Origin of the sequence: Pseudomonas sp. URMO17WK12:I9 (genome assembly GCF_900230165.1) — a bacterium.
GTDB lineage: Bacteria > Pseudomonadota > Gammaproteobacteria > Pseudomonadales > Pseudomonadaceae > Aquipseudomonas > Aquipseudomonas fulva.
This window is the reverse complement of sequence record NZ_OCMQ01000001.1, coordinates 790,538-905,880: the sequence shown is the minus strand read 5'-3', so window position 1 is coordinate 905,880 and position 115,343 is coordinate 790,538. Positions and strand designations below refer to the sequence as shown.

Below are 115,343 nucleotides of genomic sequence, written 5' to 3'. Positions count from 1 at the left end.
TGAGCGCAACTACATCATGGCGACCATCAGCTTGTACGTTTCGATCTACAACCTGTTCATCAGCCTGCTGCAGCTGTTCGGCATCATGGGTCGTGACGACTGATACAACGACGTGTGTGAAGAAGCCCGCCTACGCGGGCTTTTTTGTCCCTGCCGTTTCTACCGAACATGCACAGTCGCAAAGCGGTGGCTGCGCTCAGACTTATTGACTTAAAAGTCAGGTAACGAAGGCGATGATCGCCGAACAGGCGGCTAACCGGCATTCCCCTACCGCATTCCCCATTCTGCCCGTAGAATGCGCTCCTTTTTTATAGACGGGCAGCGCTGCGCAATGAGCTCACAGGAACACAGCCCAGGTGCGACAGCGCCTGACAACGAACTGGTACTGGGTCTGGAAGACAAGCCGCGGCTGCTCATCGGCTTGCTGGCAGCGCTGCAACACCTGCTGGCAATCATTGTGCCCATCGTCACTCCTGGCCTGCTGATCTGCCAGGCGTTGGGCGTCTCTGCCCGTGATACCAACCTGATCGTGTCCATGTCCCTGGTCATCTCCGGCATCGCCACCTTCATCCAGTGCAAACGCTTCGGCCCCTTCGGCGCCGGCCTACTGATCGTGCAAGGCACCAGCTTCAACTTCGTCGGCCCGCTGATTGCCGGCGGGGCCTTGATGGTCAAGCAAGGCACGCCTGTAGAAGGCGTCATGGCCGCCATCTTCGGCGTGGTGATTGCAGGCTCTTTCGTCGAGATGGGCGTCTCGCGCATCTTGCCTTTCGTCAAACGGCTGATCACCCCGCTGGTGACCGGTATTGTTGTGCTGATGATTGGCCTGACCCTGATCAAGGTCGGCCTGATCAGCATGGGCGGTGGTTTTGGCGCCATGGCCAACGGGACCTTTGCCAACGGCGAGAACCTGCTGCTGTCAGGCGTGGTGTTGGCAATCATCGTCATCCTCAACCGCATACCGGTGGTCTGGCTGCGCAGTTGCGCCATCGTCATCGCACTGGCGGCGGGCTATGCCCTGGCCGGCTACCTGGGCCGCCTGGACTTTACCGGCATGCATGAGGCCGCGCTCTTCCAAGTGCCGACACCTTTGCACTTTGGCCTCGGTTTTTCCTGGGCACTGTTCATCCCGATGCTGGTGATCTACCTGGTGACCTCTCTGGAGGCCATCGGTGATGTGACGGCCACCAGCAAGGTCTCGCGCCAGCCCGTGGAAGGTCCGGTGTGGATGCAACGGATCAAGGGCGGCGTGCTGGTCAACGGCGCCAACTCACTGCTGGCTGGCGTGTTCAACACGTTCCCAAGCTCGATCTTCGCCCAGAACAACGGGGTCATTCAGCTGACGGGTATCGCCAGCCGTCACATCGGCGTATGGATTGCGGCGATGCTCATACTGCTCGGCTTGTTCCCCAGCGTTGCCGGGGTGATCCAGGCGGTTCCGGAGCCTGTGCTGGGCGGCGCGGCCATGGTCATGTTCGGTGCCGTGGCAGCTTCGGGTATCAATATCCTGGCCAGCACCCGCCTCGATCGCCGCGCCCTGTTGATCATCGCCGTATCGCTGGCCTTGGGCCTAGGCGTGGCACAGGTACCCGAGTTCCTCGCCCATATGCCAGCGGCGATTCGCAATGTGATGGAGTCGGGGGTTGCCACCGGAGGCATCTGTGCTTTGGTCCTGAACTGGTTCTTGCCCGAGGGCAGGGAGAAGGCCTGACGACCACAGGCCTGCAGCAGCCAGGCCTTTTTGTTTATCATGGCGCGATTCCATAGCACGAGTTCGCCATGAAATTCGCTATCGCGGTGTTTTCCCCCGCACAGGCGCCCGCTTCCCGCCGGGCGCTGCGCTTTGCCGAGGCAGCGTTGGCTGCCGGGCACGGCATCACCCGCTTGTTCTTCTACCAGGACGGTGTGCACAGTGCTTCATCCAATGTGGTAGCCCCTCAGGACGAACAGGACATCGCGCAGCAATGGCGCACGTTCCTACAGGCCAACCAGCTGGATGCGGTGGTGTGCATCGCCGCTGCCCTGCGCCGTGGCGTATTGGACGAACGCGAAGCCAGCCGCTATCAGCGCCCTGCCGTGAACCTGCAGCAACCCTATGAACTGTCCGGGCTCGGTCAGCTGCATGAAGCCGCGCAAACGGCCGACCGGCTGATCTGCTTTGGAGGCGATTGAATGGCCAAGTCCATGTTGATCATCAGTCGCCAGGCGCCCTGGAGCGGGCTGTCTGCTCGCGAAGCGCTGGATATCGTCCTGGCCGGCGGCGCCTTCGATCTGCCGCTGGGCATGTTGTTTCTGGACGATGGCGTGTTCCAGCTTGCCTGCGACCAGCACCCCACCGCCCTTGAGCAAAAAAACCTGGCGGCGAACCTGCAGGCATTGCCCATGTTCGGCGTGGACGCGCTGTACGCCTGTGGCCACAGCCTGGCACGGCGCGGCATGGCCCACGCAAGCCTTGGCCTGCCGGTAGAGGTACTCGACGATGCGCAGCTTGCGGCATTGATCGCACAGTTCGACCAAGTGGTGACGCTCTGATGACAACCCTGCATGTAATAGCCCACTCCCCGTTTGGTGACGAACGCCTTCACAGCTGCCTGCGCTTGCTGGGCAGCGAAGACGCCGTACTGCTGTGTGGCGATGCGGTCTACGCCCTGCTCTCGGGCAGCGAGCCTTTGCGTCTGCTAGAGCAGGCCGAGTTGGTCGGTCGCCTCTATGCCCTGGAAGAAGACATGCAAGCCAGGGCCATCTCTTCCTCGCTGGCAACGACGGTCGACTACCCAGGCTTCGTTGCGCTGTCCCTGCACCATGACAAGGTCAACAGCTGGTTATGAACACGCTCGATATCGAAGGCAATGCCATTGCCCTGGACAAGGACGGCTTTCTGGTCAACCTTGAGGACTGGTCACCGGCCACCGCGCAAGGCTTGGCCACCCACGAAGGTATTGCCCTGACGCCTGACCACTGGGAAATCCTGTCATTGCTGCGCACGTTCTACCAGGAGTACCAGCTCTCGCCCGCCACGCGCCCGCTGATCAAATACGCAGCGCTCAAGCTGGGCCCGGAAAAGGGCAACAGCGCCCATCTGAATCGCCTGTTCAATGGCACTCCCGCCAAACTTGCCGCCAAGCTGGCGGGCCTGCCCAAGCCGACCAATTGCATATGACCAGCCCTCGCCCACTGACCCTGGAAACCCCCGCTGAACACCCCTTCGCCGAGTACGTACGCATCCTTGGCAAAGGCAAGCGTGGCGCGCGCGGCCTGACACGCGAAGAAGCCCGCGCCGCCATGGCTTTGCTGCTGGAAGGTAAAGTCGAAGACGCGCAGCTGGGCGCCTTCCTCATGCTGCTAAGGCACAAGGAAGAAAGCGCAGAAGAGCTCGCCGGCTTCACCGAAGCGCTGCGCGCGCACCTGCAAGCGCCTGCCATTGCAGTGGACATCGACTGGCCGAGCTATGCCGGCAAGAAGCGCCATTTGCCGTGGTACCTGTTGGCAGCCAAGTGTTTGGCCGGCAATGGGGTGCGTATTCTGATGCACGGTGGCGGCGCGCACACCGCAGGCCGCCTGTACAGCGAGCAACTGCTCGCGCTGTTGCACATTCCCCTGTGCCGCGATTGGCAGGCTGTCAGTGAGGCCCTGGACCATCACCACCTGGCTTTTTTCCCACTGCAGGACTGGGCGCCTCAACTTCAGCGCATGATCGACCTGCGTAACACCCTGGGCCTGCGCTCGCCGATCCATTCCCTCGCACGGGTGCTGAACCCGCTCGGCGCACGCTGTGGCCTGCAGAGCATCTTCCACCCGGGTTACCAGGCCGTACACCGCGAGGCCAGTCGGTTGTTGGGCGATCATGCGGTAGTGATCAAAGGTGACGGTGGCGAAATCGAGATCAACCCGGATGTCATCAGCCATCTCTACGGCACCACTGACGGTAAGGCCTGGGACGAAGAATGGCCTGCGCTGAGCGAGCGTCGGCACGTCAAGCCGGCATCGCTTGAGCCCGAGCACGTGCTGGCCTTCTGGCGTGGTGAAGTCGAAGACAGCTATGCCCAAAAAGCGGTGCTGGCCACAATGGCGCTGGCGCTTCGCGGGTTGGGGCAAGACCGCGAGCAGGCGTTTGCCCACGCGCAAGGGTGGTGGGCTGATCGCGATCGATCGATTTAACCGATCATACCGCCCCACTCTTTGCGCTATTGGTTCGAACGTCTTTCTCTAGACTGAGCTCCAACGACAAATCGCTTTTGTTAAGGAGCTCATCATGGGCCTGTTGGTCGACGGTCGCTGGCATGACCAGTGGTATGAAAACGGCAAGGACGGCGCGTTCAAGCGTGAAGACTCGCAGCGGCGCAACCCGCTGCCTGCCGCCGAGTCGGGTCGTTACCACCTGTACGTTTCGCTGGCCTGCCCCTGGGCGCATCGCACCCTGATCATGCGCGCGCTCAAAGGCCTTGAGCCGCTGATCGACGTCTCGGTGGTCAGCTGGCTGATGCAAGGTGACGGCTGGACCTTCGACCGCCAGAACGGCTCATCCGGCGATCACCTCGATGGGCTCAAGTACATGCACCAGCGCTACACCCAGGACGATCCCCATTACACTGGCCGCGTGACGGTGCCGGTGCTGTGGGACAAGCACGAAAACCGCATCGTCAATAACGAGTCGGCGCAGATCGTGCGGATGTTCAACCATGACTTCAATTCGCTGACCGGCAACCTGCTCGACTTCTACCCGCAGCCGTTGCGAGCGGACATCGACGCCTTGAACGAACGCATTTACCCGGCGATCAACAACGGCGTCTACCGCGCCGGCTTCGCGACGACACAGCAGGCCTACGAAGCGGCCTTCGACGAGGTGTTCAGCGAGTGGGATCACCTCGAAGACGTGCTCAGCCGACATCGCTACCTGGCAGGCGAGTACCTCACCGAGGCCGACGTACGCCTGTTCACCACGGCGGTACGCTTCGATGCCGTTTACCACGGCCATTTCAAGTGCAACCTGCGCCGTCTGAGCGACTACCCCAACCTGACCCACTGGCTGCGGGAGTTGTACCAATGGCCAGGGGTAGCCGACACGGTAAACATGCAGCACATCCAGAACCACTACTACCTCAGCCACACCACCATCAACCCCAACGGGATCGTGCCAAAGGGGCCGCTGTTGGACTTCAGCCTGCCCCACGATCGCGCTCGCTTGCCCGGGAAGGGTATATGGGGTGGGAGCTGAATCAGCCTGTGCCCTGGCCAGATGGCATCAGTCGCGCATGAACCCGCCATCGACGTCCATGATCTCGCCGGTCACGAACCCGGCCTCCCGCGAGGCCAGGAAGCATACGGCGGCGGCGATGTCGCGCGGCGTGCCGGCGCGGCCAAGCGGCATCTGTGCGAGCACTTCGGCCCTGGCCTGAGGCGCTAGCGCGCTGGTCATCTCGGTGTCGGTCAGCGCCGGCGACACGGCATTGACGGTGATGGCATAGGGGCCGGCTTCTCGCGCCAGCCCTTTGGTCAACGCGATCACCGCGCCCTTGGCTGCCGCGTAGCAGCTATTGCCCAGCAAGCCCCCCCCACGCTTGCCTGCCACCGACGCGATATTGATGATGCGCCCACTCTGGCGCGCCATCATGCCCGGCAGCACGGCCTTGGCGCAGAAAAACACGCTGTTCAGGTCAATGGCCATTACCCGGTTCCATTCCGCAGTGGTGACCTCCAGCAAGGGGCCGGTCGAAACGATCCCTGCGTTGTTCACCAGGATGTCGACCCCTCCCAACATAGCTTGCACCTGGCCCACCATAGCCTGCACCTGGGCCTCATCGGCAACATCCGCTCCCACCCCAACAGCCTCGATCCCGACTTCTCGCAACCGAGCCGCAGCCGCCTCGGCCGCCTCGGCATCCAAATCGCACACCCCTACTCGTGCACCGGCCTGGCCCAGTGCCATGGCGATCGCATGGCCAATGCCACGGGCAGCGCCCGTTACCAGGGCCGTGCGGCCGGTCAGGGTGAAATTGAGTGCAGCATGCACAACGGGAGTGCTCATGATCGTCATCCATCGAAAGTGGCCGCAGCCAGGCGCGCCTGCTCATTGGCAGCAGGCGGTCGTCAAAGGTGTTGGAGGGTCAGGGCATCAGGCGGTGCCGCAGGCGCCGAGCGCTAATTGCTCCTTGAGCGGGGGAATGTCCAGCCGGCGCATCACCCGGTACAACGAGGGCCGGCAAATCCCCAGAGCGCGGGCCGCCGCCGACATGTTCCAGTGGCAGCTCTGCAAAGCGTGCAACACGTCACTGCGCTCATCGCCTAACGGGGCCGCCCGGCGGATGGGTGTGATGTTGGCAGGCAACGCAGCCGGGGCCTGGCACTGCTCGAGAACGTCCAGCGGCAGGTCGCTGTGCAGCATACGCGGGCCTTCCATCACTGCGCAGGCGTAGCGCACGACCGCCCGCATCTGGCGCAGATTCCCAGGCCAGGTATGGGCCATCAGCAAACTCCACACCTGCGCCAGTACCTGGCGAGGGTCACAGCCTGGAAGCTCATGGGCCACCATGTTGCACAGCAGCTCACCACGGTCCTGACGCTCGCGCAGCGGCGGTAACTGCACTACGCCTGTGGCGATGCGATAGAACAGGTCCTCGCGGAAACTGCCCTCGGCAACACGCGCCGAGAGGTCCTGGTGCGTCGCGCAGACCAGTGCGAAGTTGACCGGGATGCTGCGCTCGGCACCCAGGGGCGTCACCTCACGTTCGGCAATCACCCGTAGCAGGCGCGTCTGTTGTTCCAGGGGCATGTCGCCGATTTCATCGAGAAACAGCACGCCGCCATCGGCTTGCTGAACCTTGCCTTTCTTGCCGCCCGGCAGAGCACCCGAAAACGCCCCGCGGCTGTAGCCGAACAGCTCGCTTTCGATGAGGGTTTCGGGAATGGATGCGCAATTGAGCGCCACCAATGGCGCCGCGCGGCGCTGACTGTGTGCATGCAGAGCGCGGGCGAGGATTTCCTTGCCGGTACCGGTCTCTCCGCGGATCAGTACGGCGATGCCACGCTCCATCAGCCGCAAGGCCCGGTTGAAGGCCTGGCGCACTCCAGGGTCACTGTCTTGAGCGATGTTGCACGCCTCCACGACGGGTTGGGGCGCACGCACGGCAGGGTTACAAGCGGTCATTAGCGTCACCTTTTTTCTTGTTCTATAGCTTTTGACTATGTCGACGGGCGGGCTTGTGACACCGCCTGGGCCGAATGACGTTGCACGGTTCACATTAGGGAGGCGCAGTTATATTTTCCAATACATAATCATGCATCGACTGATACCTTCGAGAGCATCATGATCGAGCTGAGGCATCTGCAGTATTTCCGCACGCTGGCCGAAACCCTTCACTTCGGCCGCGCGGCCGAGCGCTTGCATATTTCACAGCCACCGTTGTCGCGGCAGATCGCGCTGTTGGAAGAAGAGCTGGGGGTCAAGCTGTTCGACCGTTCACGGCGCAGGGTCGAGCTGACGGAGGCCGGCCAGCGTTTCTACCTCGACACCGGCACGGTGTTCGCCGCCTTCGAGCAAGCCAAGCGCAATGCCCTGGCCGCCGCGCGCGGTGCGGCGGGGGCGCTTTCCGTGGGGTTCATGATGTCCACCGCCTACAGCATCACTCCGGCGATCACCCGCCGTTATGCCGCGCTGTTTCCCCAGGTGAACTTGAAATTGACCGAGACGCTGCCATTGGACCTGGCCCAGGACATCACCAGCGGCAACAAGGATGTAGCGATCATGTACCGGCCTCAGGACTGCACGGGCCTGGAAACCGTCACGTTATACCGCGAGGAAATGACCCTGGTACTGCCGCCCGGCCACCGCCTGGCCGAGCAAACCGTTGTGGAGCCACGTGAGCTTGCCGGTGAAACCTTCATCATCGTGCCACGGCGTATTGCTCCTGCCCTGCATGACATGATCTGCAACTACTGCCTCCAGCATGGGGTCACCCCGAACATCGGCCTTGAGATCAACATGCAGCAGACCATCGTCAACCTGGTGGGCGAAGGCCTGGGGGTGGCTATGGTCCCCCGGTCGATGCGCAACATGCGCCTGGCCAGCACCAGCTTCAGGCCCCTGCGCGAAGCACCGGTCATCGAAGTGGTGGCCGTGTGGAAGGCCGACAACCACAACCCCTGCATTGCCACCTTCGTCGAGACGGCCCTGCAAGCCGGGGAACAGGCGACTCGGGAGGATGAGGCGCAACGCGGCGCAGAGCAGTGAGGAACTGATCTGGAAGCCGGCGAATTGTCATGTGAGGCCGAAATCCTGGGGCTGCTCGGCAGCCCCCGCTCAAATCTCCAGAATCCCGGACGCCATGAACCCCCCGTCCACCGGGATCACATGCCCACTGATGTAGGACGCATCATCGGACGCAAGAAACGCCACCGCCCCCGCCATCTCCGCCGGTGTGCCATAACGGCGCAAAGGCACCGCACGGGCATAGGATTCGCGTGTCGCCGCAGAATGCAGTGTCTGCGTCAAGGGCGTGTCCACCGGGCCCGGGGCAATGCCGTTTACCGTAATGCCATGTTCGGCCAGTTCGATGGCCATCTGCCGGGTCAGGCCGATCACCGCTGCCTTCGACGTGCCATACGCGGTGCGCCCCATGCTCGCCCGCATGCCGCTGATGGAGGCAACGTTGATGATGCGTCCCCACCCGTGTTCGCGCATCACCTGCGCAGCGTGCTGGCTGCACAGCAGCGTGCCGGTCAGGTTGACGTTCATCAGCCGCTGCCAGCCTTCCAGGTCCGTGTCCAGAAATGACTGGGTGCGAGCGATACCGGCATTGTTGACCAATACATCACAGCGCCCGCAGCGCGCGCGCAGCTCATCGAACAAGGCCGTGATCGACGCTGCATCACCGATGTCGATCACCAGCGCCAAGGCATCGATGCCCTGCTCGCGCAACCCCTCCACCCTGAGCTCGGCAGACTGCAGGTCGATATCGGCCACCACCACCGTGTGGCCATCATGCCCCAGGCGTTCAGCGATGGCCGCGCCTATCCCCATGGCCGCACCGGTGACCAGCGCCACGCGGCCCACGGCAGTTGCAGGCAAAGTCTTTTTCGCAAATTGGCTCATGTCAGCGCTCTCTTAAAGGAAACCGATGGAAATCCACGGGAAACAGGCAACGATCACCAGCGCCACCAGCAACGCCCCGAGGTACCCCCAGACGCGGCGAATGACATGATCGGATGACGTCTTGCTGATGGCGCACGCAGCGTAGAAACCCACACCCAAAGGCGGTGCGAACAAGCCGATGCCCATGGCCAGGATCACGACCATGGCGTAGTGCACCGGGTGGATGCCGAGCATTTCGGCCAGGGGGAACATCAGCGGGCCGAACAGCACGATGGCCGGGATACCCTCCAGCACACTGCCCAAAATCAGGAAGGTGAGGATGGTCACCACCATGAACCCCATCACCCCGCCGGGTATGTCCTCGATCAGTTCTACCAGCGACTGCGAGAAGCCCGATTGGGTCAGCGCCCAGGCCATCGCCGAGGCCATGCCGATGATCAGCAGGATCGCCCCGGACAAGGCCGCCGCTTCCAGCAACATCGGGTACAGCCGGCGCCATTCGATATGGCGCATGAACAGGTGCATCACCAGCCCCACCAGCACCACGTAGGCCACACCGATGGTCGAGACTTCGGTCGCGGTGGCCGCCCCTTCCAGCACCGCCACCCGGATCAGCAACGGCAGCGCCAGAGCCGGCAGGGCAACCAGGAACGTCTTGGCCACGCGGGACAAGGGTGCCCGCGCAATCGCCGGCGCTTCGTCCTTGCGCGAGCGCCACCAGCACACCACCGCAATGGCCAGGGTGGCCACCACCGCAGGCATCAACCCGCCAATGAACAGCGCCGTGATCGACACGCTGCACACCGCACCGATGGTGATCAGCACCAAGCTTGGCGGAATCGTCTCGGTCATCGCCCCTGTGGCCGACAACAGCGCTGCCAACTCTTCAGGCTTGGATCCGCGCCGCTTCATTTCAGGAAACAGCGCTGGGGCCACTGCCGCCATGTCGGCAACCTTCGACCCTGAAATACCCGACACCAGGAACATCGCCCCCAACAGCACGTATTGCAGACCGCCACGCACGTGCCCCAGCAGCGAGGCCATGAAGTCGATGAGCGTGCGGGCCATGCCCGACAACTGCAGCACCACACCCAGCAACACGAACAGCGGCACGGCCAGCAGGACCATGTGCGACATGCCTTCGTCCATGCGACCGACCACGATCGACAGGGGCGCGTGGGTCGCCAGGGCCAGGTAAGCCATGGTCGCCGTGCCGAACGCAAAGGCAATGGGGATGCCGCCGAACACGCAGGCGCCCAGCAGCACCAGGAAAAACACCACCAGGTTGTAGTTGCCCATCGCTGCCAGTACCGGCTGCGCCAGCCACAAAGCGGCGGCTACCGTAGCCACGACTGCCAACCCGGCCATGAACTGGCGCACGGTCGAATAACGGGCCATGCGCGCGACGGCCGCCAGCAGCATCAGCACAGCTCCAACGGGCAGCGCCGCAGCACGCACGCCATCGGGAATGCCTAGCGCCGGGGTGGTGATCCACATCTGTTCGTGGGAATGCTGCATGGCCGGCGAGATGATCATCGCCACGAACAGGCAGACGATCAGTGCCGACAAGGTTTCGCTGAAACCGCGCCAGGCCTGCGGCAGCTTGTTGACCAGCGCCGACATGCGCATGTGCTCGCCGCGGTCCAGCGCCAGTACGGCGCCGAACATCGCCAGCCAGATGAACAACGACGAGGCCAGTTCGTCGGACCAGATCAATGGGCTATGTAGCACGTAGCGGGCAATCACGCCGGCCAGCAGCACGCAGGTCTCGATCACCATCAGGGCAACCGCGATCACGCCCACCAGGCGCATGGCCCACTGGTTGAGGCAGATGAGCACCCGGGCCGGCAGGCGCTGCGAAACGGTGGAGGCCGGTAGCGCTGGCGCGCGCATCACGCCAGCTTCCCGGCGTATTGTTCAAGGATGCTCCAGGCCTGGTCGCCGAACTTGTCGTGCCAATCGGCGTAGTAATTGGCACTGCGCAGCTTGTCGCGAAACGGATCGGCAGGCGCCTCGACCAGTTCCAGGCCTTGTCCTTTCAAGGTATCGCGGGTACTGCCTTCGAGCTTGGCCAGGTCCTGGCGTTGGCCCATCACCGCCGCGTCGATGTGCTTGCGCAGGATCGCCTGCATATCCGCCGGCAGGCGCCCGATCGAGGCACTGTTGCCGAGCATCCAGAAGCCATCCCACACATGGTTGGTCAGCGAGCAATATTTCTGCACTTCGTAAAGTTTGGCCGTCGATACCAGGGTCATGGGGTTTTCCTGCCCTTCGACGATCCGGGTCTGCAAGGCCGAATACACTTCGGCGAAGTTGATGCTGGTCGGCGCAGCTTCCAGAGCGCGGAAGATCGACATGATGATCGGGCTGGGCGGAACACGCAGCTTCATGCCGCGCAAGTCGTCCGGGCTCGCGACCGGTCGGGTGCTGGTGGTGGTAACGCGAAAGCCGTTGTCCCACATGTGGTCGAATGCGAACAGGGTGCCGGTCTTGGCGATCTCAGCGCGCACATGCTCACCCAAGGCACCGTCCATTGCGCTCCACACCTGCTGGTAATCCTTGAACGCAAAGCCTACGGCGCTTATCTGCACCGACGGCACCATGGTGCCCAGGATCACGGGCGAGAGGGAAAACAGATCGACCGCCCCGGAGCGCACCTGGGCAAGAGTATCGGTGTCGCTGCCCAGCTGGCTGCTTGGAAATACCTGCACCACCAAGGCGCCGTTGGTCTCCTCCTTGATGGCCTTGGCCATGGCCCGGGCGCGCACGTTCATGGGGTGGCTGATGGGCAGGTTGTTGGCAAACTTGAGTTTGAAGTCGGCAGCCCGGGCACCAGTGCTGTAGAGGCCCAGGCCGGCAGCGGCAACGGCCGCCGATGCCAGGGAGGCCGTCTTGATGAAGGAACGGCGGGTGAAATCGCTCATGAAGCTCTCCTGACCTATTTGTTCTTATTGATCGAGTGGGATACGGCGATGGTGCAGATGACGTTGCAATAGAGGTGCCACACTCAAGCGGATGTACGGTGTAGCGTAGTGGGCATCCGCCATACGCGCTTAACTGCTTGATTTTAAAATGCTAAATAAAATCCACTGACGCGTCTTGCTGTGCCAGTGGGCATCTCGCCACTGCCTGAGTGTGTAACAGGTGTCTCCCTTGGGTGTCGCTTGCCAAGTCAAGGCGACACCTGTAGCACGTGCTCGCTACCCGTCGCCACCGTCGAACGTGCCACGAATGCGCGTGGCAGAGCGCTTGCCGCAGGCCTGGCACCGTTCTTGCCCTCGACCTCGCCAACCCCGAGCGAGGATTACTCTCATGCATTCACCCCTCATCAACGGCTGGTACCACGCCCCCTTCGGCAAGTTTCCCGACATCGACCCCGAGCACATGATGGCTGACGCGGCCCTCGGCGCCCTGAATCACGCAGGGCTCGATGCACAGCAGATCGATTCGGTACACGTCGGCCACTTCAATGCAGGTTTTCTCTACCAGGACTTCCCGTCCGCCCTGCTCGCCAATCACCTGCCAGCACTGCGTTTCACTCCGGCCGTGCGCGTGGAGAACGCCTGCTCCACCGGTTCAGCGGCGATTCACTCGGCCTTGCACGCCGTGCTGAGCGGACAATCGCGCCATGCCCTGGTAGTGGGCTTCGAGAAGATGAACAGCCTGCCCACGGCCGAGGTGGGGAAGATCCTGCTCAAGTGCTGCTACACGCCCGAAGAAGCCAACATCGAGAACGGCTTTGCCGGGGTGTTCGGCAACATCGCCAGCGCCTACTTCGATCGCTATGGTGATCAGTCCGACGCACTGGCCATGATCGCCGCCAAGAACCACGCCAACGGCGCGCTCAACCCGTATGCGCACATGCGCCGCGACGTGGGCTACGACTTCTGCCGCACACCCTCGGACAAGAACCCCTTCGTGGCGGGGCCCCTCAAGCGCAGTGATTGTTCACTGATCAGCGACGGCGCGGCCGCCCTGGTGATCAGCCGGGGCGATCAACCCACCGGGAGCGGCCAGGCCGTTCGCTTTCGCGCAGCCGTCCAGGTCAACGACTTCCTGCCATTGTCACGGCGCGACCCCACGGTATTCGAAGGCGCTGCACGTGCCTGGCAGCAGGCGCTGAGCCAGGCGCGCCTGACGCTGGACGACCTGTCCCTGGTGGAGACCCATGACTGCTTCACCATCGCCGAACTGCTCGAATACGAGGCCATGGGCCTGGCCGAACGCGGTCAAGGCGCACGGGTAATCGCCGACGGCGTCAGCCGCAAGGACGGCAGGCTCCCGATCAACCCTTCCGGTGGCCTCAAGTCCAAGGGCCATCCCATTGGTGCGACCGGCGTCTCGATGCACGTGATGGCGGCCATGCAGCTCACCGGCCAGGCCGGCGACATGCAACTGCCGCGCGCAGACCGAGCCGGCGTGTTCAACATGGGCGGGGCCGCCGTGACCAACTACGTGAGCATTCTGGAGAGCGTGCGATGAACGGAATCGACAATGTCATGAACCTGGGGGAGTTGCTGGCCCAGGTGGCTAGGCGTTTGCCTGACCTGCCAGGCTTCATTCGCGGCGATCACCAGGTGTCATGGCGCCAACTGCTGCACCGTGTTGACAGCATCGCTGCCGCGCTGCGTGCACGCGGCTTGGGCAAGGGCGACCGCTTGCTGGTGCACTCGCGCAACAACCTGCCGCTGTTCGAAAGTGCCTGGGTGGCCTTTCGCCTGGGTATGGTCTGGGTGCCCACCAATGTGCGCATCACCCCACCCGAAGCCGCCTACCTGGGCAGTTCCAGCGGCGCAGTAGCGATGCTCTACGACGAAGGTTTCGGCCATTATGTGGACGCTGTGCGACAGGCATCACCGGCACTGCAGACCGTGATTGCCATGGCGGCGCCACGCCCGGGTGAACTGGCCTACGCTGCCCTGCTCGATGAAGGCGCCCAGCTTCAGCCAGGGTTTCGCCCTGCCGAGGTGAACTACAACGACCCGCTCTGGTTCTTTTACACCTCGGGCACCACCGGGCACCCCAAGGCAGGGGTACTGACCCACGGGCAAATGGCGTTCGTGGTCAACAACCACTTGGCCGACCTGATGCCCTGCCTGAGCCAGCAGTCACGTTCGCTGGTACTGGCCCCCTTGTCCCACGGGGCCGGTATTCATGCACTGGTCAACGTAGCCCGGGGTGCTGCTTGCGTGCTCCCTGTCGGGGACCGGCTGGACTGCGACGAGGCCTGGCGCCTGGTGCAGCAGCACCGTATCGACAACCTGTTCACGGTACCGACCATCGTCAAGATGCTCACCGAAGACCCGGCCATCAGCCGTTACGATCACAGCAGCCTGCGCTACGTCATCTACGCAGGCGCCCCCATGTACCGCGCGGACCAGTGCCATGCGCTGCGCACATTGGGCAAGGTGCTGGTCCAGTATTACGGCCTTGGCGAGGTCACCGGCAACATCACGGTGCTGCCCGCCGACTGCCATGATGCCGACGATGGCCCCCAGGCCAAGGTCGGTTCCTGCGGCTACCCGCGCACCGGCATGCAGGTGGCCATTCTCGACGACAAAGGCCACGAGCTGCCCACGGGTACGGACGGCGAAATCTGCGTGCGCGGCCCGGCCGTGTTCGCCGGCTATTACAACAACCCTCAGGCCAATGCCGAATGCTTCCGCCATGGCTGGTTCCATACCGGCGATCTGGGGCATGTGGACGCGCACGGTTACCTGTTCATCACCGGGCGCGCCTCGGACATGTACATCTCCGGTGGCTCGAACGTGTATCCACGCGAAGTGGAGGAAGCGTTGCTGACCCATCCTGCCGTCAACGAAGTGGCCGTACTCGGCATGCCAGACGACAAATGGGGCGAATGCGGTTGCGCGGTGATCGTTACCACGGCCGAGGTCAGCGATGAGCAACTGCTCGCGCACCTGGAGCCGCGTCTGGCGCGCTACAAATGGCCCAAGCAGTTCGTGCGCTGGCATGAGATGCCAAAGTCTGGCTACGGCAAGATCGTCAAGAAACACATCCGCACGTTGCTCGAGACTGGCACGGAGCAACCGGCATGAGGCCCCATTTCGAATTGCGCAGCGGGGTGCGCCACTTCAAGCACGCAGGCCCGGCCCGCCTACCCCGGCTGCTCGACTGTGAAGTGGCGTGCAGCCAGGAACTGCGCGTGGAGCTTGCGTCCGGCAGCCAGGTGGCCGAAAGCCTGCTGGCGGTGCTCGAGCGCTGTCGCTACCAGAGCGCGGTCGGCCGCGTGCTGTGGGGCAGCGCGTGCGCCTTGGCCTACCACCGCATGGTGACCACGAGCGACAGCCAACGCCCTTACGACTATGGCAAGCCCGTGGAGCTCACAGGCCCTGTGACGTTCATCAGCGGTGCCTTGACTGTCGGCAGGGATGCCAGCGGTGCCCCGTTGCTGCATTGCCACGCCGGCATGCTCGACAGCCTTGGGCAACAGCACGGTGGGCACCTGGTATTGCAGCGGGTCGTGGTCGGTAGCGAACCCTTGGTGCTGCGGCTATGCCTGTTCGAGCACGTCGCCTACCAGGTGCAGCCTGACACCGAGACCCACTTCAACCTGCTGCACCCTGTGATCAAGGAGGCCTCATGACACCTGCCCTGTCCACGACTACCTCGCAGGTCCAGCAAGGCCGCCTCGGGCGGCTGGTGGTCGCCCGCCTCAAGCCCAACGAAGATGTGATCGACAGCGCCGAAGCCCTCTGCGCCAGCCACGGCATCGCCTGCGCCGTGGTCCGTGGCGGGCTGGGCAGCCTGATCGACGGCGAACTGCGCTACCACGGTGAGCGCGGACATCAAGCCATTCATGTACCCGGGCCCGGTATCGAGATCCTCAGCCTGAGCGGTGAGGTCATCGCCGGCCGAAGCCACCTTCAGGCAGTGCTCGCCGACGCCGATGGCAAGCTCTTTGCCGGCTGCCTGCAACGGGGCCGCAACCTGTCCTTCATCACCGTGGAGCTCACCCTGCAGGAGTGGCTGCCGGACTGATTGCCCACCCTGCAGCACCCTTTGCGCCCGCTACCTGGGCGCCTATCACCCTCAGGAAGAAAACAATGACAAGAACGCCCTACGTGCCCCTGTACCTACTCACCTTGACCACCTTGGCCGTTCCGGCTGCCAAGGCGGCCTTCATCGAGGACGGCAAAGCCAACCTGCACCTGCGCAACTACTACTTCAACAACGATTACCGCGACCGCCCCGGCCCTGCCGGCCAAAGCAAGACGGCCGAATGGGCGCAGGGTTTCATGCTCGACTACAAGTCGGGTTTCACCGACGGCACCGTGGGGTTTGGCGTTGACGCCCTCGGCTTGCTGGGCCTACGCCTGGATGGCGGTGCAGGCAATCACCGAGGCAGTTCGATGATCCCGGATGCCAGCGATGGCAGCGCGGTGGACGAATGGAGTCGCCTGGGCTTGACCGGCAAGGTCCGTTTTTCGCAGACCGAGGCACGCTACGGTACGCTGCAACCGAAACTACCGATTCTGGTGGCCAACGATGGGCGCTTGCTGCCACAGACCTTCGAAGGCGGGATCGTCACCTCCAAAGAAATCGATGGCCTGACCCTGACCGGGGGTCGCCTGGAGCACACCACCGGCCGTGGCTCGACCAACCGCTCAGGCCTGGCCGTGGCAGGCGGTACACGCGAGAGTAATGCGTTTGTGTTTGCCGGGGCTGATTACCAGCTCACCCCCGCCTTGAAGCTGCAATATTACGGCGCCCAGCTGGAGGATTACTACGTCCAGCATTTTGCGGGGCTCGTGCACACCTGGGCCCTGAGCGACAACCAGTCACTGACCACCGACCTGCGCTACTTCAAGACCGACGCCGATGGACGCAACGACTCGGCCAGCGGGCGCGCGGCGGGGTATCGCGTCACCGGCCTGGGCGACACCCCAGGCAAGATCGACAATGATACCTGGAGTGCCATGTTCACTTACGCCATTGGTGGCCACTCGGTGTTGCTTGGCCATCAGCGGGTCTCGGACAGTGGCAACTTCGTGCAGATCAACCAGGGCAATACGGGCGAAGGCGCAGCGGGCTCGAGCCTGTATCTGTTCACCGACCGGCTGGTGACCAGTTTCACCCGTGCAGGTGAACGCACCACCTTCGGCCAATACAGCTACAACTTTGCGGCATTGGGCATGCCTGGCCTGATTGCCTCGCTCACCTACCTCAAGGGCACGCACATCCGCACCACTGCCGGCGGTGATGAAAAGGAGTGGGAACGTGACATCGCCCTGGACTATGTGGTGCAGGACGGTGCGCTGAAGGGGCTGGGCTTGAGCTGGCGCAATGGCATGCTACGCAGTGGATTGCCCAGCGAGTGGGCACAGGATCAGAACCGGGTGACCGTCAGCTATACCGTGCCATTGTTCTAGGCCACGGTTGTCCGTATTCACGCAGCCTCTGTGGGAGCGGCTTTGCCGGGGCGCTCCCACAGGTGGGGGGTGGACTCGATCTGCAAGCTTGCGGATGTTAGGGACAACTGCCTCGCTCATCCCCAAAGCGTCCGCAGACTGTCAACCGTGCTGTGCCCCCTCGAACCACGCCAGCTTTTCACGCAGCTGCACCACCTCACCCACGATCACCAAGGTAGGCGCATGCACTTCGTGGCGTGCGACCAGGGCGGGCAAGTCGGCCAGGGTGCCGGTGAACACACGCTGGTTGCGCGTCGTGCCTTGTTGGATCAAGGCGGCCGGGGTGCTCGCTGCCCGCCCATGGCGGATAAGTTCTTCGCAGATAGTCGGCAAGCCGACCAGGCCCATGTAGAACACCAGCGTCTGGGCAGGCGCGACCAGGTCGTCCCAAGGCAAGTTGCTGCTACCGTCCTTCAGGTGCCCAGTGACAAAGCGCACCGACTGGGCATGATCGCGGTGGGTCAGCGGGATGCCGCCGTAAGCGGCACAACCACTGGCAGCGGTGATGCCCGGCACGACTTGAAACGGGATATTGTGCTCGGCCAGCTCCTCGATCTCCTCGCCGCCACGGCCGAAAATGAACGGATCACCACCCTTCAGGCGCAGCACCCGCTTGCCCTGCTGGGCAAGGTCCACCAATAACCGGTTGATCTGGTCCTGGGGAACGGCATGCTCTGCACGACGCTTGCCCACGTAAATGCGCTCGGCATCCCGACGGCACATGTCGATGATCGCAGGCGCTACCAGGCGGTCGTACAGCACCACATCGGCCTGCTGCATCAACCGTAGCGCGAGGAAGGTCAGCAAGTCCGGGTCACCCGGGCCGGCACCGACCAGGTAGACTTCGCCGCCCTGCTGCACCGGCGCGCCATCGACCATCGCCTGCAACAACCGCTCGGCCTCTGCGCCCTGCCCGGCCAGTTGGCGTTCGGCAATCGGCCCCTGAAAGACGGTCTCCCAGAAACCCCGGCGCTGGTTCACATCCGGGTACAACGACTTGACGGTGTGTCGGAAACGCGCCGCCAACCCGGCCAATTCACCGTAGGCAGCAGGAATCCAGGCTTCGAGCTTGGCCCGAATCAAGCGTGCCAGGACCGGTGCATCGCCCCCGCTGGACACGGCTATCACCAAAGGCGAGCGGTCGACGATGGCCGGGAAGATGACCGTGCACAGCGCCGGCGCATCGACCACGTTGACCGGCAAACTCAGGGCCTGGGCATCGGCCGAAACCTGGGCATTGAGCCCAGGATCGTCCGTGGCGGCGATCACCAGCCGGCAACCTGTGAGGTCCCCCGGCTGGTAACCGCGCACCAGGACCTGGCCACCGCCTTCGCGCGCCATGCTGGCCAGCTGGCCATCGATTTCCGGGGCCACCACGCGCAGCGCGGCGCCAGCATCGGCCAGCAGACGCGCCTTGCGCAATGCGATCTCGCCACCACCAACCACCAGCACCAAAGCGCCCTGCAGCTTGTGGAACAGCGGCAGGTAGTCCATTTAGCGGATCACCTCAACGCCGCCCATGTAGGGCTTGAGCACTTCGGGTACTCGGATCGAACCGTCGGCTTGCTGGTAGTTTTCCAGCACCGCGACCAGCGTGCGGCCCACGGCCAGACCGGAGCCGTTCAGGGTGTGCACCAGCTCCGGCTTTCCGGTTTCCGGGTTGCGCCAGCGCGCTTGCATGCGGCGGGCCTGGAAGTCGCCGCAGTTGGAGCACGAGCTGATCTCGCGGTATTTGTCCTGGCTGGGCACCCACACTTCCAGGTCAAACGTCTTGACGGCGCTAAAGCCCATGTCACCGGTGCACAGGGCCAACACACGGTACGGCAGCTCGAGCAGTTGCAGCACACGCTCGGCATTGGCCGTCAGGCCTTCGAGCGCTTCCATCGACTTGCCGGGCTCCACCACCTGCACCATCTCGACCTTGTCGAACTGGTGCTGGCGGATCATGCCGCGGGTGTCTCGGCCCGAGGCACCGGCTTCACTGCGGAAGCACGGTGTGTGCGCCACGAACTTGAGCGGCAGTTGCTTGGCGTCGAGAATTTCCCCAGCCACCAGGTTGGTCAGCGACACCTCGGCGGTCGGGATCAGGTAGAAGTCCGCCTCGCCTTCGCGGGTGATCTTGAACAGGTCTTCCTCGAACTTGGGCAGCTGGCCGGTGCCCTGAAGGGCTGGCGCCTGCACCAGATACGGGGTGTAGTGCTCCTCGTAGCCGTGCTCCCCGGTGTGCAGGTTGATCATGAACTGCGCCAGTGCGCGGTGCAGGCGTGCAATCGGGCCGCGCAGCACGGCAAAACGCGCGCCAGACAGCTTGGCCGCCGCCTCGAAGTCCAGACCACCGCTGATTTCGCCCAGGGCGACGTGGTCCTTGATTTCAAAATCGAACGCCTTGGGGGTGCCCCAGCGACGCACTTCGACGTTCTCGTCTTCGCTGGCACCGACCGGCACACTGGCATCGGGCAGGTTGGGGATGGTCAGCACGATGCTGTCCAGCTCTGCCTGGATACCGTCGAGCTCGGTTTTGCCGGCGGCCAGCTCATTGGCCATGCGTTCCACATCCGCCATCAGCGGTGCAATGTCTTCGCCCTTGGCTTTGGCCTGGCCGATGGATTTGGAACGGGCATTACGCTCGGCCTGCAGTTGCTCGGTACGGGTCTGTACCGCCTTGCGGCGCTCTTCCAGTGATTCGATGCGCGCGACATCCAGGCTAAAGCCACGGGAGGCCAGGCGATCCGCCACTTCCTGAAGTTGGCCGCGTAACAGTTTGGAATCGAGCATATCGTTCTCTCGTTATGTGTAGGTGTTGGTCAGAATCGAGTGAGGGACAATCCCGCCCAGGTCGCGAGCAGCCCGCCCACGACGCTGATGGCCGAATAACCCAACGCCAGAGGCACCTGCCCGCTTTCCAGCAAGCGTACGGTGTCCAGCGAAAATGAGGAAAACGTGGTCAGGCCGCCCAGAAAACCCACGATCAAACCCGCCCGCAACTCGGCCGGGACCATGGGTTTGTGCAGGAACAGGCCGTACAGCAGGCCGATCAACAAGCAGCCCACCAAGTTGACGGCAAGCGTACCTATATAGAAGTGTCGCGGCCAGTGGGCGACGACCCAATTGCCTGCGGCAAAGCGCAACAGGGTACCGGCGATACCACCGGCACTGACGGCGGCGATCAGCGTAATCATGGTTTTCTCCGCTGTCGCGGACTGCTGCGATCAAGCTCGGCCAGGTGCCGGAGCTTTTCGCCAATCTTGAGCTCGAGCCCGCGCGGCACCGGTTGGTAATACTGGCGCGGCTCCAGCGCCTCCGGAAAGTAGTCTTCACCGGCTGCGTAGGCATCCGGTTCGTCGTGGGCATAGCGGTACTCATCGCCGTAACCCAGCTGCTTCATGAGCTTGGTCGGCGCGTTGCGCAAGTGCAGCGGCACCTCCAGCGAACCGTGCTCCGCCGCTTCGCGCAGGGCGGTCTTGAAGCCCATGTAAACGGCATTGCTCTTCGGAGCGCAAGCGATGTAGGTAATGGCCTGTGCCACTGCCAGTTCACCTTCGGGGCTGCCCAGCCGCTCCTGCACGTCCCATGCTGCCAGGCACAGGCTCAAGGCGCGGGGGTCGGCGTTGCCGATGTCCTCACTGGCCATGCGCACGACCCGGCGCGCAATGTAGAGGGGGTCGCAGCCGCCATCGAGCATGCGTGCAAACCAGTAGAGCGCCGCGTCAGGGTCCGAACCCCGCACGGATTTATGCAGCGCTGATATCTGGTCATAGAACGCCTCCCCGCCCTTGTCGAACCGGCGACGGCTGTCTCCAAGCAGGCTTTGCAGCAGATCAACGTCGATTTCACTGCCGTCTTCGGCCAGGTCAGCGGCATTTTCCAGGAAATTGAGCATGCGTCGCCCGTCACCATCGGCGGCGGCCCTCAGCATGTCGAAGGCCTTGTCGCCAACGCGCAGGTTGCGTTTGCCAAGCCCCCGCTCCTCGGTCAGGGCGCGGTCCACCAGCTTGCGCAGCGCGGGCTCGTCCAGGCTCTTGAGCACGTAGACACGCGCCCGTGACAACAGCGCGTTGTTCAATTCAAAAGACGGGTTTTCGGTGGTAGCACCGATGAACAGCAAGGTGCCGTCTTCCACGAAGGGCAGGAAGGCATCCTGCTGAGACTTGTTGAACCGGTGCACTTCGTCGACGAACAGGATGGTACGGCGCCCGTACTGGCCGGCCTGCTGCTTGGCCACTTCCACCGCCTGGCGGATTTCCTTCACGCCGGCCAGTACCGCCGACACCGTTTCGAAATGCGCGTCGCAAAATTGCGCCAGCAGCCGCGCCAGGGTCGTCTTACCAACCCCCGGCGGGCCCCAGAAGATCATGGAGTGCAGCGCACCCTGCTCCAGTGCTTCACGCAGCGGTTTACCGCGGGCAAGCAGGTGCTCCTGGCCGACATACTCGTCCAGGTTGGACGGGCGCAGACGGGCGGCCAGGGGCTGGGCGACAGGTTCGCTTCTAAACAGGTCCATGACTGGCTCTGGTTACTCCTTGATGACGTCCGCACCTTTGGGGATGTCGAACTTGAAGGTGCTGTCCGCTACCGTCTGGTTGGCCTTGACCCCATTGAACAGGATGTTGGTGCGCTGGCCAACGCTGTCGATCAGCTGCATGTCATTGATCAGGCCCTTGCGGAACGATACACGCAGCGAGTCGAACAGCGTGTCCTTGGTCTTGGGCTTGAGGGTAAAGTCCATCACATCGCCCTGCTCACGGGAGACGATATCGAAGCTTTGGCTGATCTTCGACACATCACCGGAAAGCAGCAGCGCCGGCGTCTGGTTCAGACGCACGTCGAGTTTCTTGACGGTGGCCTGCTCAAGGTCAGGGTCCCACAGGGTGACGTTCTTACCGTCCGATACCACCACCTGCTCCTGGGGCGCATTGGTGTGCCAGTAGAACAGGCCTGGGCGCTTGACCGTCATCTTGCCGGTGGTTTCCTGCAGGCTGGTGCCGCCTGCATCCAGGGTCAGCTGGGAGAAATTGGCTTCGATGGTCTGCGACTTTTCCAGCAACTGGGTCAGGCGCTGGACATCCTGCTCGCCGGCGAACGCCGAGACCGGGCCCAGGGCAAGGGCCGAAACCAACAGCATGCGAATAGCGCGCATGGGAATCCTCATTAAGCGTTGAAGGGGGCCGGACACCACCGTTGGCGCCCGGCAGGGTGATATCAATCGCGCGGGCCGCCCGGGGCGATCACTTCCCGCGAGCCGTTGCTGTTCATCGGAGTCACCACGCCAGCCATTTCCATGGCTTCGATCATGCGGGCCGCCCGGTTGTAGCCGATCTTTAGCTTGCGTTGTACGGCCGAAATGGACGCGCGGCGGCTCTCGAGCACGAACTGTACGGCTTCGTCGTACAGCGCATCGCTTTCGGAATCGTCGCCATCGCCACCGCCACTGCTACCTTCAAAGCCGCTGCCGGCTTCTTCGACACCGTTGAGGATGTCGTCGTTGTAGTCAGGGGCACCGCGCTGTTTCCACGCCTCGACCACCCGGTGCACTTCGTCATCGGACACGAATGCGCCATGGACCCGAATCGGCAGGCTGGTGCCAGGCGGCATGTACAGCATGTCACCGTGGCCCAGCAGTTGCTCGGCACCGCCCTGGTCGATGATGGTACGCGAGTCGATCTTGCTCGACACCTGGAACGCCATGCGCGTCGGGATGTTGGCCTTGATCAGACCGGTGATCACATCCACCGACGGTCGCTGGGTCGCCAGGATCAAGTGAATACCGGCAGCCCGCGCCTTCTGCGCGATGCGCGCGATCAGTTCCTCGACCTTCTTGCCGACGATCATCATCATGTCGGCGAATTCGTCCACCACTACCACGATGGTCGGCAGCGTCTTCAGGGCAGGCGGCTCATCCTCCATGCTTTCGCGGCGATACAGCGGGTCGTGAATGATTTCGCCGGCTTCCTGGGCATCCTTGACCTTGCGGTTGAAGCCCGCCAGGTTGCGCACGCCCATGGCGGCCATCAATTTGTAGCGCCGCTCCATTTCCGCCACGCTCCAGCGCAGGGCATTGGCCGCGTCCTTCATGTCGGTGACCACGGGGCACAACAAGTGTGGGATGCCTTCGTAGATCGACAGCTCGAGCATTTTCGGGTCGATCATGATCAGGCGCGCATCTTCGGGGCTGGATTTGAACAGGATCGACAGAATCATCGCGTTCACGCCCACCGACTTACCCGAGCCGGTCGTACCCGCCACCAGCAAGTGCGGCATCTTTGCAAGGTCGGTGATGACCGGCTTGCCGCCGATATCGTGGCCCAGGGCCAGGGTGACCGGCGACTTCTGTTCGTCGTATTGCGGGGTGGCGAGCACTTCGGAGAAACGCACCATCTGGCGGTTTTCGTTGGGAATCTCGATACCCACAGTGGTCTTGCCCGGAATCACCTCGACCACCCGCACGCTGGTCACGGCCAGCGAACGCGCCAGGTCCTTGGCAAGGTTGGCGATACGGCTCACTTTGACACCGGCAGCCGGCTGGATTTCGTACCGGGTGATCACAGGCCCTGGGTGAATGGAATCCACCGCCACTTCGACACCAAACTCCTTGAGCTTGATTTCCAGCAATTGGCCAACGCCCGCCAGGGACTCGGGGGAATACTCGATTTTTTTCTGTTCAGCCGGGTCCAGGATGGAAATCGGCGGCAAGGTGCCTTCCACTGCGCTGTCGATGAATTGCGCCGCCGGGGTTTCTCTGGCAATGCGCTTGACTGGCTCAGGCGCCTTGGCGGCCGACGGTGGCACGATATTGGAGATCAGGGCCGGGGCGGCTACAGGCGCAGGCGCCGAAGGCCGCGCCGCTGCCGGTTCGCGTGTGATCACAGGTTCACGCTGCACCCCTGGGTCACGCGCAACCGGTTCACGCGCGACCGAGTCGCGCATCGTCACAGGCTCACCGCCCAGGGTCGGCTCGCGCGGCTCGGGCTGAGCAGACGCAGGCTCGCGCTTGAACAAGCGCTCGCGCAGAGCAGGCTTGGCCGGCTCACGTGGTTCGGGCGCCACAGGCTTGGCCTTGACGACGGGCTCATCCTCGCGCAGCTGCGCTTCCAGGCGCTTGCGTTCGTTACGCGCCTCCCACCAGCGCGAGGCCGCGCCCTGCACCAGTTCCAGCAGATCCAGCGTGATCTTGCCGGTCATGTCCATGACCTTGAACCACGACAGGTCGGTAAACACCGTCAGCCCGAACAGGAACAGGGCGATGAACATCAGGGTGCTGCCCTGCACGTTCAGGAAGTTGCGAGCCAGATCGCCCAGGCTTTCGCCCAGGGCGCCGCCGGCCGAGAACGGGATGCTTGCCGGCGGATGAAAGTGGATATGGGCCAGCGCAGCCCCGGACAGCACCAGGAATATCAGGCCTATCAATCGCCAGGAGAACAACCAGCCGCTCCAGTCCCAGGGCTGGTGGCGCTGACGGAAAATCTGCCAGGTCTTGATCGCCAGCAGCAATGGGAAGATGTAGGCGAAGTAGCCCAGCACCATGAACAGGATATCGGCGAAATAGGCACCGGCTCGCCCGGCGGCATTCTGCACCTGGTCGACGGTGGCGGTGTGGCTGAAGGCCGGGTCCGAGGTGTCGTAGGTCAGCAGCGCCATCCACAGGTACAGGCACAGGGCGCCGACAGCGATCAGCGCACCCTCCTTGAGGCGATAGTGCAGCTGCTGCCGCCACAGGGGCACGGGCAAGGGAGCTGGGGTTGCGGTGGATTTCTTCAAAACGCGTCTATTCCTGCGCATGGTGCGCGTCCAATAGTGATCGGCCAGGGCCGAAGCCAACGGATCACTACTTTTAACATTACTGCCCGCCAGCCGCCATGGCGGCACGCCGTCTGGGGATCTGGCCGGGGGCGACTTTCCAATAGCTGCAATTTGAGCACGCATTGTCTTCTGTGACAAAGGCTTATGCTGTGTTTTTGCACAGGTGTGACAGCAAATGTGGCTGATGGTGCCGACCGTAGCTGCAATGTATCCGAAATTGCCTGAATGGCTGCGGGACACTGCCTACACCGGCCCTGCCCAGGCCCGCCATTCAGCGGAAGCAACCCGATTGCTTGTGGAGTGGGCGATCACGTATCGCCCACCTGCGGCCGTGAAGCGATTGACCCCATTTCCCCATCGCGCCATGCTGGCCACTCCCCTCCCCTACCGCATGACCGACCATGTTGACCTGGCTGAAACGCGATTCCTTGACCTTCCCTGCGCTGGACCGCGCCCTGCAAGAGCCCAACGGCCTACTCGCCGCAGGCGGCGACCTGACGCCCGAACGGCTTGTTCAGGCTTACCGCCATGGCTGCTTCCCGTGGTACCAGGATGGCCAGCCGATCCTGTGGTGGTCGCCCGACCCGCGCACCGTGCTGGTGCCTGCCCGATTGCACGTGTCGCGCTCCTTGGCCAAGTGGATGCGCCAAGGCCGCTACCAGGTCAGCTTCGACACCGACTTCGCCGCGGTGATCGCAGCCTGCGCGGCGCCGCGCGATTATACAAACGGCACCTGGATCACCGACCCCATGCGCATGGCCTACTGCGAACTGCACGCGCGCGGCATTGCCCATTCGGTCGAAGTTCGTCAGGACGGTGAACTGGTCGGCGGCCTGTATGGCCTGGCCATGGGGCAGCTGTTTTTCGGGGAATCCATGTTCAGTCGCGCGGACAATGCCTCGAAGGTGGGCTTCGTGACGTTGGTCCGACACCTGGAAGCAGCCGGCTTCGTGCTGATCGACTGCCAGATGCCGACCGATCACCTGCAAAGCCTGGGTGCTCACGCCATCAGTCGCCGCGAATTCGCAGGCTACCTGGCCCGCCACCTCGATCAGCCCAACACCGCCACATGGGTTTGCTAGGCGCGTTTTTCACACCTGGCTTACACTTAGGCAAAGTCTCACCGAAGGGGTTGATCATGACAGAGCTGGCGCGGTTGAAGTTTTATGCCACTCAACCCCACTCCTGCAGTTACCTCCCCGACGAGCAGGCCACCACGTTGTTCCTGGACCCCAGCCAGCCCATGGACGTGAACGTGTACGCCGACCTGTCGGAGATGGGGTTTCGCCGCAGTGGCGATCACCTTTATCGCCCTCATTGCCAGAACTGCAATGCATGCGTGCCTGCGCGCATACCGCCAGCACGGTTTGTGCCCAGCCGGCAGCAGCGTCGGATTCTCAAGCGCAACGCCGATGTGACGGTGACGGCTGCACGCCCTGCCTTCAAGGAAGAGTATTTCGACCTGTACCGGCGCTACATCGAGGCACGTCATGCCGATGGAGACATGTATCCACCCAGCCGTGATCAGTTCTCCACGTTTCTGGTGCGCCAATTGCCGTTCTGCTGGTTCTACGAATTTCGCGCCAGCGGGCGACTGCTGGCAGTCGCCGTCTGCGACTTGCTGCCCAATGGCCTGTCTGCCGTGTACACCTTCTACGAGCCTGATGAGGAGCGCCGCAGCCTGGGCAGGTTTGCCATCCTCTGGCAGATCGGCGAGGCGTTGCGGCTCGATCTGGACGGCGTGTATCTTGGCTACTGGATCAAGAACTGCAAGAAAATGAACTACAAGACGCAGTATCGGCCTATCGAGTTGTTGATAAACCAGCGTTGGGTTGCCCTCAACTGAAAGCATTGGCTTGACACACAGTTTTCGGGCATAATCCACGCCACTTTTTTGCCCGGTGCGGTTATGCGTCGGGCCAACACTGGATCCGAGGGCTCTACTGCATGTCGAAAGAAGACAGCTTCGAAATGGAAGGCACTGTCGTCGACACCCTGCCCAACACCATGTTCCGCGTGGAGTTGGAAAACGGGCACGTCGTAACCGCGCACATCTCTGGAAAGATGCGCAAGAACTACATCCGTATTCTCACTGGCGACAAGGTTCGCGTCGAGCTGACGCCGTATGACCTGAGCAAGGGCCGCATCACGTACCGTGCGCGCTAAGCTCCAGCCATGAAAAAGCCCGGCATCTGCCGGGCTTTTTTGTGCCTGCCTGGGTCAGGAAGGGGCCGCATTGCGGCCCCCGAGGCTTACGCCACTTCGGCAGTGGTCTCGTAGTCGAAGACCAGTTCGCCATCGCGCAGGTCCACGTGCACCACCCCGCCGTGCTCGGCCAATTCGCCGAACAAAATCTCCTCGGCCAGAGGCCGCTTGATCTTGTCCTGAATCAGTCGACCCATCGGCCGCGCACCCATCTGCACGTCGTAGCCCGACACCGCCAGCCAGCCACGTGCCGCGTCGCTGACCTCCAGAAGCACACGCTTGTCCTCAAGTTGCGCCTGCAGTTCGATGAGGAACTTGTCGACGATACTCTTGATGGTCTCGGTGCTCAGACGGCCGAACTGGATGATGGTATCCAGGCGGTTGCGGAACTCCGGCGTGAAGCTCTTGCGGATAACTTCCATGGCATCGGACGCATGGTCCTGGTGGGTAAAGCCGATGGACGCTCGCGCAGCGGTTTCAGCGCCCGCGTTGGTGGTCATGATCAGGATCACGTTGCGGAAGTCGGCCTTGCGCCCGTTGTTGTCGGTCAAGGTCCCGTGGTCCATGACCTGCAACAGCAGGTTGAAGACTTCCGGGTGGGCCTTCTCGATCTCATCGAGCAGCAACACGCAGTGCGGCTGCTTGGTGATGGCTTCGGTCAACAGACCGCCCTGGTCGAACCCGACGTAGCCAGGCGGCGCACCGATCAGGCGCGACACGGTGTGACGCTCCATGTATTCGGACATGTCGAAACGCACCAACTCGACACCCAGCGCCTTGGCCAACTGACGCGCTGCCTCGGTCTTGCCCACGCCGGTAGGGCCGGCGAACAGGAACGAACCGACAGGCTTGTCAGGCGACTTGAGCCCTGCGCGCGACAGCTTGATGGCGGTCGCCAGCGAGTCGATGGCCGCGTCCTGACCGAACACGGTCAGCTTCAGATCCCGCTCCAGGTTACGCAGCAGCTCCTTGTCGGAACTGCTGACATGCTTGGGCGGAATACGGGCGATCTTGGCGACGATGTCCTCGACCTGAGGCACGTCGATTCGCTTCACGCGATTGGCCTCAGGCTGCAGGCGCTGGTAGGCGCCGGCTTCGTCGATGACGTCGATGGCCTTGTCGGGCATGTGCCGGTCATTGATGTAGCGCGAGGCCAGCTCTGCCGCTGCACGCAGCGCCTCGTCGCTGTACTCGATGTTGTGATGGCTTTCGAAGCGCCCTTTGAGGCCGCGCAGGATACCGACGGTGTCCTCCACGGAAGGCTCGCTCACATCGACCTTCTGGAAGCGCCGCGCCAGCGCCCGGTCCTTCTCGAAGATGCCACGAAACTCCTGGAACGTCGTGGAACCGATGCAGCGTATTTCGCCCGACGACAACAATGGCTTGAGCAGGTTGGAGGCATCCATGACACCGCCAGACGCTGCGCCGGCACCAATGATGGTATGGATTTCGTCGATGAACAGGATGGCCTGTGGCCGCTTGCGCAGTTCACCGAGCAGCGCCTTGAAGCGCTTCTCGAAGTCGCCGCGGTATTTGGTACCGGCCAGCAAAGCACCCAGGTCGAGTGAATAGACCACGCTCTGGGCCAGCAGATCGGGCACCTGACCGTCGACGATGCGCTTGGCCAAACCTTCGGCAATGGCTGTTTTACCCACGCCGGCCTCACCTACCAGCAGGGGATTGTTCTTGCGGCGACGGGCGAGGATCTGTGCCACGCGCTCGACTTCCTGCTCGCGCCCAACCAACGGGTCGATACGCCCGGCGCGGGCCAACTCGTTGAGGTTGCTGGCGTAGGCGTCCAATGGATTGCTCGAAGAGGTGGTTTCACCGCCCTCATCGTCCGGCATCTCCTGGTCGCTGTCTGAATGCGGCCCATGGCCGGGCACCTTGGAGATGCCGTGGGCAATGTAATTGACCACATCGATGCGGGCCACGCTCTGCTGCTTGAGCAGGAACACAGCCTGGCTTTCCTGTTCGCTGAAGATCGCCACCAGCACATTGGCACCGGTAACCTCGCGCTTGCCGGAGCTCTGGACATGGAACACGGCACGCTGCAGCACACGCTGGAAGCCCAGGGTCGGCTGAGTCTCGCGGTCTTCGTCGCTGACGGGAATCAAAGGGGTCGTAGAATCGATGAACTCTTGCAGATCATGCTTGAGCTTGTCGAGATTGGCGCCACAGGCGCGCAGAACGGTCGCGGCAGCCTCATTGTCAAGGAGAGCCAGCAGCAGATGCTCGACCGTCATGAACTCATGACGCTTCGAACGGGCCTCCTTGAAGGCAAGATTGAGGGTGACTTCGAGCTCGCGGTTTAACATAGCTTCACCTCATACCCAAGTGGTCGGCGATTAACCGTCCTTCTCGATTTCACAGAGTAGCGGATGCTGGCTTTCCCTGGCGTATTGGTTGACCTGCATGGCCTTCGTTTCGGCGATGTCGCGGGTAAACAATCCGCATACTGCCCGCCCCTCGGTATGGACGGTCAGCATGATCTTGGTCGCCAGCTCGCGGTTCAGATTGAAGAACGTTTCGAGCACTTCGACGACGAAATCCATCGGCGTGTAGTCATCGTTGAACAAAACCACCTTGTACATAGGTGGCGCCTGCAGGATCGGCTTGGCTTCCTGAACCGCCAGACCAGCGCCATCGTCCTCGTTGGATTGAGGGCGATCCTGATTGAATGTTAGTCGAATCTGGCTGTGTGCATGCATGGAAAGAATTTCATCACATCGACAGGATAAGGTTATGGGTTGACCCTGCAGCAAGCGATACGGCCTGGCCGCTGCATGACCTTGACTATCGGCAAAACGGTGTTACAACCAATAGGAACACACCGTGGTCAATAAAGATCCGCGCAACCAGCCCGATTTTTTCGAAGGCTCATTGGCGGATGATGTGGATGATACTCCAGTGATGGAGTCCTTGCAGAGGGACATAGGGATGGCAAACGGTAAAGTCAAGTGGTTCAACAACGCCAAAGGGTATGGGTTCGTGGTCGAGGATGGCAAGAGCGAAGACCTCTTCGCCCACTTTTCCGCTATCCAGATGGACGGCTACAAGACCCTCAAGGCGGGGCAGGCAGTTCATTTCGATGTCATTCAAGGCCCCAAAGGCCTGCACGCTGTCAATATCCGCACCCAAGAGGCTGCCCAGGCGCTGCTACCTGACTCGACACTGGCCACCACTGTGAGTGCGTGACGCCGGTACGTCCATCCTTGAAGGATCGCACGCGTGTCGACCACCAGCGTGCGGCCTATCTGTACGCATGAAGTTACAACTCTGTTATCAAGACTTCCCTCCGCTTCTGCACGACCCGCGAGGCTGCCGCATGCGACAACCGGTCACATTGTCGCTACGTCTTTGGTCTTATAAATGGGCCGATATCACTCAGTCTTGATGATTAGGCTGATTGGTTTGATATACTGCCCCGCGACCGCAGGGTCACCGGGGCGATCCCTAGGAAAATGCGGACCGTCCCAGGCCATCTCAGGCCACTAAGCCCGGGTTGTTACCGCAGCTCGGCACTTGACGCTCGACTGATGCATCCACCATCACAGCTCGCAGCCTCTCGACTTTCCGCCCATGGCGCTGCCAGGGCGGTGTGCCTACCCGGTGCACCACGAGACTCGAGCACGCTCAGCACACAGAGAGTTAGCCCGCATGCCCACCCGTTCCAAGATCATCTATACCTTCACCGACGAAGCTCCTGCCCTCGCCACCTACTCGCTGCTGCCGATCATCGAAGCCTTCACCGCTTGCGCTGACATTGCCGTCGAAACCCGCGACATCTCCCTGGCAGGCCGTATCCTTGCAGCCTTCCCGGAGCAACTCGGCGCAGAAAAACAGGTAGGCGATCACCTGGCGGAACTGGGCCAACTGGCCACCACCCCTGAAGCCAACATCATCAAGCTGCCGAACATCAGCGCCTCGGTACCGCAGCTCAAGGCCGCGATCAAGGAGCTGCAAGGCAAGGGCTTCAACATCCCGGACTACGCCGACGAACCGGCCACCGCCGAGGAAAAGGAATCGCGCGCCCGCTACGACCGCATCAAGGGTTCGGCCGTGAACCCGGTCCTGCGCGAAGGCAACTCCGACCGCCGCGCACCGCTGTCGGTCAAGAACTACGCACGCAAGCACCCTCACAAGATGGGCGCCTGGGCGGCCGACTCCAAGTCGCACGTGGCTCACATGAGCCAGGGCGACTTCTACGGCAGCGAGAAGGCTGCACTGATCGAGGCTGACGACAGCCTGCGCATCGAGCTGGTCGGCGCCGACGGCACCACCACCGTCCTGAAAGAGAAAACCGCCGTCAAGGCAGCTGAAATCATCGACTGCGCCACCATGAGCCGCAAGGCCCTCAAGGCCTTCGTCGCCGAGCAGATTGCCGACGCCAAGGCATCGGGCGTGCTGATGTCGGTGCACCTCAAAGCGACCATGATGAAGGTTTCCGACCCGATCATGTTCGGCGTCATCGTCGAAGAATTCTATAACGATGTACTAGCCAAGCACGCGGCTGCCCTGGCCGAAGTCGGCTTCAATGCCAACAACGGCATCGGCGACCTGTACGCCCGCATCAAGGACCTGCCCGCCGAGAAGCAAGCCGAAATCGAAGCGGACATCCAGGCCTTGTACGCCGAGCGCCCTGCCCTGGCGATGGTCAACTCCGATAAAGGCATCACCAACCTGCACGTGCCGAGCGATGTGATCGTCGATGCCTCGATGCCGGCCATGATTCGTGATTCGGGCAAGATGTGGAACAGCGCCGGCGAGCTGCAGGACGCCAAGGCGATCATCCCGGACCGCTGCTACGCTGGCATCTACCAGGCCACCATCGAAGACTGCAAGGCCAATGGCGCCTTCGACCCGACCACCATGGGCAGCGTGCCGAACGTTGGCCTGATGGCGCAGAAAGCCGAGGAATACGGCTCCCACGACAAGACTTTCCAGATCAAGACCGATGGCGTCGTGCGCGTTGTCGACACCAAGGGCAACCTGGTGCTGGAACAGAAGGTCGAAGCAGGTGACATCTTCCGCATGTGCCAGGTCAAGGATGCACCCATCCAGGACTGGGTCAAGCTGGCCGTCAACCGCGCCCGCCTGAGCGATACCCCGGCCGTGTTCTGGCTGGACCCGGCTCGCGCCCACGACAGCGCCATGATCGAGAAGGTGCAGACCTACCTCAAGGACCACGACACGTCCGGCCTCGATATCCGCATCATGTCCCCGGTCGAGGCCATCAAGTTCTCCCTGGCTCGCATCCGCGAAGGCAAGGACACCATCTCGGTGACCGGCAACGTGCTGCGCGACTACCTCACCGACCTGTTCCCGATCATGGAACTGGGCACCAGCGCCAAGATGCTGTCGATCGTGCCGCTGATGAATGGCGGTGGCCTGTTCGAAACCGGCGCTGGCGGCTCGGCCCCCAAGCACGTGCAGCAGTTGGTAGAAGAGAACTTCCTGCGCTGGGACTCGCTGGGTGAATTCCTGGCCCTGGCCGCTTCCCTGGAGCACTTGGGCAACACCTACGAGAACCCACGCGCCAAGGTGCTGGCCCAGACGCTGGACCAGGCAACCGGCAAGTTCCTGGACACCAACAAGTCGCCTTCGCGCAAGGTCGGCGGCATCGACAACCGCGGCAGCCATTTCTACCTGACCCTGTATTGGGCACAAGCACTGGCCGCCCAGGACGACGATGCAGCCCTGAAAGCTCGCTTTGCCCCTCTGGCCAAGGCCTTGAGCGACAACGAAGAAAAAATCGTTGCCGAACTCAACGCTGTCCAAGGCAAGCCAGTGGACATTGGTGGCTACTATGCCCCTGACGCCGACCTGACGGCCAAGGTCATGCGCCCAAGCCAGACCCTGAACAGCGCCATCGCCGCCCTGTAAGGCTCGCTTGACGTAACCCACGAACCCCGGCCACGCACCGGGGTTCGTGCTTTCTGGGCCGCACAACGGCCAACTCGCTCACCCTGGAGCACTGCATGACCTGGCACCCTCATATCACCGTCGCCACCGTTGTCGAAGACAACGGCAGGTTTCTGTTCGTCGAAGAGTTCAAGGCCGGGCGACACGTCTTCAACCAACCTGCCGGCCACCTCGAACCCAATGAAACCCTGGCCCAGGCGGCGCTGCGTGAAACCCTGGAAGAAACGGCCTGGGAGGTGGAGCTGACCGGGCTGGTGGGTATTTACCTGTATACGGCGCCGAGCAACGGCGTGACCTACCAGCGCATCTGCTTTGCCGCCCGCCCTGTCCGGCATCGCGTCGACAGCCCCCTGGACAGCGATATCGAGCGCGCCTTGTGGCTGACGCGTGACGAGCTGCTCGCCGATCCGGCGCGCTGGCGCAGCGAACTGGTGCCTCGCTGCCTTGACGACTACCTGCAGGGCCCGCTGCACAGCCTTGACCTGCTGCGCGACTGACGCGCCGCCGCGGGTTTGGTAGTATCGGCGTTTTTCCTCTTGATCTACATCGGTAACCATGACCAGCCCAGCACTCAAAGACCCCGCCAAGACCCGCGTCATCGTCGGCATGTCCGGCGGCGTGGACTCTTCCGTCTCCGCCCTTCTGCTCATGGAGCAGGGTTACCAGGTGGAAGGGCTGTTCATGAAGAACTGGGAAGAGGACGACGGCACCGAATACTGCACGGCCCGTGAAGACCTGGCAGATGCCCAAGCTGTTTGCGACCGCATCGGCATCACCCTGCACACCGCCAATTTCGCGGCCGAGTACTGGGACAACGTGTTCGAGCACTTCCTTGAGGAATACAAGGCCGGCCGCACCCCGAACCCCGACATCCTTTGCAACCGCGAGATCAAGTTCAAGGCCTTCCTGGACTATGCCCTGTCCCTGGGCGCCGACCTGATCGCCACCGGTCACTATGTTCGCCGTCGCGACACCGGCGAACTGACCCAGCTGCTCAAAGGCCTGGACCCGAACAAGGACCAGAGCTATTTCCTGCATGCCGTGGGCGGCAAGGAAATTGCCCGCACCTTGTTCCCGGTGGGCGAGCTGGAAAAACCCGAGGTGCGCGCCATTGCCGAGAAACACGGCCTGGCCACGGCCAAGAAGAAAGACTCCACCGGCATCTGCTTTATCGGTGAGCGACGTTTCAGCGACTTCCTCAAGCAATACCTGCCGGCCCAACCCGGCGACATCGAAACCACCGACGGTGAAGTGATCGGTCGCCATCATGGCCTCATGTACCACACCATCGGCCAGCGCCAGGGCCTGGGTATCGGCGGCCTGAAGGATGCTGGGGACGAGCCTTGGTACGTGCTGCACAAGGACCTGACGCGCAATGTGCTCGTGGTCGGCCAGGGCAATGAACACCCCTGGTTGTTCTCCCGCGCCCTGCTGGCCTCCGAAATCTTCTGGGTGAACCCGGTCGACCTCGATAGCCCGCGCCAGCTCACTGCCAAGGTTCGCTACCGACAACACGACCAGCAGTGCACCCTGCACCGTACGGCCACCGGTTATCGGGCCGTCTTCGACGAGCCGCAGCGCGCAGTTACCCCTGGCCAGTCGGTGGTGTTCTATGACGGCGAGGTGTGCCTGGGCGGTGGCGTGATCGAAGCAGCCGAGCCGTGGAGCCCACGCTCGTGAACCGCGTGCAGGAACAGTTGATCGCGCTGGGCGGCGTATTCCAGGCAGCCGTGCTGGTGGACCGTATCGCCCGTACCGGGCAGGCCAGCGAAGCTGATATCGGCTGCATGCTGGGCAGCCTGCTGGTGCGTGATCCCAAGGATACGCTGGAGGTCTTCGGTGGCGATGACCTGAACTTGCGCGACGGTTACCGCGCGCTGGTCGGGGCATTGGAGCGCGACCCCAGCAGCCTGCAGCGCGAGCCTTTGCGTTATGCCTTGTCGATGCTGGGCCTGGAACGGCAGCTGAACAAGCGCGGCGACCTGCTCGAGACCATCGGTAACCGCCTGCCGCAGATCCAGTCCCAGGCCGATCACTTCGGCCTGGTGCACGAGAACGTCATCGCGTCGAGCGGCGCGCTGTACCAGGACACCTTGAGCACCTTGCGTCAGCGCATCCAGGTGCACGGCGACATGCGCTTCCTGCAGCAGCCCAACAACGCCTCCAAGATCCGCGCCCTGCTGCTGGCCGGTATCCGCGCTGCACGGCTATGGCGCCAGCTCGGTGGGCACCGCTGGCAGCTGGTGTTCAGCCGACGCAAATTGCTCAACGAGCTGTACGACATGATGCGCACAGCGCCCTGAAACCCAGCCTCACACATTCGGGCGCACAGACGCGAACGCGCCTGGCTGACCACATTCCTTGCAGGAGGGGCCTTGTGCCCCGACGGGCTGCACGGCAGCCCCGACGCGCGCTGACAGAGATCAGTCAATGGCGTTGCTCCGCCACCGGATCGGTGCAGCGCCCACTCAGCAAACCGAGCAGATTGAAGCAACCTTTGGTCAGCCCCCCGACTCCAGCGCATTTTTAATGTATGATATGCGCCCTCCAAAAGCCTGACTGTCCGAGAACACCCCATGCAGCTTTCTTCGCTCACTGCGGTTTCCCCTGTAGACGGCCGTTACGCCGGCAAAACCCAGGCCTTGCGCCCCATCTTCAGCGAATTCGGCCTGATCCGTTTCCGCGCCCTGGTCGAAGTGCGCTGGTTGCAGCGCCTGGCCGCCCACCCGCAGATCAGCGAAGTGCCGGCGTTCTCCGCCGAAGCCAACGCGCTGCTGGACAACCTGGCCACCGATTTCAAGCTCGAGCACGCCGAGCGCGTCAAAGAAATCGAGCGCACCACCAACCACGACGTCAAGGCGATCGAATACCTCCTCAAGGAGCAGGCCGCCCAGCTGCCTGAGCTGGCCAAAGTCAGCGAATTCATCCACTTCGCCTGCACCAGCGAGGACATCAACAACCTGTCCCACGCCCTGATGCTGCGCGCCGGTCGTGACGAGGTGCTGTTGCCGCTGATGCGTCAGATCGCCGACGCCATTCGCGCCCTGGCCCACGCCCATGCCGATGTGCCGATGCTCTCGCGCACCCATGGTCAGCCCGCCTCCCCGACTACCCTCGGCAAGGAGCTGGCCAACGTCGTGTACCGTCTGGAACGCCAGATCGCCCAAGTCGCTGCCGTGCCGCTGCTGGGCAAGATCAACGGCGCCGTGGGCAACTACAACGCCCACCTGTCGGCCTATTCGCAGATCGATTGGGAGCAGAACGCCCGCGCCTTCATCGAAGACGAGCTGGGCTTGCAGTTCAACCCCTACACGACTCAGATCGAGCCGCACGACTACATTGCCGAGCTGTTCGACGCCATCGCGCGCTTCAACACCATCCTCATCGATTTCGATCGGGACGTGTGGGGCTACATTTCGCTGGGCTACTTCAAGCAGAAGACCGTTGCCGGCGAAATCGGCTCCTCGACCATGCCGCACAAGGTCAACCCCATCGACTTCGAAAACTCCGAAGGCAACCTGGGCATCGCCAACGCCCTGTTCCAGCACCTGGCCAGCAAGCTGCCGGTTTCGCGCTGGCAGCGTGACCTGACCGACTCCACCGTGCTGCGCAACCTGGGCGTGGGCGTTGCCCACAGCGTCATCGCGTATGAAGCCAGCCTCAAAGGCATCGGCAAGCTCGAAGTGAACCACGCCCGTATCGCGGCCGATCTGGATGCCTGCTGGGAAGTGCTGGCCGAGCCGATCCAGACCGTGATGCGTCGATTCAACATCGAGAACCCCTACGAGAAGCTCAAGGAGCTGACCCGCGGCAAGGGCATCACCCCGGATGCTCTGCTGAGCTTCATCGATGGGCTGGACATGCCCGCCGAAGCCAAGGCCGAACTCAAGCAACTCACGCCCGCTACCTACATCGGTAACGCGGCTGCGCAGGCCAAACGCGTCTAACGCGCGCTCTGCGCCCAACGCCCGGCCTGGCCGGGCGTTTTTATTCCCGTCTGAAAATTACGTTTTTTCAATAGGTTGAAGATGAATCCTGATACTCCACTGCAGCTGCTGGGCGACATTACAGCCCGTGAATTCATGCGCGACTACTGGCAGAAAAAGCCGCTGCTGGTGCGCCAGGCATTCCCCGATTTCATCAGCCCCATCGATCCGGACGAGCTGGCTGGTCTGGCGCTGGAAGATGAGGTCGAGTCCCGTATCGTGCTCGAGCACGGCGCACACCCGTGGGAAATGCGCCGCGGTCCGTTCAACGAGGACACGTTTGCCGAGCTGCCGGAAAAAGACTGGACGTTGCTAGTACAAGCCGTCGACCAGTTCGTGCCGGAAGTGGCAGAGTTGCTGGAAAACTTCCGCTTCCTGCCCAGCTGGCGTATTGACGACGTCATGATCAGCTTCGCTACCCCAGGCGGTAGCGTGGGCCCGCACTTCGACAACTTCGACGTGTTCCTGCTGCAAGGCCACGGGCAGCGTAACTGGAAGATCGGGCAGATGTGCGACAGCGACAGCACCCTGCTTGAGCACAGCGACCTGCGCATCCTGGCCGATTTCGAGCAAAGTGACGAGTGGACCCTGGAGCCTGGCGACATGCTTTACCTGCCGCCGCGCCTGGCTCACTATGGCGTTGCCGTGGACGACTGCCTCACCTACTCGGTCGGTTTCCGCGCACCGAGCGCCGCCGAAGTGCTCACTCACTTCACCGACTTCCTCGGCCAGTTCCTGCCGGACGAAGAGCGCTACAGCGACGCCGATGCACAGCCAGTCAGCGACCCTCATCAGATCCAGCATGATGCCCTGGACCGCCTCAAGGCGCTGCTGGACAAGCACATGGGTGACAAGGATCTGCTGTTGACCTGGTTCGGCCAGTTCATGACCGAGCCGCGTTACCCCGAGCAGATCGTTGGCGAGGAGTTGTCCGAGCAGGAGCTGCTCAACGCCTTGCAGCAGGGCGCCATCCTGATCCGCAACCCGAGCGCCCGCATGGCCTGGTCCGAGTTCGACAGCGACCTGCTGCTCTTTGCCAGCGGCCGTAGCTGCCCGCTGCCTGGAAAGCTGCGCGACCTGCTCAAGCTGGTGTGCGCTGCCGACGCCCTGCACAGCGAGAACCTCGGCCAGTGGCTGCAGGATGAAGATGCATTGATGCTGATCCAGCAGTTGGTCAAGCAAGGTAGCCTGGGTTTTGCCGATGAATAAGATTCGGGTGCGCCTGGCCGATTGGGTCAAGGACAACGCCGACATTCGCCGCATCCGTGAGGCAGTGTTCGTCGCCGAGCAGCACATACCGGTCGAACTGGAATTCGACTCCGAAGACCAGGATGCCTTGCACTTCCTGGCACTGGAGGGCGACTACCCGATCGGCACCGCACGCTTGCTCGCCGATGGCACCATCGGCCGAATCTCGGTGCTCAAGGACTGGCGCGGCCTGAAAGTGGGCGACGCACTGGTCAATGCCGTCATCGCCGAAGCGCAGGCCCGTGACCTCAAGCCTCAACGCCTCAGCGCGCAGGTGCATGCCACACCGTTCTACGAGCGGCTGGGTTTCAAAGTGGTCAGCGAAGAGTTCCTCGAGGCCGGCATCCCTCACGTAGACATGGTGCGCGAGTCGCACTTGCCTTCTTGAAGCGTGCCAGGCCTGTTCGCATCTGACTCCGGCATGCCGGCGCGACCGCCGCTCTTGTCCCCACAGGAGCGGTTCAAGCTCACGCGCGTACACGTCCCCGTCAGGCGCCGGCTTGCCGGCGACAGGCTGACCGTTAGCCGTATTCAATCGCGCTGCTAACGTACCGATCCTGTGCCGGCTCACATCACCGGCACATCCGGATACGCCTCGCACTGTACATCCATCCACATAAAACTTGCCTACTTCGTTGCGCACCCGCATCCTAGCGCTCATCTCCATCGATGAAGCGTCAATGGTCATGCGGCTGTTTCTGTGTGAAAAACCCTCTCAGGCAAAAGACATCGCCAAAGTGCTCGGCGCCAATCGCAAAGGCGATGGCTGTTGGCAAGGCACCGACGTGTGCGTGACCTGGTGCATTGGCCACCTGCTGGAAACGGCCCCACCCGACAGCTATGACGAGCGCTACAAGCGCTGGAACCTGGCCGATCTGCCGATTATCCCGCAACAATGGAAAATGCTGGTCAAACCCAAGACCGCCAGCCAGTACAAGGCGGTCAAGCGCCTGCTGGGAGAGGCCCGCGAGCTGATCATCGCGACCGATGCCGACCGCGAAGGCGAAATGATTGCTCGCGAGTTGGTCGAACACTGTCGCTACCGTGGCCCGGTGCAACGCCTGTGGTTGTCCGCGCTCGATGATGCGTCGATTCGCAAGGCCCTGGCCCGCCTGCTGCCGGGGCATGAGACCTTCAACCTTTATCACTCGGCGCTGGGCCGTTCACGAGCCGACTGGCTGATCGGGATGAACATGAGCCGACTGTTCACCCTGCTCGGTCGTCAGTCCGGCTACCAGGGCGTACTACCAGTGGGTCGCGTGCAAACGCCGACCCTGCGCCTGGTGGTAGATCGAGACCGCAGCATCGCACAGTTCGTGCCCGTGCCCTTCTGGGCCATCGACGTGCGTCTAAGTCATGCCAACCAGGCGTTCATGGCCCAGTGGCGGGCGCCGGAGGACGTCTGCGACGACCAGGGTCGGTGCCTTAACCAGGCGTTGGCGCAGCAAGCGGCCGCTGCCATCGAGCAGGCCGGCGTTGCCCAGGCCGTGAAAGTCGCAACGGAACGGGTGCGCGAAGCCGCGCCCCTGCCCTTTGACCTCGGTACTCTGCAAGAGCTGTGCTCGAAGAAGTTCGGCCTCGGCGCCCAGGAAACCCTGGATATCGCCCAGGCGCTGTACGAGACTCACAAGCTGATTACCTACCCGCGCAGCGACTGCGGTTACCTGCCGATGAGCCAGCATGGGGAAGCGCCCGCCATTCTTGCGGCGCTACAGCGGGCTGATGCCAGCCTGGCGCCCTTGCAACCTCATCTGCAACCCCAGCGCCGTTCACGCGCCTGGAACGATGCCAAGGTCAGTGCCCACCATGGCATCATACCGACGGTCGCCGCCAGCGACCCAGGGCGCCTGCCGGCCAAGCACAAGTCGGTGTATACCCTGATCCGCGCGCGCTACCTGGCGCAGTTTCTACCTCACCATGAGTACGACCGCACCCAGGCCGACTTCGACTGCGCCGGTCATGCCTTGCGCGCCGTGGGCAAGCAGATCGTCGAGCCAGGCTGGCGTCGCGCCCTGCCGGAGGCCTTGACGCCGGCCAAGGGCCGCGAAGCCGCCCCGCCCCAGGTACTCCCGGCGTTGCGCGAAGGCCAAGCGTGCTCGGTCCAGGATGTCCAGCTCAAAGACCTGTGGACCCAACCCCCCAAGCCCTTTACCGAAGGCGACCTGATCAAGGCCATGAAGAACGTGGCCAAGCTGGTGGACGACCCTCGGCTCAAACAAAAGCTCAAGGAAACCACTGGGATCGGTACCGAAGCCACCCGTGCCAGCATCATCCAGGGCCTGCTGGACCGGGGCTACCTGGTCAAGAACGGCAAGGCCCTGGCAGCAACGCCTGCTGCCTTCAGCCTGATAGACGCTGTCCCCCGTGCTATCGCCGACCCCGGCACCACTGCCATCTGGGAGCAAGCACTGGACATGGTGCAAAGCGGCGACATGAGTCTGGAGGAATTCGTGGCCCGGCAATCGGCCTGGATGGGCAAGCTGGTAGAACGTTGCAGCGGCCTGCGCATGACCATTACCGGCCCGGCGGCGGGCACAGCCCCGCCCTGGAAGAAAAAGCGCAGAAGCGGCGGCAAGGTCCGGTCAAGTTCAGGCAAGGCAGCAGGTGCCAAAGGTGGCGCAGGTAAAGCCAGGCAACCGAGGAAGAAGTCCACCTGAGCCTGTGGATGCAGGCTACAGCGGGCGGATTGGGCGGCCTCTGCTACATTTCCCTGGATCTATTCGCCTGTGGAGTTGCCCATGAGCCCGGACTTGGAACGCACGCCTGCCCAAACGAGCTTCCCGGACGTACTCGCTGAGGTTCGCGCCTTTCGTGCCCAGTATCCCGGCGTGCGCCATGTCGACCTTATCAGCCTCGACATCCCAGGCCATTTCTATGGCAAGCGCTACCCGATCGACATGCTTGAGAAGGTCGCCGCCGGCAGCCCGCTCAAACTGCCCCAGAACGCAGTGCTCCTTGGCACCCAGGGTGGCCTGTTCCAGATCGGCGACTACTGCTTCAACGACGGCGACCCTGACGCCCTGCGCCGGCTGGTGCCCGGCACGTTGAAGCCCGTCACATGGGAAGCGCACCCCTTGGGGCAGATGCTGATCAGCAGCGACGCAACGCCAGCTCCCATTGCGTTCGAACCCCGAGAGGTGCTGGCGAGGGTTCTGCAACGCCTGGCACGCCGCGGCATTCATCCAGTCGTGGCGTTCGAGCTGGAGTTCTACCTGTTCGACCGCGCGCTCACAGCGGGCCTGCCACAGTTTCCCCGCGATCCTCTGAGCGCCGATGAAGACGACCAGCCCAACTTGCACATCGAGCGCTTGAGCCGCTTCGCAGAGGTACTGCATGACATGGTTGCCACAGCCAATGTGCAAGGCGTGGATGCTAACGTCATCACCGCCGAGCTGGGGCCAGGCCAGTTCGAGATCAACTTCGGACACTGCAACGATGGGCTGCAAGCGGCAGACTGGGCGGCGTTGTTCAGCCGTAGCACGCGCGGTGTCGCACGCAAGCACGGCCACCGCGCCTCGTTCATGAGCAAACCTTACTTGCATGCGCCCGGCAGCGGCATGCATGTGCATGTCAGCCTGTATGACGAGGGGGGCAACAACCTGCTGGCCGCCGATGGCCAGCGTCCGCTGCGCCAGGCGGTAGCCGGATGCCTGTCTCTGCTGCCTCAGTGCATGCCGATCTTCGCCGCCAACCACAATGCCTTCCGCCGTTATGGCGCCATGGTCAACGCCGCCAGCCGGGCCAGCTGGGGATACGAAGACCGCGATGCCTGTATTCGCATTCCAGAATCCGATGCCCGCAACCTGCGCATCGAACATCGCCTGGCCGGCGCCGATGCCAACCCCTACCTGGTGCTGGCCGCCATCCTGTGCGGTCTGGAACAGGGCCTCGACGCCGCGCAGGACCCTATCGCACCGTTGAACGAAGACCGCTCCAGCGGCATCGACTTTCCCAAGGACATGCTAAGCGCAGTAACGGCCATGCAGCACGCGCCTGCGGTTATTGAAGGCTTGGGGGCCGAATTCGTCAGGGTGTATTGCGAGAACAAGCGCCAGGACCACTTGGCGTTTATGCAGGAGATCAGTGCTCGGGAGTACCGCTGGTTTTTGTGATCACTGCCAGGTGACGCTGGCGCGGGTTCCTCGATTGATACCCGCGTTGGCACTTGCGCGGTCGGGGTATTAACATGTCCGGCTTATCACGCGGCGTTTTGTCGCATACCGTCTCATTGCCTGCCAGATTCCCATGCCCTTCGAACTTACCGTAGAACCCTTGACCTTGCTCATCCTGGCAGGGGTCGCTTTCGTCGCCGGTTTCATCGATGCCATCGCTGGCGGCGGCGGCCTGCTGACCACCCCCGCCCTGCTGACAGCCGGCATGCCGCCTCACCTGGTACTGGGCACCAACAAGCTCAGCTCCACGTTCGGCTCGGCCACGGCCAGCCTCACCTACTACAGGCGCAAGCTCTTTCACCCGGCTCAGTGGCGTCGGGCCCTGTTTGGCACCTTGGCCGGGGCCCTGCTAGGGGCGGTCGTTGCGCACTACATGCCTGCCGAGTGGCTGAACAAGATGCTGCCGGTGATCGTGTTCGCCTGCGGCCTGTACCTGTTGTTCGGCGGCACGCCAAAGGCGCCACTGGACGCCGATGCCCCGATTCGCAAGAAGTGGCAGCTGCCGCAAGGCCTGACCTTGGGTTTCTATGACGGCGTGGCTGGGCCGGGTACAGGTGCTTTCTGGACGGTCAGCACCCTGCTGCTTTACCCCATCGACCTTGTCCGCGCCAGTGGCGTGGCCCGCAGCATGAACTTCGTCAGCAACATCGCAGCCCTGACGGTGTTCGTGATTTCCGGGCAGGTGGATTACATCGTCGGCCTGTGCATGGGCCTGTCGGTCATGGTCGGCGCCTTCTTTGGCGCCCGGACGGCGATCAGCGGCGGTAGCAAGTTCATCCGTCCCGTATTCATCACCGTGGTGCTGGCCCTGACCGTGCGCCTGGCCTGGCAGCACTGGTTTGGCCAGGCGTGATCAGCCAGGAACTGCACGCGTAAGGGACTGGGGTCTCGACCTGGAGCGAGCCTGATCGGTCACTGCCCGGGGAACGCAGGGTCGGCACGGCCCAATCGGCGGGCTACGTACAGGTCGATCAGGTAACGGGCAATCGACCGTCCAGCCGGCAGCGGCGGTAGATCGTGCACATTGAACCAGCGGGCATCCTCGATTTCATCCGGCTGCATGACGATGGCGCCCCCGGCGTATTCGGCATGAAAGCCCAGCATCATCGAGTGCGGGAAGGGCCAGCACTGGCTACCCACGTACTGGATGTTCTTGACCTCCAGCGCCACTTCTTCGCGCACTTCGCGCACCAGGCAGTCTTCGGCCGACTCGCCGGGTTCGGCGAAGCCCGCCAGGGTGCTGTACACGCCTGCCACGAAGCGCGGCGAGCGCGCCAGCAGGATCTCGTCGCCTCGTGTGATCAACACGATCATGCTGGGCGAGATGCGCGGGTAGCTGCGCAGGTCGCAGGCCCTGCAGTGCATGGCCCGCTCCCAGCGAATTTGCGTCATGGGCTGACCGCAACTGCCACAGAACCGGTGCTCGCGCGCCCAGGTGCCGATCTGCGCGGCGTAACCCAGGATCGTGTATGTCTCGGCATCCCCTTCGAGCATGAACGTGCGCAGGCCCCGCCAGCTGCAACCGGGTACCTGGCCGGCACTGGCCAGCTCAAGCAGAAATACCGGCTGGCCATCGAAGTGACCGATGCCGTGCTCGCACAGCACATCCAGCCCCTGGCCCTTGAGCCAGTCGCGCGGGAACAACGCGCCCTCTTCCCCGACCAGAAAGCCCTCCGGGCTGTGGGCCACGGCCAAGCCGGCGGGCGTTTGCGGGTCGAGTACTGCGGTCGTCCAGCGTGCTGACATAAGGGCATTCCTGTAAGGTGCGCCCGTCGACTCTGTCAGTCGGCGAACGACGGCTTGTGTTTGTTCATGTGCGCGGCCATGGCCAGGCGCATGTCTTCGGACTGCAACATCGCCGCATTCCAGGTGGCGATGTACTCGAGGCCGTCGTCGATGCGGTGATCGCGCATGTAGCTCAGCATGTGCTTGGTACCGGCCACGGCGATCGGTGATTTGGCTGCGATGTCCCGGGCAATGGCGAACACACCCTCGAGCAAGGCGGCTTGATCATCGTAGACCCGGTTCACCAGGCCGATGCGCAGCGCCTCCTCGGCCTCGACGGTACGTCCGGTGTAGGCCAGTTCTCGCATGATGCCGTCGTTGATGATGCGTGGCAAACGCTGCAATGTGCCGACGTCCGCGGCCATGCCCATGTCGATTTCCTTGATGGAGAACTGCGCGTCACCGCTGCAATAGCGCATGTCGCAGGCTGACAGCAGGTCGATGGCTCCGCCGATGCAGTAGCCCTGTACTGCCGCCAGCACTGGCTTGCGGCAGCGGTCGACGGCGTTGAACGAGGCTTGCAGGGCCAGGATGGTCTTGCGCAGCGTGCGGGCGTTGCGCGCAGGGTCCTTGCCCATCTGCCCGGCGACCGAAGCCAGCATGGCCAGGTCGATGCCGGCCGAAAAGTGCTTGCCAGCACCGCTGATGACCACGGCCCGGACCGCGTCGGTGTCGTCCACCCACTGGAAGATCTCGATGATTTCCTCCCAGAACGCGGCATTCATGGCGTTCAGTTTTTCCGGGCGATTGATCTGAACGTGGGCAATGTTTTCGTTCAGCTCTACCTTGAACGCGCTGTATTGGGTCACGGGCGACACTCCTGTGGGCTCTGGCAATGACAGCGATGGTAGCGCAGCCCGGTTGCCGTGCGTCTGCCAAAAGCGGGACTGCGGGAATAGGCGGACGGCCCAGGCCAAGCAACGCGCGTACAACTTTTGCCCAAGGCTGGCATCGAACCTGTGTAAGCACTCACTCTCAGGAGAAACACAATGGCGATACGCAAGGCATTGATGCTTTCCTGCATGGCCCTTGCCCTGGTTGGCTGCGCCGGCAACGATCACCCTGCCCCACCACGCACGCAGCAGGTCGACCTGCAACGCTATCAGGGCACCTGGTACGAGCTGGCACGGCTGCCGATGTTCTTCCAGCGCAACTGTGTGCAGTCCGAAGCTCACTATGCCCTGCGCACCGATGGCCGCATCGATGTGACCAACCGCTGCATGGAGAAGGACGGGCAGTGGAACGAAGCCAAGGGCATCGCCGAAGCTCAGCAGCCGGGCAGCACCGACAAGCTCTGGGTACGCTTCGACAACTGGTTCAGCCGCCTGGCGCCTGACCTGACCAAGGGCGAGTACTGGGTGCTCTACCATGACAAGGACTACCGCGTAGCGCTGGTCGGCCATCCTAACCGCGAGTACCTGTGGCTGCTGTCCCGCACCCCGGCCATTCCGGACAAGACCCGTGACCAGCTGCTGGACATCGCGCGCGAGCAAGGCTATGACACCAGCAAACTGGTCTGGCGCCAGGCTGACAGCACGGGCGTGGAGTAAGACTTTGATGGCGCATGACAAGGAGTAGACATGGACCTGCTGTTTCTGGGCACCAGCGCCGGTGCCCCGACCAAGGCCCGCAATGTCAGCGCGACGGCGCTGCTGGAGGCGACGGGCAAACGCTGGTACTTGATCGATTGCGGTGAGGGCACCCAGCATCGCCTGTTGCACACACCGCTGTCGACTCAGGACCTGGCCGGCATTTTCATCACTCACGTACACGGCGACCACTGCCTGGGTTTGCCCGGCTTGCTGGCCAGTGCGAGCATGAACGGGCGGCGCCAACCCTTGGATGTGGTGTTGCCCCGGGCCTTGCACGAGTGGTTGCGCATCAGTCTGGCGGTGACCGACAGTCATCTGTCCTTCGATCTGCGGCTGTTGCCCGTCGAAGATTTTAATGGCTGGCACAACGCGGCCGTCACGGTGAGCACCGTTACTTTGTCACACCGCGTGCCCAGCGTGGGCTACCTCTTCGAGGAGCGTTGCCCCGAGCCACGGCTGGACAGCGTGCGCCTCGATGCCGAAGGTGTTCCTCGTGGGCCATTGTGGGGGACGCTGGCAAAAGGCCTGGCGGTGAGTCACCAAGGCCGTGAACTGCAAGCGGCGGACTACCTGCGGCCTGGTCGAGCTGCCCGCCGCATCATTGTTTGCGGCGACAACGACACGCCCGAACTGTTGGCCGAGGCTGCGGCAGGTGCCGATGTGCTGGTGCACGAAGCGACCTTTACGCAACCTGCGGTTGAAAGATCCGGCGTGACCTATGGCCACAGTACTGCGGCGGCAGTGGCTCGCTTTGCCCAAGCGGCCGGGGTGCGTAACCTGGTGCTGACGCACTTCAGTGCGCGCTACCAGGCTGACAATCGGCGCAGCCCTTCGATCGATGACGTAAGGCAGGAGGCTGCCCTGCATTATGCTGGCAACCTCACGTTAGCCGTGGATCTTCAGCGGTATCATTTGGGGCGTGAGGGTGTGTTGTTGCCTGTCGATTGAGCGGACAGCGTGTATCTGGGTGGTATTGGTAGGGTATGAACAGCCTTGGATGTCCAGGGTGAGTCATAGATTGTGAGGTCCGCTGCGCGGTCCATCGCGGCATATGCAAGACAGTCGCTCCCACAATGGATCTGCGTAGTCCTCACATTTCAGCAAGTACCGCTAGCCGTGAGCAGCCTTGCTGGGGCGCCGGACCGGCCGCGATAGGCCGCGCAGCGGACCCGGCAATGTAAACTGCGAAGCTGAAACCATCGCACTGCCCACAGTTTCATCCCCGCAGCTCCCATCAACCAGACCACTGTAGCGCCCACAGCGTCCACGACAGCATGAACAGCCCCGAAACTAAGCCGCCAAACGCCCCTTGGCCACCGCCTCGGACGCCGCCAACATGGCGCGCAGCAACACGGCACACCCTGCCGCTAGATCTTCAGGCGTGGCGTTCTCGATTTCGTTGTGGCTGATGCCGTTTTCGCACGGCACGAAAATCATGCCAGCCGGCCCAAGTTCAGCCAGGAAGATCGCGTCGTGCCCTGCCCCGCTGACGATATCCATGTGCGGCAACCCCAGCGCCTGGGCTGACTCACGTACCGCACTCACGCAAACGTCGTCGAAATACAAGGCCGGGAAATCTGCGGTCGGCACCAGCTCATACGTCAGCCCATGCCGCTCGCAGGTCTGTTCAATCACACTGCGAACCTCGGCAATCATTCCCTCAAGCCGGTCTCCTTCGAGGTGACGCAGATCCAGGGTCATGCGCACTTCACCTGGAATCACGTTGCGCGAGCCAGGATAAGCTTGCAGGCAGCCCACCGTGCCGCAGGCGTGCGGCTGGTGACCTAAGGCGGCGCGGTTGACAGCCTCGACCACGGCAGCGGCGCCGACCAAGGCATCCTTGCGCAGGTGCATGGGCGTTGGGCCAGCATGGGCCTCCACCCCACGCAAGGTCAGGTCGAACCATTTCTGGCCCAGAGCGCCTAGCACCACGCCGATGGTCTTGGCCTGGTCTTCCAGGATCGGGCCTTGTTCGATGTGGGCCTCGAAATACGCGCCCACCGGATGGCCCGTCACCGCGCGGCTGCCGGCGTAGCCGATTTCATTTAGCGCCTCGCCCACGCTAATCCCCTGCGCATCGCGTTTAGCCAGCGTCTGCTCGAGACTGAACTTGCCGGCAAAGACGCCCGAGCCCATCATGCACGGTGCAAAGCGTGAGCCTTCCTCGTTGGTCCACACCACCACCTCCAGTGGGGCCTCAGTTTCCACGCCCAGGTCGTTGAGGGTGCGGATGACCTCCAACCCGGCCATGACCCCGTAGCAGCCATCGAACTTGCCACCGGTGGGCTGGGTGTCGATGTGACTGCCCGTCATTACCGGAGGCAGTGCGGCATCGCGCCCTGGCCGGCGGGCGAACAGATTGCCCACCCCGTCGACCGTCACCGTGCACCCTGCCGCTTCGCACCACTGCACGAATAGGTCGCGGGCCTGGCGATCCAGGTCGGTCAGGGCCAGTCGGCATACGCCACCCTTGGGCGTGGCGCCCAGGTGCGCCAGGTCCATGAGCGATTGCCACAGGCGTGCGCTATCGACATGACGGGCAGTCGATTGAAGAACGTCTTGAGCGCGGATCATAGGTCTCTCCTCAGGCTTTTCTTGTCGGATGTGTAAGCCACGGCGCGGGCCTGCCCGCACTGCGACGAGCAGGTATTCAAGGCAAAGGCTTGGCCATGCGCGTCGGGCTAGGGGCGGCCATGGCAGCGAAGACGTAGTACAAGCCAGCCCCGAGCAGCGAGCCGGTGAACCAGCCATAGTCGTAGAACCAACTGAAGTGACTGTTGCCAATGGCCAGCACCGTGAGCGCCACCGGCAGCGCAAAGGCCGCGAAGCCCGGCCAGTGCCACGCAGGATAGACGTCATCACGATACAGCCCGGCCAGATCCAGGTGCTGACGCCGTACCAGGAAGTAATCCACCACCATGATCCCTGCAATGGGACCGAGCAGGCTGGAATACCCCAGCAACCAGTTGGAATAGACGCTTTCAAGGCTGATGTCGGAAACGATCCAGCCCAGCTTCTTGAGAAGCTCGTGGCCCATCAGCGCCAGTCCGATGAAACCGGTCAGCCACACCGCCCGGCTGCGCCCGATCAGGCGCGGTGCAATGTTCTGGAAATCGTTGGTGGGCGAGACGATGTTGGCCGCCGTGTTGGTGGACAAGGTAGCGATCACGATCAGGGCCATGGCCAATGCTACCCAGAAGGGGCTCTGAATCTTGCCGATCAGCGTCACCGGGTCGGAAACGGTCTCGCCCACCAATGAGGCCGAGGCCGCCGTCAACACCACACCCAGCGAGGCAAACAGGAACATGGTCAGGGGCAAGCCGAATATCTGCCCCAGAATCTGGTCCTTCTGGCTGCGGGCATAACGACTGAAGTCCGGGATGTTCAGCGACAGGGTGGCCCAGAAGCCCACCATGGCAGTGAGCCCTGCGCAGAAATAACCCACCACGCTGGCCCCTTGAGGACGCTTCGGTGGCTGGGCCAACAGTTCGGTCATGGACATGTGCGGCAGCGCCCACACCAGCAGTCCGACACCCACCGATACCAGCAAAGGCGCTGACAAGGTTTCCAGCCACTTGATCGATTCTGCACCGCGCAGCACCACCCACAGGTTCAGGCACCAGAAGATCATGAAGCCGATCACCTCGCCGGTGCCGCCCAGGGCCTTCCAGCCCTCGAATACCGAGCCCAGGAACAGATGAATCGCCAGCCCGCCGAACAGCGTCTGGATCCCGAACCAGCCGCAGGCGACCACGGCCCGCACCAGGCACGGTACGTTGGAACCCAGAATGCCGAAGGATGCACGCAGCAGCACCGGGAATGGAATGCCGTACTTGGTGCCGGGAAAGGCATTGAGCGTCAGTGGAATCAGCACGATGAGGTTGGCCAGCAAGATGGCCAGCAACGCTTCACCCACGCTCAGACCGAAATACGCCGTGAGCACGCCGCCCAGGGTGTAGGTAGGCACGCAGATGGACATGCCCACCCACAGGGCGGTGATGTGCCACCTGTTCCAGGTGCGCTGATGCACCTTGGTGGGGGCGATGTCGGGGTTGTAGCGCGGGCTGTCGAGCACGTCGGGGCCTTCGCATAGCTCTACCAGGCCGTTGCGTTCAACCTCGTGCGATCTGCTCTGTTGCATGGGGCCTTCTCCAGAATGTTGTTGTAGTTGTTCGCTCATCGGGGCGAGTCGATGGCCGGAGTACACACGCAGAATGTGGGTAGAAATTTCGACCAAATTTCAATCTTGTCAAGTTAGTCAATCTCTTGCGAAACGCCTGTGCTAGAGCTATTCGTAATTTAATTTCTTTATTAATCAGTAAGTTAAAAACCACAAAATTCGTGGGATTTATTTCTTGCCGAATCCAGAATCTGCATCTAGCCTCGAATCTTGTCAGCGCTGACAGGATCTAGCTGCCCGCCTGACCTGCACAATTTCAAGAACCGGCACAGACCGGTCAGCCTGCGAGGAAAAACGGCATGTCTCTGTTGATCCGTGGCGCCACCGTGGTCACCCACGAAGAAAGCTTCAGCGCCGATGTCCTGTGTGCGAACGGCCTGATCCAGGCCATTGGCCAGGACATCGACCCACCCGTCGGTTGCAATGTGCTCGATGGCAGCGGCCAGTACCTGATGCCCGGCGGGATCGACCCGCATACCCACATGCAGTTGCCGTTCATGGGCACGGTAGCCAGCGAGGACTTTTTCAGCGGCACCGCCGCCGGGCTGGCAGGCGGAACCACCTCTATCATCGATTTCGTGATCCCCAATCCCCAGCAGTCGCTGATGGAGGCGTTTCACACTTGGCGCGGTTGGGCAGAAAAGAGCGCCAGCGATTACGGCTTTCACGTGGCCATCACGTGGTGGAGCGACCAAGTGGCCGAGGAGATGGGTGAGCTGGTCGCCCACCATGGGGTGAACAGTTTCAAGCACTTCATGGCCTACAAGAACGCCATCATGGCCGCTGACGACACCCTGGTCGCCAGCTTCGAGCGTTGCCTGCAACTGGGCGCCGTGCCCACGGTGCACGCCGAGAACGGCGAGCTGGTGGATCATCTGCAACGCAAGTTGCTGGCCCAGGGCATGACAGGGCCCGAGGCGCACCCGTTGTCACGTCCACCCCAGGTTGAAGGCGAAGCGGCCAGCCGCGCTATCCGTATTGCCGAAACCCTCGGTACGCCGTTGTACCTGGTGCATGTCTCCAGCCGCGAGGCGCTGGATGAGATCGCCTACGCTCGCGGCAAGGGGCAGCCGGTATACGGCGAGGTCTTGCCTGGCCATCTGCTGCTGGACGACAGCGTCTACCGCGACCCGGACTGGGCCACGGCAGCGGGCTATGTAATGAGCCCGCCGTTCCGACCGCGTGAACACCAGGAGGCGCTGTGGCGCGGCCTGCAGTCGGGCAATCTGCACACCACCGCCACCGACCACTGCTGTTTCTGCGCCGAGCAAAAGGCCATGGGACGCGACAATTTCAGCCGCATTCCCAATGGCACGGCCGGTATCGAGGACCGCATGGCGGTACTGTGGGATGCCGGTGTGAACACAGGTCGCCTCTCCATGCACGAATTCGTCGCCGTTACCTCTACCAACACGGCGAAGATCTTCAACCTCTTTCCACGCAAAGGCGCCATTCGTGTCGGGGCCGACGCCGACCTGGTGCTGTGGGACCCACAGGGCACGCGCACCCTCTCGGCCAAGACCCATCACCAGCAGGTGGACTTCAACATCTTCGAAGGCCGTACCGTGCGCGGCGTGCCCAGCCACACCATCAGCCAGGGCAAGGTGGTGTGGGCCGACGGTGACTTGCGCGCCGAAGTCGGTGCCGGACGGTATGTCGAACGCCCGGCCTACCCTTCGGTGTACGAACTGCTCGAGCGTCGGGCAGAACACCACCGGGCCACCCCCGTGCCCCGCTAGCCGCTGACACTGATCGACCGGCTTTCACTGCAACACCGACCCCTCAGGCCGACACCGTGCGCGGGGGCCGGCGTGCCGGTGATCGGGGCTGCCCGCGCCCCACTTTTCAAGCCCACGACAAGAAAGAGAGGCTACCACCGTGATAGACGCACTGAACCATTTGCCCCGCCCAAGGGCCGGCAGCGACCAGTTGGCCGAGCATTTCAGCGACCTGGTCCCACCCCTGACCGCGCGCCAGGCCGCCGTGGAGAGCGCGCGCTGCCTGTACTGCTACGATGCCCCGTGTATCAATGCCTGCCCCAGCGACATCGACATTCCGTCCTTCATCCGCCGCATCAGTGATGACAACCTGCAAGGCGCTGCTGAACGGATCCTGTCGGCCAACATCCTCGGTGGCAGTTGTGCCCGTGTCTGCCCCACCGAAATCCTCTGCGAACAGGCCTGCGTGCGCAACAACGCGCAGGAATGCGCGCCGGTGCTGATTGGCCAATTGCAACGCTATGCCTTGGATAACGCCCAGTTCAGCGAACACCCCTTCCAGCGCTCCCCGGCTACCGGCAAGCGCATCGCAGTGGTCGGCGCCGGCCCGGCGGGCTTGTCTTGTGCACATCGTCTGGCCATGCACGGGCACGATGTGGTCGTCTTCGAAGCCAGTGAGAAACCGGGTGGCCTGAACGAGTACGGTATCGCCCGCTATAAGTTGGTTGATGATTTCGCCCAACGTGAAGTGGCGTTTTTGCTGGGCATCGGGGGCATCGAGATCCGCTATGGCCGGCGCCTGGGCAGCGACCTGGGGCTCGGTGACCTGCGGGATCAGTACGATGCCGTCTTTCTCGGCCTTGGGCTCAGTGCCGTGCGGCAACTGGGCCTGCCCGATGAACAGGCACCTGGCGTGCTGGCTGCCACCGACTACATCCGCGAACTGCGCCAGGCCGATGACCTGAGTCGGTTGCCCTTGGCCGACCGTTGCCTGGTGATCGGCGCCGGAAACACGGCGATCGACATGGCCGTGCAGATGAGCCGACTGGGGGCGCGCGACGTCAACCTGGTGTATCGCCGTGGGGCGTCCGACATGGGCGCCACGGGCCACGAGCAAGCCATCGCCAAGGCCAACCAGGTGCGTCTGCATACCTGGGCGCGCCCCGACGCCGTACTGCTGAGCGACGATGGCAAGGTACGCGGCATGCGCTTCGCTCGCACCGCAATGGTAGACGGTCGCCTGGGCGACACTGGAGAAACCTTCGAACTGGCTGCCGACGCGATCTTCAAGGCCATCGGGCAGCGCTTCGAAGACCAAAGCGTGGCGGACCCGGTCGCCGCGCAGCTGGCGCGCGACGGCGAGCGCATTCGCGTCGATGCGTGCATGCAGACCAGCCTACCGGGCGTGTATGCCGGCGGTGACTGCACCGCCCTGGGCCAGGACCTCACCGTGCAGGCCGTACAACATGGCAAGGTAGCTGCCCAGGCCATCCATGCCCAACTCATGCTCAACGTGGAGGCCGCCTAAATGGCTGACTTGTCTATCGTCTTCGCCGGCATTCGCGCCCCCAATCCCTTCTGGCTGGCCTCGGCCCCGCCCACCGACAAGGCCTACAACGTGGTACGCGCCTTCGAAGCGGGTTGGGGTGGCGTGGTCTGGAAAACACTGGGGGAAGACCCAGCAGCGGTGAACGTGTCATCGCGATATTCGGCGCACTTCGGCGCCAATCGCCTGGTTCAGGGCATCAACAACATCGAGTTGATCACCGATCGATCACTGGAAATCAACCTGCGGGAGATCACTCAGGTCAAGAAGGACTGGCCGGACCGTGCACTGATCGTGTCGCTGATGGTGCCGTGCGAGGAGGCATCGTGGAAATTCATCCTGCCACTGGTAGAAGCCACAGGGGCCGATGGAATCGAACTGAACTTCGGCTGCCCCCACGGGATGCCCGAGCGGGGCATGGGGGCGGCGGTGGGCCAGGTGCCTGAGTATGTGGAGATGGTCACCCGCTGGTGCAAGACCCACTGCTCACTGCCGGTGATCGTAAAGCTCACCCCCAACATCACCGACATTCGCCAGTCGGCTCGAGCAGCGCATCGAGGCGGCGCTGATGCGGTATCGCTGATCAACACCATCAACTCCATCACCAGCGTGGACCTGGACCGCATGGTGGCCCACCCAATTGTCGGCGACCAAAGCACGCACGGCGGTTACTGCGGCTCCGCCGTCAAACCCATCGCCCTGAACATGGTTGCGGAGATCGCCCGCGACCCCGCCACCCAGGGCTTGCCGATCTGCGGGATTGGCGGTATCGGCAATTGGCGTGATGCTGCCGAGTTCGTGGCTCTGGGCAGCGGCGCGGTTCAAGTCTGCACCGCCGCCATGCTGCATGGCTTTCGCATCGTCGAGGACATGAAGGACGGCCTTGCACGTTGGATGGACCAGCATGGGCATGCCCGTCTTGAAGACTTCAGAGGCCAGGCGGTCGGTCACACCACTGACTGGAAGTACCTGGACATCAACTACCAGTCCATTGCGCACATCGATCAGCACGCTTGCATTGGTTGCGGCCGGTGTCATATCGCCTGCGAGGATACCTCCCACCAGGCCATCGCCAGTACGGTGAAGGCCGACGGTACCCATGCCTACAGCGTGATCGAAGAGGAATGCGTAGGCTGCAATCTATGCCAGATCACCTGTCCCGTTGAAGACTGCATCGAGATGGTGGCACAAGACACCGGCAAGCCGTACCTGAACTGGACGCAGGACCCGCGCAACCCGTATCGGGAGGTTGGCTGAGGGTAGAGAGTGTGGATGCAGGCGCGGTTTCGCCAGACGCCGGATCCGTCGCGGTGGGGCGCACATGGGCCCTGATGTTTATGATTCACGGCTCAAATCCTGGGGCCGCCCAGCGGCCCCAGGGTCTATACTCCCCGCATCATCGTGCGCCGGGACAGCTGCACGCCCTCTGCCGGTGGCAGTCAACAGCCGTCTGACGCCTCAAGGCTCTAACCCAATACCTCGCAGGATTACACGGGTGACCGTCTGCACAGCGTTTTCGAAGTCTCGGTCGGACAGCGGCTCGCCTTCGTTGAGCAAGGCCACCTGGTAACCGAAGTCGGCATAATGCTGGGTCGATGCCCATATCATGTACAGCAGCGCCGACGGCTGCACCGGCAGAATGCGCCCCTCCTCCACCCAGCGGCGGATCTTCGCCTCCTTTAGCCTGGCCCAGGGCACCAGGCTCTCATCCAGGTCCGCTTTGAGCACCGGCGCACCGTGCAGCATCTCCTCGGCCCAGATTTTCGAGCCCAGCGGCCGTGAACGGGAGTGTGCCATCTTCGCGCGGATATAACTGGTCAGCACGACGCGAGGGTCATCGAAGTGCTCGAAGCTCAACGCGTCTTGCTTCCAGACTTCGAGCAAGTCCTGCAGCACCGCTCGAAACAGGTCGTCCTTGGTCTTGAAGTAGTAGTGAAGATTCGAGCGCGGCAGCTGCGCCTGTTCGGCGATATCGCCCATGGAAGTGGCAGCGAAGCCCTTTTCGGCGAATACGCGCTCGGCAGCCTGCAGAATCTTTTCGACGTTGCGACGACGGATTTCAATCTTGTGGTTGGCCATCAGGCGTCGGCCGTCCACACGGCCAACTCGAACCCATCCGGATCGGTGAAATGAAAACGGCGACCGCCCGGAAACGCGAACACTGCCCTGCTGACGGTGCCGCCCGCTGCTTGCACCCGTCGCTGGGTGACCTGCAAGTCATCTGCATAGAGAATGACCAGAGGCCCTCCTGGCCGCACGGGCTCACCTGTAGTGAAACCACCCGTCAGCCGGCCGTCGCTGAACTCGGTGTAGGCTGGCCCGTAATCGGTGAACTTCCAGCCGAACACCGCTGCGTAGAATGCTTTGCTGCGCGCGATGTCGCTGACGTTGAACTCGATGTTGTCGATCTGACGATCCCTACCGCGAATACCCATGAACGCTCCGTGCTCTCGGAAATGTTCCGTAGTCTACTCCGCTTGCGTAGCGAAACCATGAGCCGGCGCAAGCGCCGGCTACCAGGCTTCAGGCGCTGGCGCGCACGCGCGCAGGGCATTGCGCACGGTGCAGGTTGAGCGCGGTATTGATGATGCCGATATGGCTGAACGCCTGCGGGAAGTTACCCAGCATGCGCTTGCCTACCGGATCGTACTGCTCGGCCAGCAGGCCCACATCGTTGCACAGCTCGGTCAGCCGTTGATACAGCGCGTGCGCTTCGGCCTGGCGTCCCAGCAGCACGTACACGTCGGCCAGCCAGAAGGAGCACACCAGGAATGTCCCCTCGCCTGCCGTCAGGCCATCGGTGCAGCTGTCGGTGTCGTAGCGCAGCAACAGGCCGTTGTGCAACAGGCGCTTTTCGATCTGGGCCAAGGTTCGCAGAAACCGCGGGTCGTGGGCCGGCAAGAAGCCGGTCAACGCGATGTGCAGCAGGCTGGCATCCATCTCGCAAGAGCCGTAGGCCTGCACGAAGTGCTGGCCCTGAGCATCGAGCCCCTGCTCGCACACTTCCCGGTGGATCTGATCAGCGACCTGCCGGTAGTGAAGGCCGCGTTCACGGTCCTCCTCGGTGGTTTCGGCAAGCCCCGCAGCGCGGTCGAACGCCACCCAGGCCATGACCTTGGAGTGTACGAAGTGCTGCCGACCACCGCGTACTTCCCAGATGCCTTCATCAGGCTCACGCCAGATGCTTTCCAGGTACGGCATGATCACCCGGCTGATCGCGGCACTGCGCGGATGCCTGGGCAGGCCACCACGGATTGCCTGGCTCATGGCGTCGGCCAGTTCACCATAGATATCCAGCTGTGTTTGCGCGGCGGCTGCGTTGCCCACCCGCACAGGCTGGGAGTGCTCGTAACCGGCCAGCCAGGGCAACGTGTACTCCTGAAGGTCACGCTCACCGGCCAGGCCGTACATGATCTGCATCTGCTCCGGGTTGCCCGCCACCGAACGCAGCAGCCATTCACGCCAGGCCTGGGCTTCTTCGAAGTACCCCAGGTTCATGAAGGCCAGCAAGGTCATGGTGGCATCGCGCAGCCAGCAGAAGCGGTAGTCCCAGTTACGCTCACCGCCCACGCGCTCGGGTAGCGAGGTCGTCACCGCCGCCACGATCCCGCCCGTGGGCGCATAGGTCATGGCCTTGAGCACCAGCAGCGAGCGGCGGACCAAGGCCGTGTACGGTCCCACGTCCGGGCACTTGGCTGCAAAGGCCTGCCACTGATCCACGGTGGCCTTGAGGCAGGCATCGACGTCCTGTTCGGCGGGAACCGCCAGGTGCGAAGGGTGATGACGCAAGCTGAACACATGCCGCTCGCCCTCGCCTACCCGCATACGCGCCACCGTGTGATGATCGCGAGCATGGGGGGCCACGGTCGAGGACAGGATCAAGCGGTCCGGGCCTGCTACCGCGCTGAGGGTCAGCGGGTCGAGCCGCTCTACCCAAGGGACGCTGCGCCCGTAGTCAAAGCGCATCACCAGGTCCATTTCGAACGTGGTCTGACCCGAAAGCCCTTCGACAATGCGCACGACCGCGTTCTCGTCACCCAAGGGCATGAAATCCAGCACCCGCGCCTTTCCCGAGGCCGTGACCCAGACGGTTTCAAGCACCAGCGTGTCGTCCAGGTAGCGCCGTGTGCGCTCTGTCACAGGGTCCGAGGGCGCCAGGCGCCAACGGCCATTTTCCTCGTTGCCCAGCAAGGCTGCGAATACCGCTGGCGCATCGAAACGCGGCAGGCACAGCCAGTCGAGCGAGCCGTCGCTGCTAACCAGGGCTGCACTGCGGCAGTTGCCCAGCAGGGCATAATCTTCAATATGGGCAGGCATCGATACTCCTGGAATTCAGTGCGTCAGTAGTGCCGGACCCGCTTTCGCGGACAGGCCCGGCACCACGCGATCGGATCGAAACGGTGCAACGTCAACCCAGCCGGTGCCACTCGCGCTTGTCCCGGGCCAGCAGCTCGTTGCCCGCCTCCGGGCCATCCTGGCCGGCCTCGTAGTCGTGCACTTCCCCGCCCTGGGCCCAGGCATCGAGAAACGGCTGGACGGCGCGCCAGCCGTTCTCGATGTTGTCGGCACGCTGAAACAACGTCTGGTCGCCTGTCAGGCAGTCGTAGATCAAGGTTTCGTAACCGGTGGCCGGGGTCATCTTGAAGAAGTCTTTGTAGGCGAAACCCAGCTCGACATTCTCCATCACCAGTTCCGGCCCTGGCCGCTTGGCCTGAAGGTCGAACCACATGCCTTCGTTGGGCTGGATCTGGATCTTCAGGTAATTGGGCTTGGGCCTTTGCAACGCGGACTCTCGGAACTGGGCATACGGCGCCGGCTTGAAGCAGATGGCGATTTCCGTATCGCGCACGCTCATGCGCTTACCGGTGCGCAGGTAAAAGGGCACACCGGCCCAGCGCCAGTTGTCGATCATGATCTTCATGGCCACGAACGTTTCGGTCTGGCTGTCAGGTTCCACCTTGCTTTCCTGGCGGTAACCCGGCACGTGCTTCCCGCCCACGGTGCCGGCTACATATTGGCCGCGAACCGAGTTCTTCAATGCCATCTTGGTCGACCACGGGCGGATCGCGCCGATCACCTTGGCTTTCTCCCCGCGAACCGCGTCGGCGGCAAACGCTGCAGGCGGCTCCATGGCCACCATCGCCAGCAGCTGGAACAGATGATTGGGCACCATGTCGCGCATTGCACCGGTGCTGTCATAGAACGCACCACGGGTTTCGACCCCTACGGTTTCAGCGGCGGTGATCTGCACATGGTCGATGTAATGATTGTTCCAGAACGACTCGAACAGCCCGTTGGAGAAACGGCTGACCAGGATGTTCTGGACGGTTTCCTTGCCCAGGAAATGGTCGATCCGGTAAATCTGACGCTCGCCCATCACGTTCAGCAGGCAGGCGTTGAGCGCCTCGGCGCTGGCAAGGTCGTGTCCGAACGGTTTCTCGATGACCACCCGGCGAAACCCGCCGCCCGATTCGTCCAGCAACCCGGCTTCCCCGAGGCGCTTGGCCACTTCGGGGAAGAACCGTGGGGAGGTCGCCAGGTAGAAAATGGCGTTGCCATGGCTGGTCTTGTCGATGCGCTGGGCGATCGCCTCATAAGTCGCCGCGTCGAGAAAGTCCCCGGTCTGATAGTCTAGGCGCTTGGCAAGGCTGGCCCAGAGCTTTTCGTCCAGGTTCGCTGGAGCACCCTCGCCACCTTTGTCGCGCTCGGCCATGAACGCATGCAAACGTTCAGCAAATTCCTCGGCGCTGACAGCATTGTGGTCGACACCCACGATGCGCAGGTCCCGATCGAGCAGGCCATCACGGCTGAGGTTGTAGAGCGCAGGCATCAGCAGTCGCTTGACCAGGTCGCCATTGGCGCCGAACAGGAACAAGGTGCAGGGTGGAGCAGCGGGCGTTGCCGGTTTTTTGCTCATTCAGGTTTCTTCTCAACGTGCCCACCGAACCCAAGGCGCATGGCCGAGAGAATCTTGTCGCCATACGTGCCTTGTTGCTGGCGCGAACGGAAACGCGCGAACAGCGCACTGGACAGCACCGGGACTGGCACTGCCTGCTCGACGGCCGCGTCGATGGTCCAGCGCCCTTCCCCGCTGTCCGACACCGAGCCGCTGAACTGGGCCAACTGAGGGTCGGCCACCAGCGCGTCGGCGGTCAGGTCCAGCAGCCAGGACGTGACCACGCTGCCACGACGCCACACTTCGGCGATCTCGGCCACGTTCAGGTCAAAGCGCTGGTCCTCGGGCAGCTCGTCACCGCCTTTGCTGCGCAGCAGGTCGAAGCCTTCGGCGTAAGCCTGCATCAAGCCGTATTCGATGCCGTTGTGCACCATCTTCACGTAGTGCCCGGCACCCGGCGGGCCGGCATGGATATAGCCATGCTCGGCACGCTGTGGTTCTCCGGTGCGTCCGTGGGTGCGCGGGATGTCCCCGACACCGGGTGCGAGTGCTGCAAACAGGGGCTCCAGACGTTCGAACACGTCCTTTTCCCCGCCGATCATCATGCAGTAACCGCGTTCCAGGCCCCATACCCCGCCTGAGGTACCGACATCCAGGTAGTGAAGCCCACGCTGGGCCAGTTCTGCGGCGCGGCGCATGTCGTCTTTGTAGAAAGTATTACCACCGTCGATGATCGAATCGCCAGGTTCCAGCAAGTCAGCCAGCTGGGCAATGGTCTGCTCGGTAGGCGCCCCGGCGGGAAGCATGACCCAGACGGCACGAGGCGCCTGGAGTTTCTCGACCAGTGCAGCCAGGTCAGCCGCCCCGACGCTGCCTTCGCCCTCCAGAGCAGTAACGGCTTGTGCGTTGCGGTCATGCACCACGGTGTGATGGCCAGCGAGCATAAGCCGCCTTGCGATGTTGCCGCCCATGCGGCCCAGCCCGACGATTCCCAATTGCATGAGCAGGTGCTCCCCTTCTGGAATGAGTGACGACGTTTCGCCTTTCAGGTTAGTCCAGTGGACGGCATGAGGGTTCAGCGACGGGCGGTATGTTCATGTTGGTTTATTGGGGACGAGACGCCGCGCTATCTGCTATTCAGGGTGCGCAAGTCAATTTAACAGCGCTCGATCAATCAAGGCCCCGTCATACAGCACGGGTCGCACCGTTAAGGTGCAAAGCAATACACACAGCGCCGCTCGTCGCCTCTCGCCGGCGTGCAATAAAAGCGCCCTGAGTGCTCGGCGAGTTGATGCCAACGTTTGCGTCTAGCACGGGGGCCGCCTGGAATGACCGTTCGGTCACATTTGTAATATTTCTCGCCTACACTCAAGTTCCGGCCCGCCATTTGCTCATTGGAAGAGCAACGGAAAAAAAGTCGAACTTTAAGGAAAGCCGGCAGGTCAGGAACTAAGCAGGCCAGATGAAATGGGTTATTCCCACGCACGGCCCGCCCACCCCAACCAGTCCACTCGCCTTTTGGCCGGAATGCCAAATGCGCTGTGCCTGTGCGCACGACTCGGGGGCAAGGATTGCAGTACGCAGAATTCGCAAAGAGAGAATCAACACGAAAGACCGCCGCGGTTTATCAGTGCCCGGCCAAGCTTAGGGACGGAGAGAAAGAATGATCAGTGCCGCTGTCGCGACTCAAGTAGCTACCTTTACATCGGAACACCGCGAACCGCTCATCCCGGAGCTCGCCAAGACAGGCAAGGCACCTGGCGCCCAGCGCCAGAACAACCCGAACAAACGCAAGATCCTTTTCGTCACCTCGGAAATCGCTGACCTGGTGAAGACCGGTGGTTTGGGCGACGTCTCCGCGGCGTTGCCTCGCGCCCTTGCCCACCTGCACGACGTGCGTGTGCTGATCCCGGGTTACCCGCAGGTGGTGGAAAGCGACAACCCCATCCACATCGTCGGTGAGCTGGGCGGCCATGCAGCCTTGCCCCCTTGCAAGATCGGCCGGATGGACTTGCCCGACGGGCTGGTGATCTACGTGTTGATCTGCCCAGAGCTCTACCAGCGTCCCGGCACGCCTTACGCAGCAGAAAACGGTCGCGACTGGCCGGACAACCATATCCGTTTCGCCCGCCTGGGCCTGGCGGCTGCAGAAATCGCAGCCGGTGAAGGCATGATCCATTGGAAACCGGAAATGGTGCATGCCCATGACTGGCCAGCGGGCCTGGCCCCTGCGTACATGCACTGGCGCGGCTTGAGCACCCCGACCCTGTTCACCATTCACAACCTGGCCTACCAGGGTGTCTACAGCCGTGGCTGCAGCCCGGAACTGGCCATACCCGACCATGCCATGCAGCAGGAAGGCATGGAGTTCTACGGCAAGCTCTCCTTCCTGAAAGCTGGCCTGGCCTACTCCAGCCATATCACCACGGTCAGTGCCACCTACGCCCAGGAAATCACCACCCCCGAATTCGGCTGCGGCCTGGACGGTTTCCTGGCCAGCAAGGCGCAACAGGGGCTATTGGGCGGCATTCCGAACGGCATCGACGAAAGCTGGGATGCAGCGACCGACAAGCACCTGCAGCACAATTTCAGCATCAACGACTGGGAAGGCAAGGCGCGCAATGCACAGGCAGTGCGCGAGCTGTTCCAGCTGGACCCCTCCGAGGGCCCGCTGTTCGCCGTGGTCTCGCGCCTGGTCTACCAGAAAGGGCTGGACCTGACCCTGGGCGTTGCCGAGTACATCGTCGAGCAAGGCGGCCAAATTGCAATCATTGGTCGTGGCGAGCCTGAAGAAGAGCAAGCCATGCGCGAACTGGCCCTGCGTCATCCCGGCCGTGTGGGTGTACGCATCGGCTTCAACGAAACCGACGCACGCCGCATGTTCGCTGGCAGCGACTTCCTGCTGATGCCTTCGCGCTACGAGCCATGTGGCCTCAGCCAGATGTACGCTCAGCGCTTCGGCTCGCTGCCCGTTGCACGCAAGACCGGCGGGCTGGCCGATACCATCGAGAACGGCGTAACAGGTTTCCTGTTCGACGAGTCGACGGTAGAAAGCTACCGCGAGGCGCTCAGCCGGGCGTTCTACATCTACCAGAAGAAAGACCTGCTCAATGCCATGCGTTGCCTGTCCATGACCCAGCCATTCAACTGGTGCCAAGCGGTGGAACCCTACGCACGCTTGTACGAAGACCTGGTCAAGCAAGCCCAATTGGCTCATTACTGAAGAGAGGTCGAAGATGCAAAGGCATGGCGCACATGTTGAGGACGCCACGTCGGCGCGCTTCGCCCTCTGGGCACCCGACGCGCGCAGCGTGAGTTTGGAATTGCAGCACCAGGACGCCGTCGACCTCGTTCCCGATGACGATGACGATGACGATGGATGGTTCATTGGCACCGCCCCTGCCAAGCCAGGGGACCTGTACCGCTACTGCATCAATGGCGAGCTTCGCGTTGCCGACCCCGCATCGCGCTTTCAACCCGAGGGCGTCCACGGCCCCAGCCAAGTCGTGGACCTGGCCGGCTACACCTGGCAGCACCCCTGGCAAGGCCGCCCCTGGCACGAGGCGGTGATCCAGGAGCTGCATGTGGGCGTACTGGGTGGCTATGAAGGTGTGTCGAGCCATTTGCACCGTATTGCCTCGACCGGCATTACCGCCATTGAATTGATGCCGATCAGCCAATTCCCGGGCACCCGCAACTGGGGGTACGACGGCGTGCTGCCTTATGCAGCGCAGCACAACTACGGTACACCCGAGCAACTGTGCAGCCTGGTGGACCAGGCGCATGGCCACGGGCTGATGGTGATGCTCGATGTGGTCTACAACCACTTCGGCCCCGATGGCAACTTCCTGCATGAGTACGCCAGCTCGTTCTTTCGTGAAGACCGTCAGACCCCCTGGGGTGCCGCCATCGACTTCCGCCGGCCCGAGGTGCGTGAATATTTCATCCAGAACGCCCTGATGTGGATCTGCGATTACCGGATCGACGGATTGCGTCTGGATGCGGTGCATGCCATCGATCAGCCTGACTTCCTCAAGGAACTGGCCAAGCGTGTGCGCGAGGCCGTCGAGCCGGGCCGACACGTGTGGCTGGTGCTGGAAAACGAGCACAACCAGGCGTTCTTGCTCGAACAAGGCTTCGACGCACAGTGGAACGACGATGGCCACAATGCGCTTCACGTGTTGCTGACCGATGAAACCGAAGGCTACTACGAAGACTACAAGGATGACCCGATCGGCAAGCTGGCGCGCTGCCTTGGCGAGGGCTTCGTCTTCCAGGGCCAGCTCAACCGCCATGGCGAACCACGCGGCGAACCCAGCGGCCACCTGCCGCCAAGCGCCTTCGTGCTGTTTCTGCAGAACCATGACCAGATCGGCAACCGCGCCATGGGCGAGCGTCTAACCCGGCTGACATCGCCCGCGGCCCTGCGCGCGGCAACCGGGCTACTGTTGCTGAGTCCGATGATTCCTTTGCTGTTCATGGGCGATGACGACGGCAGCCGTGCACCCTTCCTGTTCTTCACCGACTTTCATGATGAGCTCGCCGACGCGGTGCGCGAAGGCCGGCGCGGTGAATTCGAGCATTTTGCCGCCTTCGCCGACCCCGAAAAGCGTGCGCGTATTCCCGACCCGAACGCCGAGCAGACGTTCCACGCCTCCAGGCCTGACCCGCAGGATGTGATTGCCGGCTGGCATGGGCTGTACCAGCAGCTGCTCACTACGCGCCGCCAGCACCTGGTCCCGCGCCTGCCTGGCACCCGTTCCCTGGGCGCCGAGGTATTGGCTGACAAGGCGCTGACTGCACGCTGGCAGCTGGGGGATGGCAGTACCTTGCGCATCGACCTGAACCTGGGCGACCAGGCGCAGCACCTGGCGGCTGCGCCTGCAGGCACCTGCCTTTTCGACAGCGGCGACAAGGCGCACGCCGGCTCGACGCTTTCGCCCTTCAGCTGTGTGGTCACCCTGCTACCCCCAAACCAGGAGATGCCATGAGCGATTCCCTGCTTCACCGGCTCGCTCAACGGGCGGGCCTTGCCCGAAACTGGGTGGATGCCAACAACAAACCGCAGCAAGTGACCGACGAGGTACTGCGCAAACTCCTCGAAGCCCTGGGCCATCCGGCTGGCGACGACGCGCAACTACAAGACAGTCTATCCAGGCTTGAGCACAGCGATGACGCCCAGCACGTCCCGCCCCTGCTCACTGCCGACCAGGGCAAGCCGCTCGACCTCTCGCGGTATTTCCCAGCGCAGGCCCCGGTGTGTGGTCAGTTGGAAGATGGCAGTCACATCGACTTGCAGCTTGATGCCCAGGCTTGCCTGCCAGGTGATTTTCCAGTCGGCTATCACCAACTGGAAGTGGCGCAGCATCGCTTTACGCTCGCGGTCGCACCGCCTGGTTGCCCGTCGTTGCATGACCTGGTCGAGGCGGCACCTGCGCGCTGCTGGGGCTTGTCGGCGCAGCTCTACAGCCTGCGCCGCCCCGGCGATGGTGGTTACGGTGACTGCATGGCCCTCGAGCAGCTGGTACGCAGTGCGGCCGAACGGGGCGCCGATGCGGTGGCGATCAGCCCTATCCATGCTTTGTCGGCCTTCGATCAACAACATTACAGCCCCTACTCGCCTTCGAGCAGGCTGCTGCTCAATACGCTTTACGCAAGCCCGGCGGCCATTCTGGGTGAACGCACCGTGCGCCTGGCGGTCGAGGCCTGCCACCTGGAACAGACCCTGACCTCGCTCGAGCAAGCGGCTTTGGTGGACTGGCCGCGCGCAGCCGATGCGCGCTACAAGCTGCTGGACGCGCTCTACCAGCACTTCAGCCAAGGCGATCACCCGCAACGCGCCGATTTCGAGAGCTATCGCCAGGCCGCAGGCGAGGCACTGGAGCACCATTGCCGTTTTGAAGTGCTGCAAGCCGAGGCGGTCGACAAAGGCCATGGGGCTGATTGGCGCAACTGGCCAGAGGCGTGGCGCGACCCCTTCGGAACCGAAGTCCGCGCCTTGGCCGAAAGTTATCCGGCCAGGGTAGAGTTTCACGCATTCTGCCAATGGCTGACCGAGCGCAGCCTGCAGCGCGCTCAAGAGGCAGCCAAAGGCAGCGGCATGGTAGTCGGCCTGATTGCCGACCTCGCCGTTGGCGCCGATGGCGCCGGCAGCCAAGCCTGGAGCCGTCAGGACGAACTGCTGGCCAACCTCACCGTTGGCGCGCCACCTGACATCCTCAATCGCTCAGGCCAGGACTGGGGCATCTGCGGGTTCTCTCCCGAAGGGCTCAAGCGCAACGGCTATCGCGCGTTCATCGAGATGCTGCGTGCCAACCTGGCCCATGCCGGTGGCCTGCGCATCGATCATGTGATGGGTTTGCAACGGCTTTGGCTGATCCCGCGTGGTGGCAAGCCCAATGAAGGCGCCTACCTGTATTACCCGCTCGAAGACATGCTGCGCTTGCTGGCGCTCGAATCCAGCCGCCACGGTGCAATCATCCTGGGTGAAGACCTGGGCACGGTTCCGGACGGGCTACGCGAGGCCTTGGCGCAGAAAAACATCCTGGGCATGCGCGTGCTGCCCTTCGAGCAGGCGCCCCGAGGCCAGTTCACCCCTCAGCTTCAGTGGCCCGACGATGCCTTGGCAACCACCGGCACCCATGACCTGGCGACCGTGGCGGGTTGGTTGCAAAACCGGGACGTGGAGTGGAGCCGGCGACTGGGCCTGATTGATGAGTCCACCGAACAGCAATGGCGCGATGACCGCCGCAAAGAACACGAAGGCTTGCGCCGCACGCTTGAAACCCACTATGGCCCGCTGAAGGACGACACTGCCGTGATCGATGCCGCTATTGGTTATGTAGGCTACACCAAAGCTCCGCTGGTGCTGGTCCCGCTTGAAGACCTGCTGGGTCTGGAAGAACAGCCGAACATGCCCGGCACCACCGAAGGGCATCCCAACTGGCGCCGCCGTTTTGCCGAACTGGCAAGCCACATGCTTGACAACGAGGATGCCGCACGGCGCCTGGAAGTGTTGGCGCAAGCGCGCGAGCAGGCGTGGGAGCGCGACCGATGAAACCGCTCACTGCGACCCTGCGCCTGCAGTTCCACAGCGACTTTACCTTAGACCATGCTCTACCGCTGGTCCCCTACTTTGCTCAACTGGGCATCAGCCACATGTACGCCTCGCCGATACTCAAGGCCCGAGCAGGTTCACGCCACGGTTACGACGTCGTCGATCCCACGCAGGTCAACCCGGAACTGGGCGGCGAAGCGGCCCTGGAGCGCCTGGTCAAGGCGCTGCGCCAGCACGGCATGGGCCTGATCGTGGACACCGTGTCCAACCACATGGCCGTAGGCGGCGCCGACAATCCCTGGTGGCAGAGTTTGTTGGCATGGGGCCGTCGCAGCCCATATGCGGAGTTCTTCGATATCCAGTGGCATTCCACCGACCCGCTACTGGCCGGTCAATTGCTGCTGCCGTTCCTGGGCAGCGATTACGGGGTAGCACTAAAAGAAGGCCAGATTCCCCTGGAATTCGACGCCGACCATGGGGTGCTACAAATCGCTCATTATGAGCACCGCTTCCCGATCTGCCCGGTCGACTACGGCTGGGTGCTGGCGCTAAGCGCTGACCCGACGCTGACCAGCCTGGCCGAACAGTTCACTGCCCTGGCCGAGTCGGCCACCCCGCTTGACGATGCCGCACCGCTGCAGGCCGAACTGGCTCGTCGCGTGCGCGAAGGCGCCGACCTGGCGTCGGCCCTGGTGGCATTCGACAGCCGCAGCGAGGCCGGCTTCAAGCGCCTGCACCTGCTGCTGGAACGCCAGACCTACCGCCTGGCCAGCTGGCGCACCGCTGCCGACGACATCAACTGGCGGCGCTTTTTCGACATCAATGAGCTGGGCGGTTTGCGGGTCGAGCGCCCGGTGGTGTTCGAAGCCACCCACGCCAAGCTGTTCGAGTTGATCGAACGCGGCCTGGTCGATGGCCTGCGCATCGACCACATCGACGGCCTGGCAGACCCACGCGGTTATTGCCGCAAGCTGCGCCGGCGCGTGGACAGCCTGATGGCCAGCCGCCCGCTGGACGCTGACGTGGAGCACTTCCCCATCTACGTCGAGAAGATCCTCGGCGTCGATGAGCATCTGCACCGCGACTGGCTCACCGATGGCACCACCGGCTACGAGTTCATGAACCAGGTGTCGTTGTTGCAGCACGATCCGGCCGGTGAGGCCCCGCTGACCGAACTGTGGTCGACGGTCAGCGAGCGCCCCGCGTTCACTGAAGAAGTACGCCTGGCGCGCCATCTGGTGCTCAACGCCAGCCTGGCAGGTGATTGCGAGTCGGTGGCGCAAGCCCTGCTGCAAGTCGCGCGAAACGACCTGATGACCCGCGATCTGTCCTTGGGCGCCATTCGTCGCGCCTTGCAGGCACTGGTGGCGCACTACCCGGTTTACCGCACTTACTTCAATGCCTGCGGCCGCCCGGCCGAGGACGAGGCATTCTTCCAGCAAGCCCTAGCCGATGCGCGCCAGGACCTGAGCGAGGCCGACTGGCCATTGCTCGAGCAACTGGAAAAATGGCTGGGCGGCGAAGGCTGGCGCCAGCTGCCACCGGGTCGTACCCGCAAGCAACTGCGCCACGCCTGCGTACGCTTCCAGCAATTAACCGCCCCCAGCGCGGCCAAGGCCGTCGAAGATACCGCGTTCTACCGCAGCGCGAGGTTGCTCTCGCGCAACGATGTGGGCTTTGAAGCCGAACGCTTCAGCGCACCGCTTGAGCACTTCCACAACGAGGCCCAGCGACGCCTGCGGGACTTCCCGGACAACCTGCTGGCTACCGCCACCCACGACCACAAGCGCGGTGAAGACACACGCGCTCGCCTGGCTGTGCTGAGCGAACGCGGCCCCTGGCTGGCCAGCCGCATGGCGCACTGGCGCGAGCTGGCAGCGCCGTTGCGCGCACAGCTGGAAGATGGCATGGCGCCGAGCCCTGGGGATGAAATGCTGCTGCTCCAGACCCTGCTGGGCACCTGGCCCTTGGGCTTGGCCGTCGATGACGCCCAAGGCTTGAAGCAGTTCGCCGAACGTGTCGGTCAGTGGCAACAGAAGGCGTTGCGCGAGGCCAAGCTGCGCAGCAGTTGGAACGCACCCAACGAAGCCTACGAAAAGGGCTGTGCTCGCTATCTGGAAGGGTTGCTGCTGGAGGCCGATGCCCTGCCCCTGCGTACCTCCATCGCCGATGCGGCGCAGCTGATCAGTTGCCCGGGAGCGCTCAACAGCCTGGTGCAGGCGTTCATGCGCATGACCGTGCCGGGGGTGCCTGATCTCTATCAGGGCAACGAATACTGGGACTTCAGCCTGGTGGACCCGGACAACCGCCGACCCGTCGACTACCCCGCTCGACGCAGCACCTTGGCAGAGGCCGCGCCGCTCGACGCGTTGCTAAGCCACTGGCACGACGGCCGGGTCAAGCAGGCGCTGGTGGCCCGCGTACTGGACTGCCGCATGGCCAACCCAGAGCTGTTCCGCCGGGGCAGCTACCTGCCATTGACCGTCAAGGGACGCCATGCCGACAAGATCGTCGCCTTCGCCCGCCTGGGCGATACCCAACGCGCCGTCATCGTCGCGCCGCGCCTGACCAGCGAGCTGCTGGGGGCTGCGCAGAGCCCTCACGTGCCTGCCCAGAACTGGGAAGATACCCGGGTCATATTGCCGTTCGACTTCTCACCTGCCAATTCGACTGGACTTTTCGGCGGGGCCGTTGTCAGCCCTGTAAGAGAGTTGATGGTTTGTGCTGTGCTGTCGGACTTTCCAGTCAATCTGTTGATCGAAGATAACTAGCATTCAGGAGCGTCATATGAGTGTCGATGATAAACGCATACGCGAGTTTGCCTACCAGATCTGGGAGTCGGAAGGTAAGCCACACGGTGAGGAAGAACGTCACTGGGACATGGCCCGCAAACTGGCAGAAGCCGAGGCCAAGGCTCCGGGGGCCAAAGCCAAGTCACCCGCCAAGCCCAAGGCGCCTGCCAAGCCCAAAGCCGCTGCTGCACCCAAGCCGCCAGCCGATCCCAAGGTCGCTGCACTGCCAGGGGTGAAGCCTGCGGCTTCGAAGAAGCCACGCGCACCGAAAAAGCCGACCGCTAGCTGAACCATCCACGGCCCTGCCGTCTTCAGCGCCGCACTGGCACCGAGCCCCTCGGTTGCCAGGCCTGATGACGCCAGGGCCGTTGTAGTACTTAACCTTATTTTCCAGACAAGGCCATTCGAGGATTGCCATGAGCCCGCGCACCGCAAAGAAAACCCGCTCCGTTGCACCGTCGCGCATTCGCGAAGGCTTACCCTACCCCCTCGGCGCCACCTGGGACGGCCTGGGCGTGAACTTCGCTATCTTTTCGGCGAACGCCACCAAGGTCGAGCTGTGCGTCTTCGACGCCACCGGCGAGAAAGAGCTCGAACGGATCGAGCTGCCTGAATACACCGACGAGATCTACCACGGTTACCTGCCTGACGCGCATCCGGGTCTGATCTACGGCTATCGCGTACATGGCCCTTACGAGCCGGAGAACGGCCACCGCTTCAACCCCAACAAGCTGCTGATCGACCCGTATGCCAAGCAGTTGGTCGGCGAGCTGAAATGGTCCGAGGCGCTGTTTGGCTACACCATTGGCCACCCAGACGGTGACCTGTCGTTCGACGAGCGCGACAGCGCCCCCTTCGTGCCCAAGTGCAAGGTCATCGACCCCGCATTCACCTGGGGCCGGGACAACCGTGTGCAAACCCCGTGGGACCAGACCGTCGTGTACGAGGCCCACACCAAGGGCATCAGCAAGCGCCACCCGGCTGTGCCTGAGAACCTGCAAGGCACCTTCGCAGGCCTGGCCAACGACGAGCTGCTCAAACACATCAAGGACCTGGGCATTTCCAGCATCGAGCTGCTGCCCATCCATGCCTTCGTCAACGATCAGCACCTGCTCGACAAAGGTCTGAACAACTATTGGGGCTACAACACCATCGCGTTCTTCGCGCCGCACCCAAGCTACCTGGCCAGCGGCAAGATCGCCGAATTCAAGGAGATGGTGGCGCACCTGCACGACGCGGGCCTGGAGCTGATCCTCGATGTGGTCTACAACCACACCGCCGAAGGCAACGAGATGGGCCCGACGCTTTCCATGCGCGGCATCGACAACGCCTCGTATTACCGCCTGATGCCCGACCAGAAGCGTTACTACATCAACGACTCGGGCACCGGCAACACCTTGGACCTGAGCCATCCGTGCGTCCTGCAGCTGGTGACCGATTCGCTGCGTTACTGGGCAGGCGAGATGCATGTCGACGGCTTCCGCTTCGACCTGGCGACCATTCTGGGTCGCTACCACGAAGGCTACAGTGAGCGTCACAGCTTCCTGGTGGCCTGCCGCCAGGACCCGCTGCTGCGTCAGGTCAAGTTGATTGCCGAGCCATGGGACTGTGGCCCGGGTGGTTACCAGGTGGGCAATTTCGCACCCGGCTGGGCTGAGTGGAACGACCGCTTCCGTGACACCGTGCGCGCCTTCTGGAAGGGCGACGAGGGCCAACTGGCCGATTTCGCCGCACGCATGACCGGCTCTGGCGACATGTTCAACAACCGTGGTCGCAGGCCGTATTCGTCGGTCAACTTCATCACTGCCCACGACGGCTTCACCTTGCGCGACCTGGTGTCGTACAACGAGAAGCACAACGAGGACAACGACGAAAACAACCAGGACGGGACCAGCAATAACCTGTCCTGGAACTGCGGGGCCGAAGGCCCCACCGAAGACGCGGAAATCAATGCCCTGCGCATGCGGCAGATGCGTAACTTCTTCGCGACCCTGTTGTTTGCCCAAGGCACGCCAATGATCGTTGCCGGCGATGAATTCAGCCGCACTCAGCATGGCAACAACAATGCCTACTGCCAGGACAGCGAAATCGGTTGGGTGAACTGGGACCTGGATGAAGAAGGCCAGGCGCTGCTGACGTTCGTCAAGCGCCTGACCCGCCTGCGCCAGAAATATCCGGTGCTGCGCCGCTCCAGCTTCCTGGTGGGCGATTACAACGAGGCGATCGGCGTCAAGGACGTCACCTGGCTGGCGCCGGATGGCAACGAGATGAGCGTTGAACAGTGGGAAGACCCCAATGGTCGTTGCCTGGGCATGCTGATCGACGGCCGTGCTCAGGTCAGTGGCATTGCCCGTCCAGGTTCGGAGTCCACCGTGTTGCTGATCGTCAACGCCCACCACGACACCGTGCCGTTCAAGCTGCCAAGCGTTCCAGAGGGCGAACACTGGAGCTGCGTGATGGATACAGACCAGCCACAACTGCGCAAACCCAAGGACCTGCCCTTCGACAGCTCATTTGACCTGACCGGGCGCTCGGTAGCTCTGATGGTGCTGCAACACAGCGAAGAGTGATGGCAAACGCGGTACGTCACGCGCAACGCGTGACGTGATCGTTCCTAGCCCGTCGGGCAATCCCAGCCAGGGATTGACCGGCGGGCTTTTTCTGGTAGGTCAACCGTCGCCGCTTGAGCCTGCGCCAACCACGTTCAAAACGATTGCCGGGTTGATCGACCCATGGCTGACGATGGTCAGATGATCAAGTGCGCGTAGGGTACCAAGGCCACTCATTCAAAGAATGCTTTTCTGCCACATCGCGTCCATGACAGCCTAACAGGGTCCTGAATTCACCCGCGGGCAGGACGCCCGCGGGTGGTTGGCGATCAGACTGGCTTGAGTACCAGTATCGCCAACGGCGGAAGGTTCAGCGTCAGCGACAAGGGCTGACCATGGCAAGGGGTCTGCTGCGTGGCGACCGCGCCCATGTTGCCCACATTGGAGCCCGCATAGGCTTCAGCATCGCTGTTGAGCAGTTCCTGCCATTGTTCCCCGAACGGCACACCGATGCGGTAAGCCTCGCGCACCACAGGGGTGAAGTTGGCAACCACAAGCACCGGCTCACCCGCGCTGCTCCACCGCAGCCAGGCGAATACGCTGTTCTGCGCGTCATCCCCGATCAACCACTGGAAGCCTTCGGGCTTGCAGTCCTGCTCATGCAGGGCCGGCACGTCACGGTACAGGCGGTTCAGGTCGCCTACCAGGCGCTGTACGCCCTGGTGCTCGGGATACTGCAGCAGGTACCAGTCCAACTGGTGATCATGGTTCCATTCGCGCCATTGGCCGAACTCGCAGCCCATGAACAGCAATTTCTTGCCAGGGTGCATCCACATGAAGGCCAGGTAAGCACGCAGGTTGGCGAACTTCTGCCAGCGATCGCCCGGCATCTTGTCGATCAACGAGCGCTTGCCGTGCACCACCTCGTCATGGGAAATGGGCAGGATGAAGTGCTCAGAGTAGGCGTACACCAGGCTGAAGCTCATCTCGTTGTGGTGATGCGTACGGTGCACCGGGTCGTTCTGGATGTAGCTGAGCGAGTCATGCATCCAGCCCATGTTCCACTTGTAGTGGAAGCCCAGGCCACCCTCTTCGGTTGGCTTGCTCACGCCAGGCCAGGCAGTCGATTCCTCGGCAATGATCAAGGCACCCGGCGCTTCATGCGCCGCCACGCCGTTGAGGTGGCGGATGAAGTCGATGGCTTCCAGGTTCTCACGCCCGCCGTGGCGGTTGGGTACCCACTCTCCGGCCTTGCGTGAGTAGTCGCGGTACAGCATCGATGCCACGGCATCTACCCGCAGCCCGTCGATGTGGAAATGTTTGAGCCAGTGAAGCGCCGAGGCCATCATGAAACCCCGCACCTCGTTACGCCCGAGGTTGTAGATCAGCGTGTTCCAGTCCTGGTGATAGCCTTCGAACGGGTTGTCGTACTCGTAGAGGGCCGTGCCGTCAAAGCGCGCCAGGCCGTGTTCGTCCGTGGGGAAATGCGCCGGCACCCAGTCCAGGATCACGCCGATGCGGGCCTGGTGGCAGGCGTCGATGAAGGCGGCAAAGTCCTCTGCCGTGCCGTAGCGCGACGTGGGGGCGAACATCGACAGCGGCTGGTAGCCCCACGAGCCGCCGAATGGGTGTTCCATGATCGGCAGCAGCTCGATATGGGTGAAGCCCAGCTCCTGCACGTAAGGCACCAGGCGCTCGGCCAACTCGCGCCAATTGTAGAAACGCCCCACTTCGCCGGCTTCATCCAGCTCGCAGCGCCACGACCCTGGGTGCAGCTCGTAGATGGACAATGGGGCGGTATAGGCGTGGCGCTGGGCGCGCTCGTCCATCCACTGCTGATCGCCCCATTCATGCCCAAGCGCCCCCGCCACCTTGGACGCGGTGCTGGGCGGCAACTCGGTAGCACGGGCCAACGGGTCTGCTTTGAGCGGCAGGATCCCGTCCTTGCCCAGCACCTCGAACTTGTAGGTTTCACCCACACCCAGACGTGGAATGAACAGCTCCCAGACACCGGCACCGTGGCGCAGGCGCATCGGGTGCCGACGGCCGTCCCAGTTGTTGAACTCGCCCACGACCGATACCCGGCGCGCATTGGGTGCCCAGACCGAAAAGCACACCCCATCCACCCCGTCGACCTGTGCCGGTTGGGCACCGAAGCGCCCTGCCAGGTCCCGGTGATTGCCCTCGGCGAACAGGTGCAGGTCGATGTCGCCCAGCTGCGGGCCGAAGCTGTAGGGGTCTTCCGTGACTTGCTCGCCGCCGGCCCAGTTGATGTGCAACTGATAGGGATGCGCTTCGTTCAGGTGCGCGGTGAACAGGCCAGGCAATGCACCTGGCCGCATGTCGGCCAGCACGCGCTGGTCGTCGCGCGCCAGCACGCGGGCGCCCAGGGCATTGGGCAGGTAGGCACGAATGGTCATGCCCCCTGCTGGATCGGTGTGAGGCCCCAGTACCGCAAAAGGATCGGCGTGCTCGGCGCGCGCCAGGGCATCCAGGTCCCGTTGCCCAAGCCCGCCGTTTTCACGCGTTGAAACGTTCATTCTGACTCTCCCCAGGTACTGATCAGTCCATGCAGGCCATGCAAAGGCACGGCCAGCCAGCTTGGACGATTTTCGGCTTCATAAGTTATTTCGTATGCCGCTTTTTCCAGGCAGAACAGCTCAAGTGCCGCACGCTCGCCTTCGGCTTGCTCCCAGGCGTGGGGCATGGCCGCGGTGGCCAGGCCATAAGCCTCGATGAACGCATGCCGGGACTGGTGAAGGTACTGTCGGGCCACCCGCTGCCGAGCTTGTCGCGCCGGCTCGGAAAGGTCCATCGTAGACGCGCTGCGCAGGATCATCGCAGCAGCATAGTCGAAAGAGCGCAACACACCGCTGACATCTTTGTACGGGCTGTGCTTGGCCCGGCGCTCTTCCAGTGGTCGGGACGGTTCCCCCTCGAAGTCGATCAGGTAGGCATCGCCTTGCACCACCAGCACTTGGCCCAGGTGAAGGTCGCCATGCACGCGCATCAACAGCCCACCCTGCGCCTGCCGTGCAAGTTCTGCCACGCGTTGGGCGAGCCCGTCGCGCTGCTGCTGCAAGTCATCGACCAACGCCTGGCTTTCAGGGTCGAGTTTGTCACGGTGCTGCACCAGCAGATCCAGCGCGTGGGTCAGCTCCGTGCTGATCTGCGCACTCCACCGCTCGCTGTCAGCGTCAGTGCTGGGATAAGGCGCGAAGGCCTGGTTCTCGGTAGGTGCGGCGAGCATCAGGTGCATCTCGCCCAGGCGCTGACCCAGCAAAGAAGCGAAGTCGCGCAGTTCGCTGACCGCGTCGGTATGGGGTTCGCCTTCGGCACTGGAGGGCTGCATCTGGTCGCGAATGGCGCGCTCCAAGGTGTTCTGGGACCAGGCCCAGGCATCGCCCTGATTACTCAGATAGCCCTGGGCAATCATCAACAGGTGTGGCGCGCCTTGGGCCTCCTCGCGACTGACCCAGGCCAGCAACGGCGAGATATTGGCGAAGCCCGCAGCGGTGAGATAAGCGCTCATTTCAAGCTCTGGGTGAATGCCTGCGTTGACCCGCCGGATCAACTTGAGCACCACCGAATCGCCCACCACTACCGAACTGTTGGACTGCTCGGCGCTCAGGTAGCGCACCGAGCTGTCATCGCCCAGTGCCAGGCCAGCCAGCTGCTCGGTGTGATTGAAATGCAGTTCGCCCTGATCGTTCCCGCAGGTCAGGCGCACGCCCTCCTGGCAGGCCTTGAGCACCGCGCGAATGAAGGGTTCGAGGACGAAGGCATCGGTGATCAGGCCCACCTCATTGGCCCGTCGCACGCGCGACAAGGCCAACTGCTGCGGCAGAGCCGTGCTGATTTGCTCTTCGGGCAGCAAGCCGAACGGTAGCTGGTAGCGGCTGGTCACCCCGTCGCTGGTCACCTCGATTTCACTGAACAGCACGGGCATACCGGCCGTGGCCATGCGCACACCATAGCTCAGGTCGACCTGATCGACAGGCCCTTCCTTACCCGCGAACCAGCGTCGCTTGGGCAAATACTGGGGCAGTATGGTGGACTGCAAGGCGTCGCGTGAAGGCGACTCGAGCAGCTCTTCAAGACGTTTGCGTAGCACTAATGTGGTCAATTCCGGTAACCCCTCAGTAGGCTGGTTGTGCCAGCTGGGCATGCGGTCGTGGGCAGCCAGCACGAACCAGTAGAAGCCATAAGGCGGCAAGGTCAGCAGGAACGGCAACTGCCCGATGGGCGGGAAGGCGCTGCCGCCGATCATTTCCACGGGGACCTTGTCGGCGTACTGGGACAAATCCAGTTCCGCAGCCTGGGCCGCCCGGGACACGTTGGCGACACAGAGAATCACCTCGGTGTGGCCATCGGCGTCGGTGAATTCCCGGATGTAGGCAAGGATGCGTCGGTTGCTGGGTGTCAGCGTGCGCAGCGTGCCACGGCCGAAGGCTTTTTGCTGCTTGCGCACGGCGAGCAGGCGACGAGTCCAGTTCAGCAATGAATGAGGATCGTGGCTCTGTGCTTCGACGTTGACCGTCTGGTAGCCATAGAGCGGGTCCATGATCGGTGGCAGCACCAGCCGCTGCGGGTCGGCCCGGGAGAACCCGCCGTTGCGGTCAGGCGACCACTGCATGGGCGTGCGCACGCCGTCGCGATCGCCCAGGTAGATGTTGTCGCCCATGCCCAGCTCATCGCCGTAGTACAGCGTTGGCGTACCTGGCATCGAGAGCAGCAGGCTGGTGAGCAGCTCGATCCTGCGCCGGTCGCGTTGCAGCAGCGGCGCCAGGCGGCGCCGGATGCCTAGGTTGATCCGGGCGCGGCGGTCCTCGGCGTAGTAGTTCCAGAGGTAGTCGCGCTCACGGTCGGTGACCATCTCCAGGGTCAGCTCATCGTGGTTGCGCAGGAAGATGGCCCACTGGCAGTTGGCCGGAATCTCCGGGGTCTGGCGCAGGATGTCGGTGATGGGAAAGCGATCTTCCATGGCAAGCGCCATGTACATGCGTGGCATCAGCGGAAAATGGAACGCCATGTGGCATTCGTCCCCGTCGCCTTCGCCAAAGTAAGGGCGGGTATCCTCCGGCCACTGGTTGGCCTCGGCGAGCAACATGCGATCAGGGTAATTGGCATCGATCTCGGCCCGGATCGCCTTGAGCACATCATGGGTTTCGGGCAGGTTCTCGTTGTTGGTACCGTCGCGCTCGATCAGGTACGGGATGGCGTCAAGCCGCAAGCCATCGACACCCAGGTCCAGCCAGAAGCGCATCACGCCGATCACGGCCTTGAGCACCTGCGGATTGTCGAAATTCAAATCCGGCTGATGGGAGTAGAAGCGGTGCCAGAAGTACTGGCCTGCCACCGGGTCCCAGGTCCAGTTGGATTTCTCGGTATCGAGGAAGATGATGCGGGTGCCGTCGTACTTGTGGTCGTCATCGGACCACACGTAGAAGTCGCGGGCCTTGCTGCCACGCTTGGCATGGCGGGCACGTTGAAACCACGGATGCTGGTCGCTGGTGTGGTTGATGACCAGTTCGGTGATCACCCGCAGCCCGCGTTTGTGCGCCTCGGCAATGAAGCGGCGGGCGTCGGCAAGGGTGCCGTAGTCTGGATGCACTGCCTTGTACTCGGCGATATCGTAGCCGTCGTCGCGTCGGGGCGAGGGATAGAACGGCAGCAGCCACAAGGTGTTGACGCCCAGGTCGGCGATGTAGTCGAGCTTGCTGATCAACCCGGCGAAGTCACCGATACCGTCATTGTTGGCATCGAAGAACGACTTGATGTGCAACTGGTAAATCACCGCATCCTTGTACCACAGCGGGTCGTCAATGAAGGCTGCCGGGCGGGTACGCTTGGCCATGTACCATTCCTCTGAATGCTTGATCGGTAAAAAACCGTCAGAGAGCAGGCGGGCCCGCTCTCCGCCAGGCTCAGCTGACTTTACTGATTCGCCAGATACCGAAAGGCTGGTGCCAAGGCTCGATGCGCATGAACTGGGTCTTGCCGTACCACGACCAGCGATGACCGTTCATCAGGTCCTCGCCGTGCGTCTCGGCACCGTCATCAAGACCCAGCTCCCACAATGGCAGTTCGAAATGGGCTTCCTGGGCGTTATGCGGGTCGAGGCTGACGGCGATGAGGATGTAATTGTCACGCGCAGGCGTGCGCTTGGCGAAATACAGAATGTTGTCGTTCCAGCAATTGAGCAGCGTCAGGCCCAGGTGGCTCTGCAAGGCCGGGTTCTGCCGGCGGATACGGTTGAGCTGGGCGATCTCGGCAATGATGTTGCCAGGCTGGGTGAAGTCACGCGGGCGGATTTCGTACTTCTCCGAGTCCAGGTACTCTTCCTTGCCCGGCAGCCCTGCCGCTTCGCACAACTCGAACCCCGAATACATACCCCACAAGCCCGACCCCATGGTGGCTAGCGCGGCCCGGATGAGGAAGCCTGCGCGGCCGTTCTGCTGGAGGAAGAACGGGTTGATGTCTGGGGTGTTGACGAAGAAGTTCGGCCGGTAGCACTGGCTCCATGGGGGCTGGTTGAGCGTTTCGAAATACTCGCTCAGCTCCTGCTTGGTGTTGCGCCAGGTGAAGTAAGTGTAGCTCTGCGCATAGCCGACCTTGCCCAAGCGCGCCATCATGGCGGGCTTGGTGAACGCCTCGGCCAGGAACAACACGTCCGGGTATTGGCTGCGTACATTGGCGATCAGCCACTGCCAGAACGGCAGGGGTTTGGTATGCGGGTTGTCCACCCGGAACGTCTTCACGCCCTCCTCCACCCAACCGATGATCACATCGCGCAGTGCAATCCACAGCCCAGGTACGGCGTCGGGTGCGTAGAAATCGACGTTGACGATGTCCTGGTACTTTTTCGGCGGGTTCTCGGCGTAGCGGATGGTCCCGTCCGGGCGCCAGCTGAACCAGCCTGGGTGCGCTTGGAGCCAAGGGTGGTCCTGGGAGCATTGGATGGCGAAGTCCAGGGCGATTTCCAGACCATGCTGGGCTGCGGCCGACACCAAGCGGCGGAAATCTTCACGCGTGCCGAGTTCGGGGTGGATCGCATCGTGCCCACCGTCGGCACTGCCAATTGCGTAAGGGCTGCCAGGGTCGCCCGGCTGTGCCTGCAAAGCATTGTTCCGGCCCTTTCTATGCTGCATGCCGATGGGGTGGATGGGCGGGAAATACAACACGTCGAAGCCCATGTCGCGAATCATCGGCAGGCGCTGGTGCACATCGTTGAAGGTACCGTGGCGCTGGGGATCATCGGTGATCGAACGGGGGAACAGCTCATACCAGCTGGCGAATTGCGCGGCCGGGCGGTCCACATCCAGCGGGTAGTCGCAACTGCGAGTCAGGTAGCTGCGGTGCTCGGCGGCAGCCATCATCTGCGACGCCTCGGCGCCCAGCAGCAGGGCCACTTGTTCGTCCTCGGGCAGCGTCTGCAAGGTGCTTTGCAGCGCCTGTAATTGCTCGCGCAGAGCGCCGCTGCTTAATTCGATGCCCTTGCCCAGCAGCAAACGCCCTTCCTCAAGCTCAAGCTTTACGCCGACACCGGCATTGAACTTCTTCTCCAGGTCGTAGCAGTACGTGGCATACGGATCGATCCAGGCTTCGATGCTGAACACATGCGGCCCGATTTCAGTCGGGGTAAATTCTGCCAGCCACAGGTCATTGCCAGGCGAGGTCATGGGCACACAATGAATGCGTCGGCTACCGGCCTGACGCCAGTTCAACACCACGGCCATGCGGTCATGGCCGTCAGTGAATACCTTGGTGCTGACCGAAACCGGCTGATTGCTGATGGCCTTGGCGGCAAAGGCGCCGCCATCTAGCACCGGCTGGGTGTCCTCGATGGCGATACGCGGTGCCATCAAGGCCTGGGACAGGCTGATGACCTGCTCCGGATGATCGTTTGCCGTGGGCACGCTTTCGAAGGGCTCGTTCAAAGACATCAGGCCTTGCTCCCTGGGACTGGTGGCGGTAAGGGTTGAGAGCGCGGCGACCGAGTCTGGGTTCAAAAATGAATTGATTCACGGCACCAGCGGTCGAACGCTGCAGGACAGGTTCACTCAACCCCACGAGGCATGGCCATGACGCTCCCAACGCCCCCGGAAACGCCCGATCCGAACATTGACGATCCCAACCTCCCGCCCCCGGAGCCTGAGCGTGATCCGGATGAGCTGCCGATTCAGCCGACGGTCCCGCCAACCGTGGGTGATCCACCCAGCCAGGAACCCCCGATAAAGGCGGGCGACTGAAGTCGAAAACTGTCAGTTTTGCCAGTGGCGCATCGGCCGCGTTGTTCCGATCATGAGTCACCTTTGTGATTCAGGAGTTACGGATATGACGCTTGACGGTATGAGCCACAGCGAGCGAAATGAATACGAAGCCTATGTCATCGAGTGTCTCCAGGAGGCAGGCATCAAGGATACTAATCCTGCGACAGTTCTGAAGACACTCGACAAGGACGCCTTCAGGCGCGCCATTGGCCAGATGAAGGACGATTACGATTTCGGTTTCAAGCCTGAGTCGATAACATCTGTCGCTCAACTGGCCGAGGCAATTTGGCGAGCATCGCAATCGAGGTGAGGGATCACCCCTGGGGCACATCACTGAAGGATCTAGGTGATCTGCCCCAGTTCCGCCATGCTGATTTCTCGCATTTTGAACTTCTGCACCTTGCCCGTCACCGTCATGGGAAATTCATCGACGAAGCGAATATGGCGGGGCACCTTGTAGTGGGCGATACGGGACTTGCACCAGGCCTGCAGTGCCTCTGCAGTAGCCTGGTGACCCGGATGCAGCTTGATCCAGGCGACGATGTCCTCGCCATAGCGGCTGCACGGGATACCAATGACCTGGGCATCGGCCACCGCCGGGTGGGTATAGAAGAACTCCTCTATTTCACGTGGGTAGATGTTCTCGCCACCGCGAATGATCATGTCCTTGTTGCGCCCGACGATACGCACATACCCCGCCTCGTCCATCACCGCCAGATCACCGGTGTGCATCCATCCGGCCGCGTCGATGGCGCTGGCTGTGGCCTGGGGGTTATCCCAGTAACCCAGCATCACGCTGTAGCCGCGCGTGCACAGCTCACCGGTCTGACCGCGTGCAACCGTGCCGCCCTGCGGGTCGATGATCTTGCTTTCCAGCTGCGGCTGGGTACGGCCCACTGTGGTGACGCGCAGTTCCAGCACGTCATCCGGCCCGGTTTGCAAAGACACCGGGCTGGTTTCGGTCATGCCATAGGCGATCTGCACCTGGGCCATATGCATCTGGTCGATGACCCTGCGCATCACCTCGATCGGGCAAGTGGCGCCTGCCATGATGCCGCTGCGCAAGGACGACAGGTCCACGTGCTGGCGAGCCGGATGGTCGAGCATGGCAATGAACATGGTGGGCACGCCGTACAGAATGGTGCCACGTTCCTCGGCCACGGCGCGCAAGGCCAACTCGGCATCGAAGGCGTCGCTTGGGTAGATCATGGTAGTGCCATGGGTGATGCAGCCCAGGTTGCCCATGACCATACCGAAACAGTGGTACAGGGGCACCGGGATCACCATGCGGTCGCGTTCAGTCAAGCCCAGGCTGGCGCCGACCATGAAGCCGTTGTTCAGGATGTTGTAATGGCTGAGGGTAGCGCCCTTGGGCGCGCCAGTGGTGCCGGAGGTGTACTGAATGTTCACCGGTTGGTCGAAATGAAGGCTGTTCTGCCGGGCGGTGCACGCCTCGCGGCTGACGGACGCGCCCCAAGTGGCCAGTGCCTCCCACGGCAGGAAGCCAACAGGCGGGTCGTTGGCCAGGCTTATCACCCCGCGCAAGGCAGGCAGCGAGGCACTGGTGACCTGACCGGGTGCGGCGGTAGCCAATTCGGGCACCAAGGCCTGGATCATGGCGTGGTAATCGGAATGCTTGAACGCATCGGCACAGACCAGCCAACTGCACCCTGACTGGCGCAGCACGTATTCAAGCTCGCCCACACGGTAAGCCGGGTTGACGTTGACCAGGATGGCACCCAACTTGGCGGTTGCCACCTGGAGAATGCACCATTGCGCGCAGTTGGGTGACCAGATGCCCACGCGGTCACCGGTTTCGATCCCAAGGGCCATCAGCGCTCGAGCACACGACTCAACCTGCTCTGCCAGTTGCCGCCAGCTGTAGCGCAGGCGCTGGTGCCGAGCCACCAACGCTTCCTGCTCGTGCAGGCGCGCTACTGTAGCGTCGAAGGCCTGGCCGATGGTTTGGGTAAGCAAAGGGCGATCCTGGCGACCGCGGGTATAGCTGGGATGAGTCATGTGCGTCCCTTCTTTTGATTGTTCTGGATAGGGGCCAAGCGCGCGCCAATCACTTTGGCTCAGATTTACGTTTACGTAAAGGTGATGGATAAATTGACAAAAAAGCAGGCGCAGGTTTACGTTTACGTAAAGGTGATAGGCAGCAACGCACGTTGTCGGCGTCAGCCGCCTACCCAGGTAAGCTTGCCGCTAGCGGCGTGATCCCATTTCAAGAACAACAAGGTGCCCCCGCATGCATTACCCCAGCCTGAACTTCGCCCTGGGCGAGACCATCGACATGCTTCGCGACCAGGTGCGCACCTTCGCCGCCGCCGAGCTCGCCCCTCGCGCCGCGCAGATCGACCACGACAACCTGTTCCCTGCCGACATGTGGCGCAAATTCGGCGACATGGGCCTGCTCGGCATCACCGTGCCGGAAGAATACGGTGGCGCAGGCCTGGGTTATCTCGCCCACGTGGTGGCGATGGAGGAGATCAGCCGCGCCTCGGCCTCGGTCGCGCTGTCCTACGGCGCCCACTCCAATTTGTGCGTCAACCAGATCAACCGTAACGGCACGCCCGCGCAAAAGGCCAGATACCTGCCCAAGCTGGTCAGCGGCGAGCACGTCGGCGCCCTGGCTATGAGTGAACCCAATGCCGGGTCGGACGTGGTGTCGATGAAACTGCGCGCCGACAAGCGCGGCGACCACTATGTGCTCAACGGCAGCAAGACGTGGATCACCAACGGACCCGATGCCAACACCTACGTCATCTACGCCAAGACCGATCTGGAAAAGGGCCCCCATGGCATCACTGCGTTCATCGTCGAGCGCGAGTGGGCAGGCTTTAGCCGCAGCAACAAGTTCGACAAACTGGGCATGCGTGGCTCGAACACCTGCGAGCTGTTCTTCGATGACGTGCACGTGCCCCAGGACAACATCCTCGGTCAACTCAATGGCGGCGTGCGGGTGTTGATGAGCGGCCTGGACTACGAGCGCGTGGTGCTATCCGGCGGCCCGACCGGCATCATGCAGAGTTGCATGGACCTGGTGGTGCCGTACATTCATGACCGCAAGCAGTTCGGGCAAAGCATCGGCGAGTTCCAGCTGATCCAGGGCAAGGTCGCCGACATGTACACCCAGCTCAATGCCAGCCGCGCCTACCTGTATGCCGTGGCCCAGGCCTGCGACCGCGGCGAGACAACGCGCAAGGATGCGGCCGGGGTGATTCTCTACACCGCCGAGCGCGCCACGCAGATGGCCTTGGAAGCGATCCAGATTCTTGGCGGTAACGGCTACATCAACGAATTCCCCGCAGGTCGCTTGTTGCGCGATGCCAAGCTGTACGAAATCGGCGCCGGCACCAGCGAAATTCGCCGAATGCTGATCGGCCGCGAGTTGTTCAACGAGACCCGCTGAACGCGCTGGCGCCACGGCAGGCTCATCACGCCAGCCGTGGCCACACTGGCCAACCTTGCAGGGCCGCGCCAAGGGCGCGCCACTGCACCAGGAGTCATGATGATTCTGAAATCCCAAGTGAACCCCAGGTCACCCGAATTCGCCCAGTGCCAGGCGGCCATGCAGGCCCAGGTGGACAACCTGCGTGAACTGCTTGCCCAGGTAGCCCAAGGCGGCGGCGCCAAGGCGCAGGAGCGGCACACCTCGCGAGGCAAACTGTTGCCCCGCGAGCGAATCGACCGTCTGCTCGATGCCGGTTCTGCCTTTCTCGAGATCGGCCAGTTGGCTGCACACCAGGTCTATGGCGAAGACGTTCCGGCAGCCGGCCTGATCGCCGGGATCGGGCGCGTGGAAGGCGTGGAATGCATGATCGTGGCCAACGACGCCACGGTCAAAGGTGGCTCCTACTACCCGTTGACGGTGAAAAAGCACCTGCGAGCGCAGACCATCGCCTTGCAGAACCGCCTCCCATGCATCTACCTGGTGGATTCGGGCGGCGCCAACTTGCCGCGTCAGGACGAGGTGTTTCCCGACCGTGAACACTTCGGGCGGATTTTCTTCAACCAGGCCAACATGAGCGCACTGGGCATCGCCCAGATTGCCGTGGTAATGGGGTCATGCACCGCAGGCGGCGCCTATGTGCCGGCGATGGCGGACGAGGCGATCATGGTGCGCCAGCAGGCCACCATCTTCCTGGCCGGTCCACCGCTGGTGAAGGCTGCCACGGGCGAGGTGGTGAGTGCCGAGGCGCTGGGCGGCGCCGATGTACATTGCCGTACCAGCGGTGTAGCCGACCATTACGCCGACAATGACGAGCATGCCCTGGCGCTGGCCAGGCGCTGCGTGGCCAATCTCAACTGGCGCAAGCTCGGCGCCGTGCAATGCATGCCACCGGTTGCGCCCTTGTATCCAGCGCAAGAGCTCTACGGCGTGATTCCGGCTGACGCCAAGCAGCCTTTCGATGTACGCGAAGTCATCGCACGGCTGGTCGATGGCTCGGTCTTCGATGAATTCAAGGCCCTGTTCGGAACGACCCTGGTGTGCGGTTTCGCTCACCTGCACGGCTACCCGATCGCCATCCTGGCCAATAACGGCATCCTGTTTGCCGAGGCTGCGCAAAAAGGCGCGCACTTCATCGAACTGGCTTGCCAGCGCGGTATCCCGTTGCTGTTCCTGCAGAACATCACGGGGTTCATGGTGGGCAAGAAGTACGAAGAAGGCGGCATCGCCAAGCATGGCGCCAAGTTGGTCACAGCCGTGGCCTGCGCGCAGGTGCCCAAGTTCACGGTCATCATTGGCGGCAGTTTCGGTGCCGGTAACTACGGCATGTGCGGGCGCGCCTACGACCCGCGCTTTCTCTGGATGTGGCCCAATGCGCGCATCGGGGTGATGGGCGCCGAACAGGCTGCCGGCGTGCTGGTGCAGGTCAAGCGCGAGCAGAGCGAGCGCAGCGGCGAGCCGTTTGGCGCCGAGGACGAGGCCAGGCTCAGGCAGCCGATCCTCGATCAGTACGAGCATCAGGGCCACCCCTACTATTCCAGCGCGCGCCTGTGGGATGACGGCGTCATCGACCCGGCGCAGACCCGCGATGTTCTGGGCCTGGCCTTGTCCGCTGCGCTGAACGCACCGATCGAACCGAGCCGCTTCGGCATATTCAGGATGTGATCCCATGAGCGATTTCACTACGGTAGAAGTGAGCCACGACCCACGTGGCTTCGCCACCTTGTGGCTCAGCCGCGAGGACAAGCACAACGCCTTCAATGCCTTGATGATCCGCGAGCTGAACATTGCCCTGGGGCAGCTGGCCGATGACGCGGGCGTACGCTTCGTGTTGCTGCGCGGGCGGGGGCGGCATTTCAGTGCCGGGGCCGACCTTGCGTGGATGCAGCAGTCGGCGCAGCTGGACTTCAACACCAACCTGGATGACGCACGCGAGCTGGGCGAGTTGATGTATGCACTGCACCGCATCAAGGTGCCGACCTTGGCGGTGGTTCAGGGCGCCGCATTCGGCGGTGCCCTGGGCCTGATCAGTTGCTGCGACATGGCCATTGGCGCCGATGACGCCCAGCTGTGCCTGTCGGAGGTACGCATTGGCCTGGCGCCGGCGGTCATCAGCCCCTTCGTGGTCAAGGCCATCGGCGAGCGCGCAGCCCGCCGTTATGCACTTACGGCAGAGCGCTTCAGCGGGGCGCAGGCGCAGGCGCTTGGGTTGTTGGCCGAGGTGTACCCGGCCAGCCAATTGGAGGCCAACGTGGGTCAGTGGGTTGAAACCCTTTTAGCCAACAGCCCCCAGGCGATGCGCGCGACCAAGGAGCTGCTGCGCGAGGTCGATGGCGGTGCCTTGAGCCCCGGCCTGCGTCGTTATTGTGAGAACGCCATCGCGCGCATTCGTGTAAGCGCCGAGGGCCAGGAAGGCCTGCGGGCGTTTCTGGAAAAACGCCAACCTGCCTGGCAAGCCAATGCAAACAAGGAGCCACACCCATGAACCGCCCGCCATTGACAACGTTGCTGGTGGCCAACCGCGGCGAAATCGCCTGCAGGGTGATGCGCACCGCCAAGGCCATGGGCCTGACCACGGTGGCCGTGCACAGCGCCATCGACCGTAATGCCCGGCACAGCCGCGAAGCCGATGTGTGCGTGGACCTGGGTGGCAACAAGGCGGCAGACAGTTACCTGCAAATCGACAAGCTGGTGGCGGCGTCCAAGGCCAGCGGTGCCCAGGCCATTCACCCGGGCTATGGCTTTCTTTCGGAAAACGCAGACTTTGCCCGCGCAGTCGAAGCCGCTGGCTTGATGTTTCTGGGCCCGCCAGCGTCAGCCATCGACGCCATGGGCAGCAAGTCGGCAGCCAAGGCCTTGATGGAGGCCGCAGGCGTGCCGCTGGTGCCGGGCTATCACGGCCAGGCACAGGACCTGGAGACCTTCAGGCAAGCCGCCCGGCACGTGGGCTACCCGGTCTTGCTCAAGGCCAGCGCCGGGGGTGGTGGCAAGGGCATGAAGGTGGTCGAGGACGAAAGCCAATTGGCCGACGCCCTGGCGTCGGCGCAACGCGAAGCCCTGTCATCATTTGGCGATGCGCGGATGCTGGTGGAAAAGTACGTCTTGAAGCCGCGCCATGTGGAGATCCAGATTTTCGCCGATCGCCACGGTCACTGCCTGTACCTCAACGAGCGCGACTGCTCGATCCAGCGCCGTCATCAGAAGGTGGTCGAGGAAGCCCCTGCCCCAGGCCTTTCGGCAAATCTGCGCCGCGCCATGGGCGAGGCGGCAGTACGGGCGGCCCAAGCGATTGGCTATGTTGGGGCCGGCACCGTGGAGTTCTTGCTCGACGCCCGTGGCGAGTTCTTTTTCATGGAAATGAACACGCGCCTGCAAGTGGAGCATCCCGTCACCGAGGCCATCACCGGCCTGGACTTGGTGGCCTGGCAGATTCGTGTGGCCTGCGGTGAGCCCCTGCCCATCACTCAGGACCAGGTCCCGCTCAACGGTCATGCCATCGAAGTGCGGCTGTACGCCGAAGACCCTGCCAATGACTTCTTGCCGGCCACTGGCACCCTGACGCTGTACCGGGAACCGGCTTGCGGTGCAGGCCGGCGCGTGGACAGCGGTGTGAGCGAAGGCGATACGGTGTCGCCCTTCTACGACCCGATGCTGGGCAAACTGATCGCCTGGGGCGAAGACCGGGAACAGGCTCGCCTGCGTTTGCTGGCCATGCTGGATGAGTTCGCGGTAGGCGGTGTCAAAACCAACATCGCCTTCCTTCGACGCATCCTGGCCCATCCTGCATTCGCAGCAGCCGAGCTGGATACCGGCTTCATCCCGCGTCATCAGGATGTGCTGTTGCCCACCGCGCAGGCCTTGTCGGATGAGGGCTGGGAGGCTGCAGCCCAGGCGTGGTTGCAAAGCGAACCGCCCCGCACACGTTTGGATGACCCCCACTCCCCATGGGCCCAACGAGACGGGCTGCGCCTGGGGGCGGGCACCTCGACGACTGTGCATCTGACCCGCAACGGCCATGATCAGGTCATTACGCTCAACCAGACGTCCCAAGGCCTGTGGGGCCTGCAAGGCGATTGGCTGATGCGAGAGCAGTCAGGCCTGCGCACTCGCCACCTGGCCATTCGCAGAGGCGCCAGCCTGTATCTGCACTGGGACGGAGAGCTCCACACCTTCGAGGCATTCGACCCGGTTACCGAAGCGGCCATCGACCTTGCCCACCAAGGCGGCCTGACCGCTCCCATGAACGGCAGCATCGTGCGAGTCTTGGTAGAGGTAGGCCAGGCGGTAGAAGCGGGTGCGCCGCTGGTGGTGCTGGAAGCCATGAAAATGGAGCACAGCATTCGGGCCCCCAAGGCCACCACGGTCAAAGCCTTGTTGTGCCAGGAAGGCGACATGGTCAGCGAAGGGGCAGCATTGGTCGAGCTGGAATCTTGAGCGCCTCGGGGTCGCGGTGCCCGACGGCCTGCGGCCCTTGCCTCACCGCTCGGGCCACGTGGCCTCAGAACGCGCCGTGTACCCGCACCACCACCCCCAGGAACTCGCAGCCGGTTTCGCACAGCACCGTGGGGTAACGGGTGTTCAACGGCTTGAGCATCTTGTCACCGCCTTCTTCGACCAACTGGCGTAGCACAGGCGCTTTGCCAGGCTGGCGGGCAATCACCAACCGGCCGGGCTCGGCTGGCAAGCCGGTGTCGACCAGCACACGCATGCCTTCCGGCACGCTCTTGCCGCTGGCGGCGTTCATCGAGTCGTTTTCCACGGCAAGCCAGAATGCATTGCCCGCAGGCATGTAGTCGGTCTGCTCATGTACCTCACTGGTTTCAGGCAAGGGGCCCTGCAAGTCCGCCCACTTGAGCACTGGAAAGCGGAAGCTCGCATAAAGCAGGGCCTGTGCGGAAACAGGCGGCTCAGCGCCGTAATTGCCGGGAGATTCACGCACGAGGTCGCGCTCGACCACCATGACCTGCGCCTCCAGAAAGACCAGCCCGAGCTTTTCCAGTTTTTCGTTGATGGTCTCCAACGTAGGGCGGCGCGTGCCGCGAAGCCAGTGCCCTACCCCACCCTGCGTCATGCCCAGGCGCTCGGCCAGTTTCAACTGGCTGAGGTTGTGTTCGCGCTTGTAGCGCTTGAGAAATGCATTCCAGTTTTCCATGAGCGGCAACAATACGGACTGTATTGGAAGCAGCAATACACAATCTGAATTATTTATTTGGCGCTAGAAAATACAAATTGACCTATGCTCTGAGTTCATTGTGTTTGACGAGAACCTGGAAGGTATCGCAATGAAACATCCGAAAAACGACGAAACAGATCTCGACAGCGAAGCCGCCCGCCGCGCGCTTGATTATTACCTGAACCCCAACCCGCCGCGTCCCACGCCCGAAAACAGGATCTGGACGCTTCACGAGGGCGTCACACGCGATCAAGCCCAGGAGCACGCCATCGCCCTGCTGCGCTGTGCGGCGGCAACCGCCCAGGAAACCGCCACCCACCAGCATGGTAGCCAGCGAGAACTGATGTTTGCGTTGATGCACATGATGGACATGGCTCGCGCGCTGCTGGAACACCAGCGCACGGCAGACCCCGCCGATTGAGGCAGGTAGTGGAGAATGCGAGGGGTCAAAGTTGGCGCATGGCGTGTGAAGCCAAGGCCCTGGTTTGGGGGACAAGGAAGCGCAGCGGTAGGTATTCTACCGTCATGTATAAAAAAATCATTTGACTGGCAAATGATAACGATTATTATTGCACTCAGCTGATCGCGAGATCCGCTGGATAACCCGGAGCTTAGGTCGCTCTCGGATTATCTCCTCATCAGGCTAATCACGGTTTTTGACCCAGCTTTTTGCTGGGTCTTTTTTTTGGCTCTTCAGGCTAATGAAGATCGTGATGGCGGCGATGGTAGCAAAAGTGTTTCCAAGGGTGAACGGCCATTACAAAAGTTTGCCGGTTCAGCACTTGAGAATCAATCTCGTTCAGCTTAAGCTCAGCGTCACGGATACTCTCCCAGATGCTCGCTTCAGCAAGGAACTGCTCATGACCCGCATGCTCTTGCGCCTCCCCACGCCCTTACCCAAGCACGCTGCCGATAGCGATGCTGCCCTGTTGCTCGCACTCAAGCGCCTGCCACGCGCTGTGCGCCAGGTGTTTCTGCTAAGCCGTCTCGATCAGTTGGCCCAGGCCAGGGTCGCCACACGTCTTGGCTTGCCGCTACGCAGTGTCGAGCGTCTCATGGTGCAGGCGTTGCTCGCCGTCCAGCCCCGCCCCGATGCCCCGACGCGCCAGGCAGCACAGTGGTATGTGCGTTTGCAGAGCCCGGACGTCACCGCATGCGAGCGTATCGACTTTCGTCGCTGGCTGGACGCCTCGCCCAACCACCTGCAGGCGTTCCACGCCACCGAGCTGTGCTGGCGCAGCTTGTACGAGCCTGCACTGGCCCTGGGCCGCGATGGCTGGTATCGCAAGGGTCGCGCTGCCCTGGCGCTGGGTGGTTGCTCCTTTGCTGCCGCGCTGGGCATGGCCGTATTGATCATGCTGGGGCTGTGGGCGTGAAACGGTTGCCAGCGCACGCGTCTTGATGCTCGCGACCTCACCACAGCGCGATATCGTACGTCAGGTACAGCCGATTGCTGTCACGGCCACGCGCAAAGTCCGAGCGGTACACGTAGTTGCGCAGCTTAACGCCAAGCCCTTTGGCGGGGCCTGATTGCACGACATACGCAAGCTCTGCATCGCGCTCCCACTCGCTCAGACCCGCCGCGCCAGAACGGCCGTTATCGCCGCTCAGGTAGCGGGTCATGAAGGTCAACCCCGGCACCCCGGCCGCTGCGAAATTGTAGACATAGCTCGCCATCCAGGTCTTTTCATCTTCTTCGATGAACTTGCCAATGCCCACGTTGCTGAATGAATACACCGTCGCCCCGCTGATGTACGGCAGCCCCGCTTCGCCATTGAGCGCTTGATAACCTGCACCGAACGTGTGGCCGGAATGCGTGTAGGCGATTTGCCCGCTGAGCATGTCATTGTCGATCGGGCCACCGTAGGCCGCACCGGTGCTTTTGCTTTTGAAATAGCGCAGGTCCGTTGTCAGGACACCGCCAGCCAGCGCATGGTCGTGAATCACCCCGGCGAAGTCCTGACGATAGAAATGCTCGAGCTGACCGTGATAGTAGCTCAGGCGCAGCTGTTTGCTGACGGTGTAGTCGGCGCCGGCGAAGCTGAAGTCTCCGGCTTCGCCGCCACTGTAGCCGTCCAGGTACAGGCCGGTGCTGTTCGAAGAATCGCGCTGTTTGAAACGGGTCAGGTGCCCTGCCGTGAGGTTCAGGTTATCGATTGCGGCACTGGTGACCTGCGTACCCTGGTAGGTTTGCGGCATCAAGCGAGCATCGTTGTGCACCAGCACTGGGGTCTTGGGCAACAAGGTGCCATGCCTGACGACGTTCTGGCCAACACGCGCCTTGAAGGTACCGCCCGCACTGGCGAACGCGTCGGCGGCCCGGCCGTCGTCATGCACAGGCAACAGGCCCGTGCCACTGCGGCCACGCCCCGAATCCAGGCGCACGCCCAACAAGCCCAGTGCATCGAGCCCCACGCCGAGGGTACCGGGGGTGTAACCCGACTGATAATCGAGCAAGAAGCCCTGCGCCCACTCGGTACGCTCGCTCTTGGCGGTGGCTGCGGCGCGGGGGCTCATGCCCTGTTCGTCGCGAAAGTTTTCGTTGAAATAGACATTGCGTATTTGCAACTTGAGCTTGCTGTCATCGATGAAGCCAGTAGCGCCGGCCACAGGCAGGCAGCCGCAGAGCAGGCCACACGTGGCCCCTCGCACGAGGGTCAAGGACATGATCGGTACTCTATTGTTGTTTTTGGGGTGTCAGCGATGGCGGGCGCCTGGCGCCCGCACCATTCAGACGAAGAACGACAACGCACCGGTCAACACCGCCAAGGCGGTGATGACCAGCGAAGTGAGCACTGCCCACTTCACCGTGGCCTTCTGGAAGTCGCCGATGTCCTTGTCCACCATGCCCACCAGCAGCAGGGTCGAGGCGACCAACGGGCTCATCAAGTGCACCGGCTGACCAAGCACCGAGGCGCGGGCGATTTCAACGGGGTCGATGCCATAGGCGGCGGCAGCATTGGCCAGGATCGGCACCACCCCGAAATAGTACGCATCGTTGGACAGCACGAAGGTAAGCGGCATGCTGGTCAGCGCCACCACCAGCGGGAACCAGTGGCTCCAGGCTTCCGGGATCCAGTCCACGAGGGTTTGCGCCAGGGCATCGACCATCTTGGTGCCCGAGAAGATGCCGGCGAAGATACCAGCGGCGAACACCAGCAGCACCACGGTCATGGCGTTGCCCGAATGGGCCAGGATGCGTTCTTTCTGCAGTTCCAGTTGCGGGTAGTTGATCATCAAGGCGGCAACGAAACCGATCATGAACAGGATCGCCGCGTGCATCAGGCCCAGCACCAGTGCGGTCATGACCACAATGACCAGCACCAGGTTCACGTAGGCCAGACGCGGACGCTTGTGGGGCGTGTCACCCAGGATTTCCTTGATGTAGCAATTGCCGCCGCCGGACTCCAGGGCCACGTTGCCGATGCGGCGTCGCTCGGCACGCCCCAGCAAGTAGGCGGTGAACACCACCCAGGCAGCCCCACCGATCACTGTGGGCAGCATGGGAATGAAGTAGTCGGTGGCATCGAGCCCAAGCGCTGCGATGGCACGGGTGGCAGGCCCGCCCCAGGGGCTCATGCCACTCATGATGCTCAACGACAGCATCGACACCGTTGCCAGGATCATCGGGTTCATGCCGATGCGCTTGTACAAGGGCAGCATGGCGGCGCAGGTGATCATGTAGGTGGTGGTACCGTCACCGTCCAGTGCCACCAGCAGCGACAGCAATGCAGTGCCAATGGCGATCTTGATGGGGTCGCCGTTGACGCGCTTGAGGATCTTACGGATCAGAGGGTCGAACAGGCCGGCATCGATCATCAAGCCGAAAAACAGGATGGCGAACAGCAGCAAGGCGGCCGACGGGGCCACCATTTTCAGCCCGTCGAGCATCATCTTGCCAAGGTCAGGCGCAAAGCCCCCCACCAGCGCGAAGACGATCGGTACGACCGTCAAGGCGACGATCGGGGACAGGCGTTTGCTCATGATCAGGTAGGTGAACGTCACCACCATGATCAAGCCCAGGAGTGCGAGCATGGCTTTTCTCTCTTGTTTTTATCCGGGTTGGGCAGCCGATGGCGCAGACGAGCCCCCTACCCGCGCGCGTTCCTGCACGCGGGTTGCTGCGTTTTGAGTTCAGGGTGTAGCGGACGTCTTAGCCGTGGTGGCCTGGCTTGGCGACCCAGGCGGCGTCGGGGCCTACCGTGGCCGGTGCCTGCTCGACCACAGGCTCGCCATTGAGGCGACTGAGCAGAACCTGCTTGTCACACGCATTCTCGGAAATCGACACCACCACGGTGGCCACGGCATTGCTGGCAAGGCTCGTGAGGGCGCGGGCTTCGGACATGAAGCGGTCGATACCGATCAGCAGGGCCAGGCCTGCCAGCGGAATGTCATGGACAACGGTCAGGGTCGAAGCCAAGGCCACGAAGCCGCTGCCGGTCACGCCCGCTGCGCCTTTTGACGACAGCAGCATGATCGCCAGCATGGTCACCACCTGGCCCAGGCTCAGGTCGATGTTGCAGGCCTGGGCAATGAACACGGCGGCCAAAGACAAGTAGATCGCCGTGCCGTCGAGGTTGAACGAGTAGCCGGTGGGCAGTACCAGGCCAACGACCCCCTTCTTGCAGCCAAGCTTTTCCAGCTTCTCCAGCATGCGCGGCAACACCGGTTCCGTGGAAGAAGTGCCCAGTACCACCAGGAACTCTTCGCGGAAATAGCGCAGCAGCTTCCACAGGCTGAAACCATGGGCGCGGCAGATGCCGCCCAGCACGACCAGCACGAAGAACGCACAGGCGATGTAGAGCGTGCCGATCAGCTTGGCGAGCGACCCCAGCGAGGTCACGCCGTACTGCCCGACCGTGAACGCCAGGGCCCCGAACGCACCGACCGGTGCGAAACGCATGAGGTAGCCGAAGATGCGGAACACCATGGTCGAGACCGCTTCCAGCACATCCAGCACCGGCTTGCCCTTCTCGCCCATGGACGACAGCGCGAACCCGCTGAGCACGGCGATGAACAGCACCGGCAGCACTTCACCCTTGTTGAACGCCCCCATGAAGGTGTCCGGGATGATGTGCATGAAGAAGTCCACCACGCCCAGCTTGGCGGCCGAGGCGGTGAACTGGGTCAACCCTTCGGTGCTCAGGGTGGCCGGGTCGATGTTCATGCCGACCCCTGGCTTGAACAGGTACACCGCGGCCAGGCCGATGATCAGGCTGACGATGGTCAGCCCCAGGAACAGCAGCAGTGTCTTGCTCATCAGGCGCCCGAGCGAGCGCTTGTCGGTCATGCCGGCTATACCGGTGACGATGGTGCAGAACACCACGGGCGCGATCATCATCTTGACCAGCTTGATGAAGGCATCGCCCAGAGGTTTGAGCGCAACGGCCTGTTGCGCCCAGAAGTGACCGACCACTACACCCAGCAGGACGGCGCAGAGGATCTGGAAGTACAGCGATTTGGCAAGTTTCATGAGGCATCACCCATTGTTCATATTGTGCGGATGCGCTTGTTGCAAGGTGCCGCGGTCAATCCATGCAGGTGGCTAGCCAGCCAACCTGCGCAAGGTAGGCGCGTAGACGAATCCTGAAAACAGCCGCCGGGCAGTACGTACCACCGAGGCTTGCAAGGTCTTGCCATCGGCGCCGCTGCGTGACAACGCGACGTCGATGCCACCGCTTGGATGCTCAAGGCGAACCTGGCTCAATTCCAGGGCGTGTTCACCCAGCAGATCCACAATGACGCTGCCAGGGCTGACACAGGCAGTGGCCAGCCCTACAGCACCCGTGATCGCCAGGGCACGGTGGCAATTGTGCGGCATGAAGTAGCGCACCTGGAGCGTGCCGTCGTAGCGCGGCTTGGACACCAGCACTGGCTTGGGTATCACCATGCCACTGACGTCGCCCAGGCCCATGGCCTTGCCGGCTTTGAGCCGCAGCGCTTCAAGGCGCTTGAGCAGAGGGCCGTTGGCGTCGAGCTCGTCGGGCGTTTCGGCGCCGGTCATGCCCAGGTCACTGGCCTGGATGACCATCATGGGCATGGCCATGTCGATACAGGTCATCGGCACGCCATCGATCACATCCTTGGCTTGCCCGGTAGGAAAGAGCTTGCCGGTCTTGCTGCCAACCGCATCGAGGAAGGTCAGGTGCACCGGCGCGGCGGTGCCCGGCACGCCATCGATGGCGGTACGCCCTTCATAGCGCACGATGCCACCTGGGGTTTCCACCAGCGAGTTGACGAAGGTGCCAGTGTTCAGGTTACGGATGCGCACCAAGGTCTTGCCTTCCTGGCCCTTGACCAGCCCCTGCTCGATGGCGAAGGGGCCGACCGCGCACAGCATGTTGCCGCAGTTGGGCGCAGTGTCCACGCGGCGCTGGGCGACCATCACCTGCACGAACAGGTAATCGACGTCGGCGTCGGCATGCAGCGACGGGCTGATGATCGCGACCTTGCTGGTCTGCGGGCTGCCGCCACCGATACCGTCGATTTCCAGCTCATGACCGGACCCCATCAGGTCGATGAGCAATTCATCGCGCTCGACCACATTGGCAGGCAAGTCCCACGCATGGAAAAACGGCCCCTTGGAGGTGCCGCCGCGCATGAGTACGCAAGGAATTCGTTGCATGATTTCGCACTCTTGTTGATCAATGGACATCATTGATGCCGTGAGCAAAAGAGTGACAGGGATGGATAAATCATTCCAATGCAAATATCGTAGTGATTATTCCGTTTCACAAAACAATAATAGGCATTTTTGGTGAGGAGGTGACTGGTGGAATATGAGCTTCAAGACATACGATCTTTCGTCAAAATCGCCGAACTTGGGAGCTTTCACGAGGCTGCCGAGGTATTACACCTGTCCCAACCGGCTCTGAGTCGACGGATCAAGAAGCTAGAAGAAGGTCTGGGCACGTCGCTGCTGGAGCGCACTACGCGCCGCGTCAGCCTGACCAGCGTGGGCCGTGATTTTCTGCCCAAGGCCAGGCGCTTGCTGGACGACTTCGAGGATTCGATTCTCAGTATCCGGGAGTTGGCCGAGCGTCAGACCGGGCAGGTGACGCTGGCCTGTATCCCGACTGCAGCGTTCTATTTCCTGCCGTCGGTGATCCGCGACTACAACGACCAATACCCCAAGATCCGCATTCGTCTGTTGGACCTGAGCGCCAATGATGGCCTGGAGGCCGTGCTGCGGGGTGAAGCCGATTTTGGCATCAACATGATGAGCGGCCAGCACCCGGACATCGAGTTCGTGTCGTTGGTGCAGGAGCACTTCGTGCTGGCCTGCCGGCGCGATCACCCTCTAGCGAACCGCGATGCGGTGACCTGGACCGAGCTTGCCGACTACCGTTTGATCGGCGTGGGTCGATTGAGCGGCAACCGCATGCTGCTCGACCACGCCCTGGCCGGGCTGAACCTGCGGCCCAAATGGTTCTACGAAGTGCAGCACCTGTCCACGTCGTTGGGCATGGTCGAGGCCGGCCTTGGCGTCTCGGCCATGCCTAGCCTGGCCATGCCCAGTGCAGACCACCCGACCCTGGTAAGCGTGCCGTTGATCGAGCCGGAGGTGACCCGCACCTTGGGTCTGGTCTACCGCCGCGGCGCCTCGCTGTCGCCGGCGGCAGAGAAGTTCGTGTCGATCCTGCTGGAGAAATGGCCGAACCGGTGAGCATGAAACATTCTTAACGCCGCTTAATTTAGCGCCGGGCCAGGCTGCCAATAAGCTGCCCGTTTTATCTGGAGTATCCCATGCTGAAAACGCTGTCCTGCACGGCACTGCTGGTCGCCACCTTTGCCTGCTCTGCCGCAGAACCCACCCATGACCAGGCCACCACGCTGACCGTGCTCAGCTCCGGCGGCATCATGGGTGCCATCCGCGGCGTTGCACCTGCCTATGAACACACCTACGGGGTAAAGCTGAACGTGCTTGCCGCGCCATCGATGGGCCAGACCCCGCAAGCCATCCCGAACCGGCTGAAACGTGGCGAGCCGGCCGATGTGGTGCTGATGGTGGGCTCGGCGTTGGACAAGCTGGTTGCCGACGGCAAGGCCGACCAGGCAAGCCGCATCGACCTGGGCAAGTCGTTCATCGCCATGGCCGTGCGCAAAGGCGAGCCCAAGCCGGCTATCGGCACGATGGGCGAGTTGCGTCAGGTGCTGCTGGATAGCCCTTCGGTCGCCTACTCCGACAGCGCCAGCGGGGTCTACCTGTCAAAGACCCTGTTCCCGAGCATGAACCTGGGCGAAGGCTTCGCCCACAAAGCCCATATGATCCCTGCCGAACCCGTCGGCAAGGTGGTCGCACGCGGTGAGGCAGCCATCGGGTTCCAGCAGCTGAGCGAGCTCAAGCCGGTGCCCGGCATCGACATCGTGGGGCTGATCCCGGCCGAGGGGCAAAAGATGACGATGTATTCGGGTGCGGTGGTTGCCAACAGCCAGCACCGGGCGGCGGCCCAGGCGCTGCTTGATTACATGGCCTCTGCCCAGGCGGACGCCGCTATCGAGAAAAGCGGCCTGACCCCACTGCCGCACTCGGCTCACTAAGCTTCGACGCTCGGCCAGGGCATGTGGGTAGAAGGCGTGCCCTGACGGCGTGCCGCAGCGTCTGAGACCCATCCTTCCTCCTTCCCAAGGCCGTCGCGATGCAAGACATGCTGCAAGAGATTCTCGACCAGGTGCGCCCACTGCTAAGCCAGGGTCAGGTCGCGCAATACATCCCTGCCCTGGCCCAGGTCGACCCTAACCAGCTTGGCATCGCAGTGCAGGGCCTTGATGGCCAGTTGCACTGCGCAGGCGATGCCTACACGCCCTTCTCTATTCAGAGCATTTCCAAGGTGTTCAGCCTGGTCCAGGCGATCAACCATAGCGGCGAAGACATCTGGTCGCGCTTGGGCTACGAGCCCTCGGGCCAGGCCTTCAACTCGCTGGTGCAGCTGGAGGTGGAAAAGGGTCGTCCGCGCAACCCGTTCATCAATGCCGGCGCACTGGTCATCTGCGACATCAACCAGTCACGCTTCGCCACCCCTGCCCTGTCGATGCGCGACTTCGTTCGCCGCCTGGCTGGCAACCCGCGCATCGTCAGCGACACGGTGGTGGCCGAGTCCGAATACCAGCACCGCGCGCGCAATGCCGCGATGGCCTGGCTGATGACTGCGTTTGGTAACTTTCATAACGACGTGGACGCCGTGCTGAGCAGCTACTTCCATCACTGCGCGCTGTCGATGAACTGCGTCGACGTGGCCCGGGGCTTTGCGTTTCTGGCCAACAGCGGCTATTGCCCCCACAGCGGTGAACACGTGCTCAGCGCACGTCAGGCCCAGCAGGTGAACGCGATCATGGCCACCAGCGGCCTGTACGACGAAGCCGGCAATTTCGCCTATCGCGTGGGCCTGCCGGGCAAGAGTGGCGTGGGCGGTGGCATCGTGGCAGTGGTCCCCGGGCGGTACAGCATCTGCGTCTGGTCGCCAGCGCTCAACGCTTCTGGCAATTCACTGGCAGGTATCCGTGCGTTGGAATTGCTGAGTGAGCGCATCACGGGGTCGGTTTTTTCGGCGGTGCCTTGAGGGTCGTATTTCTGTGGCGGCCGTAATCTACTGCAGCAACTGCCGAACAACGTCCTTCGCCTGCCTGGACAGTGGCACGGAGTAAGGCGCAGTTTGTTGGTTACGACGGCCTTCCTTGCGCATTTCAAGCTGCAACTGTTTGACCACTTCGGGCGGAATCGTCCATAGGCCCCCGCCGCAGGTCGAACTGATCCGGGGTGGCCAGACGCAGCTCGCTGGTGCGCACGCCCGTCAGTGACAGCAGGCGCAAGCCTAGACGGATCTGCAATGCACCACCGTACCCCCGACAGCCTCAAACAGTCCAGGAAGCTCTGACACCCGCAGCAAGGGGTTGTGGACCACAGCCGGCTTAGGCGCGACCAGCACATCGAGATCCGGCGCAGGGTTCTGCTCCAGCCCTGGTGCTTTGACCGAAGCGAAGCGAAACAGCTGCTTGAACCACATCCGGACCTTCTCGGCCACGGTGTAAGCTCGGCGCCGCTCGATCTTGGCCAGCACTTCCAGCAGGTCATGCCGCTTGACCGCAAAGATGAAAAATTTGCCCACTACAGGCAACACGTAGTTATCAAAGATGCGCTGGATCTGCTACAGCGTGCTCTGCAGGCCCTTCTTGAGCACACCACTGCGGTGCTTGAATCACAAGCCGTACATCGCCTGGAAGGTGTTTTGCTCTGCGAGATTGTGGGTGTGGCGCTGGTGGGGCCGGTGCATACAGGGATTGGGATCTGGGGCGATCAGCCGCCGCGCTTCGTCGCGCAGTGAGCGTTCCTGCCCAGGCCGACTTCGGGGTAGGTACCGAGGGGCATGCGTTTTTGCTTGCCAGCCCATGAATAGCGAAAGTGCCAAGATTTACCGCCAGCCCGCTCACGCCAAGTGACAGGCCGTCGCTATTTCCGAGGGTGTAGTCCTTGCCGGTGGAATTGGCTTGGCGAAAGGTTGCATCTCAAAGTGCGATGTACGAGCTCCTGAACATGAAATTCAGGGCTAGATGCTCGTGACGCTCGACGCTCCTCTCCAGCACAAACCGCCACAGTGAGAGTCCGAATTTCATGGACTAATTTGTGGACTAAAAAAGTCCGGATGCCCATGGATCGGCGCGGCTTTGACTGAAACGAAAAAAGACGCCTAAGCGTCTTTTTTCAATGACTTACAGACTTCCATGGAACTCTGTAGATCGATATTTGGAGCGGGAAACGAGACTCGAACTCGCGACCCCGACCTTGGCAAGGTCGTGCTCTACCAACTGAGCTATTCCCGCGTCGTGATGGGTGCCATTTTAGCGATATCCAAAACCGCGTCAACCCCTTGATTCAAAAAAACTTTTATTTCTGCTCCGAGCCTTCGCGCAGGTGCGGCCAGGCGGCCACCAGGTAGTGCACCATCGACCAGAGGGTCAAACCCGCTGCCACTAACAATAACCCGTAACCCAGAATGACCCAGAAAGTCACCGCTGGCGGATTGCCCAGCAGGATCACCAACGCCAGCATCTGTGCAGCCGTCTTCCACTTGCCCAGGTTGGACACGGCCACATGGGCCCGCGCGCCCAGCTCGGCCATCCACTCGCGCAGCGCCGACACCACGATCTCGCGACCGATGATGACTGCAGCGGGCAATGTGAGCCAGAAGTTGGCGTGGGTTTGCACCAGCAGTACCAGCGCAACGGCGACCATCAGCTTGTCGGCCACCGGGTCCAGGAACGCACCGAACGGGGTGCTCTGCTGCAACCGACGCGCCAGGTAACCATCCAGCCAGTCGGTGGCGGCGGCGACGGCGAATACGCTGCTGGCGGCCATGTAGCTCCAGTGGAACGGCATGTAGAACAGCAGGATGAAAATCGGGATGAGCAGAACGCGTAGAACGGTGAGCAGGTTTGGAATATTCATCGGTACGACTGGCTGCGGGTTGAACCCGGCATTCTACTCGCTATGCAGGCTGGCATAAATCGACTCGGCAAGCTTTTTACTGATGCCCGGTGCCTTGGCAATCTCGTCGACACTGGCGCGGTTGAGCTCTTGCAGGCCGCCGAAATGTTTCAGCAAGTCGCGCCGGCGCTTGGGCCCGACGCCTGCCACATCCTCCAGGCTCGACACTCGCCGGGCCTTGCCGCGACGAGCACGGTGACCGGTGATCGCGAAGCGGTGAGCCTCGTCGCGGATCTGTTGGATCAAGTGCAGCGCCGGCGAATCGCCCTTGAGGGTGAATTCGTTGTGCACATCGTTCAGGTAAAGGGTTTCGAAGCCGGCCTTGCGCGTAACGCCTTTGGCCACGCCAAGCAGGGTCAGCTCACTGAAACCCAGCTCCTGCATCACATCGCGCGCCATGTTCAACTGGCCCTTGCCCCCGTCCACCAGCAGTACGTCCGGCAGCTTGCCTTCGCCATCACGGATGCGCCCGTAACGACGGGTCAGGGCCTGGTGCATGGCGGCGTAGTCGTCGCCGGCAGTCACGCCTTCGATATTGAAGCGCCGGTAGTCCGACTTGATCGGCCCCTCCGGCCCGAACACCACGCAGCTGGCGACCGTGGCCTCGCCACTGGAATGGCTTATGTCGTAGCACTCCAAGCGCTGCGGCACTTCGTCCAGGTCCAGCACTTGAGCCAGTGCGTCGAAGCGTGCGGCCATGTGTTGGCGGTTGGCCAGGCGTGCGTTGAGCGCCTGCTCGGCATTGGTCACTGCCAACTGCTGCCAGCGCGCGCGGGTGCCACGCACTCGGTGACTGATGGTCAGCTCGCGGCCGCGCAGGGCGTTGAGGGCTTCGGTGATGGCCTCGAAGTCCTCGTGCACCACGTTGACGATCAGCTCCCCCGGCAACTCACGCTCCGGGTTGCCGACGTAGTACTGCGAAACGAAAGCCGCCATCACCTCGGAGACGTCTTCCTCGATACCGACCTGCGGGAAGAAGTTCTTGCTCCCCAGCACACGCCCACCACGGACGCTGATCATGTGGACGCAAGCGCCACCAGGGTTGACGAACGCGGCGATGACGTCGACCTCGCCGCTGCCCCCTTCGATGTATTGCTGGTCCTGTACCCGGCGCAGCAGGCCAATCTGGTCGCGCAGTTCGGCCGCCTTTTCGAAATTGAGGTCCATGGCGGCCTTTTCCATCTCGGCATTGAGCTCGTTGCCCAACTGCTGGCTGCGCCCTTCCAGGAACATCACCGAGTGGCGCACGTCTTCGGCATATTCCTCGGCGCTGACCAGGCCGGTACAGGGCCCCTTGCAGCGCTTGATCTGGTATTGCAGGCACGGGCGGGTGCGGTTGGCGTAGTAGCTGTCCTCACATTGCCGTACCAGAAAGGTCTTCTGCAGCACGCTCAGGCTCTCGCGGATGGCCCCGGCACTTGGGTAAGGGCCGAAATAGCGCCCCTTGGCTTTCTTCGCGCCCCGATGAATGCCAAGCCGTGGAAACTGACCGTCGGAGAGGAATACATAAGGGTAGGACTTGTCGTCACGCAGCAGGATGTTGTACGGCGGGCGCCACTCCTTGATCAGGTTCTGCTCCAGCAACAGCGCCTCGGTTTCGTTGGCGGTGATGGTGGTTTCCACCTGAGCGATGCGGCTGACCAGCGCAGCGGTCTTGGGCGCCAGCCCGGACTTGCGAAAATAGCTGGCAAGGCGCTTCTTGAGGTTCTTGGCCTTGCCCACGTAGAGCAGCCGCGCATCGGCATCGAACATTCGGTACACACCCGGGCGACCACTGCAGGTCGCCAGGAATGCGCTGGCATCAAAGACTTCAGACATGAGGTTTACAGGCTTGCGTCAACCATACCGTGGCGAACGGCCAGCAATGTCAGTTCGACGTCACTGGTGACCGAGAGTTTTTCAAAGATCCGGTACCGGTAGGTATTGACGGTCTTGGGTGAGAGGCACAACTTGTCGGAAATGATCTGCACTTTCTGGCAGCCGACGATCATCAGGGCAATCTGGATTTCACGCTCGGACAACGCATCGAACGGCGAGCCCTGTGGCTGGAACGATTTGAGCGCCAACTGCTGGGCGATCTGCGGGCTAATGTAACGTTGGCCGGCGAATGCCAGGCGAATGGCCTGAACCATCTCATCGAGCCCTGCCCCCTTGGTCAGGTAGCCGGCCGCGCCTGCTTGTAGCAGGCGCGTGGGGAACGGGTCTTCTTCACACACGGTCACTGCCACCACCTTTATGTCAGGGTGACTGCGCAGCAACTTGCGTGTGGCCTCAAGGCCGCCGATGCCAGGCATCTTGACGTCCATCAGTACAACGTCTGGCTTGAGCTCGCGCGCAAGCTTGAGCGCCGATTCGCCGGAGTCCCCTTCACCTACCACCTGCAAGCCGTCGATGTCGGCCAGCATGCGCGTAATACCGGTTCGTACCAGATCGTGGTCGTCGACCACTAGGACCCTAATCAAGCACACACCTCTTCAGCAGGGCGATTGGATGCCGCCACCTTAACAAAATTTTTCACAACCGGCCTAGCGCATTGCTTTCGTCAGAAACGGCTGACGACCGGCGTCCGAACTTATACGCCCCGGATGCTCATGCCTGTCGTCGGACAGACGTTTCAACAGGTGATAAATCGCCGCCCTGTCGGCTTCAGCGACGCGCCGAAGCGCGTTGAGCACGTCCGACTCCTGCGCACTAAGCCCGTGCAAGGGTACAGGGGTACGCACCCCGTTAAGCACATACAGCGCATCAACCCCCCTGGCCGCTACGGCGGCCAGGTAATCGACACGTGGCGTGCGCTCCCCACTCTCGTACTTGCCCTGCGCGTTGGGTTCCACCCCGCCGATATCGCCGAATACACGCTGGGTCATGCCCAGCCGTTCACGTTCTTCCCGCAGCCGGGGGCCGATTCCATTCATCCGGGCGTCTCCTTGTCCCTGGGTATCTCCGAGCAGCGCCACGTCCGCACTTACCTCCGCGTCGCTCACACAGGGCACTATGCCGCTGCCAGCCGGTTGGGACAAGGCATCATTGTCCTGAGCAATCGATCGTGCGCTGCATGCGCACAAAACAGTCATCCTCACCCATTTCGACGAAGCCTCGTCGCTGGTAAAGCCTGCGCGCCGGATTGGTGCGAAACACCATCAGCCTGAGCAACGCCAGGCGCCGTTGGGCTGCCCAATGCGCAAGCGTTTCGAGCACCCAGCTACCAACGCCCTGCCCTTGGTGGGCGGGAAGCAAATGCAACTCCCGGATGAACAGCGCCTGGCTATCCTGGCTGAGGCTGCAGAAACCCAACACGGCGTCGGTATCGGTCACCAGCCACTGCTCGCGCCATTGCCAGGCCTGATCGAACGCCTGCTCCACCCAGAGCAGGTCGTAGCGGTGGTAATACGGCAGCATGAGACGGCGCGTCAGGTCGCGGGCGAACGCAAGGTCACTGTCAGTGGCAGGGGTCAGTTGCAGCATCACGCGTTCTCCCGCTCAGGCAGGCTTGGCCGTAAGGAACTCACGCCCTTGCATGGGCCTGGCGCTGCAACTTATCGGTATCGACACGGACGAACACCGAATCGGCCCTGACAGTGAGCACCCCATCGGCCCACACCTCGCAGATCACCCGGCTTTTGCGTGCTACTTCCCCCTCAACCCGAGCCTTGAGCAGCAGCTCAACCCCCATAGGGGTTGGTTTGAGGTACTCAAGCCCCAGGCGGCCAGTGACGCAGTCGATACGCGGTAAGCTGCCAGGCGCCCGGCCTTCGTTTCGATAGTGGTAGGCCATGGCCGTCCAATTGGAGTGGCAGTCCACCAGCATCGCGAGCAATCCGCCGTAGACCAGCCCCGGCCAGCCGGTAAAGGTAGCGTCGGGGGTGTGCCGGCAGATCAGATGAATGCCGTCTTCGGCCCAATGGCTTTGTACATGCAGCCCGCCCGGATGGGCGCTGCCACAGCCATAGCAAATGCCATCCGGGGCAGCCACTGCCTGCAGGCTCAAGGCTTGATCGTTCATACGCTTCCTGTGCTTGTTGTAATGAGGGCGCGCTACGCCCTCATTAAAGCAGAGAGGTCACGCGGTTTGCAGGCTCGCCTTGCCGGGGCGCCTGGCCAGCGCTACTACAAGGATGAACGTCGTGACCCCGGCTGTCATCAATGTTTCGTATCGGTAGGCATCGCTGACCAACATGTATCCCAGCACCAGGACGATGGTGGCGATCACCAGCCAGGTCAGCCATGGGAACAACCACATCTTGAGCTCCAGCGGGCGCCCTTCCCGCTCTGCGCGGGCGCGCATGCGCAATTGCGACACGGCGATGACCAGATACACCAGCAGCGCAATGGCACCGGTGGTGGACAGCAGAAAGCCGAACACCTTGCCTGGGAACACGTAGTTGACCAGACACCCGGCAAACCCTGCCAACGTCGAGAGGATCACCGCGACCGTGGGCACGCCGGAGCCTGAGATACGCCGGGTCATGGGCAGGGCCTGCCCGCGAGCGCCCAGCGAATACAGCATGCGCGAGGCGGTATACAGCCCCGAGTTCATGCAACTGGTCACGGCTACCAACACCACCAAGTCCACCAGCAGCTTGGCACCAGGCACGTTCAGCACTTCAAGTACGCGTTGGAACGAGCCGACTGCCTTGAGCCCTGGATCATTCCAGGCCACCAGCGAAACCACCAGAAAGATCGAAGCCAGGTAGAAGATCGCGATGCGATACACCACCAGGTTGGTGGCACGCCGGATCTTGTCCTTGGGGTTGGCCGTCTCGTCGGCAGCGATGGTGACGATCTCCGCGCCAAAGAACGAAAAGATGGTGATCAGCACGCCGCCCAGTACGGTGCCAAAGCCATTGGGCATGAAGCCCCCAGCATCCCAGAGTCGGCTGACCCCGGACACCTCGGCCAAGGGCCAGAACCCACTCACCGCCAAGGTACACACGACGATGAAGGCAACGATGGCCACGACCTTGATCAACGCGAACCAGTATTCGAACGCGCCGAAGTTCTTGACACTGATCAGGTTGGTGCCCGATAGCACGAGCATGATCAGGAAGGCGAACAGCCAGGACGGCACCCCGGGAAAGTAGGCATGCAGAATATCAGCGCCGGCAATGGCTTCGACCGGAATGATCAACACCCAGAACCACCAGTACAGCCAGCCGATGGTAAAGCCTGCCCACGGGCCGATGGCTTGCGAGGCGTACGTGGAGAACGAGCCGCTGTTAGGGTTGGCAATGGCCATCTCACCCAGCATGCGCATCACCAGCAACACCAGCAGCCCGGTCATGGCGTAGGAAATGAGAATGGCCGGGCCTGCCGTGGCGATGGCGTTGGAGGAGCCAATGAACAGCCCGGCGCCTATGATGCCGGCAATGGAAATCATCGATACCTGGCGCGAAGTCAGGCCATGTTGCAAGGAACGCTGTTTCTTGTTGTTCGAGGAAGCCATGTTGAACCCTCTGACTGGATCGCACGGTCATTTTTTGATCCGAGTCAGTATTGGGGCTTGGCCGGGGCGTCACAAACGACGTTTTATCACTACGTGATTCCCTCAAGGAATGATCACGTGCTCTTACACATAGGAACACGTTCTCTAAACTGGCCTGCAGGCCTATGTCGTGAAGGTCAGTTCATAAGGCTCCGAGTTCATCGCTCGCAGGGCGTTGATGACTGACTCGAATACATCAAGAATCAAAGGAATGAAAGCAATCCAATAATTCGTTTGCACCCCCTGATGACACGCGCTTGGATTGGCAGTACATCGCCCATAGGTCCCTGCCCCATGAACCACGACTGCATCAGCCAATCCATCGCCATCGTTCATCCCATCACCCTTTCACATGGCCGCAACGCCGAGGTGTGGGACGAGCAAGGTAAACGCTACATCGATTTCGTAGGCGGCATCGGCGTGCTGAACCTGGGCCATTGCAATCCCGCGGTCGTTCAGGCCATACAGGCTCAGGCCAGCCGCCTGACTCACTACGCCTTCAATGCAGCGCCGCATGCCCCTTACCTTGAGCTGATGGCGCAACTGAGCCAATTCATCCCGGTCGATTACGCGCTGGCCGGCATGCTGACCAACAGCGGCGCGGAGGCGGCGGAAAACGCCCTGAAAGTCGCCCGCGCGGCGACCGGCAAGCGCGCCATCATCGCCTTCGACGGCGGCTTCCACGGCCGCACACTGGCCACCATGAACCTCAACGGCAAGGTGGCCCCTTACAAGCAGCGGGTCGGCGAACTACCGGGGCCGGTGTACCACATGCCCTACCCCAGCGCCGATAACGGGGTTACCTGCGAACAGGCCCTCAAGGCGATGGACCGCCTGTTCAGCGTCGAACTGGCAGTGGAGGACGTGGCGGCGTTCATCTTCGAGCCGGTGCAAGGCGAAGGCGGATTCCTCGCCCTTGACCCAAGCTTCGCCCAGGCCCTGCGCCGCTTCTGTGACGACCATGGCATCCTGATCATCATCGACGAGATCCAGTCCGGATTCGGCCGCACCGGCCAGCGCTTCGCCTTCCCGCGCTTGGGGCTTGAGCCCGACCTGCTGCTGTTGGCCAAAAGCATTGCCGGCGGCATGCCGCTGGGTGCGGTGGTCGGGCGCAAGGAACTGATGGCAGCGCTGCCCAAGGGCGGCCTGGGTGGCACCTATTCAGGCAACCCAATCGCCTGCGCAGCGGCCCTGGCCAGCCTGGCGCAGATGACCGACGAGAACCTCGCTTGCTGGGGCGAACGCCAGGAGCAGGCAATCGTGCGCCGCTTCGCGCACTGGAAGGCGACGGGCCTGAGCCCGTTCCTGGGCCGCCTGACCGGCGTCGGTGCCATGCGCGGGATCGAGTTCGTCAATGCCGACGGCAGCCCGGCACCGGCGCAGCTGGCCAAGGTGATTGAAGCGGCACGCGCCAGGGGGCTGCTGCTGATGCCCAGCGGCAAGGCGCGGCACATCATCCGCCTGTTGGCACCGCTGACCATCGAGGCCCACGTGCTCGAGGAAGGCCTGGATGTGCTCGAGCAGTGCCTGGCAGAGCTCGACTGAGAAGAAACGGGTCTTAAAGACCCAGCTCTTGCGGGGTAAGCATGTCGGACTCGAAGGCAATCCAGCCGCCTTCGAGCTCGGCGTGGCCGTTGACGATCGGGCCATAGTAGGTCAGGCCGTTTTCCAGGGTCACGCAGATGTGCGTGGCGTTCTTTTCCGGCGCGGCCAGCGTACCGACGAAATGCACCTTCTTGAGGGTCTCGGTCACCGCCTCCAGGCCCACGCGCATGCTGGCGTTTTCCGAGGCTTCGATGTCGCCGCCTCGGTCTTCGGCGCTGATGGTGATGGTGGCGATGTACGGGTACTGGTTGCTCAAGCGGGTCTACCTCGAAACGTGGGTTGGCATAGGGGCGCGTAGAGTACGGCAGCCGTCACGCCTTGTCTCTAGCGTTCGCCTGCTGAGCCCGCACGGGACAGGCCAACACAGGTGATCTGCTCGCCATGATCTGTTAGGGTGCCGGCCGATACACGCCCTAGCATACGAGGATCCCGAGTGAGCGCCGAAGAACCCCTGATCGCCGACCTGTTCGACGTCGACAAACGCCTGTCCCTCAAGCCGGTCGTGGATTTCAACAGCTACCTGCGCAATGCGTTTGGCGAGGGACCCTGCCGCTGCCACCGTTGCCTTGAAGGCGCCGACCAGACGGCCTACGCCCTGGCGCACACGTTTTCGTTCGACGGCCGGCAATGGCATCGCCGCTTCGCCAGTACCGCCGCCAGCGACATGGCCCAAGTTCTGAAAAAGGCTTGGCTGTCCTACACCAAGGCTGATCTGACGCTGTCCGGCATGCTCGACCTGAGCACCGTACAGACCTTTACCGATGCAGCGCTGCACCCGCGCCTGCTCGCCCTGCTGCCCGCCAGCGGGCTGGCCCGTGAAGCCGAAGGACAGTGGCACCTGCAGGCCCCGACCGACTGAGACCCTGGCCTGCGGTACCCTCGGCGGGCCGGCGCTTCAGTGCTGTTCGCCGGCCCGCTTGAGCAGCTTCTTGCAACGCTCGGACAAATGCACCACCCGCAGGTGCTTGCCGGCTTTGGCATAGTGCTCGCGCAAAGTTTTCAACGCGGCAATGGCCGAATAGTCCACAAAGCTCAAGTGCTGGCAGTCCAAGGTCACCTCGGCCGGATCATTGGCCGGGTCGAACTGGTTCAGGAACGGCGCGGTCGAGGCAAAGAACAACGTGCCGTGCACCTGATAACGCTTGTGCCCGTGCTCGTCTTCATGACTGTCGGCGTACAGTTCGCGCGCATGTTGCCAGGCAAAGTTCACCGCCGCGATCACGATGCCGAACAGCACGGCCATGGCCAAGTCGGTGAAGACCGTCACCACGGTGACGGCGATGATCGCCAGCATGTCGTTCACCGGCACCTTGTGCAGCACCCGCAGCGACGCCCAGGCGAACGTCTGTTGCGCTACCACGAACATCACGCCTACCAGGGCCGCCAAGGGGATGCGCTCGATCAATGGCGAAAGGAACAGCACGAACAACAGGATCATCACCCCGGCCATCATCCCGGACAGTCGCCCTCGCCCGCCGGAACTGAGGTTGATCACCGTCTGGCCGATCATGGCGCATCCGCCCATGCCGCCACACAATCCCGACACCATGTTGGCCGCCCCGAGCGCCACGCACTCGCGGTCCGGAAAACCGCGGCTTTCGGTGATCTCGTCCGTCAGGTTGAGGGTGAGCAGCGTTTCGAGCAGGCCCACCATGGCCATCAACACGGCGTAAGGGGCGATGATCTGCAGCGTTTCAAGGGTCCAGGGCACCGCCGGCCAAGCCAGCTGCGGAAGGCCACCGGCAATGTGGGCCATGTCACCCAGGGTGCGCGTCGGCAGGTCGAACAGGTACACCAACAGACCTACGCCCAGGATCGCAACCAGCGCCGGTGGCACAGCGCGGGTGAGCCTGGGCAGGATGTAGACCACCGCCATCGTCAACGCCACCAGGCCGACCATCAAGTACAAGGGCGCGCCGTCGAGCCAGCGCTCGCCTTGCTTGAAATGCTCCAGCTGGGCCATGGCAATGACGATCGCCAGGCCGTTGACGAAGCCGAGCATTACCGGGTACGGCACCAGCCTGACCAGCTTGCCCAGGCGCAGCACGCCGAACAGGATCATCACCACGCCCCCGAGCAACACCGTGGCCAGCAGGTATTGCGCGCCGTGCTGCACCACCAGCGCGACGATCACGACGGCCATCGAGCCCGCGGCACCGGAAATCATCCCAGGTCGACCGCCAAACAGCGCGGTCAGCGTGCAAATGACGAATGCGCCATAAAGGCCCATCAATGGATTGAGGTGTGCCACCAGGGCGAAGGCAATGCATTCGGGCACAAGAGCAAACGAGGTGGTCAAGCCGGCCAGCAGGTCGGCGCGTAGGCGAGCGGGTTTCATGGGTTTCCTGGGTGACGGTCCAGAACGGACGGAGCGCGAAAGTAAAGGCGCGATGTTACGGAATTTGTCAGGCAGGAGCCACCGATCAGCGCACCCGATCGCGACTCTGCACCGCCAAATCCAGGGCACGCTGCATGTCCAGCCGTGCAGACCGCCCAAGGTCCGGATCATCCAGGCGCCCGCCTCGCTCCGACGGCAAGATGGGGGCAGTCAGGTCCTCGGCATCCATCGCCTCGAAATCCTGCTGCTCGCCAAGGGTCAGCGCACTACGCCGTAGCAACATGCGCACCTGCGCTGGGGTCAGCGCCGGATTGATCGCCAGCATCGCGGCCACGGTGGCCGCCACTAAAGGCGTGGCATAGGACGTGCCGCAATGGGGCTTTGCGCCGGAGGGCCGCAGGCATGCAGCGGCACTGACATCCACGCGGCTGTCGATGTTGGAGCTGTGGCGCTTGCGCACATGGCGCGGGTCATTGACCGGGACAGCGTGTTCACTGCGCTGATGGCCGCCCACCACGAGCAACTGTTCGGTGACGAATGACGACGGTAGCCGATATTCGTCCGTGCCCGACCACGAAGCCCCATTACCCGCCGAATTCACCACGATGACATCCGGATGCTTGGCCCGCAGCCACAGGAAGAACTCCTCGAGCAGCTCCTCGTAACCGCTCATGGCCAGCCCGGAACGGACCAGCGAATCGACCTCATCCCCTTTGATGTTACGCGCACCTACTCGGTGGATGCCCCAACTCCAATTCAGCACCCGCACACCGTCTTGCACCAGGTTGACCGATGCAGCGATATTGGCCGTGATACCGGCATCGGAATTACGGTCGACGATCACATCGAACCCCGGGCTGGCCTTGCCCAGGCCAGCGAGAAACCCCTCGTCCTGGGCGGCATAAATGCCCGCCACGTGGGTGCCATGGCTAGCAGGCTCGCTGACGTCCCTGGCATACACGCATGTCTGCCCGTGCTGGCAGGCGCCGCGATAACCCTTGAAGCCAGGCGCATCGAAGTCCACACCCCTTTCGATCACCCCCACGCGCACAGGCTGGACGGGAATTCTGGATGCAGGGATGCGGCGCTGATAGTAGTACAGGGCGTCCATGAAGCGGTTGGCGGCCCATTCGTCCGCCTGGGTGATGGCCGGTTCGGCGCGCCCGTCCCCCTCCTCGCCCCGCTCGGGAGCCGACTCTTCAACGATCACCGCATCGACACTGACCTCCGTGCCCATGCGTAGGATCATGGCGTCCCGTTGCACCAGATCGTGCACCGGCAAGCGCAATTGGTAGACGTTCAGTGGCGCTATGGCACCCACCACCTGCGCCCCGTACTTGTCGGCAATGCGCCGCGCCTCCTGCAGACCGTCGTATCTTTCCTCTATCAGCACACTGACCAGATTCAGGTAGGTGGTCAGGCCGTCCATGTTCTTGGCCACTTCATCGGGGCCTGCGGCGACCACATGGCTGCGCTGACGGGTCAACCACACAGGGTTGCTGGCCTGCCCGTCGACCTCCAGCCACAACGGCGCACTTGGCCCAGACGGGTGTTCAAGGGTCAGCGTGAGCGTGTCCCCCTGGCGCTCCAACGCTCCAGCAGGTACCGCCACACCCCCAACCTTGAGTGTTGGCGCCTGTTCACCTAGGCCGGTCACGCGCAGGCACCACTGCTGGCGCTCGGCACTCAGTCGATCACCGCAGCGTTGCAGTTGCTGGATGCGCAGCGTATCAGGCGCCGCCTGCAGACCGGCGCTCCACAAGCACGCCCATACGATGAACCAGCGTTTCATGACAGTCGTCCTCGGATAACCTGTGATTGCGACCCACGGCCCCTGCCAAGGTTCAGCCGTTACCCTGCCCTTCAAGACCCTCCTTGTGGAGGCCGAGCCACAGGTGGGCACTACTGAGGGCCCAGGCATCAATTGCTGCGAAATGGCTCAGGAAGTTCGGGTGCTGCCGATGCAGCGATTACACTCACCTTTTACGGAGACCTTGCCCATGTCCACACGCCCGCTTTTCATCTCGCTGGCACTGCTGGTCAGCCTGACCGCACAAGCCCAAACTGAGGTCGTGCCACTGCAGCACCGCAGCAGCGCCGAGTTGCTGCCGCCCGCGCAAGCCTTCATCGGCCAGGACGGTACTGTCAGCGCCTTCGAGAACAAACTCATCGTCAATGCCAGCCCGCAACGCATTGGCGAACTGCGTGAGCTACTCAAGCAACTGGACACCGCCGCCAAACGCTTGCTGATCAGCGTCGATACCAGCGACAGCCAATTTCAGGATAAGCGCGGCAACGCGAAGATCATCCGCCGCGGCACCTCCAACCGCGACGGCGGCGTGCAGCAGATCCAGGCCAGTGAAGGTCAGCCAGCGCTGGTTCAGGTCGGCCAGAGCATCCCCGTAACCAGCTCCAGTACCGATGGATATGGGCGTGTGCAGAGCGATACCCAATACCGCAATGTAACCCAAGGCTTTTACGTAACACCGACGCTCACTGGAGACACCGTTCGCCTGCAGATCAGCACTAATAATGATCGCATCAGCCGCGAACGTGCAGATGTAGTGGATGTTCAAAGCACCGACACAACCCTCACCGGCAAGGTGGGTGAGTGGATCGATATGGCCGGGTATAACCAGCAGAGCCAGGCCGGCTTTAGTACCGGAAGCCATACCTACAGCACTGAACGGGGAAAAAACATGACAGTGCGGGTAAAAGTCGATGTTTTGGACTGATCCGAGACAGTCTGCGGCCTCGACCAAAGGCCTCTGAACTGACTGATGAGTCGTATTAGACCAAAGATGTAGTAGACCTAAAAAAGCACTACAAAACGTTTGACAGGCACTTTTTAGCGAGGGCATGATGGCCTCGCTCCCGCTAATCAGGGGCCCTGGCAAGGGCCTTGGGGCGCCCTCCGTCACCGTGGAGGCGCCCCGTGTCCGTACAGCCCATAAGGCCGTTCGACGAGGTTGCGACTGCACCGAGCAAGTGGTTTCGAGGGACTCAAGTGCGTCACCGCCGTCACAGCATTCGTGTAGCTCCGCAGCGAGGCATCCACGAGCCGACCTGCAGGGGCACTGATGCACATGACTGCCCGCCTTGCACCCCATCCTTGCCCGCTGCCGCCGTACCCGCTTGAACAGGACTGCCGCCAGCGCCCTGATCTGCCCCGAGCATCCGCACAACTAATCCAAGATCGATGCGACGAGGTTTACTTCCATGGCACTGACACGCGAACAGCAAATTGCAGCCCTTGAGAAAGACTGGGCCGAAAACCCGCGCTGGAAAGGCGTGACCCGTACCTACACTGCCGCCGATGTCGTTCGCCTGCGTGGCTCCCTGCAGCCGGAGCATACCCTGGCCCGCCTGGGTGCTGAAAAGCTGTGGAAACTGGTCACTCAAGGTGCACATCCATCGTTCCGCCCGGAAAAAGACTTCGTCAATTGCATGGGCGCCCTCACCGGTGGCCAGGCCGTGCAACAGGTCAAGGCAGGCATCCAGGCCATCTACCTGTCGGGCTGGCAGGTAGCTGCCGACAACAACTCTGCCGAGTCCATGTACCCCGACCAGTCGCTGTACCCTGTCGACTCGGTGCCGACGGTGGTCAAGCGCATCAACAACTCCTTCCGCCGCGCCGACCAGATCCAGTGGAAGGCAGGCAAGAACCCTGGTGATGAAGGCTACATCGACTACTTCGCGCCTATCGTGGCTGACGCAGAAGCAGGCTTTGGCGGCGTGCTCAATGCCTACGAGCTGATGAAGAACATGATCGAAGCGGGCGCGGCTGGCGTGCACTTCGAAGACCAGCTGGCCTCGGTGAAAAAGTGCGGCCACATGGGCGGCAAAGTTTTGGTACCTACCCAGGAAGCCGTGCAAAAGCTGGTCGCCGCGCGCCTGGCAGCCGATGTTTCGGGCGTGCCGACCATCATTCTGGCCCGTACCGACGCCAACGCCGCCGACCTGCTGACCAGTGACTGCGACCCATACGATCAGCCGTTCGTGATCGGCGAGCGCACCCGTGAAGGCTTCTACAAAGTACGCGCCGGCCTCGACCAGGCCATCGCCCGCGGCCTGGCTTACGCCCCCTACGCCGACCTCATCTGGTGCGAAACCGCCAAGCCGGACCTGGACGAAGCCCGCCGCTTCGCCGAAGCGATCAAGAAGGAGTACCCGGACCAGATCCTCTCGTACAACTGCTCGCCTTCCTTCAACTGGAAGAAGAACCTGGACGATGCCACCATCGCCAAATTCCAGCGCGAGCTGTCGGCCATGGGCTACAAGCACCAGTTCATCACCCTGGCCGGCATCCACAACATGTGGCATGGCATGTTCAACCTGGCGCACGACTACGCCCGCAACGACATGACCGCCTACGTCAAGCTGCAAGAGCAGGAGTTCGCCGACGCCAGCAAGGGCTACACCTTCGTGGCGCATCAGCAGGAAGTGGGTACGGGCTACTTCGATGACATGACCACTGTGATTCAGGGTGGGGCTTCGTCGGTGACCGCACTGACCGGTTCGACTGAAGAAGAGCAGTTCCACTAACCAGTGGGTTGCGGTTGAACGAAGGCCCGGAGCTTGTGAAGGCACCGGGCCTTCGTTTTGCTGAAGTTGGCCAGATCAAGCCACACCAAACCTGCACGCGGTCCGGGGTTTCTTGGCAAAGAACAAGGGGCTTCGCAAAGCGCGATGAGTTTTTCTGCAATCGACGCCTAGCAGTATTACCAGTTTTTTGCAGCAGCCTCTTCTGTAAACCTTGCGACTGGCCCAATCAGGAGTCGCATCATGCCAACGATTTCCAAAGCCGGTGAGCTGGACCCTACGTTTGCTTCAAGAGGCCGCTTTTGGCACAACCACTACAACCACGCTGGCCCAATGGCCTTGCTCGAATCAACCGGACACATCCTCCTGTCCTCGGCTCACAGGGCTGAGCAATACATCAAACTGCTACGGCTAGGAGCTGGCGGAGCGCCTGACCGAGAGTTTGGAACCGACGGGGTCGCCACCGTTGAATACACCGGTGCCTTACGGGTCTATCTGTCCACGATCGTTGCGGACGAAACCGAGGGAATCTATGTGGTAGGTGACTACAACGATGCCCCGAATTCGTTTTGTCCCGTCGTCTTTCACGTGCTCCCAGATGGTAAGCCCGACACGCAATTTGGCGAAAATGGACAGGCCTACCGTGTTTATCGGTCGATCAGCTCCATGCGCCAGGACCGGCCAATCAAGTCAACCCCCGCCTCCAAGCACCGCAGTTCCAATGTCCAGCAAAGCGCCAGCGGCAGAATTCGGGACGGCGTCCTCTACTTTCATTCGCGCGATCATATTGTTGCCATTTCGCTGAAAGGGGATTTGGCTACCGAGTTCAATGGCACCGGCTTCTGGCGCGCTGAACACCAGGGGCAGCCCGTGCTACTGGGCACGATAGCGGTAAATGAACAAGGTATTTATGCCGCGCACGCGCCTATGCCTACCGAGGATTACCACAGCCACGTCATCGTGACCCGCCTTGATAACCGAGCCAACGTTGACGAGACGTTTGCCGCGCGCGGCCATTTGCAGTTG

At 62.4% G+C, this 115,343-nt stretch carries 96 protein-coding genes, 1 tRNA gene and 1 pseudogene (2 of these 98 running past the window's edge); 55 read left to right on the top strand and 43 right to left on the bottom strand.

All coding sequences use genetic code 11. The features are described from left to right. The 8 genes from CRP40_RS03960 to CRP40_RS03925 all read left to right on the top strand — a co-directional run. A protein-coding gene (locus CRP40_RS03960) for a Bax inhibitor-1/YccA family protein (protein ID WP_023534840.1) crosses the window boundary here: on the top strand, window positions 1-103 show its end. 569 nt of this gene lie to the left of the window's left edge; the window shows 103 of its 672 coding nt (coding positions 570-672); the start codon falls outside the window, past its left edge; its stop codon occupies window positions 101-103. Window positions 104-331: 228 nt separating this feature from the next. After that, complete coding sequence (locus CRP40_RS03955; protein WP_027916163.1) at window positions 332-1,711, top strand: uracil-xanthine permease family protein; 1,380 nt, start codon at window positions 332-334, stop codon at window positions 1,709-1,711. A 68-nt stretch (window positions 1,712-1,779) separates the two neighbouring features. Continuing rightward, window positions 1,780-2,172 carry a sulfurtransferase complex subunit TusD gene (tusD, locus tag CRP40_RS03950; protein WP_027916164.1) on the top strand — a complete coding sequence of 131 codons (393 nt, stop codon included), beginning with the start codon at window positions 1,780-1,782 and terminating at the stop codon, window positions 2,170-2,172. Next, the gene (tusC, locus tag CRP40_RS03945; protein ID WP_027916165.1) at window positions 2,173-2,532 is read left to right on the top strand and encodes a sulfurtransferase complex subunit TusC; all 360 of its coding nucleotides are present in this window, start codon (window positions 2,173-2,175) and stop codon (window positions 2,530-2,532) included. Further along, window positions 2,532-2,828, top strand: coding sequence for a sulfurtransferase complex subunit TusB (gene tusB / locus CRP40_RS03940; RefSeq protein ID WP_027916166.1), 297 nt, complete (start codon window positions 2,532-2,534; stop codon window positions 2,826-2,828). The genes tusC and tusB overlap by 1 nt, the downstream gene beginning before the upstream one ends. Continuing rightward, on the top strand, window positions 2,825-3,160 hold the full coding sequence (locus tag CRP40_RS03935; protein ID WP_027916167.1) for a TusE/DsrC/DsvC family sulfur relay protein: 336 nt from the start codon (window positions 2,825-2,827) through the stop codon (window positions 3,158-3,160). Before tusB ends, CRP40_RS03935 begins: the two co-directional genes overlap by 4 nt. Then, window positions 3,157-4,158 (top strand): glycosyl transferase family protein, encoded by a 1,002-nt coding sequence (locus CRP40_RS03930; RefSeq protein ID WP_027916168.1) that lies wholly within the window; start codon window positions 3,157-3,159, stop codon window positions 4,156-4,158. Before CRP40_RS03935 ends, CRP40_RS03930 begins: the two co-directional genes overlap by 4 nt. A gap of 94 nt (window positions 4,159-4,252) precedes the next feature. Continuing rightward, on the top strand, window positions 4,253-5,215 hold the full coding sequence (locus CRP40_RS03925) for a glutathione S-transferase family protein (protein WP_027916169.1): 963 nt from the start codon (window positions 4,253-4,255) through the stop codon (window positions 5,213-5,215). A 27-nt stretch (window positions 5,216-5,242) separates the two neighbouring features. Here CRP40_RS03925 and CRP40_RS03920 read toward each other — a convergent pair whose 3' ends face one another. Both CRP40_RS03920 and CRP40_RS03915 read right to left on the bottom strand, forming a co-directional pair. Continuing rightward, window positions 5,243-6,025: a 3-oxoacyl-ACP reductase family protein gene (locus tag CRP40_RS03920; protein WP_033695162.1), complete on the bottom strand. Its 783-nt coding sequence runs from the start codon at window positions 6,023-6,025 to the stop codon at window positions 5,243-5,245. A gap of 87 nt (window positions 6,026-6,112) precedes the next feature. Continuing rightward, on the bottom strand, window positions 6,113-7,144 hold the full coding sequence (locus CRP40_RS03915) for a sigma 54-interacting transcriptional regulator (protein ID WP_081728233.1): 1,032 nt from the start codon (window positions 7,142-7,144) through the stop codon (window positions 6,113-6,115). Window positions 7,145-7,303: 159 nt separating this feature from the next. On the opposite strand from CRP40_RS03915, the gene CRP40_RS03910 reads away from it, so the two are divergent. Further along, on the top strand, window positions 7,304-8,227 hold the full coding sequence (locus CRP40_RS03910; RefSeq protein ID WP_042139073.1) for a LysR family transcriptional regulator: 924 nt from the start codon (window positions 7,304-7,306) through the stop codon (window positions 8,225-8,227). Window positions 8,228-8,296: 69 nt separating this feature from the next. On the opposite strand, the gene CRP40_RS03905 is transcribed toward CRP40_RS03910, so the two are convergent. Genes CRP40_RS03905 through CRP40_RS03895 form a run of 3 tightly spaced genes read right to left on the bottom strand, consistent with a single transcriptional unit; the run spans window position 8,297 to window position 12,012 of the window. After that, window positions 8,297-9,088 carry a 3-oxoacyl-ACP reductase family protein gene (locus CRP40_RS03905; RefSeq protein ID WP_050587361.1) on the bottom strand — a complete coding sequence of 264 codons (792 nt, stop codon included), beginning with the start codon at window positions 9,086-9,088 and terminating at the stop codon, window positions 8,297-8,299. A gap of 12 nt (window positions 9,089-9,100) precedes the next feature. Further along, the gene (locus CRP40_RS03900) at window positions 9,101-10,981 is read right to left on the bottom strand and encodes a TRAP transporter large permease subunit (protein WP_050437972.1); all 1,881 of its coding nucleotides are present in this window, start codon (window positions 10,979-10,981) and stop codon (window positions 9,101-9,103) included. Then, a complete protein-coding gene (locus CRP40_RS03895) occupies window positions 10,981-12,012 on the bottom strand; it encodes a TRAP transporter substrate-binding protein (protein WP_027916174.1) in 1,032 nt (343 codons plus the stop codon). The genes CRP40_RS03900 and CRP40_RS03895 overlap by 1 nt, the downstream gene beginning before the upstream one ends. 388 nt (window positions 12,013-12,400) lie before the next feature. Here CRP40_RS03895 and CRP40_RS03890 point away from each other — a divergent pair, with 388 nt between their 5' ends. The 5 genes from CRP40_RS03890 to CRP40_RS03870 all read left to right on the top strand — a co-directional run bounded on the left by CRP40_RS03890 (window position 12,401) and on the right by CRP40_RS03870 (window position 17,481). After that, the gene (locus CRP40_RS03890) at window positions 12,401-13,570 is read left to right on the top strand and encodes an acetyl-CoA acetyltransferase (protein WP_027916175.1); all 1,170 of its coding nucleotides are present in this window, start codon (window positions 12,401-12,403) and stop codon (window positions 13,568-13,570) included. Beyond that, on the top strand, window positions 13,567-15,147 hold the full coding sequence (locus CRP40_RS03885) for an acyl-CoA synthetase (protein ID WP_027916176.1): 1,581 nt from the start codon (window positions 13,567-13,569) through the stop codon (window positions 15,145-15,147). The genes CRP40_RS03890 and CRP40_RS03885 overlap by 4 nt, the downstream gene beginning before the upstream one ends. Further along, a complete protein-coding gene (locus tag CRP40_RS03880) occupies window positions 15,144-15,695 on the top strand; it encodes a hypothetical protein (protein ID WP_027916177.1) in 552 nt (183 codons plus the stop codon). The genes CRP40_RS03885 and CRP40_RS03880 overlap by 4 nt, the downstream gene beginning before the upstream one ends. Next, window positions 15,692-16,090: a PPC domain-containing DNA-binding protein gene (locus tag CRP40_RS03875; RefSeq protein WP_027916178.1), complete on the top strand. Its 399-nt coding sequence runs from the start codon at window positions 15,692-15,694 to the stop codon at window positions 16,088-16,090. Before CRP40_RS03880 ends, CRP40_RS03875 begins: the two co-directional genes overlap by 4 nt. 65 nt (window positions 16,091-16,155) lie before the next feature. Next, window positions 16,156-17,481: an OprD family porin gene (locus tag CRP40_RS03870; RefSeq protein WP_027916179.1), complete on the top strand. Its 1,326-nt coding sequence runs from the start codon at window positions 16,156-16,158 to the stop codon at window positions 17,479-17,481. A gap of 141 nt (window positions 17,482-17,622) precedes the next feature. Here CRP40_RS03870 and cysG read toward each other — a convergent pair whose 3' ends face one another. From cysG to CRP40_RS03840, 6 genes are all read right to left on the bottom strand, one after another. Beyond that, window positions 17,623-19,014 (bottom strand): siroheme synthase CysG, encoded by a 1,392-nt coding sequence (cysG, locus tag CRP40_RS03865; RefSeq protein WP_027916180.1) that lies wholly within the window; start codon window positions 19,012-19,014, stop codon window positions 17,623-17,625. Next, the gene (serS, locus tag CRP40_RS03860; protein WP_027916181.1) at window positions 19,015-20,295 is read right to left on the bottom strand and encodes a serine--tRNA ligase; all 1,281 of its coding nucleotides are present in this window, start codon (window positions 20,293-20,295) and stop codon (window positions 19,015-19,017) included. A gap of 29 nt (window positions 20,296-20,324) precedes the next feature. Then, on the bottom strand, window positions 20,325-20,699 hold the full coding sequence (crcB, locus tag CRP40_RS03855) for a fluoride efflux transporter CrcB (RefSeq protein WP_027916182.1): 375 nt from the start codon (window positions 20,697-20,699) through the stop codon (window positions 20,325-20,327). After that, the gene (locus tag CRP40_RS03850; RefSeq protein WP_027916183.1) at window positions 20,696-22,021 is read right to left on the bottom strand and encodes a replication-associated recombination protein A; all 1,326 of its coding nucleotides are present in this window, start codon (window positions 22,019-22,021) and stop codon (window positions 20,696-20,698) included. Before CRP40_RS03850 ends, crcB begins: the two co-directional genes overlap by 4 nt. A 12-nt stretch (window positions 22,022-22,033) precedes the next feature. After that, complete coding sequence (lolA, locus tag CRP40_RS03845) at window positions 22,034-22,657, bottom strand: outer membrane lipoprotein chaperone LolA (RefSeq protein ID WP_027916184.1); 624 nt, start codon at window positions 22,655-22,657, stop codon at window positions 22,034-22,036. A gap of 62 nt (window positions 22,658-22,719) precedes the next feature. Continuing rightward, complete coding sequence (locus tag CRP40_RS03840; RefSeq protein ID WP_176505833.1) at window positions 22,720-25,275, bottom strand: DNA translocase FtsK; 2,556 nt, start codon at window positions 25,273-25,275, stop codon at window positions 22,720-22,722. Window positions 25,276-25,718: 443 nt separating this feature from the next. Between CRP40_RS03840 and aat the strand changes: the two genes are divergently transcribed. The 3 genes from aat (at window position 25,719) to infA (ending at window position 27,483) form a co-directional block, all read left to right on the top strand. After that, entirely contained in the window at window positions 25,719-26,399 is a 681-nt protein-coding gene (gene aat, locus CRP40_RS03835; protein ID WP_027916186.1) for a leucyl/phenylalanyl-tRNA--protein transferase, read from the top strand. A gap of 56 nt (window positions 26,400-26,455) precedes the next feature. Then, window positions 26,456-27,163 (top strand): arginyltransferase, encoded by a 708-nt coding sequence (locus CRP40_RS03830; RefSeq protein WP_027916187.1) that lies wholly within the window; start codon window positions 26,456-26,458, stop codon window positions 27,161-27,163. Window positions 27,164-27,264: 101 nt separating this feature from the next. Continuing rightward, on the top strand, window positions 27,265-27,483 hold the full coding sequence (gene infA, locus CRP40_RS03825) for a translation initiation factor IF-1 (protein ID WP_002553999.1): 219 nt from the start codon (window positions 27,265-27,267) through the stop codon (window positions 27,481-27,483). 86 nt (window positions 27,484-27,569) lie between these two features. Here infA and clpA read toward each other — a convergent pair whose 3' ends face one another. Next, window positions 27,570-29,840, bottom strand: a complete 2,271-nt coding sequence (clpA, locus tag CRP40_RS03820) for an ATP-dependent Clp protease ATP-binding subunit ClpA (RefSeq protein ID WP_023534842.1) — start codon at window positions 29,838-29,840, stop codon at window positions 27,570-27,572. Window positions 29,841-29,870: 30 nt separating this feature from the next. After that, window positions 29,871-30,233 (bottom strand): ATP-dependent Clp protease adapter ClpS, encoded by a 363-nt coding sequence (clpS, locus tag CRP40_RS03815; protein WP_023534830.1) that lies wholly within the window; start codon window positions 30,231-30,233, stop codon window positions 29,871-29,873. Window positions 30,234-30,462: 229 nt separating this feature from the next. Here clpS and cspD point away from each other — a divergent pair, with 229 nt between their 5' ends. The 11 genes from cspD (at window position 30,463) to CRP40_RS03760 (ending at window position 43,706) form a co-directional block, all read left to right on the top strand. Continuing rightward, entirely contained in the window at window positions 30,463-30,720 is a 258-nt protein-coding gene (cspD, locus tag CRP40_RS03810) for a cold shock domain-containing protein CspD (protein ID WP_088523364.1), read from the top strand. A gap of 462 nt (window positions 30,721-31,182) precedes the next feature. After that, complete coding sequence (locus CRP40_RS03805) at window positions 31,183-33,408, top strand: NADP-dependent isocitrate dehydrogenase (RefSeq protein WP_027916189.1); 2,226 nt, start codon at window positions 31,183-31,185, stop codon at window positions 33,406-33,408. 95 nt (window positions 33,409-33,503) lie between these two features. Further along, entirely contained in the window at window positions 33,504-33,944 is a 441-nt protein-coding gene (locus CRP40_RS03800) for an NUDIX hydrolase (protein ID WP_027916190.1), read from the top strand. 58 nt (window positions 33,945-34,002) lie between these two features. Next, window positions 34,003-35,127: a tRNA 2-thiouridine(34) synthase MnmA gene (gene mnmA, locus CRP40_RS03795; RefSeq protein ID WP_027916191.1), complete on the top strand. Its 1,125-nt coding sequence runs from the start codon at window positions 34,003-34,005 to the stop codon at window positions 35,125-35,127. Further along, complete coding sequence (gene hflD / locus CRP40_RS03790) at window positions 35,124-35,750, top strand: high frequency lysogenization protein HflD (protein ID WP_027916192.1); 627 nt, start codon at window positions 35,124-35,126, stop codon at window positions 35,748-35,750. Before mnmA ends, hflD begins: the two co-directional genes overlap by 4 nt. Window positions 35,751-36,023: 273 nt before the next feature. Beyond that, a complete protein-coding gene (purB, locus tag CRP40_RS03785; RefSeq protein ID WP_027916193.1) occupies window positions 36,024-37,394 on the top strand; it encodes an adenylosuccinate lyase in 1,371 nt (456 codons plus the stop codon). 81 nt (window positions 37,395-37,475) lie between these two features. Continuing rightward, window positions 37,476-38,642: a cupin domain-containing protein gene (locus CRP40_RS03780; protein WP_027916194.1), complete on the top strand. Its 1,167-nt coding sequence runs from the start codon at window positions 37,476-37,478 to the stop codon at window positions 38,640-38,642. Continuing rightward, window positions 38,635-39,069, top strand: coding sequence for a GNAT family N-acetyltransferase (locus CRP40_RS03775; protein WP_027916195.1), 435 nt, complete (start codon window positions 38,635-38,637; stop codon window positions 39,067-39,069). Before CRP40_RS03780 ends, CRP40_RS03775 begins: the two co-directional genes overlap by 8 nt. A 298-nt stretch (window positions 39,070-39,367) precedes the next feature. Next, window positions 39,368-41,338 carry a DNA topoisomerase III gene (locus CRP40_RS03770; protein WP_027916196.1) on the top strand — a complete coding sequence of 657 codons (1,971 nt, stop codon included), beginning with the start codon at window positions 39,368-39,370 and terminating at the stop codon, window positions 41,336-41,338. Window positions 41,339-41,419: 81 nt separating this feature from the next. Continuing rightward, window positions 41,420-42,793: a glutamine synthetase family protein gene (locus CRP40_RS03765; protein WP_033695163.1), complete on the top strand. Its 1,374-nt coding sequence runs from the start codon at window positions 41,420-41,422 to the stop codon at window positions 42,791-42,793. 133 nt (window positions 42,794-42,926) lie between these two features. Next, window positions 42,927-43,706: a TSUP family transporter gene (locus tag CRP40_RS03760; protein WP_027916198.1), complete on the top strand. Its 780-nt coding sequence runs from the start codon at window positions 42,927-42,929 to the stop codon at window positions 43,704-43,706. Between the two features lie 59 nt (window positions 43,707-43,765). Here CRP40_RS03760 and nudC read toward each other — a convergent pair whose 3' ends face one another. Then, complete coding sequence (gene nudC / locus CRP40_RS03755; protein WP_027916199.1) at window positions 43,766-44,599, bottom strand: NAD(+) diphosphatase; 834 nt, start codon at window positions 44,597-44,599, stop codon at window positions 43,766-43,768. Window positions 44,600-44,634: 35 nt separating this feature from the next. Then, window positions 44,635-45,447 (bottom strand): crotonase/enoyl-CoA hydratase family protein, encoded by an 813-nt coding sequence (locus CRP40_RS03750; RefSeq protein WP_027916200.1) that lies wholly within the window; start codon window positions 45,445-45,447, stop codon window positions 44,635-44,637. 180 nt (window positions 45,448-45,627) lie between these two features. Here CRP40_RS03750 and CRP40_RS03745 point away from each other — a divergent pair, with 180 nt between their 5' ends. Both CRP40_RS03745 and CRP40_RS03740 read left to right on the top strand, forming a co-directional pair. Then, window positions 45,628-46,188 (top strand): lipocalin family protein, encoded by a 561-nt coding sequence (locus CRP40_RS03745; protein ID WP_027916201.1) that lies wholly within the window; start codon window positions 45,628-45,630, stop codon window positions 46,186-46,188. Window positions 46,189-46,218: 30 nt separating this feature from the next. Next, a complete protein-coding gene (locus CRP40_RS03740; protein ID WP_027916202.1) occupies window positions 46,219-47,178 on the top strand; it encodes an MBL fold metallo-hydrolase in 960 nt (319 codons plus the stop codon). A gap of 342 nt (window positions 47,179-47,520) precedes the next feature. Here the strand turns inward: CRP40_RS03740 and CRP40_RS03735 are convergent, their stop codons facing one another. Both CRP40_RS03735 and CRP40_RS03730 read right to left on the bottom strand, forming a co-directional pair. Further along, on the bottom strand, window positions 47,521-48,804 hold the full coding sequence (locus CRP40_RS03735) for a Zn-dependent hydrolase (protein ID WP_027916203.1): 1,284 nt from the start codon (window positions 48,802-48,804) through the stop codon (window positions 47,521-47,523). A 76-nt stretch (window positions 48,805-48,880) separates the two neighbouring features. Continuing rightward, complete coding sequence (locus CRP40_RS03730) at window positions 48,881-50,371, bottom strand: NCS1 family nucleobase:cation symporter-1 (RefSeq protein ID WP_027916204.1); 1,491 nt, start codon at window positions 50,369-50,371, stop codon at window positions 48,881-48,883. 338 nt (window positions 50,372-50,709) lie between these two features. Here CRP40_RS03730 and hydA point away from each other — a divergent pair, with 338 nt between their 5' ends. From hydA to preA, 3 genes are all read left to right on the top strand, one after another. Beyond that, entirely contained in the window at window positions 50,710-52,149 is a 1,440-nt protein-coding gene (gene hydA, locus CRP40_RS03720) for a dihydropyrimidinase (RefSeq protein WP_027916205.1), read from the top strand. 139 nt (window positions 52,150-52,288) lie between these two features. After that, window positions 52,289-53,656: an NAD(P)-dependent oxidoreductase gene (locus CRP40_RS03715; protein ID WP_027916206.1), complete on the top strand. Its 1,368-nt coding sequence runs from the start codon at window positions 52,289-52,291 to the stop codon at window positions 53,654-53,656. Beyond that, window positions 53,657-54,931: an NAD-dependent dihydropyrimidine dehydrogenase subunit PreA gene (gene preA / locus CRP40_RS03710; protein WP_027916207.1), complete on the top strand. Its 1,275-nt coding sequence runs from the start codon at window positions 53,657-53,659 to the stop codon at window positions 54,929-54,931. Between the two features lie 201 nt (window positions 54,932-55,132). Here preA and CRP40_RS03705 read toward each other — a convergent pair whose 3' ends face one another. From CRP40_RS03705 to gnd, 5 genes are all read right to left on the bottom strand, one after another. Beyond that, window positions 55,133-55,753 (bottom strand): TetR/AcrR family transcriptional regulator, encoded by a 621-nt coding sequence (locus CRP40_RS03705; RefSeq protein WP_027916208.1) that lies wholly within the window; start codon window positions 55,751-55,753, stop codon window positions 55,133-55,135. Further along, a complete protein-coding gene (locus CRP40_RS03700) occupies window positions 55,753-56,109 on the bottom strand; it encodes a VOC family protein (RefSeq protein WP_027916209.1) in 357 nt (118 codons plus the stop codon). The genes CRP40_RS03705 and CRP40_RS03700 overlap by 1 nt, the downstream gene beginning before the upstream one ends. Window positions 56,110-56,197: 88 nt before the next feature. Next, window positions 56,198-57,991, bottom strand: coding sequence for a glycoside hydrolase family 15 protein (locus CRP40_RS03695; protein WP_027916210.1), 1,794 nt, complete (start codon window positions 57,989-57,991; stop codon window positions 56,198-56,200). A 91-nt stretch (window positions 57,992-58,082) separates the two neighbouring features. Next, entirely contained in the window at window positions 58,083-59,591 is a 1,509-nt protein-coding gene (zwf, locus tag CRP40_RS03690; protein ID WP_027916211.1) for a glucose-6-phosphate dehydrogenase, read from the bottom strand. After that, complete coding sequence (gene gnd, locus CRP40_RS03685; protein WP_027916212.1) at window positions 59,588-60,571, bottom strand: phosphogluconate dehydrogenase (NAD(+)-dependent, decarboxylating); 984 nt, start codon at window positions 60,569-60,571, stop codon at window positions 59,588-59,590. Before gnd ends, zwf begins: the two co-directional genes overlap by 4 nt. Window positions 60,572-61,233: 662 nt before the next feature. Between gnd and glgA the strand changes: the two genes are divergently transcribed. The 6 genes from glgA (at window position 61,234) to glgX (ending at window position 71,989) form a co-directional block, all read left to right on the top strand. Continuing rightward, window positions 61,234-62,793, top strand: a complete 1,560-nt coding sequence (glgA, locus tag CRP40_RS03680; protein ID WP_027916213.1) for a glycogen synthase GlgA — start codon at window positions 61,234-61,236, stop codon at window positions 62,791-62,793. Between the two features lie 13 nt (window positions 62,794-62,806). Continuing rightward, window positions 62,807-64,561, top strand: coding sequence for a malto-oligosyltrehalose trehalohydrolase (gene treZ, locus CRP40_RS03675; protein ID WP_027916214.1), 1,755 nt, complete (start codon window positions 62,807-62,809; stop codon window positions 64,559-64,561). Then, window positions 64,558-66,627, top strand: a complete 2,070-nt coding sequence (gene malQ / locus CRP40_RS03670; RefSeq protein WP_027916215.1) for a 4-alpha-glucanotransferase — start codon at window positions 64,558-64,560, stop codon at window positions 66,625-66,627. The genes treZ and malQ overlap by 4 nt, the downstream gene beginning before the upstream one ends. Beyond that, on the top strand, window positions 66,624-69,398 hold the full coding sequence (locus CRP40_RS03665; protein WP_027916216.1) for a malto-oligosyltrehalose synthase: 2,775 nt from the start codon (window positions 66,624-66,626) through the stop codon (window positions 69,396-69,398). The genes malQ and CRP40_RS03665 overlap by 4 nt, the downstream gene beginning before the upstream one ends. 16 nt (window positions 69,399-69,414) lie before the next feature. After that, window positions 69,415-69,708, top strand: coding sequence for a DUF2934 domain-containing protein (locus tag CRP40_RS03660; protein ID WP_027916217.1), 294 nt, complete (start codon window positions 69,415-69,417; stop codon window positions 69,706-69,708). A gap of 127 nt (window positions 69,709-69,835) precedes the next feature. Next, window positions 69,836-71,989 (top strand): glycogen debranching protein GlgX, encoded by a 2,154-nt coding sequence (gene glgX / locus CRP40_RS03655; RefSeq protein WP_027916218.1) that lies wholly within the window; start codon window positions 69,836-69,838, stop codon window positions 71,987-71,989. 308 nt (window positions 71,990-72,297) lie between these two features. Here the strand turns inward: glgX and glgB are convergent, their stop codons facing one another. The 3 genes from glgB to CRP40_RS03640 all read right to left on the bottom strand — a co-directional run bounded on the left by glgB (window position 72,298) and on the right by CRP40_RS03640 (window position 79,914). After that, window positions 72,298-74,508 (bottom strand): 1,4-alpha-glucan branching protein GlgB, encoded by a 2,211-nt coding sequence (glgB, locus tag CRP40_RS03650; RefSeq protein WP_027916219.1) that lies wholly within the window; start codon window positions 74,506-74,508, stop codon window positions 72,298-72,300. Further along, window positions 74,505-77,825, bottom strand: a complete 3,321-nt coding sequence (treS, locus tag CRP40_RS03645) for a maltose alpha-D-glucosyltransferase (RefSeq protein ID WP_027916220.1) — start codon at window positions 77,823-77,825, stop codon at window positions 74,505-74,507. Before treS ends, glgB begins: the two co-directional genes overlap by 4 nt. Window positions 77,826-77,895: 70 nt before the next feature. Beyond that, the gene (locus CRP40_RS03640; protein WP_027916221.1) at window positions 77,896-79,914 is read right to left on the bottom strand and encodes an alpha-1,4-glucan--maltose-1-phosphate maltosyltransferase; all 2,019 of its coding nucleotides are present in this window, start codon (window positions 79,912-79,914) and stop codon (window positions 77,896-77,898) included. Window positions 79,915-80,305: 391 nt separating this feature from the next. On the opposite strand from CRP40_RS03640, the gene CRP40_RS03635 reads away from it, so the two are divergent. Continuing rightward, a complete protein-coding gene (locus CRP40_RS03635; protein WP_027916222.1) occupies window positions 80,306-80,551 on the top strand; it encodes a hypothetical protein in 246 nt (81 codons plus the stop codon). A gap of 32 nt (window positions 80,552-80,583) precedes the next feature. Here the strand turns inward: CRP40_RS03635 and CRP40_RS03630 are convergent, their stop codons facing one another. Beyond that, window positions 80,584-82,260, bottom strand: a complete 1,677-nt coding sequence (locus tag CRP40_RS03630) for an AMP-binding protein (RefSeq protein ID WP_027916223.1) — start codon at window positions 82,258-82,260, stop codon at window positions 80,584-80,586. Window positions 82,261-82,492: 232 nt separating this feature from the next. Between CRP40_RS03630 and CRP40_RS03625 the strand changes: the two genes are divergently transcribed. The 4 genes from CRP40_RS03625 to CRP40_RS03610 all read left to right on the top strand — a co-directional run bounded on the left by CRP40_RS03625 (window position 82,493) and on the right by CRP40_RS03610 (window position 88,129). Beyond that, the gene (locus CRP40_RS03625; RefSeq protein WP_027916224.1) at window positions 82,493-83,656 is read left to right on the top strand and encodes an isovaleryl-CoA dehydrogenase; all 1,164 of its coding nucleotides are present in this window, start codon (window positions 82,493-82,495) and stop codon (window positions 83,654-83,656) included. Between the two features lie 96 nt (window positions 83,657-83,752). Next, complete coding sequence (locus CRP40_RS03620) at window positions 83,753-85,360, top strand: carboxyl transferase domain-containing protein (protein WP_027916225.1); 1,608 nt, start codon at window positions 83,753-83,755, stop codon at window positions 85,358-85,360. A 4-nt stretch (window positions 85,361-85,364) separates the two neighbouring features. Next, window positions 85,365-86,180: a gamma-carboxygeranoyl-CoA hydratase gene (locus CRP40_RS03615; RefSeq protein ID WP_027916226.1), complete on the top strand. Its 816-nt coding sequence runs from the start codon at window positions 85,365-85,367 to the stop codon at window positions 86,178-86,180. Continuing rightward, entirely contained in the window at window positions 86,177-88,129 is a 1,953-nt protein-coding gene (locus tag CRP40_RS03610; protein WP_027916227.1) for an acetyl/propionyl/methylcrotonyl-CoA carboxylase subunit alpha, read from the top strand. Before CRP40_RS03615 ends, CRP40_RS03610 begins: the two co-directional genes overlap by 4 nt. A 64-nt stretch (window positions 88,130-88,193) precedes the next feature. Here the strand turns inward: CRP40_RS03610 and CRP40_RS03605 are convergent, their stop codons facing one another. Further along, a complete protein-coding gene (locus CRP40_RS03605; RefSeq protein WP_027916228.1) occupies window positions 88,194-88,847 on the bottom strand; it encodes a S24 family peptidase in 654 nt (217 codons plus the stop codon). Window positions 88,848-88,977: 130 nt separating this feature from the next. On the opposite strand from CRP40_RS03605, the gene CRP40_RS03600 reads away from it, so the two are divergent. Continuing rightward, window positions 88,978-89,289, top strand: coding sequence for a hypothetical protein (locus CRP40_RS03600; protein WP_027916229.1), 312 nt, complete (start codon window positions 88,978-88,980; stop codon window positions 89,287-89,289). Window positions 89,290-89,728: 439 nt separating this feature from the next. Then, window positions 89,729-90,244: a DUF4880 domain-containing protein gene (locus CRP40_RS03595; protein ID WP_027916230.1), complete on the top strand. Its 516-nt coding sequence runs from the start codon at window positions 89,729-89,731 to the stop codon at window positions 90,242-90,244. Between the two features lie 37 nt (window positions 90,245-90,281). Here CRP40_RS03595 and CRP40_RS03590 read toward each other — a convergent pair whose 3' ends face one another. The 4 genes from CRP40_RS03590 to CRP40_RS03575 all read right to left on the bottom strand — a co-directional run bounded on the left by CRP40_RS03590 (window position 90,282) and on the right by CRP40_RS03575 (window position 95,493). Then, entirely contained in the window at window positions 90,282-91,535 is a 1,254-nt protein-coding gene (locus CRP40_RS03590) for an OprD family porin (RefSeq protein WP_027916231.1), read from the bottom strand. A gap of 63 nt (window positions 91,536-91,598) precedes the next feature. Further along, window positions 91,599-92,903 (bottom strand): citrate:proton symporter, encoded by a 1,305-nt coding sequence (locus CRP40_RS03585; protein ID WP_027916232.1) that lies wholly within the window; start codon window positions 92,901-92,903, stop codon window positions 91,599-91,601. Window positions 92,904-93,021: 118 nt separating this feature from the next. Beyond that, entirely contained in the window at window positions 93,022-94,341 is a 1,320-nt protein-coding gene (gene dctA, locus CRP40_RS03580) for a C4-dicarboxylate transporter DctA (protein ID WP_027916233.1), read from the bottom strand. Window positions 94,342-94,413: 72 nt separating this feature from the next. After that, window positions 94,414-95,493, bottom strand: a complete 1,080-nt coding sequence (locus CRP40_RS03575) for a 4-oxalomesaconate tautomerase (RefSeq protein WP_027916234.1) — start codon at window positions 95,491-95,493, stop codon at window positions 94,414-94,416. A 147-nt stretch (window positions 95,494-95,640) separates the two neighbouring features. On the opposite strand from CRP40_RS03575, the gene CRP40_RS03570 reads away from it, so the two are divergent. The 4 genes from CRP40_RS03570 (at window position 95,641) to CRP40_RS21785 (ending at window position 99,190) form a co-directional block, all read left to right on the top strand. Next, window positions 95,641-96,534 (top strand): LysR family transcriptional regulator, encoded by an 894-nt coding sequence (locus tag CRP40_RS03570; RefSeq protein ID WP_027916235.1) that lies wholly within the window; start codon window positions 95,641-95,643, stop codon window positions 96,532-96,534. Between the two features lie 80 nt (window positions 96,535-96,614). Further along, window positions 96,615-97,409 (top strand): substrate-binding domain-containing protein, encoded by a 795-nt coding sequence (locus CRP40_RS03565; protein WP_027916236.1) that lies wholly within the window; start codon window positions 96,615-96,617, stop codon window positions 97,407-97,409. Window positions 97,410-97,507: 98 nt separating this feature from the next. Beyond that, window positions 97,508-98,428 carry a glutaminase B gene (gene glsB / locus CRP40_RS03560; RefSeq protein WP_023534785.1) on the top strand — a complete coding sequence of 307 codons (921 nt, stop codon included), beginning with the start codon at window positions 97,508-97,510 and terminating at the stop codon, window positions 98,426-98,428. A 333-nt stretch (window positions 98,429-98,761) separates the two neighbouring features. Next, window positions 98,762-99,190, top strand: coding sequence for a hypothetical protein (locus CRP40_RS21785; RefSeq protein WP_141400897.1), 429 nt, complete (start codon window positions 98,762-98,764; stop codon window positions 99,188-99,190). Here the strand turns inward: CRP40_RS21785 and CRP40_RS22320 are convergent. The 9 genes and pseudogenes from CRP40_RS22320 to CRP40_RS03510 all read right to left on the bottom strand — a co-directional run. Next, a pseudogene (locus CRP40_RS22320) lies at window positions 99,163-99,249 on the bottom strand (hypothetical protein); the annotation flags it as partial. The gene CRP40_RS21785 and the pseudogene CRP40_RS22320 sit on opposite strands and share 28 nt — an antisense overlap. Before the next feature lie 361 nt (window positions 99,250-99,610). Then, window positions 99,611-99,686, bottom strand: a tRNA-Gly gene (locus CRP40_RS03545). A 64-nt stretch (window positions 99,687-99,750) separates the two neighbouring features. Further along, window positions 99,751-100,311, bottom strand: a complete 561-nt coding sequence (gene pgsA / locus CRP40_RS03540) for a CDP-diacylglycerol--glycerol-3-phosphate 3-phosphatidyltransferase (RefSeq protein WP_023534788.1) — start codon at window positions 100,309-100,311, stop codon at window positions 99,751-99,753. A 33-nt stretch (window positions 100,312-100,344) separates the two neighbouring features. Continuing rightward, window positions 100,345-102,168: an excinuclease ABC subunit UvrC gene (gene uvrC / locus CRP40_RS03535; protein WP_027916238.1), complete on the bottom strand. Its 1,824-nt coding sequence runs from the start codon at window positions 102,166-102,168 to the stop codon at window positions 100,345-100,347. Between the two features lie 5 nt (window positions 102,169-102,173). Beyond that, window positions 102,174-102,812, bottom strand: coding sequence for a UvrY/SirA/GacA family response regulator transcription factor (uvrY, locus tag CRP40_RS03530; protein WP_027916239.1), 639 nt, complete (start codon window positions 102,810-102,812; stop codon window positions 102,174-102,176). A gap of 63 nt (window positions 102,813-102,875) precedes the next feature. Further along, window positions 102,876-103,265: a helix-turn-helix domain-containing protein gene (locus CRP40_RS03525; RefSeq protein ID WP_110606571.1), complete on the bottom strand. Its 390-nt coding sequence runs from the start codon at window positions 103,263-103,265 to the stop codon at window positions 102,876-102,878. Between the two features lie 109 nt (window positions 103,266-103,374). Next, a complete protein-coding gene (locus CRP40_RS03520; RefSeq protein WP_027916240.1) occupies window positions 103,375-103,818 on the bottom strand; it encodes a GNAT family N-acetyltransferase in 444 nt (147 codons plus the stop codon). A gap of 37 nt (window positions 103,819-103,855) precedes the next feature. After that, window positions 103,856-104,353: a thioesterase gene (locus CRP40_RS03515; RefSeq protein ID WP_027916241.1), complete on the bottom strand. Its 498-nt coding sequence runs from the start codon at window positions 104,351-104,353 to the stop codon at window positions 103,856-103,858. 57 nt (window positions 104,354-104,410) lie between these two features. After that, the gene (locus CRP40_RS03510) at window positions 104,411-105,793 is read right to left on the bottom strand and encodes an amino acid permease (protein WP_027916242.1); all 1,383 of its coding nucleotides are present in this window, start codon (window positions 105,791-105,793) and stop codon (window positions 104,411-104,413) included. 333 nt (window positions 105,794-106,126) lie between these two features. Between CRP40_RS03510 and CRP40_RS03505 the strand changes: the two genes are divergently transcribed. Beyond that, window positions 106,127-107,377: an aspartate aminotransferase family protein gene (locus CRP40_RS03505; protein WP_027916243.1), complete on the top strand. Its 1,251-nt coding sequence runs from the start codon at window positions 106,127-106,129 to the stop codon at window positions 107,375-107,377. Window positions 107,378-107,390: 13 nt separating this feature from the next. On the opposite strand, the gene CRP40_RS03500 is transcribed toward CRP40_RS03505, so the two are convergent. Beyond that, complete coding sequence (locus tag CRP40_RS03500) at window positions 107,391-107,693, bottom strand: hypothetical protein (RefSeq protein ID WP_027916244.1); 303 nt, start codon at window positions 107,691-107,693, stop codon at window positions 107,391-107,393. Between the two features lie 177 nt (window positions 107,694-107,870). Here CRP40_RS03500 and CRP40_RS03495 point away from each other — a divergent pair, with 177 nt between their 5' ends. After that, window positions 107,871-108,296 carry a hypothetical protein gene (locus CRP40_RS03495; RefSeq protein ID WP_027916245.1) on the top strand — a complete coding sequence of 142 codons (426 nt, stop codon included), beginning with the start codon at window positions 107,871-107,873 and terminating at the stop codon, window positions 108,294-108,296. Window positions 108,297-108,332: 36 nt separating this feature from the next. Here the strand turns inward: CRP40_RS03495 and CRP40_RS03490 are convergent, their stop codons facing one another. Together CRP40_RS03490 and CRP40_RS03485 are read right to left on the bottom strand one after the other, a co-directional pair. Then, complete coding sequence (locus CRP40_RS03490; RefSeq protein WP_027916246.1) at window positions 108,333-109,775, bottom strand: SulP family inorganic anion transporter; 1,443 nt, start codon at window positions 109,773-109,775, stop codon at window positions 108,333-108,335. Window positions 109,776-109,860: 85 nt separating this feature from the next. Continuing rightward, window positions 109,861-111,567: a S8/S53 family peptidase gene (locus tag CRP40_RS03485; protein ID WP_027916247.1), complete on the bottom strand. Its 1,707-nt coding sequence runs from the start codon at window positions 111,565-111,567 to the stop codon at window positions 109,861-109,863. Window positions 111,568-111,775: 208 nt separating this feature from the next. Here CRP40_RS03485 and CRP40_RS03480 point away from each other — a divergent pair, with 208 nt between their 5' ends. From CRP40_RS03480 to CRP40_RS03470, 3 genes are all read left to right on the top strand, one after another. Beyond that, window positions 111,776-112,510, top strand: coding sequence for a secretin N-terminal domain-containing protein (locus tag CRP40_RS03480; protein ID WP_027916248.1), 735 nt, complete (start codon window positions 111,776-111,778; stop codon window positions 112,508-112,510). A 484-nt stretch (window positions 112,511-112,994) separates the two neighbouring features. Next, on the top strand, window positions 112,995-114,320 hold the full coding sequence (aceA, locus tag CRP40_RS03475) for an isocitrate lyase (protein ID WP_023534769.1): 1,326 nt from the start codon (window positions 112,995-112,997) through the stop codon (window positions 114,318-114,320). Between the two features lie 240 nt (window positions 114,321-114,560). Beyond that, window positions 114,561-115,343, top strand: the 5' portion of a protein-coding gene (locus tag CRP40_RS03470; RefSeq protein WP_141400896.1) for a hypothetical protein. It continues 489 nt past the right edge of the window; the window shows 783 of its 1,272 coding nt (coding positions 1-783); its start codon is at window positions 114,561-114,563; its stop codon lies off the right edge, out of view.

Excerpts from the sequence above, each read along its gene's own strand:
- tusC (WP_027916165.1), top strand. The coding sequence starts at position 2,173 with ATGGCCAAGTCCATGTTGATCATCAGTCGCCAGGCGCCCTGGAGCGGG.
- CRP40_RS03700 (WP_027916209.1), bottom strand. The coding sequence starts at position 56,109 with ATGGGTATTCGCGGTAGGGATCGTCAGATCGACAACATCGAGTTCAAC.
- CRP40_RS03590 (WP_027916231.1), bottom strand. The coding sequence starts at position 91,535 with ATGTCCTTGACCCTCGTGCGAGGGGCCACGTGTGGCCTGCTCTGCGGC.
- CRP40_RS03780 (WP_027916194.1), top strand. The coding sequence starts at position 37,476 with ATGAATCCTGATACTCCACTGCAGCTGCTGGGCGACATTACAGCCCGT.
- CRP40_RS03955 (WP_027916163.1), top strand. The coding sequence starts at position 332 with ATGAGCTCACAGGAACACAGCCCAGGTGCGACAGCGCCTGACAACGAA.
- uvrC (WP_027916238.1), bottom strand. The coding sequence starts at position 102,168 with ATGTCTGAAGTCTTTGATGCCAGCGCATTCCTGGCGACCTGCAGTGGT.
- serS (WP_027916181.1), bottom strand. The coding sequence starts at position 20,295 with ATGCTCGATTCCAAACTGTTACGCGGCCAACTTCAGGAAGTGGCGGAT.
- CRP40_RS03900 (WP_050437972.1), bottom strand. The coding sequence starts at position 10,981 with ATGCGCGCGCCAGCGCTACCGGCCTCCACCGTTTCGCAGCGCCTGCCG.
- aceA (WP_023534769.1), top strand. The coding sequence starts at position 112,995 with ATGGCACTGACACGCGAACAGCAAATTGCAGCCCTTGAGAAAGACTGG.
- preA (WP_027916207.1), top strand. The coding sequence starts at position 53,657 with ATGGCTGACTTGTCTATCGTCTTCGCCGGCATTCGCGCCCCCAATCCC.
- CRP40_RS03740 (WP_027916202.1), top strand. The coding sequence starts at position 46,219 with ATGGACCTGCTGTTTCTGGGCACCAGCGCCGGTGCCCCGACCAAGGCC.
- infA (WP_002553999.1), top strand. The coding sequence starts at position 27,265 with ATGTCGAAAGAAGACAGCTTCGAAATGGAAGGCACTGTCGTCGACACC.
- CRP40_RS03505 (WP_027916243.1), top strand. The coding sequence starts at position 106,127 with ATGAACCACGACTGCATCAGCCAATCCATCGCCATCGTTCATCCCATC.
- CRP40_RS03805 (WP_027916189.1), top strand. The coding sequence starts at position 31,183 with ATGCCCACCCGTTCCAAGATCATCTATACCTTCACCGACGAAGCTCCT.
- CRP40_RS03660 (WP_027916217.1), top strand. The coding sequence starts at position 69,415 with ATGAGTGTCGATGATAAACGCATACGCGAGTTTGCCTACCAGATCTGG.
- tusD (WP_027916164.1), top strand. The coding sequence starts at position 1,780 with ATGAAATTCGCTATCGCGGTGTTTTCCCCCGCACAGGCGCCCGCTTCC.
- CRP40_RS03745 (WP_027916201.1), top strand. The coding sequence starts at position 45,628 with ATGGCGATACGCAAGGCATTGATGCTTTCCTGCATGGCCCTTGCCCTG.
- CRP40_RS03870 (WP_027916179.1), top strand. The coding sequence starts at position 16,156 with ATGACAAGAACGCCCTACGTGCCCCTGTACCTACTCACCTTGACCACC.
- CRP40_RS03915 (WP_081728233.1), bottom strand. The coding sequence starts at position 7,144 with ATGACCGCTTGTAACCCTGCCGTGCGTGCGCCCCAACCCGTCGTGGAG.
- CRP40_RS03575 (WP_027916234.1), bottom strand. The coding sequence starts at position 95,493 with ATGCAACGAATTCCTTGCGTACTCATGCGCGGCGGCACCTCCAAGGGG.
- treS (WP_027916220.1), bottom strand. The coding sequence starts at position 77,825 with ATGGCCAAGCGTACCCGCCCGGCAGCCTTCATTGACGACCCGCTGTGG.
- CRP40_RS03875 (WP_027916178.1), top strand. The coding sequence starts at position 15,692 with ATGACACCTGCCCTGTCCACGACTACCTCGCAGGTCCAGCAAGGCCGC.
- CRP40_RS03600 (WP_027916229.1), top strand. The coding sequence starts at position 88,978 with ATGAAACATCCGAAAAACGACGAAACAGATCTCGACAGCGAAGCCGCC.
- CRP40_RS03760 (WP_027916198.1), top strand. The coding sequence starts at position 42,927 with ATGCCCTTCGAACTTACCGTAGAACCCTTGACCTTGCTCATCCTGGCA.
- CRP40_RS03595 (WP_027916230.1), top strand. The coding sequence starts at position 89,729 with ATGACCCGCATGCTCTTGCGCCTCCCCACGCCCTTACCCAAGCACGCT.
- CRP40_RS03880 (WP_027916177.1), top strand. The coding sequence starts at position 15,144 with ATGAGGCCCCATTTCGAATTGCGCAGCGGGGTGCGCCACTTCAAGCAC.
- zwf (WP_027916211.1), bottom strand. The coding sequence starts at position 59,591 with ATGAGCAAAAAACCGGCAACGCCCGCTGCTCCACCCTGCACCTTGTTC.
- glgX (WP_027916218.1), top strand. The coding sequence starts at position 69,836 with ATGAGCCCGCGCACCGCAAAGAAAACCCGCTCCGTTGCACCGTCGCGC.
- CRP40_RS03480 (WP_027916248.1), top strand. The coding sequence starts at position 111,776 with ATGTCCACACGCCCGCTTTTCATCTCGCTGGCACTGCTGGTCAGCCTG.
- mnmA (WP_027916191.1), top strand. The coding sequence starts at position 34,003 with ATGACCAGCCCAGCACTCAAAGACCCCGCCAAGACCCGCGTCATCGTC.
- CRP40_RS03800 (WP_027916190.1), top strand. The coding sequence starts at position 33,504 with ATGACCTGGCACCCTCATATCACCGTCGCCACCGTTGTCGAAGACAAC.
- malQ (WP_027916215.1), top strand. The coding sequence starts at position 64,558 with ATGAGCGATTCCCTGCTTCACCGGCTCGCTCAACGGGCGGGCCTTGCC.
- purB (WP_027916193.1), top strand. The coding sequence starts at position 36,024 with ATGCAGCTTTCTTCGCTCACTGCGGTTTCCCCTGTAGACGGCCGTTAC.
- CRP40_RS03920 (WP_033695162.1), bottom strand. The coding sequence starts at position 6,025 with ATGAGCACTCCCGTTGTGCATGCTGCACTCAATTTCACCCTGACCGGC.
- CRP40_RS03615 (WP_027916226.1), top strand. The coding sequence starts at position 85,365 with ATGAGCGATTTCACTACGGTAGAAGTGAGCCACGACCCACGTGGCTTC.
- CRP40_RS03730 (WP_027916204.1), bottom strand. The coding sequence starts at position 50,371 with ATGCAACAGAGCAGATCGCACGAGGTTGAACGCAACGGCCTGGTAGAG.
- glgA (WP_027916213.1), top strand. The coding sequence starts at position 61,234 with ATGATCAGTGCCGCTGTCGCGACTCAAGTAGCTACCTTTACATCGGAA.
- CRP40_RS03665 (WP_027916216.1), top strand. The coding sequence starts at position 66,624 with ATGAAACCGCTCACTGCGACCCTGCGCCTGCAGTTCCACAGCGACTTT.
- CRP40_RS03905 (WP_050587361.1), bottom strand. The coding sequence starts at position 9,088 with ATGAGCCAATTTGCGAAAAAGACTTTGCCTGCAACTGCCGTGGGCCGC.
- aat (WP_027916186.1), top strand. The coding sequence starts at position 25,719 with ATGTTGACCTGGCTGAAACGCGATTCCTTGACCTTCCCTGCGCTGGAC.
- pgsA (WP_023534788.1), bottom strand. The coding sequence starts at position 100,311 with ATGAATATTCCAAACCTGCTCACCGTTCTACGCGTTCTGCTCATCCCG.
- dctA (WP_027916233.1), bottom strand. The coding sequence starts at position 94,341 with ATGAAACTTGCCAAATCGCTGTACTTCCAGATCCTCTGCGCCGTCCTG.
- cspD (WP_088523364.1), top strand. The coding sequence starts at position 30,463 with ATGGCAAACGGTAAAGTCAAGTGGTTCAACAACGCCAAAGGGTATGGG.
- CRP40_RS03775 (WP_027916195.1), top strand. The coding sequence starts at position 38,635 with ATGAATAAGATTCGGGTGCGCCTGGCCGATTGGGTCAAGGACAACGCC.
- cysG (WP_027916180.1), bottom strand. The coding sequence starts at position 19,014 with ATGGACTACCTGCCGCTGTTCCACAAGCTGCAGGGCGCTTTGGTGCTG.
- CRP40_RS03515 (WP_027916241.1), bottom strand. The coding sequence starts at position 104,353 with ATGAACGATCAAGCCTTGAGCCTGCAGGCAGTGGCTGCCCCGGATGGC.
- CRP40_RS03925 (WP_027916169.1), top strand. The coding sequence starts at position 4,253 with ATGGGCCTGTTGGTCGACGGTCGCTGGCATGACCAGTGGTATGAAAAC.
- CRP40_RS03935 (WP_027916167.1), top strand. The coding sequence starts at position 2,825 with ATGAACACGCTCGATATCGAAGGCAATGCCATTGCCCTGGACAAGGAC.
- CRP40_RS03695 (WP_027916210.1), bottom strand. The coding sequence starts at position 57,991 with ATGCCTGCCCATATTGAAGATTATGCCCTGCTGGGCAACTGCCGCAGT.
- CRP40_RS03850 (WP_027916183.1), bottom strand. The coding sequence starts at position 22,021 with ATGGACCTGTTTAGAAGCGAACCTGTCGCCCAGCCCCTGGCCGCCCGT.
- CRP40_RS03565 (WP_027916236.1), top strand. The coding sequence starts at position 96,615 with ATGCTGAAAACGCTGTCCTGCACGGCACTGCTGGTCGCCACCTTTGCC.
- CRP40_RS03485 (WP_027916247.1), bottom strand. The coding sequence starts at position 111,567 with ATGAAACGCTGGTTCATCGTATGGGCGTGCTTGTGGAGCGCCGGTCTG.
- CRP40_RS03890 (WP_027916175.1), top strand. The coding sequence starts at position 12,401 with ATGCATTCACCCCTCATCAACGGCTGGTACCACGCCCCCTTCGGCAAG.
- CRP40_RS03705 (WP_027916208.1), bottom strand. The coding sequence starts at position 55,753 with ATGGCCAACCACAAGATTGAAATCCGTCGTCGCAACGTCGAAAAGATT.
- CRP40_RS03490 (WP_027916246.1), bottom strand. The coding sequence starts at position 109,775 with ATGAAACCCGCTCGCCTACGCGCCGACCTGCTGGCCGGCTTGACCACC.
- glsB (WP_023534785.1), top strand. The coding sequence starts at position 97,508 with ATGCAAGACATGCTGCAAGAGATTCTCGACCAGGTGCGCCCACTGCTA.
- nudC (WP_027916199.1), bottom strand. The coding sequence starts at position 44,599 with ATGTCAGCACGCTGGACGACCGCAGTACTCGACCCGCAAACGCCCGCC.
- clpS (WP_023534830.1), bottom strand. The coding sequence starts at position 30,233 with ATGCATGCACACAGCCAGATTCGACTAACATTCAATCAGGATCGCCCT.
- CRP40_RS03770 (WP_027916196.1), top strand. The coding sequence starts at position 39,368 with ATGCGGCTGTTTCTGTGTGAAAAACCCTCTCAGGCAAAAGACATCGCC.
- lolA (WP_027916184.1), bottom strand. The coding sequence starts at position 22,657 with ATGCGCGCTATTCGCATGCTGTTGGTTTCGGCCCTTGCCCTGGGCCCG.
- CRP40_RS03830 (WP_027916187.1), top strand. The coding sequence starts at position 26,456 with ATGACAGAGCTGGCGCGGTTGAAGTTTTATGCCACTCAACCCCACTCC.
- CRP40_RS03610 (WP_027916227.1), top strand. The coding sequence starts at position 86,177 with ATGAACCGCCCGCCATTGACAACGTTGCTGGTGGCCAACCGCGGCGAA.
- hydA (WP_027916205.1), top strand. The coding sequence starts at position 50,710 with ATGTCTCTGTTGATCCGTGGCGCCACCGTGGTCACCCACGAAGAAAGC.
- CRP40_RS03620 (WP_027916225.1), top strand. The coding sequence starts at position 83,753 with ATGATGATTCTGAAATCCCAAGTGAACCCCAGGTCACCCGAATTCGCC.
- CRP40_RS03910 (WP_042139073.1), top strand. The coding sequence starts at position 7,304 with ATGATCGAGCTGAGGCATCTGCAGTATTTCCGCACGCTGGCCGAAACC.
- clpA (WP_023534842.1), bottom strand. The coding sequence starts at position 29,840 with ATGTTAAACCGCGAGCTCGAAGTCACCCTCAATCTTGCCTTCAAGGAG.
- CRP40_RS03930 (WP_027916168.1), top strand. The coding sequence starts at position 3,157 with ATGACCAGCCCTCGCCCACTGACCCTGGAAACCCCCGCTGAACACCCC.
- CRP40_RS03625 (WP_027916224.1), top strand. The coding sequence starts at position 82,493 with ATGCATTACCCCAGCCTGAACTTCGCCCTGGGCGAGACCATCGACATG.
- CRP40_RS03630 (WP_027916223.1), bottom strand. The coding sequence starts at position 82,260 with ATGACTCATCCCAGCTATACCCGCGGTCGCCAGGATCGCCCTTTGCTT.
- glgB (WP_027916219.1), bottom strand. The coding sequence starts at position 74,508 with ATGAACGTTTCAACGCGTGAAAACGGCGGGCTTGGGCAACGGGACCTG.
- CRP40_RS03765 (WP_033695163.1), top strand. The coding sequence starts at position 41,420 with ATGAGCCCGGACTTGGAACGCACGCCTGCCCAAACGAGCTTCCCGGAC.
- CRP40_RS03640 (WP_027916221.1), bottom strand. The coding sequence starts at position 79,914 with ATGTCTTTGAACGAGCCCTTCGAAAGCGTGCCCACGGCAAACGATCAT.
- tusB (WP_027916166.1), top strand. The coding sequence starts at position 2,532 with ATGACAACCCTGCATGTAATAGCCCACTCCCCGTTTGGTGACGAACGC.
- CRP40_RS03635 (WP_027916222.1), top strand. The coding sequence starts at position 80,306 with ATGACGCTTGACGGTATGAGCCACAGCGAGCGAAATGAATACGAAGCC.
- CRP40_RS03605 (WP_027916228.1), bottom strand. The coding sequence starts at position 88,847 with ATGGAAAACTGGAATGCATTTCTCAAGCGCTACAAGCGCGAACACAAC.
- CRP40_RS03735 (WP_027916203.1), bottom strand. The coding sequence starts at position 48,804 with ATGATCCGCGCTCAAGACGTTCTTCAATCGACTGCCCGTCATGTCGAT.
- CRP40_RS03895 (WP_027916174.1), bottom strand. The coding sequence starts at position 12,012 with ATGAGCGATTTCACCCGCCGTTCCTTCATCAAGACGGCCTCCCTGGCA.
- crcB (WP_027916182.1), bottom strand. The coding sequence starts at position 20,699 with ATGATTACGCTGATCGCCGCCGTCAGTGCCGGTGGTATCGCCGGTACC.
- treZ (WP_027916214.1), top strand. The coding sequence starts at position 62,807 with ATGCAAAGGCATGGCGCACATGTTGAGGACGCCACGTCGGCGCGCTTC.
- CRP40_RS03885 (WP_027916176.1), top strand. The coding sequence starts at position 13,567 with ATGAACGGAATCGACAATGTCATGAACCTGGGGGAGTTGCTGGCCCAG.
- CRP40_RS03510 (WP_027916242.1), bottom strand. The coding sequence starts at position 105,793 with ATGGCTTCCTCGAACAACAAGAAACAGCGTTCCTTGCAACATGGCCTG.
- gnd (WP_027916212.1), bottom strand. The coding sequence starts at position 60,571 with ATGCAATTGGGAATCGTCGGGCTGGGCCGCATGGGCGGCAACATCGCA.
- CRP40_RS03525 (WP_110606571.1), bottom strand. The coding sequence starts at position 103,265 with ATGAATGGAATCGGCCCCCGGCTGCGGGAAGAACGTGAACGGCTGGGC.
- CRP40_RS03585 (WP_027916232.1), bottom strand. The coding sequence starts at position 92,903 with ATGCTCGCACTCCTGGGCTTGATCATGGTGGTGACGTTCACCTACCTG.